Source organism: Pseudoalteromonas sp. DL2-H2.2 (assembly GCF_021532535.1).
GTDB classification, from domain to species: domain Bacteria; phylum Pseudomonadota; class Gammaproteobacteria; order Enterobacterales; family Alteromonadaceae; genus Pseudoalteromonas; species Pseudoalteromonas rubra_A.
In genome coordinates this window covers 1-88,548 of the sequence record NZ_JAKGBD010000017.1, presented here as the reverse complement: position 1 = coordinate 88,548, position 88,548 = coordinate 1, and the positions used below count along the sequence as shown (strand labels likewise).

89 protein-coding genes, 1 rRNA gene and 2 pseudogenes are annotated in these 88,548 nt (G+C 48.4%); 52 read left to right on the top strand and 40 right to left on the bottom strand.

Features of this window, described 5'->3' with window-relative positions:
• The first annotated feature begins 139 nt into the window (after positions 1-139).
• Positions 140-254, top strand: a 5S ribosomal RNA gene (gene rrf / locus L1285_RS21085).
• An 879-nt stretch (positions 255-1,133) separates the two neighbouring features.
• On the top strand, positions 1,134-1,391 hold the full coding sequence (locus tag L1285_RS21080; RefSeq protein ID WP_442960529.1) for a helix-turn-helix domain-containing protein: 258 nt from the start codon (positions 1,134-1,136) through the stop codon (positions 1,389-1,391).
• Positions 1,392-1,874: 483 nt separating this feature from the next.
• Here L1285_RS21080 and L1285_RS21070 read toward each other — a convergent pair whose 3' ends face one another.
• The 24 genes from L1285_RS21070 to L1285_RS20955 all read right to left on the bottom strand — a co-directional run bounded on the left by L1285_RS21070 (position 1,875) and on the right by L1285_RS20955 (position 25,164).
• Entirely contained in the window at positions 1,875-3,581 is a 1,707-nt protein-coding gene (locus L1285_RS21070) for a hypothetical protein (RefSeq protein WP_235414207.1), read from the bottom strand.
• Positions 3,578-3,883: a hypothetical protein gene (locus tag L1285_RS21065; protein ID WP_235414206.1), complete on the bottom strand. Its 306-nt coding sequence runs from the start codon at positions 3,881-3,883 to the stop codon at positions 3,578-3,580. Before L1285_RS21065 ends, L1285_RS21070 begins: the two co-directional genes overlap by 4 nt.
• The gene (locus tag L1285_RS21060; RefSeq protein WP_235414205.1) at positions 3,883-4,866 is read right to left on the bottom strand and encodes a hypothetical protein; all 984 of its coding nucleotides are present in this window, start codon (positions 4,864-4,866) and stop codon (positions 3,883-3,885) included. The genes L1285_RS21065 and L1285_RS21060 overlap by 1 nt, the downstream gene beginning before the upstream one ends.
• 1 nt (position 4,867) lies before the next feature.
• Positions 4,868-6,937 (bottom strand): hypothetical protein, encoded by a 2,070-nt coding sequence (locus tag L1285_RS21055; protein ID WP_235414204.1) that lies wholly within the window; start codon positions 6,935-6,937, stop codon positions 4,868-4,870.
• A 2-nt stretch (positions 6,938-6,939) separates the two neighbouring features.
• The gene (locus tag L1285_RS21050) at positions 6,940-7,302 is read right to left on the bottom strand and encodes a hypothetical protein (RefSeq protein WP_235414203.1); all 363 of its coding nucleotides are present in this window, start codon (positions 7,300-7,302) and stop codon (positions 6,940-6,942) included.
• A complete protein-coding gene (locus L1285_RS21045; RefSeq protein ID WP_235414202.1) occupies positions 7,299-10,940 on the bottom strand; it encodes a tape measure protein in 3,642 nt (1,213 codons plus the stop codon). The genes L1285_RS21050 and L1285_RS21045 overlap by 4 nt, the downstream gene beginning before the upstream one ends.
• 72 nt (positions 10,941-11,012) lie before the next feature.
• Entirely contained in the window at positions 11,013-11,765 is a 753-nt protein-coding gene (locus tag L1285_RS21040; RefSeq protein WP_235414201.1) for a hypothetical protein, read from the bottom strand.
• Positions 11,765-12,181 (bottom strand): phage tail terminator protein, encoded by a 417-nt coding sequence (locus tag L1285_RS21035; protein WP_235414200.1) that lies wholly within the window; start codon positions 12,179-12,181, stop codon positions 11,765-11,767. Before L1285_RS21035 ends, L1285_RS21040 begins: the two co-directional genes overlap by 1 nt.
• Positions 12,181-12,606, bottom strand: coding sequence for a gp436 family protein (locus L1285_RS21030; protein WP_235414199.1), 426 nt, complete (start codon positions 12,604-12,606; stop codon positions 12,181-12,183). The genes L1285_RS21035 and L1285_RS21030 overlap by 1 nt, the downstream gene beginning before the upstream one ends.
• Positions 12,607-12,611: 5 nt before the next feature.
• The gene (locus L1285_RS21025) at positions 12,612-13,034 is read right to left on the bottom strand and encodes an HI1506-related protein (RefSeq protein ID WP_235414198.1); all 423 of its coding nucleotides are present in this window, start codon (positions 13,032-13,034) and stop codon (positions 12,612-12,614) included.
• 47 nt (positions 13,035-13,081) lie between these two features.
• The gene (locus L1285_RS21020) at positions 13,082-13,990 is read right to left on the bottom strand and encodes a Mu-like prophage major head subunit gpT family protein (RefSeq protein ID WP_235414197.1); all 909 of its coding nucleotides are present in this window, start codon (positions 13,988-13,990) and stop codon (positions 13,082-13,084) included.
• 2 nt (positions 13,991-13,992) lie between these two features.
• Positions 13,993-15,171: a phage protease gene (locus tag L1285_RS21015; RefSeq protein ID WP_235414196.1), complete on the bottom strand. Its 1,179-nt coding sequence runs from the start codon at positions 15,169-15,171 to the stop codon at positions 13,993-13,995.
• Positions 15,172-15,248: 77 nt separating this feature from the next.
• Positions 15,249-16,181 (bottom strand): hypothetical protein, encoded by a 933-nt coding sequence (locus L1285_RS21010; RefSeq protein ID WP_235414195.1) that lies wholly within the window; start codon positions 16,179-16,181, stop codon positions 15,249-15,251.
• Complete coding sequence (locus L1285_RS21005; RefSeq protein ID WP_235414194.1) at positions 16,178-17,608, bottom strand: AAA family ATPase; 1,431 nt, start codon at positions 17,606-17,608, stop codon at positions 16,178-16,180. The genes L1285_RS21010 and L1285_RS21005 overlap by 4 nt, the downstream gene beginning before the upstream one ends.
• Before the next feature lie 211 nt (positions 17,609-17,819).
• Positions 17,820-18,275: a phage virion morphogenesis protein gene (locus L1285_RS21000; RefSeq protein ID WP_235414193.1), complete on the bottom strand. Its 456-nt coding sequence runs from the start codon at positions 18,273-18,275 to the stop codon at positions 17,820-17,822.
• 165 nt (positions 18,276-18,440) lie between these two features.
• The gene (locus L1285_RS20995; protein ID WP_235414192.1) at positions 18,441-19,790 is read right to left on the bottom strand and encodes a phage head morphogenesis protein; all 1,350 of its coding nucleotides are present in this window, start codon (positions 19,788-19,790) and stop codon (positions 18,441-18,443) included.
• Entirely contained in the window at positions 19,783-21,345 is a 1,563-nt protein-coding gene (locus tag L1285_RS20990) for a DUF935 domain-containing protein (protein ID WP_235414191.1), read from the bottom strand. Before L1285_RS20990 ends, L1285_RS20995 begins: the two co-directional genes overlap by 8 nt.
• 8 nt (positions 21,346-21,353) lie before the next feature.
• On the bottom strand, positions 21,354-22,913 hold the full coding sequence (locus L1285_RS20985) for a terminase large subunit domain-containing protein (RefSeq protein WP_442960528.1): 1,560 nt from the start codon (positions 22,911-22,913) through the stop codon (positions 21,354-21,356).
• Positions 22,913-23,494 carry a DUF3486 family protein gene (locus L1285_RS20980; RefSeq protein WP_235414190.1) on the bottom strand — a complete coding sequence of 194 codons (582 nt, stop codon included), beginning with the start codon at positions 23,492-23,494 and terminating at the stop codon, positions 22,913-22,915. Before L1285_RS20980 ends, L1285_RS20985 begins: the two co-directional genes overlap by 1 nt.
• Entirely contained in the window at positions 23,491-23,796 is a 306-nt protein-coding gene (locus tag L1285_RS20975; RefSeq protein ID WP_235414189.1) for a VpaChn25_0724 family phage protein, read from the bottom strand. The genes L1285_RS20980 and L1285_RS20975 overlap by 4 nt, the downstream gene beginning before the upstream one ends.
• A 2-nt stretch (positions 23,797-23,798) precedes the next feature.
• Positions 23,799-24,008, bottom strand: coding sequence for a hypothetical protein (locus L1285_RS20970; RefSeq protein WP_235414188.1), 210 nt, complete (start codon positions 24,006-24,008; stop codon positions 23,799-23,801).
• Positions 23,992-24,312: a DUF2730 family protein gene (locus tag L1285_RS20965; protein ID WP_235414187.1), complete on the bottom strand. Its 321-nt coding sequence runs from the start codon at positions 24,310-24,312 to the stop codon at positions 23,992-23,994. The genes L1285_RS20970 and L1285_RS20965 overlap by 17 nt, the downstream gene beginning before the upstream one ends.
• Positions 24,312-24,536 (bottom strand): TraR/DksA C4-type zinc finger protein, encoded by a 225-nt coding sequence (locus tag L1285_RS20960; RefSeq protein WP_235414186.1) that lies wholly within the window; start codon positions 24,534-24,536, stop codon positions 24,312-24,314. The genes L1285_RS20965 and L1285_RS20960 overlap by 1 nt, the downstream gene beginning before the upstream one ends.
• Positions 24,523-25,164: a glycoside hydrolase family 108 protein gene (locus tag L1285_RS20955; protein ID WP_235414185.1), complete on the bottom strand. Its 642-nt coding sequence runs from the start codon at positions 25,162-25,164 to the stop codon at positions 24,523-24,525. Before L1285_RS20955 ends, L1285_RS20960 begins: the two co-directional genes overlap by 14 nt.
• Positions 25,165-25,557: 393 nt before the next feature.
• Here L1285_RS20955 and L1285_RS20950 point away from each other — a divergent pair, with 393 nt between their 5' ends.
• Genes L1285_RS20950 through L1285_RS20940 form a run of 3 tightly spaced genes read left to right on the top strand, consistent with a single transcriptional unit; the run spans position 25,558 to position 26,657 of the window.
• Entirely contained in the window at positions 25,558-25,725 is a 168-nt protein-coding gene (locus L1285_RS20950) for a hypothetical protein (RefSeq protein WP_235414184.1), read from the top strand.
• A gap of 49 nt (positions 25,726-25,774) precedes the next feature.
• Entirely contained in the window at positions 25,775-26,287 is a 513-nt protein-coding gene (locus L1285_RS20945; RefSeq protein WP_235414183.1) for a hypothetical protein, read from the top strand.
• Between the two features lies 1 nt (position 26,288).
• A complete protein-coding gene (locus L1285_RS20940; protein WP_235414182.1) occupies positions 26,289-26,657 on the top strand; it encodes a hypothetical protein in 369 nt (122 codons plus the stop codon).
• A 6-nt stretch (positions 26,658-26,663) separates the two neighbouring features.
• On the opposite strand, the gene L1285_RS20935 is transcribed toward L1285_RS20940, so the two are convergent.
• Positions 26,664-27,137 (bottom strand): helix-turn-helix transcriptional regulator, encoded by a 474-nt coding sequence (locus L1285_RS20935; protein ID WP_235414181.1) that lies wholly within the window; start codon positions 27,135-27,137, stop codon positions 26,664-26,666.
• A gap of 93 nt (positions 27,138-27,230) precedes the next feature.
• Between L1285_RS20935 and L1285_RS20930 the strand changes: the two genes are divergently transcribed.
• From L1285_RS20930 to L1285_RS20845, 18 genes are all read left to right on the top strand, one after another.
• Entirely contained in the window at positions 27,231-27,518 is a 288-nt protein-coding gene (locus L1285_RS20930) for a helix-turn-helix domain-containing protein (RefSeq protein ID WP_235414180.1), read from the top strand.
• 10 nt (positions 27,519-27,528) lie between these two features.
• On the top strand, positions 27,529-27,741 hold the full coding sequence (locus L1285_RS20925) for a hypothetical protein (RefSeq protein ID WP_235414179.1): 213 nt from the start codon (positions 27,529-27,531) through the stop codon (positions 27,739-27,741).
• Between the two features lie 5 nt (positions 27,742-27,746).
• Positions 27,747-28,040, top strand: coding sequence for a hypothetical protein (locus L1285_RS20920; protein ID WP_235414178.1), 294 nt, complete (start codon positions 27,747-27,749; stop codon positions 28,038-28,040).
• 18 nt (positions 28,041-28,058) lie between these two features.
• On the top strand, positions 28,059-28,529 hold the full coding sequence (locus L1285_RS20915; RefSeq protein WP_235414177.1) for a hypothetical protein: 471 nt from the start codon (positions 28,059-28,061) through the stop codon (positions 28,527-28,529).
• A gap of 11 nt (positions 28,530-28,540) precedes the next feature.
• Complete coding sequence (locus tag L1285_RS20910) at positions 28,541-28,699, top strand: hypothetical protein (RefSeq protein WP_235414176.1); 159 nt, start codon at positions 28,541-28,543, stop codon at positions 28,697-28,699.
• Complete coding sequence (locus L1285_RS20905) at positions 28,696-28,944, top strand: hypothetical protein (RefSeq protein WP_235414175.1); 249 nt, start codon at positions 28,696-28,698, stop codon at positions 28,942-28,944. Before L1285_RS20910 ends, L1285_RS20905 begins: the two co-directional genes overlap by 4 nt.
• A complete protein-coding gene (locus L1285_RS20900) occupies positions 28,941-29,150 on the top strand; it encodes a hypothetical protein (RefSeq protein ID WP_235414174.1) in 210 nt (69 codons plus the stop codon). The genes L1285_RS20905 and L1285_RS20900 overlap by 4 nt, the downstream gene beginning before the upstream one ends.
• Positions 29,147-29,458 carry a MarR family transcriptional regulator gene (locus L1285_RS20895; RefSeq protein ID WP_235414173.1) on the top strand — a complete coding sequence of 104 codons (312 nt, stop codon included), beginning with the start codon at positions 29,147-29,149 and terminating at the stop codon, positions 29,456-29,458. Before L1285_RS20900 ends, L1285_RS20895 begins: the two co-directional genes overlap by 4 nt.
• Before the next feature lie 8 nt (positions 29,459-29,466).
• Positions 29,467-30,384, top strand: a complete 918-nt coding sequence (locus tag L1285_RS20890; RefSeq protein WP_235414172.1) for a hypothetical protein — start codon at positions 29,467-29,469, stop codon at positions 30,382-30,384.
• The gene (locus tag L1285_RS20885) at positions 30,381-32,159 is read left to right on the top strand and encodes a hypothetical protein (RefSeq protein WP_235414171.1); all 1,779 of its coding nucleotides are present in this window, start codon (positions 30,381-30,383) and stop codon (positions 32,157-32,159) included. Before L1285_RS20890 ends, L1285_RS20885 begins: the two co-directional genes overlap by 4 nt.
• A 4-nt stretch (positions 32,160-32,163) precedes the next feature.
• Positions 32,164-33,309 (top strand): ExeA family protein, encoded by a 1,146-nt coding sequence (locus tag L1285_RS20880; RefSeq protein WP_235414170.1) that lies wholly within the window; start codon positions 32,164-32,166, stop codon positions 33,307-33,309.
• A 2-nt stretch (positions 33,310-33,311) separates the two neighbouring features.
• Complete coding sequence (locus L1285_RS20875) at positions 33,312-33,674, top strand: hypothetical protein (protein ID WP_235414169.1); 363 nt, start codon at positions 33,312-33,314, stop codon at positions 33,672-33,674.
• Positions 33,667-34,353 (top strand): DUF2786 domain-containing protein, encoded by a 687-nt coding sequence (locus L1285_RS20870; RefSeq protein WP_235414168.1) that lies wholly within the window; start codon positions 33,667-33,669, stop codon positions 34,351-34,353. Before L1285_RS20875 ends, L1285_RS20870 begins: the two co-directional genes overlap by 8 nt.
• On the top strand, positions 34,353-34,970 hold the full coding sequence (locus L1285_RS20865; protein ID WP_235414167.1) for a DUF3164 family protein: 618 nt from the start codon (positions 34,353-34,355) through the stop codon (positions 34,968-34,970). Before L1285_RS20870 ends, L1285_RS20865 begins: the two co-directional genes overlap by 1 nt.
• Before the next feature lie 14 nt (positions 34,971-34,984).
• Positions 34,985-35,620: a gp16 family protein gene (locus L1285_RS20860; protein WP_235414166.1), complete on the top strand. Its 636-nt coding sequence runs from the start codon at positions 34,985-34,987 to the stop codon at positions 35,618-35,620.
• Positions 35,613-36,011 (top strand): Mor transcription activator family protein, encoded by a 399-nt coding sequence (locus tag L1285_RS20855; RefSeq protein WP_235414165.1) that lies wholly within the window; start codon positions 35,613-35,615, stop codon positions 36,009-36,011. The genes L1285_RS20860 and L1285_RS20855 overlap by 8 nt, the downstream gene beginning before the upstream one ends.
• On the top strand, positions 36,004-36,270 hold the full coding sequence (locus L1285_RS20850; RefSeq protein ID WP_235414164.1) for a hypothetical protein: 267 nt from the start codon (positions 36,004-36,006) through the stop codon (positions 36,268-36,270). The genes L1285_RS20855 and L1285_RS20850 overlap by 8 nt, the downstream gene beginning before the upstream one ends.
• 425 nt (positions 36,271-36,695) lie before the next feature.
• Positions 36,696-39,200, top strand: a complete 2,505-nt coding sequence (locus L1285_RS20845; protein WP_235414163.1) for a GH92 family glycosyl hydrolase — start codon at positions 36,696-36,698, stop codon at positions 39,198-39,200.
• A gap of 89 nt (positions 39,201-39,289) precedes the next feature.
• Here the strand turns inward: L1285_RS20845 and L1285_RS20840 are convergent, their stop codons facing one another.
• Both L1285_RS20840 and L1285_RS20835 read right to left on the bottom strand, forming a co-directional pair.
• Positions 39,290-40,369, bottom strand: a complete 1,080-nt coding sequence (locus L1285_RS20840) for an esterase-like activity of phytase family protein (RefSeq protein WP_235414162.1) — start codon at positions 40,367-40,369, stop codon at positions 39,290-39,292.
• 164 nt (positions 40,370-40,533) lie between these two features.
• Positions 40,534-41,346, bottom strand: a complete 813-nt coding sequence (locus L1285_RS20835; RefSeq protein ID WP_235414161.1) for an alpha/beta hydrolase — start codon at positions 41,344-41,346, stop codon at positions 40,534-40,536.
• A 189-nt stretch (positions 41,347-41,535) separates the two neighbouring features.
• Between L1285_RS20835 and L1285_RS20830 the strand changes: the two genes are divergently transcribed.
• The 3 genes from L1285_RS20830 to L1285_RS20820 all read left to right on the top strand — a co-directional run bounded on the left by L1285_RS20830 (position 41,536) and on the right by L1285_RS20820 (position 44,630).
• Entirely contained in the window at positions 41,536-42,324 is a 789-nt protein-coding gene (locus tag L1285_RS20830; protein WP_235414160.1) for an MBL fold metallo-hydrolase, read from the top strand.
• Positions 42,325-42,412: 88 nt separating this feature from the next.
• Positions 42,413-43,441 carry a helix-turn-helix domain-containing protein gene (locus L1285_RS20825; RefSeq protein ID WP_235414159.1) on the top strand — a complete coding sequence of 343 codons (1,029 nt, stop codon included), beginning with the start codon at positions 42,413-42,415 and terminating at the stop codon, positions 43,439-43,441.
• Between the two features lie 82 nt (positions 43,442-43,523).
• Complete coding sequence (locus L1285_RS20820) at positions 43,524-44,630, top strand: nuclear transport factor 2 family protein (RefSeq protein WP_268836239.1); 1,107 nt, start codon at positions 43,524-43,526, stop codon at positions 44,628-44,630.
• A 108-nt stretch (positions 44,631-44,738) separates the two neighbouring features.
• Here the strand turns inward: L1285_RS20820 and L1285_RS20815 are convergent, their stop codons facing one another.
• The 3 genes from L1285_RS20815 to L1285_RS20805 form a co-directional block, all read right to left on the bottom strand.
• Complete coding sequence (locus L1285_RS20815) at positions 44,739-45,482, bottom strand: hypothetical protein (RefSeq protein ID WP_235414156.1); 744 nt, start codon at positions 45,480-45,482, stop codon at positions 44,739-44,741.
• 360 nt (positions 45,483-45,842) lie between these two features.
• The gene (locus L1285_RS20810) at positions 45,843-47,132 is read right to left on the bottom strand and encodes a peroxidase, FMP-type (RefSeq protein WP_235414154.1); all 1,290 of its coding nucleotides are present in this window, start codon (positions 47,130-47,132) and stop codon (positions 45,843-45,845) included.
• A 346-nt stretch (positions 47,133-47,478) separates the two neighbouring features.
• Entirely contained in the window at positions 47,479-48,738 is a 1,260-nt protein-coding gene (locus L1285_RS20805; RefSeq protein WP_235414152.1) for a phosphatidylserine decarboxylase, read from the bottom strand.
• 242 nt (positions 48,739-48,980) lie between these two features.
• Between L1285_RS20805 and L1285_RS20800 the strand changes: the two genes are divergently transcribed.
• On the top strand, positions 48,981-49,151 hold the full coding sequence (locus L1285_RS20800; protein WP_235414151.1) for a DUF6435 family protein: 171 nt from the start codon (positions 48,981-48,983) through the stop codon (positions 49,149-49,151).
• A gap of 77 nt (positions 49,152-49,228) precedes the next feature.
• Here L1285_RS20800 and L1285_RS20795 read toward each other — a convergent pair whose 3' ends face one another.
• The gene (locus L1285_RS20795; protein ID WP_235414150.1) at positions 49,229-50,572 is read right to left on the bottom strand and encodes a dicarboxylate/amino acid:cation symporter; all 1,344 of its coding nucleotides are present in this window, start codon (positions 50,570-50,572) and stop codon (positions 49,229-49,231) included.
• Positions 50,573-50,748: 176 nt separating this feature from the next.
• On the opposite strand from L1285_RS20795, the gene L1285_RS20790 reads away from it, so the two are divergent.
• The 10 genes from L1285_RS20790 to L1285_RS20745 all read left to right on the top strand — a co-directional run bounded on the left by L1285_RS20790 (position 50,749) and on the right by L1285_RS20745 (position 59,308).
• Positions 50,749-51,210, top strand: a complete 462-nt coding sequence (locus L1285_RS20790; RefSeq protein ID WP_235414149.1) for a GNAT family N-acetyltransferase — start codon at positions 50,749-50,751, stop codon at positions 51,208-51,210.
• Positions 51,211-51,360: 150 nt separating this feature from the next.
• Positions 51,361-52,113 carry an ABC transporter permease gene (locus tag L1285_RS20785; protein WP_125717663.1) on the top strand — a complete coding sequence of 251 codons (753 nt, stop codon included), beginning with the start codon at positions 51,361-51,363 and terminating at the stop codon, positions 52,111-52,113.
• Positions 52,113-52,811 carry an ATP-binding cassette domain-containing protein gene (locus tag L1285_RS20780; RefSeq protein ID WP_235414148.1) on the top strand — a complete coding sequence of 233 codons (699 nt, stop codon included), beginning with the start codon at positions 52,113-52,115 and terminating at the stop codon, positions 52,809-52,811. Before L1285_RS20785 ends, L1285_RS20780 begins: the two co-directional genes overlap by 1 nt.
• Positions 52,783-53,820 carry an MlaD family protein gene (locus L1285_RS20775; protein ID WP_235414147.1) on the top strand — a complete coding sequence of 346 codons (1,038 nt, stop codon included), beginning with the start codon at positions 52,783-52,785 and terminating at the stop codon, positions 53,818-53,820. The genes L1285_RS20780 and L1285_RS20775 overlap by 29 nt, the downstream gene beginning before the upstream one ends.
• A complete protein-coding gene (locus L1285_RS20770) occupies positions 53,813-54,613 on the top strand; it encodes a hypothetical protein (RefSeq protein ID WP_235414146.1) in 801 nt (266 codons plus the stop codon). The genes L1285_RS20775 and L1285_RS20770 overlap by 8 nt, the downstream gene beginning before the upstream one ends.
• Positions 54,614-54,788: 175 nt before the next feature.
• On the top strand, positions 54,789-55,424 hold the full coding sequence (locus tag L1285_RS20765) for a glycoside hydrolase family 19 protein (RefSeq protein ID WP_235414145.1): 636 nt from the start codon (positions 54,789-54,791) through the stop codon (positions 55,422-55,424).
• Between the two features lie 2 nt (positions 55,425-55,426).
• Positions 55,427-56,257 carry a lamin tail domain-containing protein gene (locus tag L1285_RS20760; protein WP_235414144.1) on the top strand — a complete coding sequence of 277 codons (831 nt, stop codon included), beginning with the start codon at positions 55,427-55,429 and terminating at the stop codon, positions 56,255-56,257.
• 18 nt (positions 56,258-56,275) lie between these two features.
• Positions 56,276-57,274 (top strand): hypothetical protein, encoded by a 999-nt coding sequence (locus tag L1285_RS20755; protein WP_235414143.1) that lies wholly within the window; start codon positions 56,276-56,278, stop codon positions 57,272-57,274.
• A 290-nt stretch (positions 57,275-57,564) separates the two neighbouring features.
• Positions 57,565-58,221, top strand: coding sequence for a hypothetical protein (locus L1285_RS20750; protein WP_235414142.1), 657 nt, complete (start codon positions 57,565-57,567; stop codon positions 58,219-58,221).
• 106 nt (positions 58,222-58,327) lie between these two features.
• The gene (locus L1285_RS20745; RefSeq protein ID WP_235414141.1) at positions 58,328-59,308 is read left to right on the top strand and encodes a hypothetical protein; all 981 of its coding nucleotides are present in this window, start codon (positions 58,328-58,330) and stop codon (positions 59,306-59,308) included.
• Between the two features lie 37 nt (positions 59,309-59,345).
• On the opposite strand, the gene L1285_RS20740 is transcribed toward L1285_RS20745, so the two are convergent.
• The 4 genes from L1285_RS20740 to L1285_RS20725 all read right to left on the bottom strand — a co-directional run bounded on the left by L1285_RS20740 (position 59,346) and on the right by L1285_RS20725 (position 64,409).
• Positions 59,346-60,650, bottom strand: a complete 1,305-nt coding sequence (locus tag L1285_RS20740; protein ID WP_235414140.1) for a dicarboxylate/amino acid:cation symporter — start codon at positions 60,648-60,650, stop codon at positions 59,346-59,348.
• A 10-nt stretch (positions 60,651-60,660) separates the two neighbouring features.
• Positions 60,661-61,518 (bottom strand): substrate-binding periplasmic protein, encoded by an 858-nt coding sequence (locus L1285_RS20735; RefSeq protein WP_235414139.1) that lies wholly within the window; start codon positions 61,516-61,518, stop codon positions 60,661-60,663.
• A 10-nt stretch (positions 61,519-61,528) separates the two neighbouring features.
• Complete coding sequence (locus L1285_RS20730) at positions 61,529-62,662, bottom strand: DcaP family trimeric outer membrane transporter (protein ID WP_235414138.1); 1,134 nt, start codon at positions 62,660-62,662, stop codon at positions 61,529-61,531.
• Positions 62,663-62,900: 238 nt separating this feature from the next.
• The gene (locus L1285_RS20725) at positions 62,901-64,409 is read right to left on the bottom strand and encodes a helix-turn-helix domain-containing protein (protein ID WP_235414137.1); all 1,509 of its coding nucleotides are present in this window, start codon (positions 64,407-64,409) and stop codon (positions 62,901-62,903) included.
• 340 nt (positions 64,410-64,749) lie between these two features.
• Here L1285_RS20725 and L1285_RS20720 point away from each other — a divergent pair, with 340 nt between their 5' ends.
• Positions 64,750-65,151, top strand: a complete 402-nt coding sequence (locus tag L1285_RS20720; protein WP_235414136.1) for an ACT domain-containing protein — start codon at positions 64,750-64,752, stop codon at positions 65,149-65,151.
• A gap of 36 nt (positions 65,152-65,187) precedes the next feature.
• Here L1285_RS20720 and L1285_RS20715 read toward each other — a convergent pair whose 3' ends face one another.
• On the bottom strand, positions 65,188-65,916 hold the full coding sequence (locus tag L1285_RS20715) for a glycosyl hydrolase family 18 protein (protein ID WP_235414135.1): 729 nt from the start codon (positions 65,914-65,916) through the stop codon (positions 65,188-65,190).
• 211 nt (positions 65,917-66,127) lie between these two features.
• On the opposite strand from L1285_RS20715, the gene L1285_RS20710 reads away from it, so the two are divergent.
• Positions 66,128-66,658 (top strand): hypothetical protein, encoded by a 531-nt coding sequence (locus tag L1285_RS20710; protein ID WP_235414134.1) that lies wholly within the window; start codon positions 66,128-66,130, stop codon positions 66,656-66,658.
• A gap of 16 nt (positions 66,659-66,674) precedes the next feature.
• Here L1285_RS20710 and L1285_RS20705 read toward each other — a convergent pair whose 3' ends face one another.
• Entirely contained in the window at positions 66,675-69,311 is a 2,637-nt protein-coding gene (locus L1285_RS20705) for a serine/threonine-protein kinase (RefSeq protein WP_235414133.1), read from the bottom strand.
• Positions 69,312-69,611: 300 nt separating this feature from the next.
• Here L1285_RS20705 and L1285_RS20700 point away from each other — a divergent pair, with 300 nt between their 5' ends.
• From L1285_RS20700 to L1285_RS20690, 3 genes are all read left to right on the top strand, one after another.
• Complete coding sequence (locus tag L1285_RS20700) at positions 69,612-70,613, top strand: FHA domain-containing protein (RefSeq protein WP_235414131.1); 1,002 nt, start codon at positions 69,612-69,614, stop codon at positions 70,611-70,613.
• A 408-nt stretch (positions 70,614-71,021) separates the two neighbouring features.
• On the top strand, positions 71,022-72,374 hold the full coding sequence (locus tag L1285_RS20695) for a M24 family metallopeptidase (RefSeq protein ID WP_235414129.1): 1,353 nt from the start codon (positions 71,022-71,024) through the stop codon (positions 72,372-72,374).
• A 236-nt stretch (positions 72,375-72,610) separates the two neighbouring features.
• A complete protein-coding gene (locus L1285_RS20690; protein WP_235414127.1) occupies positions 72,611-73,060 on the top strand; it encodes a hypothetical protein in 450 nt (149 codons plus the stop codon).
• Positions 73,061-73,136: 76 nt separating this feature from the next.
• Here L1285_RS20690 and L1285_RS20685 read toward each other — a convergent pair whose 3' ends face one another.
• Positions 73,137-75,656, bottom strand: a complete 2,520-nt coding sequence (locus L1285_RS20685) for a TonB-dependent receptor plug domain-containing protein (RefSeq protein ID WP_442960527.1) — start codon at positions 75,654-75,656, stop codon at positions 73,137-73,139.
• Positions 75,657-76,000: 344 nt separating this feature from the next.
• Between L1285_RS20685 and L1285_RS20680 the strand changes: the two genes are divergently transcribed.
• The 9 genes and pseudogenes from L1285_RS20680 to L1285_RS20640 all read left to right on the top strand — a co-directional run.
• A complete protein-coding gene (locus L1285_RS20680; protein WP_125780073.1) occupies positions 76,001-76,447 on the top strand; it encodes an ATP-dependent zinc protease family protein in 447 nt (148 codons plus the stop codon).
• A 1-nt stretch (position 76,448) separates the two neighbouring features.
• Positions 76,449-77,354, top strand: coding sequence for a 30S ribosomal protein S6--L-glutamate ligase (gene rimK, locus L1285_RS20675; RefSeq protein ID WP_235414124.1), 906 nt, complete (start codon positions 76,449-76,451; stop codon positions 77,352-77,354).
• Positions 77,341-78,396 carry a succinylglutamate desuccinylase/aspartoacylase family protein gene (locus L1285_RS20670; RefSeq protein ID WP_235414122.1) on the top strand — a complete coding sequence of 352 codons (1,056 nt, stop codon included), beginning with the start codon at positions 77,341-77,343 and terminating at the stop codon, positions 78,394-78,396. The genes rimK and L1285_RS20670 overlap by 14 nt, the downstream gene beginning before the upstream one ends.
• Before the next feature lie 322 nt (positions 78,397-78,718).
• Positions 78,719-81,529 carry a bifunctional aconitate hydratase 2/2-methylisocitrate dehydratase gene (locus L1285_RS20665; protein WP_235414120.1) on the top strand — a complete coding sequence of 937 codons (2,811 nt, stop codon included), beginning with the start codon at positions 78,719-78,721 and terminating at the stop codon, positions 81,527-81,529.
• A gap of 483 nt (positions 81,530-82,012) precedes the next feature.
• Positions 82,013-82,345: a hypothetical protein gene (locus L1285_RS20660; protein WP_235414119.1), complete on the top strand. Its 333-nt coding sequence runs from the start codon at positions 82,013-82,015 to the stop codon at positions 82,343-82,345.
• 138 nt (positions 82,346-82,483) lie between these two features.
• Positions 82,484-82,816, top strand: a complete 333-nt coding sequence (locus L1285_RS20655; RefSeq protein WP_235414118.1) for a hypothetical protein — start codon at positions 82,484-82,486, stop codon at positions 82,814-82,816.
• Positions 82,817-82,933: 117 nt separating this feature from the next.
• Positions 82,934-83,218, top strand: a complete 285-nt coding sequence (locus tag L1285_RS20650) for a DUF4917 family protein (RefSeq protein ID WP_235414117.1) — start codon at positions 82,934-82,936, stop codon at positions 83,216-83,218.
• A gap of 217 nt (positions 83,219-83,435) precedes the next feature.
• Complete coding sequence (locus L1285_RS20645) at positions 83,436-84,407, top strand: transposase (protein ID WP_235414116.1); 972 nt, start codon at positions 83,436-83,438, stop codon at positions 84,405-84,407.
• Between the two features lie 240 nt (positions 84,408-84,647).
• Positions 84,648-84,830 (top strand): annotated as a pseudogene (locus L1285_RS20640) (transposase); the annotation flags it as partial.
• A 450-nt stretch (positions 84,831-85,280) separates the two neighbouring features.
• On the opposite strand, the pseudogene L1285_RS20635 reads toward L1285_RS20640, so the two are convergent.
• Positions 85,281-85,918 (bottom strand): annotated as a pseudogene (locus L1285_RS20635) (hypothetical protein).
• Positions 85,919-86,047: 129 nt separating this feature from the next.
• On the opposite strand from L1285_RS20635, the gene L1285_RS20630 reads away from it, so the two are divergent.
• The gene (locus L1285_RS20630; RefSeq protein ID WP_235414115.1) at positions 86,048-86,605 is read left to right on the top strand and encodes a VOC family protein; all 558 of its coding nucleotides are present in this window, start codon (positions 86,048-86,050) and stop codon (positions 86,603-86,605) included.
• 415 nt (positions 86,606-87,020) lie between these two features.
• Here L1285_RS20630 and L1285_RS20625 read toward each other — a convergent pair whose 3' ends face one another.
• A complete protein-coding gene (locus L1285_RS20625; protein WP_235414114.1) occupies positions 87,021-88,064 on the bottom strand; it encodes an IS110 family transposase in 1,044 nt (347 codons plus the stop codon).
• Positions 88,065-88,548 lie beyond the last annotated feature (484 nt).

Sequence of the window (88,548 nt, the reverse complement as noted above, 5' to 3'; positions counted from 1 at the left end):
ATTACCCGTGAGGCTTAACCATACAACGCCAAAGTGGTTTTGTTTGTTAGAAGTTAAGAAATAAAGTAGACGAAAGAATTTAATACGCTTTTCCAGATTTTAGTGAGATGTTGATAAACGTCTTGCACAACAGTTTATGCTTGGTAACCATAGCGTTTTGGAACCACCTGACTCCATGCCGAACTCAGTAGTGAAACGAAATAGCGCCGATGATAGTGTGGGGTTTCCCATGTGAAAGTAGGACATTGCCAAGCTCCTAATAAAAGAAACCCGTTGCAGCAATGCAGCGGGTTTTTTGCTATTCGCGATTTAAAACTGTGCCGATGATGCTGGAGATAGAAGAGCATCGCCTATTCATCCATGAAGCTGGTATCTAGCAGTCTTTGGACACACTCCCTGTGGAGGGCTCCCGGCTCGGCGTCCATGCCTCGCGTTCATTGCGCTGCGAAGCGGTGCTTCGGTCGCAATTCACCCATGTGAAAGTAGGACATTGCCAAGCTCCTAATTAAAGGTCGACGAAAGACATTCATCCATGAATATCATCGACATTCGTACCTCCTTGTACATCAAAGCCCGATTCGAAAGAGTCGGGCTTTTTTGCGTTTGGATGAATCACAGTTTTTTAGTTGACGACGATGATATTTCTCCAGGATAGCCAGCTTAACCGTTTGGACAAGTCGCTTATATTTCGACTCTTACAGCCCACACTTCCGTCATCCCGCACTTGATGCGGGATCTTCTAACAGGCCACACCGTTAGTATGAGTTGCACTGAAATCCGACAATCAATACTAGGATCCAAACAATAAAAGCTCGAATCAAACGAGTTAGGCTTTTTGCGTTTAAGTCCCTCAGCAACAGCTAAACCAGCTCATTTCACCTTGCGCAAAGTAAATGTACTCGCGTTGCTCGCTGCCATTGTACTTTGCACTTCATTCATCCATGAAGCTTGGTCCCATCGCGCATCCTTGCGCTCACCTCTTCGAACTGCGAAGCGTTGCTTCGGTTTCTCATCGCCCTTGCGGAAAGTAAATGTACTCGCGTCGCTCACTGTCATTGTACTTTGCACATGTGATCTAATGTCAAAATTAAATATCCATCGATACGATATTGATTTTGCAGTCCTCTGATTAAATTAAGCTCTCCAAACAGACTAAGGATCCCAGAAAGAAAGTGCGCATGCTCGCGCTGGCTCATTTCTTTGAAGGTAAATCTCGCTATCAGATTGCTGAATACTTGAAGGTCAGTCGTACAAGCGTGAACAAATGGGTGAAAGACTATCTCGACTATGGATTAGAAGGCCTGGAAGAACTGCCTCGCTCGGGCCGCCCTTGCAAACTGGATGATGCACAGCTGAAGCCATCATCCCTGTGGGGTGCTCCCGGCGCGTAACGCGTGTTATCGGCGTCCATGCCTCGCGTTCATCGCGCTGCGAAGCGGTGCTTCGGTCGCAATTCACCCTTGCGCAAAGTAAATGTACTCGCGTTGCTCGCTGTCATTGTACTTTGCACTTATTAATGCAGGTTATCGCTTACAACCTTTAAACCGGCGCATTAAAATTGTACAAGTACCTGATGCCGCGCGCGAAAACTTAGCGCCAATTGCGCGAAAACTGCGAAAAATCCATTTTTAAAATAATTAAACAGCTTTTCAAATTATCACACCTCAATCTCGCTATAAGGCAGGTCCGGCGCTGGGCCTGTGATGCGATTATTCTCGATGTACACACTTCCACTCACGACGCTATCGCCTAGGACTGTGCTTTGTGAACCATCACTGTGCTGTACCAACGTCGTGCCATCTGTGTTTACCAAGACAACCTTTACAATACTGCGGCGTGTTCCGCCTAGGACTGCGCCTAGGCGGTTTAAGAGATTAGACATTTGCTACTACCCTGATGCTTTGGTTTACGGTAATCGCACCTTGTGCATTGATTGAGGCGCTTATGCTGGCACTGTCACAGGTCGCTTTATATAGAGAGTCGGAATATCGAATACCGATCAACATACCCGGCCTGATGGGTGGTAATGCTGCTGTCAGTTTGGTGCGTATCTCTGATACTTTTTTGCTGCCGCTTCTGGCCAATTCGCAAGTCCCGCGCTGGCGCGCCGCCTGGTTGTCAGTTATCAGAGAGTCAACCACATCATACGCATATTGATCGCCCAATGTTCCCGCGCGCTTAATCTTACAGGCCACCCCTTGTTGCTCACCCCTAACAAATACAGCTGTATGCTCAGGGCTCACTGTTTGCCGAGTGTTGTGCTCTAATATTAGGGAATCATTTAGGATCACATCACACACAGCGTTGTGTGTGTCCCAAGGCGCTACTGGCCACTCCGGTATGACAGATACCGTTTTGCTTACATCATCAAAATCCAAAATACCACCGACACTTTGCGCTATGCGCAGCAGCGCACTGGCTGGCGTTAACCCTCTGTAGCTATATGCGCCTTTTGGTATGGGGTAATCAATCATCTGATTATCTAGTGTCCAGCCAGTGTTTGTCAGAGCATCAGACATGATCCCCGCTAACGTCCGAGGTGTTGGATTGGTGTAATTCGTTTCTCGTGCGTATGGTGCTGATAACTGAGCGAATCGCCCGCGAATAGAGGCGCTGTAGCTGGCCGAGTTGAACTTGTTGCTGGTGCTTGGCTGCTCACATATCACCACGTATTCATAGCCGTTTACGTTAACCAATAGTTCCTGACCCATGGCTCGTTCCATATCAATGCGGCTACAGAAACGGATTGAGCCCGTTGCAGCAAATTGGCCTCTTTCAAAAGCATGGCTAAATGAGGTTATTAAAATATCGGTATTGTCGGATAGACGTTTACAGGTGATTGTGGGTTGCATGATATAGGCTCGTCTTATCTGGGGTTCAATGGGGAGTTTTCGGTCCAGTGTCGGTAGATCGTCATCAGAACGCACCAGGCCGCCGGGCAATCCCCAGTAACATACTTTCTCAGGTTCGCTAAAGGACAAAGCTATTGCTGGACTAAAACCAGATTCAAAATTCAGGAAAGTTAAGCCTGGTTTAGGATGGTTTTTCCATACGCAAACATACTCAGGCTTTCGAGGCGCATAGGCGATAAAAATGCGTGTTGACGTCGTTTTAGCAGACGATACCCAGCCGACGCTCGTATGGCTGCGAATACTTTGAGCAAACCATGGCATAGGATAGTGCTCTGTCACGCGCTTACTTGTGGACCAGATTAGTCCGGCTCGATTTACAAGAGACTGCTTTTGTGTGTTGGTGATGGCTTTGTATACAGCAACAGGCTGCATTTTGCTTGTGGTCAGGCTCACAGATATGCGGACTTGGTTGCGGCGGCTCCAGTTAAATGACTCTCGGAGCGATACCGATTTAAACCCCGCCCATGATGACGCCACATAAATACCAATCAGCTTGCGGGTATCAGGCGGCTCAGTGCCACCATCAAATGTAACTGTGACAGGTGCACGATTGATCTCGTAGGGCTGAGTAAAGCGCAGCATACCGCCCAGATTACTGGGCGTATTGAACGAAGCGTTTACAGGAGAGTTTAGTATCTCATAACGCGCTGAGAACGATATTGTGATCATGTATTTGATTGAGCACTCAATGTGTACAGGTCAACTATTTCGGCCTGAACATGGTCTAATGCGGCCGCATTGTACACCTGAGTATTGTCCAGCATCAGCACTAGCAGTTGAGCGCTGGTCGTGTATGTGAGCGGCAGCAAGTGCGTTGTATTCGCACCAGATGGTTTGGTCGCAAAAACCAGCTCCCCTGATTTTCGATTTAAAACCATAATTTTTGATGCGTATGGGTCGTGGTTGATTTCAAGCCTGCCAATTGGAACAGGTGCCACAGGAACCAAGTGCGAAGCCTTTACAATATGCATCACCATTCCTCCAAGTTTAACCAGGCCACGATGCCCGCCGTGTTTTCCGTACACGGTATTGAGAGATAATTTATCCCTGACAATGATTTAATAAAAGGCATCGACTTATTGCCGAACCCGGTTTGGGGTGATACCCACAAACCTGGAACCTGACCTCGAACATGCGGAGATAGAGTGGCGTTATTGTCTGCGTCGCTTTTCTCCCAACCGCCAGCGAATAGGTAAAAAGGGCTGAGTAATGTGATATCTGGCTCGGTATCGAATAGGTTACTTGAACCCCGCGTGTTCTTGCCAAACATCGACATCATATAGAGTGGTTGCCCTGCGCTACTTGCGGTTGAATCGAACGCATAAATATTTTCAACGGCATAGCTTGCATAGTCAGGGTCTGAGTATTGTATTGTTCTGATCAGAGTTTCATTGTAACTTCTGGAGCCAGTAGGGCTGCCCTGGCTACCCGTTAATGCAACAAACCGGCATGGGTCATTTTGTATTACTGGGATGTAATCACCACAGTAAAAAAATACAATGTATTTTCTGTTGAGGTAATTGCTGGCTGCGAGGTGGTCGGTGCTTGCAAAAAGGTAAAATCCGTAATGTGTGGCAATCACGAGCCAGTTTTTACATTGATAAGTGCCTGAACTTCTAAATGCGCTGAATACGTTGGCGCGGCCTAGCCTTGAGTGTGTAGACTCATCACTGTAATCCAGAGCAGAAACTATGATTACATTACCACTACCGTTGTTGTTTGCAGCATCGAGCATTACATAGCCACCGCTGGCTCCCTGATCTGTGTTATTTTGCAGGCATAAATGGGGCGGGTCATTAACCTCATTTACCACCGTCCAACCCAGGGGTTGTTTGTCGCCATACCCCTCAACAAGGCATTGCTTGAGAATAGCAAACCATTCCTTTGCTGCACCTGTGGTAATTTGCGGTGCGCCGGGGTCATCCCATCTATATACGGTTACGGGTGTTGGCATATTAATACACTCCTCTGAATGCAATAGTCGAGCTGTCTTGTTGAATTTGTGAGTGGCCAGGCGAGACTGAACGTGTGGCCATAATCGGGCGAGCTGCTGACCATGTGCTAAATAAAAACGCCTCGCCAGGGTTTAGCCCGCTGCCCAGTGCTGCGCTCGTAATAATGAAGTAAGGTTCATTTGCAAATGGGTTGATTGGTGCGCAATCCTCACTGATGGTGCCGCTAAAAATAGCGCCTACAAACTCCCCGAGCACGTTATATTCGGTGGTGCTGGTAAACACCACTGCCCACCGCTGAGTAATGCAGCCGATGTTTGACAACTGGATCGGGTACTGAGTTGTGTTGATCACATTGGTTGCAGGCGCGCCAATGTCGGCAAAATTATTTTGCCAGGCCGACAACGTGCGTTCGTTGGTGCTTCTAGCCTGCAAATCTTCCAGCATGTACACGCTTGAAACCGTCGAGCCTGCCGGAAATGTGCGCTTCAGCGGAGTCGAGATACGCAGCAACTTTGGCTCAATAGCCGTAACCTGCACCAGGTCACTCTGAATTACGGTAAGAATAAAGGGGGCAGTAAATTGGCTGACCCCACTTTTGACTGTCACCTGGCCAGTAGCATCATCATAAACATAGTTATTGTCTGTTGGTGAATACAAGCTTGCGCCCTGGCCATCGACAATATCGACCCAATCAGCATCAGGTGTAACAGTAATGGTATCACCTGCAGACAGTGCCTGGTGTATTGTGCGCTCTCGATGCTGGACGCAGACCAGTCCGTCTTTATGGAAAATGGGCACAATGCCATTGCCAGGCAACGCTACACGATTAATCTCGCCAGGCGGAGTCGGTACGGGTTCCTGTATCAATAACTCGTAGTCACAACTGATAGACTCTGGCAATACATCCACGTCAAAAGTCAGTTCAACAGCACCTTCTGTCAATGTGCCCGAAATGTTGGTGCCGGTAATTACGCCCTGGGCATCAGATGAGCCACTTAGCTGTATCCCCCCGGCTGTCTCGCAGCGTACGTAAAAGGTTTCCGGAATTATGTTTTGCTCCAGCGAAAACGCTTTATGCCTAATCGTAAATGGACGGGTCTGGATAACTGCGCCGATGTGCTGACTAACGAAGCCTGTATAGCGCACGGGCTGAAACTCGGTGATTTCACCGGTCAAGTAGTCAATTTTGGCCATCAGGTACCCGGAGTAAATAAACTGTCCGTTACCATCATCAGTGAGCACCTTGTCTAGTTCGGGGTGTTTAATGTTCACTGTACCCGGCAGTACAGATTCACCATTGGCCAACGCGATGGCGCCAGATATGGCAAAATCGTGATATCGAAAGTCGTTTTTTGACAGATAGTGCAGATTGAATTTCTCACCTTCGTAGACAGGCGTTGTTAATCTCGTTGTAATGTTTGTGCCGTTCAACTCCATTGCGTTCTGAAATATAGTGATCGTTTCATACACTTTCGCCTGGTAGTTGTACTTACGATAGTTGCCGTAAAATATCGGCCTGTCTGTCAGAAGGTCAGGAATATTTATGTCTATGTGATATAACCTCCCAAAGCTCTCAAGCTGTTGAGTTCTGTATGCGGTTGATTCATGAGGAGGTGACACATTCTGACGGGGGACCCTGCTGTTGATTGTCGGGGCCAAATTTGCGCTGACCCTATCAACTAGCAATACCAGGCCGTCAGAAGCTGTGTTAGCCGTCAAAACAGTCATGCCGTGAAACTTTGCACTGGGTAACAAATTTTCCATATCGCCTAACACACTGGTGTCTATCAGTGACCCTGACTGCACCAGTAGTGTTGTCACATTTGGATCGTCGGGCTGGTCACTAATAAAAACGTGCGAATCTTGTAACCTGCTGGCATCACTGGTTGCAACCGCGGGGTAGAGTTTGACCAATTCAAACGCGCTGCGGGCTCTGTCAACATTGCTGATGGCACTAAACACCTGATTTAGTTTACCGGATTCAAGAGCGATATTAGTCCTGTGTCCACCGGCGTCAGGGCTGTTACCCAAACGCTGTGGCAGGAAGATTTTTAAGTCACTTCTTAGCATCTTTACACCGTTTTAAGTTTAAGGGTTACATCTTGAAAATGCTCTGGCTCGGCATCGGAGTACATGGCAACTGGGGTGCCGGTGACTGGTTGCTGGCTGTGGTCCCACATTACCTGGTAAACCGTGCCGCGTATGGTGATGGTAAAATCACTGAGTGTGCTCGTGGCATGCGCAAATAACGCCTTATATATAGTGGCGCTTTCCAGTTGGCTTTGGAGCGTAATGGGGCGGCCAACGGGGATGGCTGTTTTTTCAACATGGGGAGCGCCATTTAGCGCGCGTTCCGACTGCTCAGCAACAGCCTGATAGTTATATTCGTCTGTCCAGACGAACTGGTCTAATTGTGTTCCGTTAATTTCAATCATTGTACTAGGCTCAATGTCTCTAATTCATTCAGGACTTGTTCGGTGACATTGGCACTGATTTCTGCCTGGTTGCCACCTGGTAGAGACAGGTCGAGTTTGATGGTTTTGCCGCTGTGCTGGTTGGTTAGCAGCTGCACCAGGTTTTTAACGGCCGCAGCTAAATCGCCACTGCCAGATGATTGGGGTTGGTTAGTCTGGCGGAAGCTCTCTGGAGATTGGTAAATCCGGCTGTAGCGTATTGATGGTGGGGTCGTAACTGATGCTGGCGCAGCATCTTGCTGGGGCGCTTGCGGCGTTGCCGAGCTTTGGGCCGGAGCTTTCTTTAATGCGGCTTTTTGCTGCTTAATCAATTCGCCCAGGGCTATTCGCTGTTCTTGTTCCAGGTGATTTAGCTGGTTAAATATTTTGTTATAAATTGCATTGAGCTGATTGCGTGATTTAGCTCTTTTAATGTCGCGCTCAAATCGGGCATATTGTTGGTCCCTGAGCTGTGCGCTGTCCCGGCGGGCTTTCTCAGCCTGAACTTCTAGGCTCGTAAAATTGTACGCGCCTGGATTTTTTTCGTTGTAGTCAACAATGGTGTCAACGGTGGGCCGGTCGTCTCGATAGCTGCCTGAGTTGGATGACCCAGCGGACGACCTGGCGCTGACTTTCCAGTAGCTCTCCAGCTCGCCAGAGGCCATGCTGGCACTTTTGCCGACGTCTGTTAGCGCGCTTTGTTGGGCGCGCAGGCTATCAACGTGCTGCTGATTTGCCTGGGTTGCGGCTACGGTTGATTGCGTTCCTTTTTCAGTTGCGGCGGTGGCTGAATCTTGTGCCCCTTTGAAGTCGCCCAGCAATTCATTGACAACCCTAAGCAAGGCTTCAAGGCGCTCTTTTTGTTGATTGTATTCACTACCTGCAATCGCACTGCTTTGGTAACGGTTGTTCAGGGCCGTCAGTTGGTCAGTTAGCTTCGCATGCTCTTGTTGCAGCTGGCCTAATGTTGCTTGCTCATACTGTTGCACCTGGTTGAGGTCACGCGTTTGCTCAGTCAATCGCTGCTGTTGTGCAACCAGTGCGGTTTGCGCCTCAGCTTTTTGTTTTGCGGTTGCAGTGCTGCTGGCTAATACCCGCTGATTTGCAGTGATTGCCGCTTCCGTTTTCTTCAGTTCTCGCTGATAACGGTCAACGGCTTCACTGTTGGTATCAACAACCGGCTTTAACTCGTTAGCCTTTGCAATGAGTTTGTCTAGTTCTGTGGTTAAACCCAGTGCAGCAGCTGCAGCGTCTACAATGGCTGGCACTGTCTGGTCAGTGGCAGATGCCGCCTTCAGGGCTGCATCTGCCCATTTTAAAAAAGCAGCCTGCTGCATTGCAATCGGCTCATTGTTTTGCTGAAGGAGTTCGAATGCGCCTTGCAGCTCTGTGGCCGCTTTCTTCAGGGCGGTACTGCTTTCAAGACCAAGCTTTTTATATGCTTGTTCTACATCCCCGGCTAGGTAGGCTTGACGCTCCAGGCTCTCATTATGCGCTTCAAATCTGCCCTTTAGTTCGTCGATGAGTAAAATTTGTTGTGAGTATTCGTCTCCCGCGCCCTGTAGTGCAGTACGGGCAGATTCGAGTGACTGGATAAACCCATCCACACCATCACGCACGCCGTTGAGGCTTTGACTCTGAGACTCCAGCGTCTCAATCACCTTGAGTGCTTCAGGCACGGTTAGCTGTAAAAACTCAGCGCGCTGGCGTTCTGCTTCTGCTGCCTGTTTTGCTGCTTCGGCCAGTTCTTGTTGTTTTTTGGCCACACCTTCATAAATACCCAGCTGCTCATTCCAGGCAATGGTTCCGTTATCCAGGGCCGCTTCAAGCTCTTCCATATTCGTAACCAGTACACCCGTTTTCTCACTGATGGACTGGAACTCGGCAGCCAGCTCTGCGGCTGTCAGCTGAGCGGCCCGGCGGCTTTTTTCTACCTGGGTCTCAATGGTCAGGAGGTTGTTGTACTCAACACCCACATTAACCAGCTCATTTATGAGTGCTGTATAAAGACCGCCACGAACAATAAAGCCGAGTGCATTTCTCCATTTAGTGGTTGCCACCGTCGCGGCCTGGGTGGCAACGGTCGCAGATGTAATGGCTGTTTTATATGTGAAAAATGCGCGGGTGGCGGCAACAGCGCCCGACACTACGTTGCTGAAATATGAGCCTATCTTTAATGCCAGCCAGGCTTTGGCCACAAAGCCTATCTCTTCGCGGAATTCATACAGTGTTGTGATGGTGTTTTTGATGACCGTGCCTGCGTTGACGATGGCGTCACTGGCTGACTGCGCCCATTCCTGCAACCGGCCATCAGCGGCCATCTCGGCAAACTGGGTGTTCAGTTCGCTAATTTGCGTCTTGAGCCAGTCCATAGCGCCTGATTGGGCAACCAGATTATAGAATTGCTCAAGGTTGTCTTTGGCGTTGGACACCTGGCCACTGAACAGGGCCATTTGTGCGGCGGCACTTCCGGCGCTGGTACGGCCCATTTCATCGATGAGCTGTTTAATAACGTCACGGCCCAGCTTTCCTGCGCTGGCCAGCTTCTGGAGTTCTTCCACATTTTTGCCGGTGACGTTTTGCAGCATATCCCAGACCGGCACACCGCGTTCGACCAGCTGAAGGATCTCTTCACCTTGTAGCTTTTGTTTGGCCCAGGCTTGGCCCAGGGCAAGACTAATGCCTTCGACTTCCTGATAGCCGCCACCCAGTTTTAATGCACTGTCGGTGATGGCCTGAAGCGTGCCATCCATTGGGTCGAGGCCAAACGCTTTTAGTTTCACAAACGCCTGGCTAACTTCACCCAGTTGCAATGGGGTGTTTTTAGTAAACTGCGCAATCCACTGAGTGGCTTTTTCACCACCGGCAATGCTGCCCATGAGCCCGTTCATCTGAACGCCGAGCTTTTCGAATTTGTCGCCAGTTTCGAAGACTGAACGAACGGCCTGGCCAACCTGGTCTAGGCCGAAATATGCGGTAGCCAGTGCTGCCACTTTGCCAGCTATATTACTCAGGCTTGCGGCGTGTGCCTGTTGGGCTGCATTGCCCTGGCGTAAGTCCTGAGTGAATTGGTCTACCGACTTACCGGCTTTATTAAACTGGGCACCCAGCTCGCGCTTGGACACCTTGAGGTTATTAACATCTATGCCAGAGCGTCGCAGTTCCTGCTGTAGCGCCGCATGTTTTGTTGTTTGCCTGGTCAGCTCGTCACGCATCTCAGCCAGCGATTTTTCTGCCTGCTCAACCTTACGGCTTAGCTCGTCGGTTGGTTGGTTGGCACTTTTAGTTTCACGCCGAAACTCTTCCAGTGCTTGGGTGGCCGCTGCGGTTGCAATGGCCTGTTGGTCCAGTTCGGTTCTGGAGCGCTCAAAACTGCGGATCGCGTCTTGTTGGTCACCGAGTTTATCCAACTCGTTGGCCAAATCACCGGCTGTAGCACTGGTCTTTGTGGCTGAGGTGGTGGCGTTATCAAACTGGCTGGCTAACTGTTCAGTGGCCGGGGCAGCACTTTCAGCCGTTTGCTCAATATGTCGCAACTCAGTTACGAGCTGCTCAATATTCTGCTTGCCGGTTGCTTCAGCAACAACTCTGAGCGCTAACTGTAGTGTTTTATTTGCCATGCCATTTACTCAGTCTTAAAAGGTTTTTTAAATAGTGAAAAGGGGCCGAAGCCCCGGTCAGGAAACTCAGTTCTAAGCGCTGATCTCGTCTACCACAAACGGCGCATCTTTTCCGGCCTTAACCTTGGCGGTGCCTTCCAGTTCAGCGCCGATAAATTCGGTGCTGGCCAGGTCTAGTTCTGAGGTGGGTGACATTGAAACGTCGTGGATTTCAAACTCCACTTGTTTACCGTTGGCCAGGTTGGTGCCTTCACCAAATAGGCGTAATCGAGACTGGGATTTCAGTCCGCCTTTGATGCGTTTACCACTGCGTGCATTGTATTGGCCGGTAAAAGTGATTGCGCCACCGGAATCAACAGCGCCACCTGGTATTGCTCTGATAAGCCCAAGTGCAAAGTTGAGTTCATAATCCGTGCCCAGAGTCAGGGACGTTGCGCCTTGCTTCACATCCAGTCCGGCATCTGCAAAGTTCTTTTGCCCAATCTCCACCCATTTATGATCAGCGGGCAATGTGACTGGTTCATCAGTCAATTGACCACTGGCATCATTGATAGTCGCAACTTCCCCCATCAGGGCCAGTGCAACCAGTTCCGCCGGTTGGTCGTCAAATGCCCAGCTGATACTTGTGGGCTTAGCAATCCGAACGTCATCCAGAGCCTGACCATAGTCGGCCTTTTTGTTAGATGTACGCACCTTTGATTCTGCTTCGGCTTTAATGGCCAGTTTGGTGGTGTTGATTGGGCCAATGACGTCGCCGTCAGGCTGGCCATTGGCACTTAAACGCTGAACAAATACATTGCCAGCAATTAGATAACCGTCACTCATTATCGGTTTCCTCTCATTCTCATTTGACAGGTAAAAGCTAAGGGATAGAACCCAAAGCCACTTGTGTATCTCGGTTTGATTGGGGTGTTTACGCGTTGCCAGGGACCCGCCGGGCCGGTCATTTTGCCTGCCACCGCGCGAATGGTTGCCGCCAGGTTCTGGCCAGCAGATTTACTGCCTTTGCGTTCGGCCAGGATGACTAACCAGGTTTGCTTTAGCTGAACATTCGCACCAGCATGGGCCGTTTCCGCCAGCTGGTCGCCGAAGTAGAGGTAGAACAGACACGGTGTGTGTGCGGGTTTGTCTATCTCTGCCAGGTCATTCACATGCTGCACATGCCTAATACCCGTTACAGCGCTCAGGGCTTTGTCCAGCAATGGGCCCGCAGCCAGGTAGTCATCACTGATCTCAAACATCAGATGAACCCCGTTGACTTGTTGCGCGCGAATACGCTACCCGCCGACTCAATATGTGCGGTGTCGTTGGTTTCGGCTTTGTTGCCAGTCTGGTCGATACCCAAAGACACCTTGCCCTGGTTAACGGACTGCAAGAACTTGATGGCATCCTGGTAACGCTGCTGAATGTGCTCCGGTGCGCCATCACCACTTAAAAAGTACCGTGCAATGTCACAGCAAATGCGTGTGAGCGCTTGCGGTACAGTGCTCAGCGGCAACTGATATCGGCCAGCAAGATAGGCGTTCATTTCGGCGCTGGCGTCAGCAAGTGATTGCATTAGGACTGTGAGATCAACTTCACCTGGTGCGCTGTTCTCGCGCTCCGTGAGCAAAATCAAATCCTGGTCGTTAAACCGGGTTTTCATATCGTCGGTGGTTGCGTACATGCGTATTACTCCGCGTCTACAACATGTTTTTGATACCAGGACCAGGCATCATCACGTTGCTGAGCAGTCGGCTTTTGCTCACCGTCAACGCCATCCACCTCAAACGCCAAATCATCCACAGTAGGCTTTTTGGACGGCTTCAGTTCGTGAATAGCTGCGATGATGTGCGCCAGTTCGTCTGGGGCGTTGCTCAGGTCCAGTTTTATAGTGCTGCCCACACCTCCTGGCTCCAGGTGTGGTGTCGCATTTGCACCTTCATCCGGCGGCATAATTTGCACTGAGAGGCGTGAGTCTGCTTTAAGAGCTTCAAGCTGTGACTCAGTGACCTGGTGTTTGTTCTCTCCACGCGTGAGGGTAATGCCAGCGCGGCGATAGCCGTCCGGTTGCTGAGAGACGATACACACAAGCTGAATAGGTTGATTAGCCATTTCATTTTCCATCCTGTTGAGTAATGGCCCGTGCCGGGCCATGGGGTTTATAGGTAGTCAGCCACAAGCAGAGTCAGGCGGCCTTTGAGTTCGTTGGAGCTGTTGGAGTCCAGCTCTCGTTCGAGCAGTTTGGTGGCTACATCTTCCAGTTCGGGCGGCACCACAAGTGTGGTGGGTCGAATGCCTAGCTTGCGGCCACCATCGGCTTTGAACGTGCGCATTTTCTTGATGGCATCCCACAGGTTGTCTGCGGTCAATGCACGCTTGTTACCAAATGCCAGCTGCCAGAAGCTAAACCCAGCGGCATCCCGGCAGTCCACGCCATAGCGGAACTCCTTGCTGGTAAATACCGCTTCATCATCCGATTTGGTCATGCTGACAAATTGCGGTTTTTTACGTTCCTGGAAAATGATGGGCTTGAGCACTTTAGATGTGTCCAGGACATACCAGGCAGGCCCGGAATACGCGCCATCGGTGGCCATGTTGGCCACACTTTCAGCTGTGCCTGTTCCGTCTGCATTTGGGTAAACAGGGTGGTCGGTATCAAAGTAATTTTGCCCGTCATAGCAGAGAGTACTGAAGCCAGCTTCCAATAGCGGAAAGCACATCTCGTCAGGGTGAATAGCCGCAGAGCGACCCATTTCTTGCATCAGTGGTGCATAAACGCCCAGTTCGTCATCTTCGATGTCATTGCGATCAACGCTGACTGTGGCTTCAAAGTCATCATTTACAATGCTGTAGCCATGAGCTTTCATAGACTGAACATCGCGAGAGCCAACCCACTGTTTAAGTCTGGGGAACTTGCCAAGCCAGCCGTATGTATTGCTCTTAGTGGTTGACTTAATCACAGTGGCAATTGCTGAAAATTGTGGCTTGGCTTCGCTCAGGCCATCCTGGAAGTTCTTTTTAAAGCCGGTTTGCAGGCTAGTGAGTATTGCAGGGGTAACAATGGCCATGGTTATTCATCCTTCAGTTTTGCGTAATCGACATAGCTGATCCCTAACTGGTCAGCCGCGTATTTGTCTTCAGTCGTCAGCGCTGCGACGCCTGTTTGCTTACCATCCGACAGTTTGGTTTGGGTGGTTTGCTGGGCAGTCAGAGCGGCAATGGGTGATCGCGCGTCCAGGTTTGCCTTTAGGGCGGCAAAGCCTTTTTGATTAGCGAGCGCTTTTAAATGGTCTTCTTCAGCAGCGATGATGCGGCCGTCTTTGCGTGCTTCTTCTATGGCCTGGTCTACACTCAGGCCATCATTTTGGCTTCTCAGGGCCGCCAGTTCCTGTTGATAGCCTTGTGCGACTTCAATAGGCACATACTTTTCAAGGTCAACTTCGCCACCAGGCTTTGCTTTCAGAGCGGCAACTTGCTCATTGGCCTTTGTCAGCTGAGTGTTGACTGCATCAACTTGCTCAGCTTTGGTCTTAAGGGCTGCGACGCCTGTCGTCGCCTGGGTGTAGTGTGCATCGGTGATGGTGTCGCCATCAGCAACGGTGATACCCAGCGCGGTAAGCAACTTTTGTGCTTCGTTCATGGGGGTTACTCCTGTGTCGGATTGAGCTTTAAGGGCGATCACTTTGTCCATGCCATCGACAGCGGGTTCGTTGGTTAAGGCAAAGTGACGTAATTTAACGGGGCGGCCGGTTTGTTTGTTGTAATGGAAAACAGGACTGACATAGCGATACTCATCACCTTTGAGCATGTCGGCGGCTCTCTTTGTCCATTGCACATCGAGGGCATAAAGTCCCTCACCTGGCACATATTCAAGGGCCGTAGCTGTAAACCAGCCACTGGCAGGGGCTGGTTGGCCGTTATCTTCTGTCTTTAAGGTTTGATGTTCGTAGTCGAAGTGAAAGTCATTTTTACGTTGTCTGGCAAAAGCCATTAACGTTTGAAACGCTATGTCATCTAGTAGCCAGTAGCCTGTCGGTACGTCTTCAGGTCGGCCATCGTGTGCTTTAAACTGTCCGTCTGGCATGAGCTGAACACGCGGGCTTCTGCCTTGGTCATCAATAGTGATGTTTTCCAGACTGCAAACTGCGATGCCCAGGTTGCCTTCAGTACTTGCCGAAAGCACAGCTAGTGAGTTCACATCTGTGTGCAACAGTCCTGGGTTATGTGCGTGTGTTTTTTTGGGGTGCATATTCTGGCATCAGTGACAAATCTTGATGCCAGTATGTAGGTTAGGTCTGAGGGAGTATTTTAAACTGGTTTATAACTCTAGGCGACAGAATCAATTAGCGGTTTAGGGTAATTGTTAGTCTCATTTGAGATATTACTTATCCATGCTTGGCTTAAAGCTGTAGAGATATGCTTTTCATTCAAGCTCGAAAAATTATCAGCATCACTTTTAGCAGTATCTTTGTCGTTATCTTGTCCGACATTATAGATACAAGCTGAGAAAACTCTCTGTAGTAGGACAATAGCAGTGTGCCCCCGGCATATCCTAGCAATCGCTTTTTTGTCTGATGCATCTACAGCTGGTTTTATTTGATCATACTTAGAGAATAATTTAGCTGCTAGAGGTTCAGTGTTTGTTACGCATAGCTGAAGGGTATCGCCTTGGAATTTGAAATTTTGCCACTTAATTATTGAACATGGATATGTGAACTTGATTCCAGCATCCTTGGCTGCAAGAGTTATTGCCGCAACTATATTCAAAGCTTGTGATAGAACTACCGATAGTTTGGTGAGAGCTTCTTTTTTGTGTTGCGTATGCGCTAGGAAGCTAAAACCGACGTTAATGATTTCAGGGTTTAGAAAGTAGTTTTCCAGTGAATGTCCAATTGTCCAGTTTAAGTTGTAATCACTCTCGTGCTCATCCATTAAGTCTTCGATTTTGTCTCCAATCTCAAATTTATAAAACTCTCTATCACATAAGTAATACAAGTTGCTATATGCACTCTGGTTTTTGCATTTTTCATGAATCTTCATGATCTTCGCTTTGTTATTTTTTCTTGTAACCGGACAGTCACCAATTAGGTTTGTAGCAGTTTCGACCTTAATACGAGCATTGACTTTCAAAGTGTCTAGAAGGTTGGACAAGTACACCTTATCATGAGGGCCTTCAACGAGTATGCGCACTTTTCTACTCATCTTTACTTTGGTTATATAGGTGCCTACATCTACTTTGTTCCCTTGCACGCTCATCACACGTTTTCCTCATCATCAGAATTGAAGTTATCACCTTCAAATTCAATGAAATCAGGTGCAATTTCTTTCATATATTCATCAAAGTCAGCAGCGATTGATGGAGAGTGAGTGCATACAATTATCTGTCTGTTGCCTAATTGTTCCATCATCTTTTCAAGTAAATCTTCTTGCCAGTCGATATGTAGTGATATTTCTGGTTCGTCAATTAATACCGTAGAGAAACCACTCATTCTATTTACAGCGTACAGCATGGTAAGGAGCTGCCTTTCTCCTGACGACATAACCTTAATATTGCTCCAGCTACCATCTGGGAACTTTAATCCAACTGTTGGCCTGCGTCGTTCCTTTGATAGTTCATATGACAGCTCTTTATTTTCTAAGAAGAAATTAACAACCTCAAGGTATGAATTTACAGCCAGAAAAGCTTCTTCTTGATACATTACTTTTTCTTTTAAGGCATCTCTATATACCTCAAGTGCACCTGAAACAGAAGTTTCTGACAGTGTAGGAATTGTCTGAATTAGCTCCCTGAGGCGTTCATAAACATCACCGTACTCCTGATAGTCACCGAACTTGTTGTTCGTGGATTCTTTTGTCAATGTAGAAATTTCTTTCAACAGCTCTGTTGGGTTTGAATCATTGTCTTTTCCAGTTAACAAAGCAGAAAAAACACCAATAAACGAACTTGAGAAAATAGAGTTTTCATAACGGCCTATGCTCACCTGGCAGCTAATAATTTCATCTACAAGCTTTTTCTCTATTTCTAATGGTGATGGGTAGTTAATTCTGGGAAGGAATTGTCCAAATAGCTCTCTAGCAAATGTTGTAGCATCTTCTACCGCGTATTTACCCATCGAACGATTTTCGCGCTTTCTCGAACTCCATGCTTCCAGCAATGTTCTAAAAGCAGGGAAGTATGATGCTGATATCTGGTTTAGATTATTTTTAGTGACAAACTTTTTAACTTTGTCACTAAGTCTAGAGGCGGGCTCATCAGAAAAAAGCTCTAATTGCTGATCCTTTGCTGACTCCATGGCGTCGCGCATAGAAAACTTCAAAGTTGAATCATTTTCAGGTACGTGAACTTGTATTACTCCACCGCGATAACCTGATTCGCTTGATGTAACATTGCGAGAAATCAAGATAGTAGGGCTATTCGAGTAGACTATTTTTATATTCGCGAATTCGATAAAGGCAAATCTAATGAAGTCGCAATTTGCGAGGTTAGAAATGATGTGTATGAGAGTGGTTTTGCCTGTACCGTTTTGACCATAGAGAATGTTAAGAGTTTGATTGAACTCAACAGTTAAGTCATATCGTTTATGAATACCTTTAAGTTCGATCATTTTTATATAGTTTTTGTTTGGTTCTTCTTTGACGTGAGGTAAATCCGAAAGAGCACCTGCAAGATCTATAATTTTATCCATATCGCACCTTATGTGATTGGCAGAGGGCCATCTAAATTTCAATCCGTAATTCTGTAAGAATATTACATTTATATACTTAAACTGGGAAGAGGTAGAAAATTGGTCATTTAGAAACGTTTCGAAACGGGTTTAAAGAGCGTATCTACCATCACAACACCCAACGGTAGCCACTGAGCTGGTCAAAGCGCGTCACAGGGCGCTGACGGCGTTTTTAGTTTTCGAGCAAAAACGACTCCAGTACGGCCAATATGTCGCTTTCATCTTCCTGGCTTACGCCCAGGTATTCACGTTGGGGAATGGCTGCTGGTCCTGGTGCCATATCTGGCAGGCCACCGAAGTTGTGGATAGCGGCATAGGGTTTGTTGCTGCCAATCTCTGCCCAGAGTTTGCCGCTGTCTGCGGCAATGCTGGCAGCCAGGCCGCCCGCGCTGACCTGGAGCATTTGACCGCCAACGCGCTTGGGGTTGTTCTTCAGGTAGTTTTCGCTCAGTGCTGGCCAGGCTTCGCCCGTCACAGGGCTGCGTTCTTCAGCAAACGCGTCTTCTGTTGCACCTTCCATGATTGCGGCTATCTCATTCATGGGGTCGCTCAGGTCGTTAAATTTGTCGGCTATTTCGGCCAGCACCTGGGCGGCGTCGCCCTGGGTTAATACGGATATTGTTGACACGCTCACCTCATGGACTAATTTTAAATGGATGTCTTGGCATCATCCCTTGATATGGCCAGCGTTATGCTGGCTTTTTTGTTCCGCTTGTTTAATAATCAGTATTGGCGGTAGTGTACCCCGATAGGTAAGGGGCTGTGTTGCAGTGATGTGAGTTCGATTCTCACCCTACCGCCACACTTCATACAACCCACCGGCAACACTTTGATTAATAGCTGCACTGTCTACCTTCAGCGCATTAATGACTGTATCCAGGTCAATCCCTTTACCCTTATAGCGCACAACCACCTTGATGGACTGTTCCCCCTGAGCAACGACAAATAGCACCTCATTGCGGGCTGGCTCCCAGTAAACACGCGTGTCGGGGTTGTTTATCCAGGCGCTCAGCTGGGTGTACTCACTTAAACTTAAAACACTGTTATTGTCCTGATGTTTTTCACTATGCGCATGCGCCAGGGCTTTTTCGGACAGTACCAGGGTTCGCGCAGGGTCAATGCCTTTATCCAGTAGTCGCTGGTTTATGTCATCACTTAAAAAGGTCACAACGGTTTTATGGTCTGCTCGTGGGCCGTTTGCCTTCAGGCCCGCTTTGTCCTGGGCCCGCCTTGCAGCCTGAAAGCGCTCGATGCGCTCAATACTTTTGCGAGTCCAGCCTTCAAACGCCTTGTGCCTGGCCTCACTATTATTCAATGCCTGGATGGTTTCAGCGCGTAACTGGGCATCCTCCACCTTACCCAGCTTTTGAGCAACAGCCATATCTGTACCAAACGCTGATTGTCCTGGTGAATAGGCCCAGCCTATGTCTGGTGTCATTACGTCACCACCGGGCAGATTTACGCGAGCATGCGGTACAGTTTTAACCTCGCCAGACTCGCGGCTGGTAATCTCCGCATCAAATGGTTGCACGTAGTTGCTGCCATCCTCAACGGTCAGGCCACGTGCCTTAACTTGTGCCTCTGTCAGTGCCCGGACGCGGCAACGACAGCCCCAGCCATTGGGTGGATATATGGTTTGCCAGATAGGATCGTCGAACCTAAATACCCGGCCATTGAGGCGTTTATGCTCTGGTCGTGTTTGCCCGTCATCAATGGCCACATACTGCCAGTATGGGTGGGTTTTGGCGCGGGCCAGCAGGCGACGATAGCGCCCGGCCATGTAGGCGGTTTGTACATTGGTGCGGTAAATGGTGTTCAGCCTGTAAGGGCTGCCGAGCTGTATTTCATCGCCTTGCTCGTTCTTGGTTTTGCCCCACCAACCTAGTTTTTGCAGCTCAGGGGTGAGTTGGTCGCGGAATTGTTTAGGCGTCAGGCCATCGGCTATGGCGGCATCCACCTTTTTACGAATGGCGCTAAGCACATCCATAGAGCTGGCACGGGCTACGGTAAAAGCTCGTGCGTGTGCATCCAGCAGCATATCGTGCCATTCGTCCGAAATTTGATAGCCTTTAGAGCGAAAATAGGCCACCGCATCCGTCGGTGATTTGTCGAATGCGATAGATAACGACGCGCCTTTACTCATTGATCATGCCCCACAGTTCACTCACGAATATCAACCTGGTTAGTAGCTCGGTCAGGCTGTCCTGGTCCAGTGCGGGGTATAACTCAGCCAGCTCTATGGCGGCCAGTTCCTCGCTCTGGTTGAGTTTGTCCAGGAGCGGCTGAAGCGTAGCCTTGTATTCCTCCCGCATATTGCCACTGGTAATGGCATCCAGTGCCGTGTCCAGTTCCTGCTGCGCGGTGCGATCTTTAAATTCAGTGGTAAGTGCTGCGACTGAGGTAGTTAGTGCAGCCTGACTGGCTCCGGGGATCTCTTCTTTTGGCAATTCCAGTACATCTTCACCATCTTTTGGTACAGGGATATTCAGGCGCTCATGCACCCACGATTTCGGCACTTGCACACCCAGACTGACTAGGCTGCGCAGAGGATACGCCAGATCGCGCATAGCATCTGTTGTTGAGGTATCAAACTCAAACCGGGGCAAACGCCGGTTGCCGCTGTAGCTTTTACCGTTTAGTGCGTACATGGGGTAGAGAATATCCCGGTTAACGGTTTGCTCTATCTGGTGCAAATCGCTGGCGGTAATGTCCTGCTTAACCTCATTGTGTACATTACCCAATGCGTTCGTGCTGCTCTTGCCATCGGCCTGAGTGGTTAATGTACCGCCCAGGATAGTTTTGGACTGGGTTAGCTCACACCATCGGATCATGGCCTCAAACGGATCTGATTGACCCTGCGCAGCATTTTGAAAATCTATGTCCATCCCTCTGGGTATGATCCCGCCAGCGTTGTGGCCAATTGCCATAACTGCACGCAGCAACGTCGCCTTTTCATCGTCGCTGGCACCACTGGGGTATTTGCCTAACCTGAGTGGTAGCCCGTAAATCTCCAGGAACTCCGCCAGGTCTCGTACAGAGTAGTTCTTAAACACGAATGGCCAGGCTAATACGGATAACAACCCGATACGATGTACATAGCCGGATTTACTTTTATGAATGTGCATGGCCCAGCCGAAAGGATTCAGCGATACGCCATCGTTTGAGTTGTCATTCAGTACCAAGTGATTGTGATTGTCCGGGTGTGTTTTAAACAAATTCTGATCGCGGAACTCATAGCCGGTAATAATTTGCTGCTTTTCTACGTAATCCCATTGCAGTTCATTGGGACTAAAGCCCTTTAAAATCGCATCACTGAAGTCAAAAAGCAGATCATAAAACCAGGTTGCATCATCAATGATCTCTGCCAGCATATCAGCATCGCGCTTTTCAGCTGCACTCGCGTTCCTGGGCGGCTTAACAGTAAAGTCCAGACCAATGATAGCGCGTCGTCGCTTGCCCAGTTCACACGTAATGTGGCCGTCTTTGTCTTCCATGTCTTTGGCCAGGTCGGCCATTGCGGCCAGGTTCCCTTCTTGTGCTTCTTTTAGCAGAGATGCCAGTTTGGCTGGCGTTAGCCCCTGAGTGGGGTGCTCTGCAAATTCTTTGAGCTTTGCAGCAACCTGGCTATTTTGTTCGGTCTGAAACTCTCCGCTGTTCTTAAAGGTCAACGGATCGCCGTTAATATCAACTATGGCCATACATACTCCTACCAGCAGCCAGCGCCCTGATAAGCGCCTAAATCTTCATAAATTGCATCACTGCCAGAACTGTTTTTATCTGGCAAAGGGGTAAACTCAATTGCGCTGCCTTCCATCCAGGCGGCGCGAATAGCCATCGCCAGGCCCACCGCAAAGTCACCGTGTCTTTGTCTTCCATCGCTGCCCTTATCGCTGCCTTTATCAATTTTCGGGGTGCCGTTGCGAACAGAGATCTTTTGCAGGTCGTCCAGTACGTCCTGGTGTTTAGGGATGGTGATATTACGGTCTTCAAACTCTGCTTTAAGTTTTGGCATCCACTCGCGATACCAGGGATCATTCAGCATCACCTGGTCTACCATTTCGGTGCCAAAGTGCAATGCTGCCGCTTCCGCGAGATACCCGCCATTACCGGTGGCATCAAATGCCAGTCCCTGAAGGCGCGGCAATCTGGTGGCCAGGTGCAGCATCACAGCCCGCTGCATGTCGTAAGTCAGGTTGGTCAGTTCAACTAAAAATGGCACGCGCTTCGACAGGTCGCGGGATATTTCAAGCGGTACGAATACGGTTAAGTCTCCCCGGCGGGCAAAGTCTTCACCAAAGCTATGGTTCAGGCTGGTATCCAGCTGCGTTAGCAAGGGGTCTAACTGTTCCTGGCAAAACGCATCTATCTCTGCGCGTTGCGCCAGTTCGCTCCAGGACATAAAGTCGTCTGCGGCAATGTAGCGCACAATGGGTATGTCTTTGCTCATGGCCATTTCAATCAGTGCGCGGGGTACGTAATTACCGCCACCTTGTTTGGGCTCGCAAAAATACTCTTCTCGTGCATCCGCTTCGCTGGCCGTGTCTTTCAGTAAGTCTTCAATCCACTGGTCTTCCTGTTCCTGGCTCCAGGGCTTTTTCTTAATCTGACAAATACGCTGGTAAAGACCTTCGCGGCAGGCATCCAAAATAGTGATGGTGTGCACGGAATAGCGCTTTTTGCCAGCGCGGCTGTCTTTAATGAGTTCATTGAATAAATTGTCTACGCCATTATGCGTTGAGATCAGCCGTACTTTTGACCCCCACATAGTCAGTGCCAGGGCGGCTTTTAGCACCTCAGCTAAGCGCTCGTGAAACGCCGCCTCGTCAATGGTCACATTGCCTTGCATACCCCGTAAGTTCGAAGGGTTTGAACTTAGCGCCTGGATCTTAAACCCCGAGCTGAAGTAAATAACGAACGTTAAGATCTCCTTGTCTTCATCTCTCAGCACTTCTTCACTGACCTGAGATGCGGCCTTGTTAAATGACTTGGCCCACATGGCTGCTGCGTCAATAAACTCTCTTGCCATCTCTTTGTTAGAACCCACATAAAAGTGGTTACAGCCGTTGTCACTGCGGGCCGTAGCTGCGCATAAAACCGCATCGGCAGCCTCTGCCCAGGTCAAACCGGTCCGCCTGCTTTTTTCTGCGATTTTGAGCACCGATTCATCGGCAATCCAGCGCTTCTGGTATCCCAGTAAAACTTCATCTGGATTGAATAAAGACAGCTCAGCGGATACCTGTTCAACCATGCTATTAGTTTGAATCACTAGACAATCCCCAAAATTGATTTCTTGATTTCAGATACTGATTCCGCCGTCATACCGGCCTTAACCGCCGATTCTTCAGCTTTGGCCGCAGCCTCTTCAGCAAATGCTTTGCGGATCTCCTGTTCACGCTTGTGATTGCGAGACGCGGCAGATTCAAGCCTTTGAACAGCCAGCATGGCTTCTTTGATGGTGTCCAGGTCAACCGCAGCATCAGATTCAGGGTTCAACATTTGCTGCTGCATCGCTTTGAAAAGCTGAGTCCGGGCCATTTCAAGTATTAGCTTGGTTACTTCGCCGGTTGGCTTGTCTCCCAGCTCTGCGGTTAGTGCAACCGTTGCTGCGCGTGTTTCACGCAGGTGCTTAGCAATGGCCTCATGTTTTTGTGCATGTCTGCTCAGGCCCGAGCGGCTGATTGTCGCTTCTTCATCTAATCCGGCTTCCAGAATAAGGCCGTTAATAGCAATCAAAATGTCCGCCTGACTATTGCCGCTGTCGCGTAGCATTTCATCCAGCTTCTTTTTGATTTCGTCCGGCAACTCATCAATTTTGCTGGGCTTACCCCGGCGCACTGAATCGCTCATAGTGCGCTCCGGGGGCCGGGGCGTTTGATGCCTGGCACTACGCTCACACCTTCGGCTACATCAATGCCTGAACGTGTGATTTTGGCAATCCAGGTGTTTTCAGTGAGTCTTTCTAAAGAGACATAGCCATTTTGCTCAAGCCAGTTAAGCAACGTCTTCAACTGGTCCTGGCTACAGCCCAAAGCAAACTGAGCTAATATGTCAGATAACATGCTGGTATTGGCTCCGTAGTCCGGGGACTCATTCAGAGCAATGAGAATGGTTAGCCGCTGGTGTTCGGCTTGTACTTGTGTAATAGGCATTTTTATTTACTCCGGGTTAGTGTTAGATTCAATGCTTCTTCAATTGGCAGGCTGCACTGTTCGCAACGTAATAGGGCATAGTTAGTTATGCCGCTCTTGAAGTCTGTGGTTGTTACTGCCTGAATTTCAGCCATAGACTCTATTGTTTGGTCCTGCTCTGTAAGTACCGTGATGTTTGAACCACATGAACAAGCGCTATGAATCACTGCCATTTCTGGTTCCCCTTAGTTCGTTTTCCATTAATAAATCGGTAATGCGCTTCAGGTCTCCCAGTTGAGGCGACAGCACATCTATTTTTCCGCCAACTTCAATCAGACGTTTATCCAGTTCGTGCAGATCATCAGAACTGGGTAGTTCCTTAACGGTTTGCTCAATGGTGTTTACACGCTTGACCAGATCGTCATGTGCTTTTTTGCGGACAAAGGTAGAAGCGAACCAAGCTAAGGCAGCTGCACCAATTACGGAGCCCCCAAGTGCCAATGCCCATTTCCACCATTCGGTAATGAATAGATCCATCAGGATTTCCTGTAGTGTTTGGCCATGCCTTCTTGCCTGGTCTGGCAGTCAACGCACAATTTGCAGCGGTGGATAGCGGCGCGGCGCTCGGGTGGAATTTCAACACCGCATTCCAGGCAGTGCCGAAAGTCCACGTCCTCGCCCACAAAATGGGCGCGGTTTTCATTGAGGGCGCGTTCTAATTCCTGATCACGGATCACTTGTGCCTTATCAGCTATGTCCATGCTCTGGGCCTCCATACGCGCGGCCTGTTAGTGAGCTAAGGTAATCACTGGCCAGTGTGGTAAAGCAGCGTTCAGTCACTTGGGCCAGGCGATTGAACCAGCCGTTTAGATTGATCCGTTGCGTCGGGTCATCCAGGCAAATGCCGGAGTACAACCGGCTGCGTTCTGCCAGTAGTTCAGTGATAAGTTGGCTGGGCATTTTTCCCAGCACCGCTTTTAAGGTCAGTGAGCCAAACAGGCCATCAATAGCTGCGTTTACGGTGCTTTGTACCATGCGGGTCATACCATCAACGCCATGCTGAACAGCGCCGTCGAGCAGCATTAATGCCAGTCCCGAGGGTACATGGTCGCATTGCATCGGCTCCCAGTAATCACGGTAGTAAAGGCGCACCGCTTTGGTTAGATCCAGGTTTCGTATGTCCAGGCGAGGATAGGCTTTTTGGCTAATTCCATATTTAGTAAGGCCACCACGATCACTGGCATGGTTGTTCAGACCACCGTCACGACGAAAAGCCCCTTCATGGTGCAAAATAGTCAGTATGCAGTCGGCGAACTTAGGTGAGTAGTTTGATAAAGCGGCGGCTACGTCTGGCTGCTGCTTTATTCTTTCAAGGTTAGGAAATTGCATTGGGCACTCCGGAAAACAAGGTGTTTGTGACAGAGTGCCGGGGTCGTGGCTGAGTGTATTTTAAACTAGATTAAGAAAGCAGCGGGTTGCTAATGGGGTGTTATACCCAATTGGGGCGGTAGTCCTGTCTGAGTGTAACCGGATTGGGCCAGAAAATTCTATTTGTCTAAAAATAAAGCTGAAAAAGTCAAAATATTTTGCAAAACCCTTTGGCAAAGGCTATACAACGGATTAACCAAGGTGTTATATTTTGGTTAATGGATTTTGGTAGTGTAATGAGAAGTATCAAGGAACGGCTGCTAGCCTTCCTGTTATGAATTTTTTAATCAGCTTTAAAAAATTCTATCCACAAAAGTGGTATTCTTAAAGCTCCACATCCAAAGGAGTATACCCATGAAAAAGTTTAAGCATAAAAACGATGGTTCTCGAGTTTTAAGCCAAGGTATCGCGAAGGTAGTAGCAGCTGGCAATGGTAGTGGTAATGACCCAATTACCCAGGCAAGAGCTGCGTATATAGATGACTACCTCAATGCCCCAAAAGTAAAAATCTCGAATCCATAGCTTGTTCGGGGAGCGTTGGAACGCCCCCGATTTGGAAAAGGGATCACTGATGTTTTCAAACTATTCTGAACTGCTAAATGAATTGAACACCTACCTATGGGTAGCGACTGTGTGTTTTCCAATTTTAGTTTTTTTAATTGGCGCAGGTAGCCGCTCATATTTTATTGGTGCTGTCGTGTGGTGCGTTTCTCAATTCATCAGCCTCAAGATTGAAGGTCCGCTTTGGGAAATTGCTAAGAAGCACGATATAGTCCTTTGGTTTGGCACCTATGCCACTATCGATGCGTTATGTGTAACTTTGATCTTTTTATTGCATAACAAGTTAAAGCTAAAAGTTGGTTACGAAGCTTTTAGTATTGCTTTGTGCCTGGCATTCGTTTGCTTTAGTCAAATCGCACGTTATACAGATGGTGTCATATTGCAGACTAAGGTGTTGGGAACGTTTTATAAAGTAGCCATAAACACAGGGAATTTAGCGAGTGCGGTTGTGTTGTCACTACCACTCATTATGGCTCTATTGAAAAAGGTGAAAGGTCACCTTGAGCGTGTGAAGGTGAACTAGGATGCTTACTGTAATTTACTTTATCTACTTTGCTGTTTTAATCATGTGGGTTTTCTTTATGTTGTTCCGCATATGCACAATCAAAGAAGAACCCGCCTTTGATCATACTTCAATGAGCCAAGAAGAATGTCCTAATAATGTTGTGAAGCTCAATACACTGAGTGAAAGGAAAGAACTCATTGAGAGTGGAGAGTTGCTTTTGCAAAGTGAGCTAATGACGGATTTGGCATTTGAAGGGTTAAGTGAAGATGCGATTCTCAAGATAAACATTCGGTTCAGAAAAGCAAGAGCGAAGAACTTAGCAAATCTGATAAAGCTCGGTATTCTTGATCCTCAAACAGAAAAGTCAAAATTGAAAAAATCCAAGTAGTAGTAACTACTTGGCCTTAATTAATTCTGCGATCTCCGTCACCGTACTTGACGTAATTTCGCCAGTCAATTCTGCCCGCATGATGATTTCTGCTGCTCTAACGATAGTTCCATAATGTTTGACTGCATCTAGACCATTTACAACGCTTTCATTACCCCGAAGCTCATAAACTGTTTTAATGGCTTCCCCCGTCGCTTTTGCTGCTGCTTCAACGGCATAGTCAATATCCACATTTGAAACCGAGACACTAGACAAAGTAGCTCTCTGGCCTGTCAACACGAACATGCAGTCGAAGCCTAGTTCACTTAGGGAGGCCAATTTATCTGAAGGGATTGGCGTAGAAGACTCCCATCGGCCAATCTGCTTAGATGACATTTCCAAAAAATTAGCCACATCACTCTGTTTTAAATTCAAACGCTTACGCTCTGCCTTTAAATTAAAACAGACTTTTATGTCTGTTCCTGTTGATTCATCGGACATATATGTCTACTATTTACCTGTCTATAACAAAACCCTTTTACACATGGCCCGCCAAAGCTTTGAAAAAGGGTTAAAACTTAAAGGTAATTTACTATGAATGCTGATCAAAGAAAACAGGCCATTCAAAAGAAAGGCTATACACTTAAGCAGGTTGCCGATGCTTTGGGTAAGTCTCTTTCAACTGTTTCCAATGTAATACATGGACGACATGTATCTTCTCCTATAGCTAAGTCACTGGCAGCGATAGTTGATCAACCCGTTGAAGTGTTCTTCTCGGACTGTGAGTCCTATTTAAACCCAACAAGTCCCTCTGTTGTTCGTGGCTCAGCTCGAGAAGCAAAAGTGGCGGAGCTACGTCAACTCATTGCAGCAGCTTCATAAGGAACCCACCATGTCTAATTCAATCTCACCACAAGCTGCCGTTACCGCTATTCTGGAATCGGGTCGCAATGCAAATGGTAAAGCGATTTTATGTCCAGTTGTCGCACCTGTAATTGCCCGTGCTGCGCTAGGGCATTTCGCCAGCCAGTCAGAAGTAGCTGAACCGTCGGATCAGTCTGCCCAGGAGACTGCACGTACTCATCAATCGACTCATCGAGGATAGGCACCATGTGTGTAGCAATGCCTGGAGGCAGTGAACGGGACAGTGCTGTAATAAAGGAGTTTATAGCCACTAAAGAATCAAAGACGACGCTATTGTCTGCATTGTTGTTGTCTTGGTTGTTGTTCATACGTTTCGCTCTGGGTTGTCTTGGTTTATGTATCAGCACAGTTAAGGGACTGCGTTATGTGCCGCCTCAGTTTGTTAACAGCATAAGCCCGAGCATTGCATACGTCATGGCAAATTTACTGGCAATTTTTGCCAGCAGTTTTGCCAGCACAATCAAACCAGGAAAGAAATAACAACAGGTGGCAGTAAAGATGTATAACCGCAGTAACGTGGAGTCTTCCAGTATGTTGAAAAGTGACGAATCACCCAGATGTGATCTCACGTTTGCCCTTTTGGCTGCGATGAAAAGCGCGGTAGACAATGGGGCGTTCAGTCGTCCAATGGTCATCGACAGAATGAACGAATGCCTGGGCGGCGAGAAAGTGATCACACGCGATATGTTTAACAAATGGTTTAGCGTATCCGCACCAACCAAATTTCCTGCTGAGTACCTGCCTGCATTTTGCTGGGCAACTCAGTCTATTGAACCCTTTGTGGCACTCCTGTTGCCGCTGGATTACAGCCCGGTGGATGGCCGTGCATTGACTATGGTCAACGCCACTGAACTGGCGTTCCAGGCGCAAGCGCTGCTTCAGCAGTCGGAAACGATGTTTGCCAACATTATGAAGCAGGCAGCACAGGCCACCCCTCAGCAATCCGCTGACATTACCAGAATCAAATAGCGAGCACTGATATGAAGAACATCAAAGACAGAGTTGCGCCCAAAATTCAGCGCAACGTGCAAAATACGGCCGATTTACCGGCGGTTCGTTTGGCTAATTCAGCCACTGTTTTACTCAGTGCCGCTGAGTTGGCAAAGCTGGCTGCACGTGCTTGTGGAGGTAGCGTATGAGCGTAATTACAACACCGGTAAAAGCCGAACACCTGCGCATAGTAGGAGAGCAACCCGAGATTGCCTGTGACTGCTGCAAACGTGTTGAGCGCGCATCGCGTCCTGGCGCTTCTGTTACTGAATGGCAACTGGCTGCCAACCTGGTTGGCTGGCGTGCTATCCAGACCGAGCACTTTACCTTTGACAGTGTATGCCCCAAGTGCATAGCAGATCTGACCGCTCCTGCGGCACGGGAGGCAGTATGAGCTGCCAAACAACACGCAACGCATTTATAACCCGCGACGGGGATGCGCTCAGTGCTTGGGTGATCATTACCTGGACTGGACCAGACCAACAGCCATTAACGAGTTCGGCGATTATCAGTGCTGATGCCACTCGACCAGGCTGGGATGCACTGCGCACCGAACTACGCGAATGGTATAGCCCTATCACACTGGAGTGTGGCCAATGAGTAACAGTCAATACATATCACCCCAGGTGCAACGCGTACTGGCCACCATAGAGCTGATGGCCGGGAAAGAGATAGACGGTGTAGAGCCTGGCAAGCTTGTTGCTGAACTAGGTTGCTCCCCTGCGGATATGACCCGAGTGTTAGCTAACCTGGAACAGGCTGGCTGGGCTGAGCGCCTGAAAAATAACGCGCAACGCTGGCGGTTGCACGCAAAGCCTGTGCAAATCAGCAATACCGTTGCGCATACCTATAGAACTGCTCTGAATGATCTACAAATTGAGAGCAATAAATATCAATTGTTAGGTTGAGGTGATGTATGAGTGATTTAAGCGTCACAGACTTAATTGATCTTAAAGTACAGCAGCAAACAGACATGGCAGATATGCAAGCTGTGCTAATGAAACTTGGGCGTGCTCAGGCATTTAACTTTGCTGCAAAACTGCTGACGGTCAGCGAATTAAAGATTCTTGACGAAGTTAAGAAATCTAAAAAATACAAGGGGATAACGTTATATAGCCCAGACGGAAAACTGCTGACCATCAGCACTTGGGAAGATGTTTGCAAGCTGATCATTGGGGAAAGTAGGCAGCACGTTGATGAACGCATATTGAATTTACGCCATTTTGGTGAACAGTTCTTTGAAACAGCACAGAAAATTGGATTAGCGTACAAAGATCTAAGGGCTGTCCGTCAGATGTCGGAAGAAGATCAAACGCGCATCATCGAAAGTGAGGCAGCAGAGAGTGGTGATATTGACGCACTCAAAGAAATGATTGACGAGTTGAAGGCCAAGCACGCCAAAGAGGAAGATAAACTCAGTCAGGAGCTGCTGGCGACAGAGGCGCAGCTGAGAGTATCCCGCAACGCGACCACCGAAAAGCAAAATGAAATCATTGAGCTGAAAGGCAAGCTGGAGCAGCAAAAATTTGACCCGCAGCGCTGGAAAGGTGAAGCCCGGCAGTTTTTTGAGCAACTGGCCAAAACGCAGAATGAGCTGCGTGAAGGGTTTGGCAAGCTCATATCTCTGAGTGAACAACTCGATACGGTGAATATGGATGACAAGACCCATGAAGCCGCGCAATCAGCCCTGTATGCCGACAGCAAGATTTTACTAACTCAACTGGCCCATGTGTGGAATGAACTATATCGCAGCTATGGCCACCTGGATGATGCTAAGCCGTCGGGCGAGTGGCTGGCGAAACTCGGCTTTGAAGGTACGGAGGTGCTGGAATGAGCGCACTGACGTTGGAATACTGGGGAGAGCAGCTAAATAACGCCAAGCACGGCACCAAAGGACAAATTCTTGAACAGGCTTGCCAGACGCTCAGCCTGAGTAAAGACGGGTTTTATCGGAAACTGAGAGAGCAAGGCTGGACCAGCGGCAAATCGAAGCGTGCTGATGCAGGCACCACCAGTATGGATGATGCCACGATAGATATGCTGATCGCGATTCTGAACCAGGGCTTGCGGGAGAATGGCAAGCGTATTGTGGATATTACCGTTGCTAAATCCATTCTGGTTGCCAATGGCCATGCCTGCCTGAGTGACAGCCAGATCAGCCGTATACTAGCCCGGCGCAATGCGTCGATAGCCGCGCTGGACCGGCCGACCCCGCATGTGCAGCTAAGAAGCCTGGCCCCTAACCATGTACACCAGGTAGACCCGAGCTATTGCCTGCTTTATTACCCGCCAGGGAAAAAAGGCAAGATACAGCGCTATGCGAACGATGCGGAATTTTATGCAAACAAGCCCGATAACTTGGAACGCATAAAGAATTTGCGCGTGTGGCGCTATGTGCTGGTAGACCATAACAGCGGCATGATCCGGGTGCGTTATTACGAATCGGCCGGTGAAACCCAGGCCAACATGTTCGACTTTTTAATGTGGTGCTGGAAACAGCATGATGGCTCGGCGTTTATGGGCGTACCGCAAATATTATTGTGGGACAAAGGCAGTGCCAACACGGGTAAAGCCATTACCAATGTCCTGGAAGCGTTGCAGGTTAAAAACATTCCCCATGAAGCTGGCAACCCCCGTGCTAAAGGTTCGGTTGAGGTAGCAAACAATATTGTCGAAAAACAATTTGAAAGCAGGCTGTTATTTGAACCTGTAAGTAGTGTGGAAGAACTGAATGCGGTTGCCTGGGCCTGGCAAGAGGCGTTTAACGCCGACAAAGTGCCCGGCATGAATTGCAAACACCGCCGCCATAAACGCTCTCGCCTGGATATGTGGATGACCATATACCAGCCACAGAACCGCAGCTATTTGCGCATGTTGCCAGATGAACAGGTTTGCCGGTTGTTGCTGACTAAGAAAGGCGAAACCAGAACCGTGAATGGCGATTTAGAGATCACCTATGTGCACCCGCGCACAAAAACACAACACCGTTACGACGTTGGCGAGCTGGAGCATATAAGCAACGGTATTAAGGTTGCTGTGAGCCCGATCATTGTGGGTGATACGCCGGATCTGCTGGTTGGGGTTACTACGCCCCTGGACGAGGTGGTGTATCACCAGGTGAAACCGGTGGGTGTATCGGAAGATGGTTTTCGCCTGGACGCCCCGGTTATTGGTGAAGCGCACATCCGCAATGCGGACACCGCCACACAAACAGCCGCTAAAGAGGCAGACCGCCTTGCGTTCCCTGACAAGTCTGATGCCGAAATTAAGCAGGCTAAAAAAGCCAAAGCAGCCCCGTTTGGTGGCCTGGTTGCGCATTCGCACCTGCAAGCGGTTGAGCATGAGCCGCGCATAGCACCAAAAGGTGACGTTATTCAGCCACAGAGCCCAATTGCCAAGCAAATGGCTGACGCGCCCGAGCGTAAGGGCAAGGTGCTGGATTCGATTGAATTGCGTATGGCCATTGCTGAGCGCCTGGGCAGGCCGCTGAGGCCAAACGAAATTGAATGGCTTGGTGGCCAGGACGTTGCTGAATCGGAAGTATCAGCAGTAGTAGAACAGTTGCACTTAGGAATAGCGGAGACTCCGGTGCTGAAGTTAGCGAGATAAAAGCTTGAAAATAACAAAGCTTAGCCACGTGTTTGCAGTACTGGGAGTTAAGCAAGCCCATGTTGTACGCGCATTAGCCACTAAGGGGCTGACCTTTAGCAAAGCCAGTTTGAGCCGCCTGGTGACACAGGCGGACTGGCCCAAAACGTGTGACCAGGAGGCGGTGAAAGCCGCGATTACAGAATACCTGGCAAACCTTGGCGCAACCAAAGAGCAGTTAACTGAGCTGTTCAACTGGTATGAGCCAAGTTCGAAAACACAACCTGAAATTGAATATGAAGATCCGGAGCCTGAAATGCTGACCGCAAACGCTAAACAGTTTTTTAAATTAAGAAGAGATCCTTTCGAGAATGAGATTGCAACACCTGAAGATGTTTTTTGGATAGACCCCTATCGGGTGATTCTTGAGGACATGCTACTTGCAGCAACGGCTGGCAGTATGGTTGCGCTACATGGTGAATGCGGCAGCGGCAAGACGATCATTCGACGTGCCTTTATTCACAATATTCAACGGGACCACCCGGAGGTGATTTTAATACAGCCTGCCAGGCTGGACCGACGCCGAGTGACTGCGGAGTCTATTTCGACTGCGATTTGCCGGGCGCTACAAATAAAACATAAACCGTCGGCTGAAGAACGTGATGCAGCGATTGAGGAAGGCTTGATTGAAAGCGCCAACAACGGACACCTTCACTTGATGATTATTGACGAGGCACATGATCTGACGCCGGATGTGATCAAATTACTGAAGCGTATTTGGGAGTTAACCCATGGGTTTCGCCGGGTTATGGGGATCGTGTTGATTGGCCAGACTGAGTTAAAGAAAAAGCTGGATGGCCAGCATGTGCGCGAATTTACCTGGCGCTGTAACCAAATTGCGATGCAGCCACTGGGTATGTTTGTACCACAGTACATTAAGCATAAGTTTGAGCGTGCCGGATTGGATGCGAGCAAGATTTTTACTGATGACGCCATGAGTGCAATTAAAGGCAAGTGCTACGGGATGATCCGGCACGGTATCGCCCTGGATAGCAGTCAGTTAGACCGCTCATATCCGCTGAGTGTAAATACCTGGACCGCAAAAGCCATGAACTTGGCGGCTGCAATTGGTGAGAAAAAAATAACCGAACAATTGGTATTAAAGGTGTAGTTATGAGCGATCACGTAGAAGTTAAGTTAACTGGCTTAGCCATGGTTGAAATTACAAAAACGATTACGCTTCCGCGCGCTGAGGCGGATGCTCTGCGCTTTGATGATGCGGGTATGCAAGATCACTTGATACGGCATGAGAATTTAGCGGTGCAGTCCTGGATGCATGTTTTTGCTAAGCGAGTCCGAGAATTTTCTATCCGGCCAGCAGAGCCAGGCTATACCTGCGCAAATCATTACTGTGGCTGGGTAGGTAATGAGTCGGACAAAGGCACAGCCTATGTTGGCGAGCAGCTGACCACTGTTTGCCCTCTGTGTAACGGCACTCGGTTTAATAAAGTGCAACAGGTGGTGCCCCGTGGATAAACGCATACTGAAAAAAATAAAGCAGTGCCTGGCACTGGCCAAGTCGGCTACCAATGAGCACGAGGTCGCAGCTGCCATGCGCTCGGCTCAGGCATTGATGCTGAAGCATCGCGTTAGTGCTGAGGGTGTGAAGTTTGCTGACATCGACGAGCAGCGCACAGCATGCGGTATAAGCCGGGCTGTGAAGTACCAGGCGATGTTTATCAACCTGATTGAGCAGTCATTTGGCGTGGACGCATTCATAAACCAAAACCTATGTGCAGAAAGTGATATTCGCTTTATTGGTATTGCCCCTCAACCAGAGTTGGCGCGTTATTGCTGGGATGTAATGTGGGCCAAGCTCAAGGCAGATCGGGCTGCCTATGTTAAGCAGCAGTCTAACCGCTGTAAGCGCAGCACGAAGATTGCCAGAGGTGACGGGTTTGCTGAAGGCTGGGTGATTGCGGTCCATAAGCAGGTGACTGAGTTTGCACGTACCGATACTGAAAATCAGGTAATTGAAGCGTACAAAGCGCACCACTATCCGGACCTGACAAGGAGCAGCGGAACCAATCGCGGTAAAAAAGCAAACGTTGGTAACGCCGTTATTGATGGGTTTAAAGCCGGTAAACAACACAATATCAATCGCCCAATTGACGGCGAATCTCAACGTAAATTAGCAGTAGGTGAGGTGAAGTAATGGAACAGGAATTTTTGATTAATCGCAGTGGTTATAAAGTGCCGTTGGATAAGGTTAGCGATAACGACAAAGCGCAAAACTCGTTAGTGCTGGAGCTAGTTAAAACCGCAAAGCAGCTCAGCGCAGAGCATGACAGCTTTAAGCGCGATGTATTCACCCGCGTGAACGACTTTATAGCCGAAATGGCACATTCATATAACGTTGAGATTGGAGGCAAAAAAGGGAACATTACTCTGACGTCGTTTGATGGCAAAAGCCGGGTAAAGGTTGGTGTTGCTGATGACATCAGCTTTGGGCCGGAAATCCTGGTTGCAAAAGAGCTGCTTAACGGCGTGGTCAATAGCTTACTGGACCAGCTGGACGATGAAGCTCAGCTGATTAAAGACATTGTTGGAAACGCGTTCGAGACCAATAAAGAAGGCCAGTACAGCAAGTCTAAAATTATGGAGCTGCGTAGCAAGTATAGGTATAGCCATAAGTCTGACGACTGGGCTGCGGGTATGCGGGCCATTGATGATGCCTTTATTTTTGGCTCAACAAAGACCTATGTACGGTTCCATGAGCGCAACGAGCTTGGTGCCTGGATTCAGATCCCGCTGGTAAGCAAGTCGTTATAGGAGGCGTTATGAAAATGAGTAAATCAAGACTGATCCAGTTGATTCATGTGGGTAAAGGCAAGCTGCAATGGGATGAAGATCTTTATCGCAAAGTCTTAACTGACCTGACTAAAAAGGACAGCTGCTCAAAAATGGACGTCATCCAGCTTACTCAAGTCTTGAATCATATGAAAAGCAAAGGCTTTGAGGTGATCACTAAAAAACGAGGTAAAGGCCGTAACTCACCAATCACCCGCGATAAGGATCAAAAAACGCCACTCGACAAGTTGCGCCAAACCTGGATTGCCATGAAAAGCCGTGGCTATCTGAGAGACGGATCAGAACAGGCACTGTTGAACTGGAGTAAATCGCAAGCAAAGCGGCTGAATAAGGGCGTAGCGGTTGAGCGCCTGGAGTGGCTGAAGCCGACCATGCTGCATGCACTCATTGAGCAGCTAAAAAGTTGGTATCAGCGGGAAATGGTCACAGAGCTGAAAGACCTGGTGCCAGATCTACGAGCGTTGCCACTGGTCGATGAGGAACAACATGAGGCCAAAAGCACCGTTTATGATCACGGCAATTTTAGCAAGTGCAATGTTGAGCAGCTCGAAGCCGCGCTTGCCTTTATTGGCGTGATGCTGGGCCGCTATGAGGAGGCAACCAATGGCTGAACAGTTCGGCAAAGGCAGTGAGCGCGGTATAGGTATGCTACTGGCTATTTTTGAAGTCGTTACTCGTGGTGTTGCCGATGTTGTTGGCACGGAGAAGGCTGGAGAGATAGGCCGCCAAGCAGTAGACCGAGTGCGCCACACATTTGGTGGCGAGAACGTTTATGTGTGCAAGGGCATATCTCTGGACACGATTTTAAAGCACAACAAAATCTGGAGCGAGTTTACTGGAGACAACCACGTAGAACTGGCAAAGAAATATGGCTATTCGGTCCAGTGGGTATACGAGGTTGTACGTACCATGGATAAGCTGAAGAAAGACGAAGTTCAGGGCGACCTGTTCGACAGCAGCAAAGGCCAAGGCCCAAACGATCAATGGGGGATACATGAGTAAACAAAACTTTGTAGGTGTTATGGCCCTGGTGTTTAGTGCAGGTGCCATCAGCGGTGTGGTTGCACATTCAGTTATAACCGATAACACGCCAGGACAGAGCAGAGGTAATGGCCCAGCAGCATATCCGCCAATTGAGAGCTGGGTGCCTCATGGCAATGGCGGGCCATCGTTGCGACCTATACCACCTAAAGTTGAGCCACTTCATAAAGTGGTCCTGGATAAGCTGTTTAGCAAAGAGGTTACAGACTGTGAAAAGTGATGACGTAATGAAGAACAAAGCCATGCAATCAATCGCCAGTTATCTCGCGCAGTGTGGCTGCCAAACATTTAGCGAGGTTGTTCAAGCGACTCAGGTTCTAATAGATGCAGCAGAAGAAACTAAGTTAAGCTACCAAAACCATCCAGAGGCTCTGAGAGCCCAAACAGCACCAACTATTAACTAACCTCATTTAGGCAAAAGCGGCGCGAAATTATGACCGCCGCTGATTTTCAAATAATGAAAACGTTTTTAATATATTGTCCCACTCAGTCCCGCACTCTCCCGGATATTCCCGGAGTTTTCGCACAATACCTTAGTGAGTTTTCGTACATTGGATCAAGTACCGAAAAGGGTGGCATTGTATCCGGTGATCCAAATCACTTATACAATAAAATTGGAACGATCCATTCTGGTGGGAATCAATAATGAATCAAAACAAAGTCGCCAGGCATCTGGCTTTAGTTTCTCTGTCATCAGCAATTTTAACTGCCTGTGGACAGGCGCCTAGCGCGCAAAATCAACATGCTGATGTGCCAGTTTCTGCATCATCAAACTATGTTACTGATGTTGTGTCTTATGTCGATCCCTTGATCGGTACTCAGGGGCCGTTTAATCACAGGCAAGCTGGTAATGTGACGCCGGGAGCGTTGGTGCCATTTGGTATGTTTAATTTTGGTCCCGAGCATGCTTATACAGAAGAGCTTCTTGCGGAGTCAGAGGGGATCTCGAAAAAAATTCTGCAAGAGAAAAAGCGGGTACCTGTCTCTCCGGGTGGTTATAATTATCAGGCCAGCCGCGTAAAGGGCTTTTCCTTTACGCGTTTATCTGGGACCGGTTGCCTGGGGGCATCCGGCGATATTCCTGTGATGCCATTTACCAAAGATGTAACCTTTTCTCCCGCAACCGATCCCATTAATGCCTATTTCAGTGCCGGGTTTAGTCATGACAATGAAACCGCTATACCGGGCTACTATCAGGTTGGATTAGACAATGGTGTAAACGTTGAGCTTGCGGCAACCACCCGCACGGGGATCGCCAACTTTACTTATGAACAGGCAGACAACGCTAAGTTGCTATTCAGGACGTCCTACTCTCAATTAGGCAGTGGCGACGCTTATGTTAAGGTCGATGCGAAAAAGGGTGAGGTAACCGGTTATGTGACCTCTGGCAACTTTTGCGGTTACCTGGGCGAGCACAACCAAAGGGACTACTACACGCTGCATTTTGTTGCCAAGCTCGATAAACCCATTTCAGGCTCAGGCGCCTGGAAAGACGGTGAAGTATTCAAAGGGCAAGATTCGGCAAAAGGTGGAATGGGGTACGGTGATAACGGTTGGCCGGATATCGGTAAAGGCTCAGGTGTTTGGGTAGATCTGGATTTGGATGCAGGTGAAAGCGTACAAATGCGCGTTGGTATCTCTTATGTAAGTCTGGATAATGCCAGGGAGAACCTTAAAAAAGAACAGGTTGGGCAAAACTTTGCAGAAGTGCGCAAGGGCGCGCAGGCGGCCTGGGAGCAGGAGTTGTCTAAGGTGAAAGTGGAATCAGACGACACCAGCAAACTCAGAGTATTTTACACCGCCCTATATCATAGTCTTTATCATCCCAATATTTTTTCAGATGTGAATGGTCAGTATATTGGCTTTGATCAGCAAGTTCATACTGTAAAAAGCACTCAAACACACCAGTATGCTAACTTTTCTGGCTGGGACGTTTACCGCTCACAGCTGCAACTGGTTGCTCTGTTGGATAAAAAACGCGGCAGCGATATTGCCCAGTCCTTATTTAATCAGGCGAGCCAGTATAATGGGGTCTGGGATCGCTGGACGCATAATGCTGGGGCAACTGGCGTGATGAGTGGCGACCCTGCAACGATAGCGATAGCGAATTTTGTGGCATTTGGTGCTGATGACTTCGATGTGAGCGGGGCGTATCAGTCTTTGCGTAATGCCGCGACTGAGCCTACCGAGTTTGATTTATCTGAGACTGGCTGTCCGGTGTTTTGTCGCGGGCAAAAGCCGTCGTTAGATCAATGGCAGACGCTTGGATATATCTCAGATCAGTCGAACAGCTGGGAAGGCGCATCAGAAACCCTTGAGCAGGCATCCAGCTACTTTTCATTGTCTCAGCTGGCTGCGCGCCTGGGCAAGCAGGACGATGTTTCTCGATTTGTGAACGAAGCCGGGTTCTGGCGCAATATCTATAATCCGTCTGCGACTGAGTCGTTGGGTTATATTCAGGGGCGCAACAAAGATGGAACCTGGAAAGACGAATTTGATCCGTTTTCTGGTCACCTGTTTGTTGAGGGCAGTCCGGCGCAGTATTTATGGATGATCCCCCATGATGGCGCGGGGCTGGCAAAAGTCCTGGGAGGTGAAAAGGCAATGAGTCAGAGACTGGATAGCCATTTCCGCAAAGCGGATGGCAGCTGGGTGTTGTATCGCGATTCGGCTGAATTTGCCGATGTATCTAACCAGCCGTCTATTCTGTCTCCGTGGATGTATCTGCACACCGGTGAAGCGTACAAAACACAGCAAACAGTGCGCGAAACTATGAAGCAGCTTTGGTTGGATGCGCCGGATGGGATCCCGGGTCAGGATGATTTGGGTCAGATGTCTTCCTGGTATGTATTCAGTAGTCTGGGGCTTTATCCCAAATATCCGGGCCGTGCAGATCTGGTGCTGTCCAGCCCTCAGTTTAAACGCGCGAGCATAGGTCATTTAACCTTGAATGCACCGAAGGCTTCTGCCGAGCACATTTATATCAATACGCTGAAGGTAAACGGTAAAGCCACCTTGAATAGCTGGATTGATGAGACCTACATCAATGAACCGGTTACGCTGGACTTTACCTTAAGTAAAACACCAAACAAAGCATTTGGCAGCGCTGTGGAAAATCGACCGCCCAGTTATGGGCCCGCAACGCAGTAATGGCATAGATTGTAAGGGTTTCAAACCCTGAGCTGTTTGTAAAGCCCCGACTGACAGTCGGGGTTTTTGTGTCAAACCTTGCTCAGAGATTAGTGGGCAGGCGTGGGTGTTTTCACCTCGAACAGCAGGACCTGACTCAGCTGTTTGCCGTGCACGTTAAAATTATTATCCGACACCATGAGCAAGCTCGGATTGCCATTGGCAAGCTTAGGGCCAAAGGTCATACCCTCCAGATTATCAATGTGTTTGGAGCCCAGTTTTTCCTTAACGGTGGCCAGGTCTAACAGCAGAGTTTTACTGGCAGGGCGAAAAGGCTGCTGTTTTAGTGAAGCCGTTTTGCTGGTGTCGGTTGCCTCTTTCATATCAACAAGATAAATGCTGACATCATTGCCCCCGTCAGCAATCCCAGAGGTGTATGAACGCTCCATGGTAAGAAACTGGTGTTCATTTAGCTGTAATATCTCAACCAGGCCGGTGGTGCGAAACGCATCAGGCTTTGCTTGTGGGCGATTGACCATAGGTTCGAGATAATAGGCAAACTGCTTTTGCATGCGTTTCGAGGCAAAATCAAAATATGAGATACGCACCATGCTGCCGTGTTTAATGTTGGACTCTTCACCATCTTGTTTAAGTGCGCCTTCGGCAGACACCCAAATGCCTTGCCCGGAATGGGCTATGGTGAGCCCTTCGAAGACAGCATTGTGTCTTGGTCCGGACGCTTTGCTGATGTTGAACATCTCAGGCAGTGTAAAGTTAACCAGGCCTTGTCCGGTTTGCATGAAAATGGCTGGCGCTTGGTGATATTTAATACTGCCTTCGCTGGTCCAGATGATGTCTTTCCCGTTGGGCGCTACTCTTAGGCTCTCCGGGTCAACCACACTTGAGTCGGTTTTTGGGTTTATCAGCGGCAGCGATTTTGTGAATTCAACCTGTTCAATTTTCTGATTTTTAATTGCAATATTGGCTTCAAAGTAGCGGGGTTTTTTAGAGTCATCGGCGATGAGTAAATAGCGGCCATCGGTGTATTCAATGCTGGACAAACCGCCGACCTTGTCGCCATCGACGCGTAAGTCTGCAGGAACAATAAACTCATCTAAAAACTCGAGCTGCATAGAAGCTGAGTTGGCGAAAAAAGGGGCCAGTAAGGTTAAAAATAGACAACTGCGCATAAAGATCTTTACTTCAAAAATTCAGGACAGACCAATATACGCAGGTAATATGAAGTTTGCATCACAAAGTCGATAAAAACACATGACTGTGAAAAAAGTAAACTCAGACAGAATGCATGACGCAACTTTGGTACCTGTCACTTGGCGTGCGCAACGGCAGTGCTTTATTGGTACTGGATCTGTTTAAACGCATCATACACAGCCAGGTGCAAAGTATCTCCGTGATCGAGTTCTTCGAAATAGCGAAAATGTAACTGAGCTTTATCTTTAAGTTGTGGGGCAATTTTATCATGAAGTTGCTTTGCAACGCGCTCCATAACTTTACCTTCCTTGCCGACTGCAATGTAGACTGATTTAGGCAAGCCTGCGGGACTGAATGGTTTGGCGAGCAGTGACTCGTCGTCCCACCATAAACTTGGGCTGATAATCATATAGTGGTCAAACAAAGTTGTGTGATGAAACAGAATTTCGCTGGCTAGTAGCCCTCCCAGAGACTGGCCTATCAGCGTATTTGACTGTCTGGTACGGTAACGTTGCTCGACTAGCGGTCGCAATTCATTTTCGATAAACGCGATAAATGATTTAGCGCCGCCCTGTGTAGGCAGATCGCGTTTATCGAGCGCGTTGTTACTCAAAGTTGTAAAGTCGTGTTTTCTGTCCTGATTACTGATGCCGACAACTATGCTGGGAGGCAGAATATTCAGCCAAGGAAAATTAGCAAACTGAACCAGACCGGCAATGTGAATAAAGTCTTCGTCTTTTGAGCCGTCCAGCAGGTATATAACCGGGTACTTTTGCTGTTTGTTCTCGTGATACCCTGCTGGTAAGTACACGTTTATCGAGCGGTTTTGTTGCAGTATTTGAGATTTAAACGTCAGGGTGCTGGCAAACTGCATCGGCTCTGTATGTACCTCACTTTTTGCAAACGCTACAGAGCAGAGCATAAAACCAATTAATATTACGAGTGCTCGAGTCATCAGGGAACCTTCCTTTGTCTGAATAAAAAGCAAATGTTAACCTCGTTTTAAGTTAGCGCAAAGGGAAGTGCGGTACAAGTTTGTTAATCGCGTGACGTACAGTCCAAGTTTCACCCAGGCGAGAGAGCCATTGATTTATTTTCAGTACAACGTATTGTGTTTATCAAAATATAATAACAAGGATTGCTTATGAAATTGCTCAAAATGCTATTTGCTACAGCGCTAATTTTACTGAACGGTGTTGCGTTCAGTGCCAATATTCAGGTTCAGGCGGTGTCGCAGCATGTGCATATTCTCTCAGGGAAAGACTACGGTACTAATATTGGACTGTTCGATACCCCCGATGGCTTGGTGTTAATCGACCCTATGCCAGGTGAGCCATATCTGGCTGAATTGGAAAAAACCATTCAGACAATTTACCGCAAACCCGTCACGTATATTATTAATACGCACGCTCATGCAGATCATACTGGTGGCAATGCCTTTTTTGCCAGTCGGGGTGCGCAACTTGTGACGGGCACAATCAACCGGTTTGATATGACTCACCGGGTGGTGAAGTCTCATACCGGCACCGATAACATTTACTATTATAAGCCGGGTAATGTCATTTTTGTTGGGGATGTGTTTGATACCAGCTGGCATCCTACTTTTTATGCCGGCGGAGTGACTGGGTTTAACCAGGCGATAGAGACGATTTTAAGCTTGGGGGATGAACAGAGCCTGGTGGTGCCGGGTCATGGTGAAGCCGCCAATAAAGCCTCACTGCGCGCGTTCAGACAAAACACCCTCGACTGGGTGAGTGCTGTGAGGGCGCTCAAAAAACAAGGGTTAAGTGTAGAACAAATCATGGCAGATAAAAGGGCCGTTGAGTTGGTCGCGCGTTTTAACCTGCAAGGTAAGTCGCCATTTTTGCCAAGTAAAGCCTATAAACGCTTTGTACAGAGGACGCTCCAGGTTATTGAGCATGAGTCGCTGTAGTAGAAATGTGTGACCGCTAAACGCCGAGCCTTGGCGTTATCGGGTTGATGTGCGATAGTGACAGCGTCTGTGACCAATCAATAAAACCATGGAATTTTCACGCTACTTTTTGTTCTTTTTTGCCTCCCTTGGCGCGTTTAACGGGGTTTTGCTTGCCGTCTGGATCTATCATAAACGACAAGCGATAACCGGGGCGCCCTGGCTGTCTTTATTGTTACTTATGCTGAGTGTTCGGATTGGCAAATCGGTCGCGTTTTATTTCAGTCCGGGACTCAGCAAAGACATTTTACAGCTCGGGTTAAGCGCCTGCTGTTTGATTGGACCAAGTCTTTTTTCCTTTTGTTTTCGGGCCCAAAGCCCGGATAAATACCGTGTGATGCTACGCTGGCACTTTGCTGTCTGGGTATTTGTGGTTGCACTGATAGGTTACTTTTACCCCTATCACAGCCATCTGGAACTTTGGCAAAGCTGGATATATCGGGGATCAAGTTATGTCTGGCTCGGATATTTGTTAGCGGCAAGCTGGGTTTGCAGGGATAAACTTGTTGCGCTTTGGTCCACACCAAGTCGTCTGGCCTGGCGTGATATGCCACTGGTGGTGCTGGGTGGCGGTTGGTTGATCTGGCTTGCCTATTATACCGCGGCCTACACCTCCTATATTATGGGGGCTTTGTCATTTTCTATGGTGCTCTATCTGAGCGTGGTGGTTTACTCCGGTGCAGGCAAAGCAAAAGTAAAATATGCAGCGCAGCGTATTTCAGATCAGCAAAGCCATGAGTTGTCGGCAAAATTAACGCACTTGCTGGATGAAGAGCGCCTGTTTACCGACCCCGACATGTCTTTACCCAGGCTGGCTCGACGCTTAGGGGTAAGTCATACCAAACTATCTCAATTTTTAAATCAGCATTATGGCTGTAACTTTAATCAATACCTGAACCGCTACCGAGTCGAGTACGCTCAGGGATTGTTATGCCAGCAGCAGAACCTGACAATGGACCACGTGGCTGAGTTGTGTGGTTTTAATGCCAGCTCAACATTTTACACGGCGTTTAAGAAATACAGCGGCCAGACCCCCAGTCAGTTCAGGGCAAGCAACACTGCTAAATTATCATCCTGAACACCCAAATTATAATCCAGGAGCTTGTTTTTTAAGGTTATGTTTTATGGTGAGGTGACTTTAAGTTAACCGGAGACACACCATGAGAATTTGTCTTAAGACGATCTTGATTTTATTTTGTTTGATGCACTGGGGGCACGCCCATGCCGACGAGAGCGGGGTGATACGTGCCCTAAATGACTATCTTCAGGGGACACAAATGGGTGAGTCCGCGCGCATTAAAAATGCATTTCACCCGCAAGCTCAGTTGCTACTTTCTCATAGTACCAAGCCATTTTGGACAGTCACGGCCAGTCAATACAGTAGCTGGTTTGCCGCTAAGCAATCAAAGCAGCGGCGGGGGAAAATTCTTTCCCTAAAAATCGATGGCGATATTGCCACAGCGCGGTTAAAAATTGCCGTCTCACCGCCTTATCAGGCTTTTATCGATCACGTTTTGCTTAAACGCATTGCCGGAAAATGGCAAATCGTCAGCAAAACGGCGACACAGCAGAGCCCCCAGTATAAAGATAAGAAAATCTTGTTTATTGCCTCCAGTGCCAGCTTTCATGGTGAGAGCGACTTGCCAGCAGGCACCAGCTTTTCTGAACTAGTCTATGCCTATGATACTTTTATCAAAGCTGGCTATGAGGTCGACTTTATGAGTACCCGAGGTGGTGCGCTGAGCCTGTCTTATATCAATACCTCTATGCCTATTCATAAACACTATCTGTACGATCCTGAGTTTATGTATGCTATTGGCCATAGTCTGACGCCCGAGCAGGTAGACGCCTCACAGTATCATGCTGTGCATTATGTTGGGGGAAGCAATGCCATGTACGAAGTGGCAGAGCATCCGCAGATCCAGGCGATTGCTATGCAGGTTTATGAGCAGAATAACGGAATTATTTCTGCGGTGTGTCATGGCACTGCTGGTATTGTTAATTTGAAGCTTAAATCTGGAGAGTATCTGCTGGCCAATAAGCGTGTGAGCGGTTATCCCGAATCATTTGAGCGCCAGGATGCCGCTTATTTTAAAGAGTTTCCGTTTTTAATTGGTGAGCAAGTTAAAGCGCGGGGCGGGGTGTTTTTGTATGGTGAGCGCAATGCCGCTTTTGTCGAAGTAGATGGGAGATTGATCACCGGACAAAACTATTTATCTTCCGTGGCGGTTGCCCAAGCTATGATAGCTGTATTAGAGAAACTCTGAGGCATTTGGGTGGCGAGGGGGTGAACTAGCACTGTCTGGAAGGCAAACTGGTTTATGATTACCGTGCTAATGTAGAGGCAAAAAACCTGCCTCTACCTAAATGTCTGGTTATTGATCTTGCGCCTGCCATTTTAATCGCAGTTGTACAGTTAAAACGCCAATTTGGCCGGCTTCGTTTAAGCTATAATGCGTCGTGGCTGCATGTCTGAAAGAGGTTGATACATCAGTCAGATAGTCAATTACACTGTCCTGACAGGCTTCTCTATAGTCAACATCATCGTCGCACTGCGTGTACAAGCCATCAATAACAGGAATAAACTCAGCTTTGAAATGATCAGACAGGTCGACCAGGTAGGCATCTATAAGTGGCTTAGATGTTTGCTCAACCGCGATTAAAGAGATACTGTAATCCCAGCAGCGCTGCCAGATCTGCGGATGTTCTGCCGTTTCGTTTTCTAATACTGTCACTAAGTCTTCCAGTGCATTTTTGTTCTCCATCATCACTTCTGCATCATCAAATGCGGCGCAGTTATGAGGCGCACGTTTGAGCTGCGTGATGGTGTCCTTCAAAGCGCGATCATAGCTCATTCTGGCAGGTTCATGGTGGTCTCGCATTGCGGCCCACAAAGTAATGATACTCACCTGGTGTGGCGTGAAGTCATAATCTGTCGCAATACCATTGTTAAACAGCCACTGAATATGCTTTAGTGATTCCTGATAGTATCCGTGGTCGTATAGAAACTGTGCCTGGTCAAGTTTGGCTTGTAGTGTTGGGTCTAATTCGCCAGCCTGTGCAGAAAAGCCAAAAGCGCCAGAGGCCACAAGGGCGGTGGAGAGTAAAAGTTGTTTCATTTTGCGCTACTCCTTAGTAAAAAATGAATATGCCGAGATGCATTCGTTAGAACATCCCGAACCGTCGCTGCCTGACTTGGCAGTCGTCGTTCATAAGCAGCATGCGTGCCAGAGTGATTCTTTATTATTTTATTTCTATACTTTTCTCATTATATGTTCTTACTTGGGGGGCTTGGTCGTGTGTTCCCGCTCTTTGCTGGTTTGACAGTTCTGATAAAACATCGCTGTTGAAACCTTTCAGCTTTGGAGTGGTTGAGAGTTTTGCTTGTATAAGACTCAGAAGTGTTACACGAGCGAGCGTATGGCAAACGATGACTGCAAGCCTTTGCTCTGCCAGTCATCGCATCAAGCCAGGTGGCCTTATTTTACTTTATGGTTCATGTGATGAACCTTAGCTTTAGGTGTTTTGACAGGTTTGTCGGCTTCTTCAGGCAATTCAATAGGGGTGTATCGGTCTTCTTCTGCAATGTCCTCAATACGGCGCAAAGTATTGACCTGAATATGAGGCCATTGGGTGGTTTCGCCACTGGCACCGAACATAAATTCAAAATCTACGATTTGCTCATATTGCAACTGATCTATCTCCTTGCCATTTTCGAGTTCAATTCGCTCCAGCCACATGCGATGACGCATGCGAACCACACGGCAGTAGCGCTCAATCATAACATTATTAACGGTGGCACCCTGCACCCCGGTATCGTGCTGGCTGTCTAATTCGATCAGATCATAGCTTTTGAAATTCAACCCCTCATTGAACTGTGACAGTAGTAGATTTGGCTGAACAGTGTAGGGGAACTTGGCACCATCCTTATCATAATTAAAGATATTCAGAAAATAGGCTCGGGCACTGTTTACCCCACGGTGCGCCTCGGGCTGGCCAGGGTAATCTCTTTGTTCCTCCCGTGGCAGATTTGTCCAGAATGGCTTTTTCAGGCTACCCGGGATCAGGTCGCGCTCTGGATCTATACCCATGGTCGGAGAGATAGACAGGTAGGGTTGCTCCCAAAGTTTTGCAATCTCAGGTTTTTCAGGGGCATCCGGTGTCTCTTTTTTGTCAAAATGCGTCACGTTGCCTGTCAGGTGAATAGTGGTGCCATGGGGGATCACGCCGGAGCGTGAGATAGAGTGTGGCGGGACAAACTGTGGGCCAAGTTCGTCAGGGCCAATAACCGGCACACCGCCATCTTCATCAACGGTTTCCTGGGTTGAAGGGCGGGAGAACATGGTACGTGGGTTTTGGTATTTGCCGTCCTCTTGCCACGGCATCGTGTTGTCGCCCAGCCACAAGTACATGCCGTTCTCAAAGTGTTGAAGATCGTCATTGTTATCTATGATGGCTGTTTCGTACTTAACCGGGCCATTAAACTGCTCGTTTGAGCCCGCGCGGTTGCGAACTGGCGCGTTCACTTTACTAAAGGTCAACTGCTCGCGGTATTGCTGCGACTTAAAATGGAAAACCCCAAATACGGTTTCTGAAGAAGTGCCGGGAGAGGGCATGGGCGTAGTATGCAAGCCTTTCGGCCCGCCTTTCCAGTTTACCCAGGTACCGTGAAGTTTATCGAGTATGCCAAATTGCGGCACTGTGGGTTCGTTATCCTTGACTAATTCGGGGTAAGGGCGAATGGAAGAGGGCTGTGATTTGCTTGTCATTGCATGGTCCTTATCGTGTAACGGTTGCTCACAGCGTTTTTCGTCCAAAGTGGCGCGCTGTTGGCATACCTGTTTGTAAACAAAGCGCACACGACCTCTGCAGAAAAACTGCCAGATGCCTGTGTGACAACGGTATCAATAAAGAGTGGACCAAACCGGTGGATTAAACCATTACGGGCTATTACAGGGAGTAAGCGACAAAGTTGTTTGAAATACCCAAAACCTTGCTTCCCGTACGATATAAGGGTGCACGACTTATCTAACATATATGATTGCACAGCAAGCCACTTTGCTGCACGTACGATCAAAAAGCGGCATTATCACGGACATTTTGACTGCCCGTTTGTTACCACTTTAATGGTGGTAAGGCTTTACCCAGACAACCTCGAACCTTCATTTGCGTGGGATTATTTGGCCCGCTAACAGGCTGCCCATCCACTTGAAACTGATACTCTCTGCCTGGTTCAAACGCCAGTACGATAGACGAGCCGCCGTAGCCAAAGTGGCCCATATATTCACCTCGCTCAATTTGAGCGCCCGTTTCAATGGCATTCACTATGCTGCCGACTCCCCAAAAGCCGATAGCAACCATGGCCACCAGCCCCAGATCGGGCGTTTTAATTACCCAGACATACCGCTGATGCTTTCCGAGCTTTTGATACCAGCCAACCTGGTCACTGCTTTTTGGCGGTAACGGGTCGTATGGGTGTCTTGGATTAAAATTATCAAAATCGTAATTGTATGAGCCTTCATAAAGGCCCTGATCTATCACTGTGCCAGATACGGGGGCATGAAAATGATGGTAGTCGGTAAACCAGAGTAAAATATCAAGTAAAGGCCCACCGACAAAGCACCGGCCATAGCCAGGAATGGCTTCTGTCAGGTTAAAGTGGTCGCCGGATTTGCCGGGCAGCAGATAGCGGTTACTGGCGTGACTTTCGTTTACCTCATAACCCCCTTTGTCCAGAAAAAACACCCCGCCATCACAAGGAGACACAATCACCCCTTCATCATTGGCACAATGACATAAAGGGCGCTCGCCGGGTTTCAGGTTACGCAGAAAAAACTGGTTAAATGACTGAAATCCGCCTTCCGGGCTGTGTGGATCCGGGCGTTGGTAATCTTCAATACTGAACGGGTGAGCATCCGTGCCTTTGTATTGCATCCAGGCGCTCAGGGTGTTTGTGGATGACGTGCTGTTGATCCAGTCACCGTGAAAGTTTAAAAACTGTCTGAACCAGCCTCTGAAATAGCCATCGTTGGCCAGCTTTAAACCGGCTTCGGTATTAACTAGGTAATCCCAATACTCTATGTACAACCCCGGCTTTTCTGGGGTTGGTGTGTAAGTTAACCATTCAGAAAAGAAATTTTGTAAAGTATAGCCCGGCTCGCGGTACAAGTAGGGCTGCCAGAAGGTGGCTAACTCTTCGCGTCTTGCAATATGGGTCTCTGAACATACTTCGGCGAGTGCTTCAAGGTACCACAACAGGTTGAGCTGATTTTCCAGAAAAACGCCATCCAGCCCCAAAATGTGCAGCTCTGCCATCGCTCTTTTTTCATCCCAGCTAATGGGATCAGGTAATGGAATGGTTGAAATATCAGTCATGTTGTTGGTCCTTTAGACTCAAAGCTGGTGAACAGGGCTAGCCAGTTTAAACTGGCGATCGAGGTTGCAATGAAGAGGGTATAGGCAAAGACTCAACTTTCGGCAATTACAGCGGATTACACCTAACTATCCGGTTAGGGACAGGGCAGGCATTCGTAACGCTGATTGCCTTTGGGCGAGTTGATCCCAAGAGGCTTGCATTACGTTTAACCCAGCACATTTGTATTTTGGAATTTCTGTCTATGTTTCAGATTTTAAAACGTGATCCGGTCAAAAAGTTGCGCAAAGCCTATGATGCCAAGCTCGAAGAGGCGATGCATGCACAGCGAAACGGTGATATTCGGGGCTACGCAATGCTCACATCAGAGGCTGAAGCACTCTGGCAACAAATTGAACAGTTAGAGCGTAAGTAGTATTTGGCATTGTATGAACGGAGGGCCGCGCTTAAACCTGAGCGTGGCCTTTGCAGTTTGAAGGAATCAAACTGCACCTAACTTGTTGCCACTTCATGCTCGTTTATCTGAGTGTGCTCAGTCAGCGCCAGTTCGTCTTTTAACCAGTGGTTCATCACCACACAGGCTGTCAGATCGCCACTGACGTTAATGACGGTACGGCACATATCCAGGATCCGGTCGACTCCGAGGATCAGGGCGATGCCAGTTGCTGGAATGCCAAAGCTGGCCAACACCGATGCCAGGATCACTATCCCCACGCCGGGTGTACTGGGTGAACCGATTGATGCACCAACTGTGGTGAGGATCAGCAGTACAACCTGATTCATCGACAAGTCAACGCCAAACACCTGAGTAAGAAAAATAGCAGCCACAACCTGGTAAAGTGCGGTGCCATCCATGTTGATGGTTGCGCCCAGGGGAATGATGAACTGTACAATGGGTTTTTTCACTCCAAGTTGTTCCTGCGCTGTGCGCATAGACAGCGGCATCACAGCCGCTGAGCTGGAGGTAGAAAAGGCCAACAGCTGAGCACTGCGGATCGCTCGTAAAAAGTTCAGTGGATGCAATTTACCAACCATGGAGGCCACCAGAGTATAGATAAGTAATAAACCGGCCAGACCCATTAGCACAGTTGCAACGTACGCCGAGACACCGATCAGGGCATCCACGCCAATGCGAATGGTGATGTCACATAGCAGACCAAACACGGCGAGGGGAGCCAGCAACATGGCCCAGTTGACAATCTGCAAAGAAACAGACTGGATCCCATCCATAAAATCGACCAGCAATGCTTTGCGGCGCTCGGCTAATGTTGTCAGTGCCATACCAATAAAGCTGGCGTAAATAACGATGGCAAACATGTCTTTATCAAGCGTGGATTGCGTGGGGTTGGCAGGAATGATGGCTGCAACTTTATCGGGGATGGAGGTTTGGACTGCCTGCGTTGCTACAACCTGAACGGGTTGATCCGCAATGGCATTGAACAAATCACTGTCCACATAGTTACCTGGCTCTATCAGGTAGACCACAGCCAGGCCAAGAATAACCGCGACAAACGTGGTGGTGACAAAATAAGGCAAGATACGGACCCCGACTTTTTTCAGAAACCCGGTGTCTTTGTTACCGGCAATCCCCAAAATAATGGAGGAAAGCACCAAAGGGATCACCACCATCTGGATCAGCGCGAGAAAAACCTGCCCGGGCAGGGCAACCCATTGGGCAATGTCCATGGCAGCTTGCTTGCTGACCAAAGCCGCCCCCTGAGGTGAGAGCAGTAAGCCTACGGTGATGCCTAATATCAGGGCAATTACAATTTGTAGCCAAAGGCGCTTTTTTTGCAGTAAACTGGCGGGTTCTTGGGTCGATTGGGTGTCTGTCATAAATGGTCCCTGACTAAGTAGCACGATTAGAGTTAATATCCTAGCAGAATAAAACCAGTTAACATTGACTGGCATCAAAACATCCACCCACAATGATTCGTTGCTGTTACACTGCAAATAGAGGGTGTGTCAGTCAGCGATAGATTATCACCCGAACCGGTAAAAAAAGGATTAAGATGAATATTCAACCCTATCAGGAAAAGTGGGCCTCAGACATTGCCGACTTGTTTCATGCCGCAGTGCATGCCATTGACGATGAGGTATATGGAAGCGCGCAAAAAGCCGTTTGGGCGCCCAGCCCACCGGACTATGCGTTTTGGTCGCAGCGGTTAGCTAAAAAACAGCCCTGGGTGGCACTGAGTAACGACCAGGTAGTCGGCTTTATTGAACTGGACCCTGATGGGCATATCGATTGTACCTATGTACACCCTGATTTTCAGGGCATTGGCGTGGCTGGTGCGCTGTACGACAAGGTTGAAAAGCAAGCAATCAAGCAAGGGTTGTCGCGTCTGTATGTCGAAGCATCAATACCCGCCCGACACTTTTTTGCAGCGCGCGGATTCAGCCTGGTAAAACGCAACCAAATTGAGCGACAAGGCGTGACACTGGTGAACTTTTCTATGGAAAAACACTTGTAGCTCACCTGGCTAAAACCGAACCGCTTGGTTCACCAAGTAATCACGATTTGTTCACTGTATTAAAGCAAATTACTGCTACGCTTAAAGTTAACTGAATCAATAAGGGCCTCGCAATGCTGTGTCTGTTGTATCAAGCAATAGGGAGCAGTCATGATTAATTACGGATTTTTACCTTTTTCAGCGTACGTGGTTTCAGACTTTTTGGTGTTCCATCGTAACCGCTCTATCAGTCTGGAGATCTTACTTCGCCAGATCCGCTTCACCGGTGTGGAAGCTTTGGGTTTGGTTATGTTAATTGCCCTGTTGATCGGGGCGCTGATCATAGTGCAGGGCTACCCGCTGTTATCCTCCATTGGCCAGGTTAAGTGGACTTACGCGATTTTAATTTCCACCATTGTCCGAGACCTCGGCCCGTTTATTGTTTGTTTTGTGGTGCTCGCCCGTTCAGGCACCGCGATTACCACTGAGCTTGGCAACATGGTGGTGCGGAAGGAAATAGACGCATTAATCGCCATGGGCGTGTCACCCATCTCCTACCTGGTTGCACCGCGGGTGCTGGGCATGGTGGCCTCACTGATCCTGTTAATGAGCTACTTTGTGGCTTGCGGTATTTTTGGTGGTTATCTGGTAAGCAACGCCTTTGCCTCCATTCCTGTTAGCACCTTTTTTGCTAAGCTGATGGCGCAATTACACTGGCTTGATATGGTGATTATGCTGGCCAAAGTCGCGTTTTCTGGTCTGATGATCAGCCTGATAGCCAGCTATCATGGGTTGACCGTAAAAAGTGCAATCACTGAAGTGCCACAACGTAACATCAAGGCGGTGGGTCGGGGGCTGATAGCCTTGTGTGTGATCCATGTGCTGTTTACCCTGCTGTACTTTGCACTGATGGGTGACTGGTAATGAAGATCACGCTCAAAGACATCAGCCACAGTGTGGCGGAGCAACCCATTCTCGCCAATATCAATGTGACCCTTGAATCCGGTCAGTGTTTGCTGATCACCGGGCGCTCGGGCAGCGGCAAATCTGTGTTATTCAGTATTATTTGTGACATTACCAGGCCACAGCAGGGCAGTGTGCTGATCGACGACGTTGATATTGCGGCAATGACGGCGTTGCAATATGCTCGTTTTCGCCGCGATCTCGGCGTGATTTTCCAGGTTTCTGCCTTAATCTCTAACCTGACGCTCGAAGAAAACCTGCTGTTGCCGTTAAACCGCCATCATAGCCGCCTGAGTCAGGAGGAAAAGCAGCAAAAGGTGCGGGAAATTTGCCAGCAGTTTGGCCTGACTCAATACCTGGATCAGCGTACCGACCGTTTGTCATCGGGGCTGGCGTCACTGGCCGGGCTTGCCCGAGCCTTACTCATGGAGCCAAAAGCCCTGATCTGGGACGCACCCATGGCCCAGGTTGACCGCGCCTGGTGTCGACATGAGCTGGAGTTACTTAAGCAACTCAAAGAAAAAGGCACCACCTTAGTGTTGTGCTCAAATCGTCAGGAGCTCATCACCAGCCTTGCGGATCAGCAATTACATTTGGGCTTACCGGATGAACTAACGTTGGGGAGTGAGCATGCAGCACAAGCCCAAAAATGCCAATAGAATTGTGATTGCGTTTAGCCTCACCGGCATGTTCCTGCTGGCCGCGTTTTGTATCATGATCCTGGTGAACAACCACACTTTTGCCGACAAGGTGTACTACAAAACGGTGCTTGATAATGCTCGTGGGTTAAGTGCTTTGCCCGCCGTGTATTTTAAAGGCATGGAGATAGGCCGGATTGATAGCTACCAGCTTAATTTACAGAGTAACGAAATCGACGTTGAGTTTTGGGTGTTTCATGAATACAGTGAAAAAGTGGTCAAATATGCACTGTTAACCGGTGAGCAGCACCCCATATTTGATGAGGTAACAACCTTAGATTTGATTTTGCCAGAGGCGGACAAAGTCGGCCCGTTTGTGGCCCTACCCGCCGGGGCGCTGGTGCCACACATTAACAGCGCGCTTGGCCAGCAGTATCTGGCAGCAGGTTATGTTTCTCGCGCAAAAGACGATGTAGAGTCTATTCTGACCAGCATTCAGGATTTACTCCAGAACCTGCAAAAAGAGAATAACCCAGAAGCCGGATCGCTGTTCAGGGCGCTCGACAGAGTGGCTAAGATCAGTGACCACATCATGATTGTCAGCGAAGAGTTGCGTGAAAGCGAACTACTCCCACAGGCCGAAAAAACCCTCAAGCAAAGTCAGGTGTGGCTTGCCCAGATGCCGCAGTTGCTGAACCAGCTTAACCAGACTTTGCTTAAAACCGACAGTATGCTCACCCAGGCTCAAACCACTTTGACGACCTATGGTCAGCCCACTGAGCTGGTGAAAGAGATCACCGACAGCCAGCTTCCTCTGGTGCTGCACAACCTCAATGCCAACCTGACGGTGATGCAGCAAATGCTCAAAGATGTGCACGGCGAGCGGGAGCAGTTTGTCCTTACGGTGCACAGTGTGCAGCAAGTATTGCAGCAGATGGAAAAAACCCTGGAGGCGCTTAACAATCATCCAGTATTCAGAGATGGGATCAGCGCCCCTATCGAGAACGAAGGGATAGAAATGCATGATTAGGACAAGTGCGCTGGCAGTGTTGTGGGCGCTGTGGCTATCAGGCTGCTCGTCTGCCCCGGAGCGAGACTATCAGGTCACGACCTATCAGAGTCAGGCTGCGGCCTGGCTTGCTCAGGGCGATCGCAAACGCCAGCAAGGTGCTTACCAGCAGGCACTGGCGTACTACGGTAATGCTTATCGTTATGCCAGCAAAAGACACGACGCCGAACAAATGGGCCTGGCACGGCTCAAGCAGGCGGCGGTGCATATCAGGCAAGGGCAGCTTGAACGCGCCGAACAGCGCATTGTGCAGGCTGAGGTATTCGCGCGATTCGAGCAGACTGAGCTTGCGCCCGCTATCGACTTTGTACGCAGTAAGCTGGCCTTTGCACGTGGTGAGCAGGGGCAGGCGTTAGCGCTGGTGGCCACACTACAAACCCAGTTTAGCGGACAGGCAGAAAAACACATTTATTATCGCTGGGTCGGGTGGCAGTACGCACCGGCAACGCTCGATTGGGCTCAGGCGGAGCTGGATATTGCACAGCTGGCCAAGCTTAAAGCAGACAAATCGCTGAACAACATAGAAATTCAGTCTTTTGTGCTCTACCACAATGTATTGTGGCGTACAGCAAGCGGGCAAAGCGGTGTGGAGCAGGCACTGGATACCGCTATCAGGCACTTTGCGTCTCTGGAGCTGAGCAACTGGCTGGTCGCGTGCTTTAAGCTGGCCGCACAATATTACGATGCAGCAGGGGAGGCGGAGCGGGCGCAATATTATCAGGCACGCCTGACTGAGCTAAGCGCTAACGATTAAATCTGGCGACTGCGCTGTGCTTGCCGGTTTTATCCTTTATACACAGCATTATTTTTAAAGCCTGCGGCTTTGGCACATCATAGATCCCCCGCCAATCTGCATTTGATTGTCCGAGTATCTGCATTAAGGGTTGGGCAGACTGATGGTCATTAAAACAGACCACAGGACGACCAATATGCAACTTGAACAACGCCTTATCCAGGAAATCATGCCCCATGCCCGTATCGATAACATCCGTTATTACCTGAGTGCACTCAATTCGGTGTTGAGCGAGTACGAAATAACAACACCGCTGCGGGTAGCACATTTTCTGGCGCAAATCGGCCATGAAAGCGGCAGTCTCAGATATACGCAGGAAAACCTCAATTATTCAGCCGTGGCGTTAAGCTCGGTGTTTGGTAAGTACTTTCCCACTTCGGCAATGGCGTCGGACTATGCACGCAAGCCAGAGAAAATTGCCAACCGGGTATATGCCGACCGCATGGGCAATGGCGATGAGGCGTCTGGTGATGGCTGGCGTTATCGCGGCCGAGGGTTGATACAGTTGACGGGAAAACACAATTACCAGCAGTGTGGGGAAGCCATAGGACAGGATCTGCTGAGTCAGCCCGAGCTGGTGTGCAGCGACCCGGACGTAGCGGTCAGATCGGCCTGCTTTTACTGGCAGAGTCGTAAGCTGAATGCGCTGGCCGATCAGGACGAGCTGGTCACCATTACCCGTAAAATTAATGGCGGGCTCCATGGCCTGGAAGATAGAGCGGCGTTTTTGAATCGTGCCAAACAGTTTATGTCCATAGACAGGGGAGTATAAGTATGGATGCGATCAGCAAAATGTCATTGATAGAACTGAGTCGTCACTTTGCCTATTTGCAAAATAGTGAGCTTTGCTGGCAAAGGCTGGAACATCTTATCTTGCAGCAATGCAAAGACAATTTTGTGCAGGCAGCACAAAGTGGCCAGGAAGTTGATGCCATGTCGGTGTGGTGGCAAACGTGCTTCGAGCTGTTGTCGCCACATCAAATTCAGATCTGTCATGTGAACTATCGGGACGAATACCTTGAATTACTCAATCGGGGGCCTGCCATCATTGACTTACATGGCTGGAAATTATGCGCAGGTGATCAGGGGCAGTCGCTGGTTTTTCCTCGCTGCACTTTGATATACCCCAAAGAGAAACTGACCATTGCGACCAGCGTGCGCAGTCCAGCGCCCAACTTTGCCAGCGGCCAGCCTATCTGGAACAACCAGGGAGACTGCGCAACCCTGCTCGACCCCAGTTGGGCAGAGATCTCCTGCTGGAAATACGGCACAGCGGCGCACTCTGAAGTGGCGATCAGCCAGGTTCATTACATCAGAGCACAGCAAAAAGATCACTGCGATGAATATGTTGAAATTGCCAACCTGGGCTCCGCGTGGGTTGATCTGAGTGGCTGGTGTATCCAGGGCGATAAGTCTCAGCATTTTGAATTTCACTCTGGTGCTGTGTTACGCCCTCAGGGCATGGTTCGTGTCTATACGAACTTGCATAGTCCGCAAACTGGTGGCTTCAGCTTTAACAGTAACCAGGCATTGTGGCCACACAAGGGCGGTCAAGCCCGTTTGCTTGATTACCGCAACCGGCAGGTCAGCGAGTTTAACTGGTAAATCAAGGAGGGCGTAGCAATGACAAAACAAGCCACCGAAAGTGCAAGCGATTGTGAACAGCAGACTATGCGGCTAAGCGCTTGGACGCAACTAATCGAAGAGTGTCACGCCATGATGGCCTTTGCGTTTCGTAAAGGATTGCAGGTGCCCGAAGGTACGGTGGTGATGTTGCACCAGCTTGAATGGACAGATAAAAATGCCGCTGGCGCCCGGGATCTTGCCCGGGTCCACAATCGCCTGGCTGAACTGGTGTCGCCTGCCAAGCCCGAGACCATCTGGCTGATGGCAGAAGAAAGCCATAAGGGATCCTGGTTGTTGTTTCTGGGGCGGGTAAAGCTTATCCGCAAAATGATGCTGGTGGCGATTACCTCGTTAATTGCGTTGATTGCGCTAAGCCTGTCGAGCTATATCAATAACGAAAACATGGTTGCCAGCATGTTTGATATGGAAGGGACCAGGCTGCTATACGTACAGGCAATTTTGCTGGCCGCAGCGGCTATCGGTGCCTCTTTCTCGGCGTTATTTAAAGCCAATACCTATGTGACCGCCGGCTGCTACGACCCTAAGTATGAAAGCTCTTACTGGGTGCGTTTTGTGGTTGGCCTGATAGCGGGGATCATACTTACTCAGCTTATTCCCATCGACTTGCAGGCGGTGGCCGATGCCACTGCGGCACAAAATCGCAGTAGCGAAGTCAGTCAGGCTGCGCTGAGGATCACCATGGCACTGGTTGGCGGGTTTTCGGCAAACCTGGTGTATAAAATCCTCGACAGAGTAGTGGAAACCGTACAGTCCTTTATTGCTCCGCCCACAAGCCCGGCCCCTGATAATAATCTGCAAGCGCAGGCTATGCACACACGTATGCAGTCACTTGAGCAGCTTAACTCTGTCAGCCTGGCGGTGATGGCTATCCAGCAAAAGCTGGTAAGCAACCCGAGCATTACAGCCGAGCAAATGCAGTTGATGCTCAGTGAGCTGATCCGTGCTTTGAACGCACATCAGCACACAGATCAGTAAATTCAACGGCATAAGTATATTAATACCAATTTCACTTAATACTTGTTCAATTTGACGGAGCAAATATGACACTAACTGCGTTAAAAATTTCTCATTTAGAACAACTAAATAGCAAAATTTTTGCCTGGTTATCGGCCCTATTTTCTCGCCTCAAAATAGAACACTTAATTAAGCAAATTGGTATAAGTGCATAGATTTGCGGCAAAAAACCGCGCAAATCACCCGATAAACCTGCGATGTAAACACCTATTCTGATCGTAATTAAGTGTACAAACTACGGAGCAGATATCATGAGTACATTGATTTTTCGTTTATGTGAAGCCGCCGATGGTAGCCGGTTTGGGTGTTTGTCAGACAAACCTGAGGTGTCCGAGTTATTTGATTTGGGCTATGCACTGGCCAGTCCAAATCGCTATTGCACCATACCCACACAGCCGCAGCACAGCTGGATGGAGGAGTACAGTGTAGAAGGCGAGGATTTTGCGCCGCTGACGGAGTTGGAGGAAATCCCCCGGGAGGTCAAAAACGCGTTTAATGCTCTCATGTCTGAGCTTATCAGCGGGGTAGACGTGATGTTTTGCAGCTATGCGCTGGGTAATGCGCTGGGGTTACCTGTATGTGACGAGGTGATGGACAGCCATCGCACAACCGACTTTGTGCTTTTCCCTCAATCTATTTGTCAGGCCCACACGCCTGATATACCGGCCTATCTGGTTTGTTACAGTGTGCCAAGAGAGAAGCCGGCTGATCCGGCCCTGCAACAGCATCGCATCTACTGTCAGCCTGGCAGCTTTGCTTTTGCCCAGGCCTTTTGCGCCATTATTGAGCAGCGTGGCAAGGCTGGGCTGAAGCCTCAAGGCGCCTCCCCAACAGATAAACGCACAGCACAACAGGCCCTAAATCGCTTCACGGACTGTTTACGCGCTTATCATCCCGCACATCAGTAAATAACCTGCTTATTCACCGGCCCACCAGCGCCGCCCAATGCCTAATCGGGTACACACAGCCCGCACCCGGTTCGGCGTCTCCCTTATTGATTTCTCCGGAGCATTTATGACTTCATTATTCCATTTCTATGGTACCTATCTGGCCGGACTGGCATTAAATATTGAGCCCAGAACGGCACGTCTGTTAGCAAAGTATGTTGGCCAGGGCGTCTTGCAGCAAGCGCCGCAGACGAGATTAAACTGGCACAGCGACGGTACACCTGTTTACCCCATTCATACCGGGTGTTCTGACAGTGATATCAATAACCCGGGCCCATTTCATTGTAAGTTGGCTTTTACCCATTTTCCGGCTTTTGATGAGCATAAAGAGACCGCTACGTGGTCAGCTAAGTGCTTTGACGGCCTTGCGTTAATCAACCAGCCAGCTACGCAGCTGAACAAGTCCCAGTTAACTGAGGTGCCCGAGTTATTAACCTGTCAGCCAGACAGCCGGTTTGCTCGCACTATGCTCAATGAGGTGATTTTTAAAGTGCGTTATCATCACAAGGTGCAGTTGATGTCCGAAGCTTTATTCGGCTGTCGGCTCTATGTGTACCAAAATACCTGGCCGTTAGAGCACTGGCAGGCATTATGCCAGTGCTGGCTGGCGACTTGCTATGCGCTGCATTGCTGGCAACATGGTCAACCGCTCAAGCTCAGTGGCAGCGACTGGCAAATGCAGAAATATGCGCGTGTACAATACATTTATCGCAGGCTATGCGCGCTATACCCAAAGATGCTAAAGACGCCAAACAGCGTGAGTCGAGAGCGTTTATGGGTGTCACTAATTGGTGATTACACGCATCCAGAGTCGCTCGAAAGTGACAGCAAATCACCACGCGATATGGCCTTTTTAGAGCAGGCGCGACTGCTTGGCCGGATCACCAAAGCAGGCCGCATTCAGGCTATCAATGAGTTTAAACAATCTCACTGGTATAAGTTCAATCTGGCTGCCAGTTACCATTGCAACTGGTTTGCGCAGCAGCTATCCGAACGTGGTTTCAAGCAGTTCGATACGCGCCAATGCCTGGGCTTTGATGTAGTCTGAAAATAGCCCAGGTCGACCTGTATCGACCTGGGCATTATCATGGCTGTGGGTGTTCTGACAGGGCGTTTTGTTGCACATCGGGTTTAGGCAGTACCACTGAGATAATGGCACAGGAGCTGTGTACTATAGCAAGCACCCTAAATGGTGCCACTATGGGGTCTATGACAACAAATAGTACCAGTACGGCATCGAGGGGCAGTCCAAGCGGCCCGGAAACCAGAGTCAGCATAGTGAGCATAGAAACCCCCGAAGAGCCTGCCGTAGCCGTGCCCGCCAGCACGGAGCCTATGATGATCACGGCCACCGTCAGCAATCCGATATCCAGATTATATATTTGCACCACAAACACCGTTGCCAGCGCAAAGTAGAGTGTTGGGCCTATTCGGCAGAGGTTAAACGTCAGGGGCACCAGTAAATCGACCTTTTGTTTTTGATAACCAAACTTGTCGGTCAGTGCATTCAGGGCTGACGGCAGGCTGGCCATTGAATTGGCCGTACCCAGCGAGACCGTTATGGGCTCTTTGAGTGCGGATAAGGAGTACCAGAAAGTGCCGGTACGATGCCACAGTACCAGACACATCAGCACAAACCAGCCAATGAAAGTCAGGATCACGACGGGAATAAACTTGATCATCGCTAAGATGGCATCAGAGCCAATTTGCGACAAGGTGGCCGCAAGCAAACCACATAACCCAAACGGAAACACGTACATCAGCCACTGAACCAGTTTACTGAAGGCGGAATAAATCGCCTCAAACGAGGTACAAATATGCTCTGCTACCGAGTGTTTGATAGTGCCGATGGCAAACCCAAATAAAATGGCGAAAAACAAAACTTTAATGGTATAGCCATTGGCCAGTGCAGAAAAAATATTGGACGGCACCAGGGTGAAAAAGAACGCCTGTAGGAGCGAACTGTCTTTAGGGGGCTGATAAGGGGTATTGAGGTCGACCGCCAAATCCACGGCGGATAAATCCTGGATCACGTTGCCTATGGCATCCAGTGAGGCCGTATCCAGGTGACTGCCTGGGTTAAACATCAGGCCAAAGAAAGTCCCCGTGGCACTGGCGGCAAAAATTCCCCCCAGAAAGACCCAGCTCAGGCGGCTGACAAAGCGCTGGCTGTCTGGCTGATTGAGCAAACGGCCAATGCTCAGGGCAATGGCCGTAAGCAAAATCGGCAGCACACACATAGTCAGCATATCAAGGTAAAACTGGCCGAGCGGCGATACGACATTGATCAACTGTGGCTCGTTCAGGCCAATATGAATACCTGCCGCGGCGCCGATGAAAATCGCCCAGTTACTTTTCAGGTGATACAGATAAGAGATAAACTTATTCATGATAGCTCCGTTAATAGCGGTGGATCTGATTGATGACGTCGTCATAGTTGAACAACACCTTGTCGGCATTCAGCTCCAGAGACAGGTTATCGAGATAGGACTCAAGCAGCGCGCGTAAAAAATGGCCATTGGGGGGCAGTGCAATGCCTTTTGGGTCATAGTCTTTTTCCAGCACCACAGTCAGCAAAGACATGGCATTGTTTTTATTGTCGACTATCACTTTTTTAATCTCGGCCTCGTCGCGAAAAGCGGCGATCACCTCTTGTGCTTTCAGGGCCTCGATTGCTTCTTGCCAGTTAGGGTAAGGAACCAGGGTCATCTGGCTAAAACGCTGTTTGGCATAACCCACGTAGGAAGAATTACCAATCACCGCCAACTTGCCTTGCAGCGTCTGGATGGTTTCTATTTTACTGCGATTATTGAGTTGCTGTTGCAGCAGGATCCGATTGACCAGCAGTCCTTTTCGCAGCCGAATATAAGGGCGGGTAAACAGCACCCGGCTGGCTCTGCCGAATGTAATGCTGAGCTTACAGATAGCCAAGTCGGCCTTGTCCTCTGCGACCATGTCGATGGCCTGATTCAGGGTTTTGGCACTGCGGTCAAAAATGAGATTAACCCCCAGTTTGTCGGCAAACCCACGGATCAGCTCCACATCCACGCCTGTCAGGGTGCCTTGTGCATCACGGTAGTAAAACGGCGGCGTATCTTTGTGATACATAGCGACGCGCAAAGTACCGCGATTTAAAATTTTCGCAAGCGCCGGGGCTTGTGTCACACTGGGAATTTCCGCTGGTGGCTGCGCTGCGAAGGTACTTAATGTGAATACACAGCAAAGCAGACAAATTAAAGAAAAAGGCAGAGTGTTCATAATCGCATCCTTAAAAACGATATTTGGTAGAAAGCTGTAACCGGCGCAGCCAGTGGCTTTGCTCATTGGTCATTTCGCGACGGACAACGGCGTACTCAAACCCGATGTACATGGCGGGTGTCAGCTGGTGAATGGCATTAACGTGTAGCGACGTAAATCGGTAAGACAAAGGGCTGCCTGGGGAGAGCGGCTGGGGTTGCTCAATACGCACTGCACCCAGACTTAGATTACTGCGCCACTGCGAGTCAAAGCGATACTGATAGGCCAGATAGCCACCCGCACTTTTGAGTAACTGTAGTCCGTCACCTGTCAGGTAGGCAGCATAGTTATTGGCCTCCTGGGTGTAGCGCCCTAACCCCCGACCGTACCCCAGATAGCCTTTCAACGTGGCGCTTGCCCCAACTGCAAGCTTGCCTGAAAGCCCCAGACCAAACGCATTCTGGCTATCTGGCTGGGGTGACGAGGCAGAGTGCTCCAGTTTGAGCTGGCGATACACAGATTGCACAGAGACATGGCCCGAGCTTAATGTCAGGCGAGCCCGTGCGCTCATATCAAACACCGGATCTATGCTGTAGTAGCTGGACTGTGGCGTCAGTTTGGATTGCTGATAATCCGTTTGTGGATTTTCTGCAGCCACACTAAATTGCCAGCCAGCATAGCGACGGGTATAGCGGATCTGGCCTTGCCGGAGCATGGCCTGGCCACTCTCATTGGCAAAATCCAGTGTCTCGGGGAAGCTCTGGACATCCACAAAATTCGACCAGTTCTGACCAAACTGCCAGTTGTTAAAGCTGATGTAGGCAAGCCTGAGGCGTGGTTTTGCACTATTGGCAATTTTCTCGCTGCCAGCGCTGGAATAGGACCCTTCGGCAAAAAAGTCTAGCTCCACCACGCCGCTCAGTTTGGGGTGTTGGGTGCTTTGCCAGCTGGCCCTGAGTCTGGATTCTCTTGCATGGACCCTAACTGTGTTGCCGGGGGCGTTTTGTCCTAGTGTGGCATAATCGATCCTATCGCCACTGTGCCCGGACAGGTCATACAGGGTATCAACCTTAATATAACCGGACAGTGTAAGCTCAGGTGGGGAGGCGCTTGCGGTGGTACTGAGCAGCACTGAGCTCAGTGCAAACAGAGATGGCTTTTTCACGGCTTTTTCCTTCTTTTATATAATTAACAGGAGCTTAGCCTTGGGCCTGATAAAGCGCTGAGGGAAAGAGCTGAAATAGTCGGGCAAACTTGGGGAGTGTATTAACCCGGTATTTTTTACACAGTTTGAATAGTGCAGAGGGGAAGTGCGTGGCCCGGGCAAGTCATTGGTATGCATAAACAGTCCCAGTGACAGCCCAGGAGAGGCGAGTGTTTGTCTTGGCTAAAGCATGTTGCCATCAAACTTGGTTGTAGAGCGCCTTTAAAAGACGCTTTTTATATTCGCGAGGCGAGACCTGGGTATAGCGACGGAAAATTTTTTCAAAGTGACTGAGATCGCCAAATCCCACATCCATACATAAGTCAGTGATCCTCAGGTTAGGGTTTTCCTCTAGCATACGGCAGGCATATCGTATTCTCAGCTCAGCGAGAATTTGTTTAAAACTTCTGTTGAGCGTGCGTTTAAACAGGTAGGACAAATGAGAAGCGCTGACATAGGCGTTGGCGGCTAGTGTACTTAGTGAAAGGTCTTGCTGCCAGTGGAGACTAATGTACTCAAGGGCTTTTTGTAAGCTGGGATGAAACTTAGAAAATATACCTAGCTCCTGGTCCATTAAGGCCTGAATGTAGTTTGTTGTTATCTGTTCAGCGCGAAGGGGATTTTCGGTCACTATATTTGGACACAATGCCTGGATATGGCAGGTGTCAATTTCGGGCTTCGGGGCGCAAGTAAGCAGCCTGAGTACGACTTTTTCTAGCTCCTGCGTGTTGTCTGGCCAATCGTAATTGTGCAGCATAGCGCGAGCGGCTTCACTGAAACGTTGTTCCCGATACAATCGGTGACGCTTGGTAAATAAGTCCACCAGCGGCAATATATCATCGCGACGTTCGCGCAGTGGTGGCAGCGCCATTGAAAAGAAGTTGAGCTTTTGCCACAGGGAGGCGATAAACTGGCCCTGCGTCACACGTTGCTTGATATCCTCAGTGCTGGCAGTGATCAGTCGCACCTGGCTTAAGTTAATTGTCGAGCGAATCGTGTTGTGATGACTGCGCGTGGTCAGCATGTCACATAACTGGCCCTGCTGAACCTGGCTCAGGCTTTCCAGGTTATTAAGAAAGACACAGCCATGCGTCAGCTGGCCAGCAATATAATGAAGTTTTTCAGAGAATTGTTGATCATCCAGTCCGGCACAATCGACCTCATAGAAAGGATAGGGGCTCGATGGACCACTAAAGTGTAACTTACAGGCCACATCCAGTACTTCGCAGCCTGGCTCTGCACGAATAAACACCGGGCAATGGCTTTCGGCAATGCGCTCAATGGTTTTTTCCAATGCCATAATGGACTCACTATACCCCATCAAGGTAATTGCATGGCCAAGATGGTGATGTGACAGGGACTGGACAGAGTTGCGTCTGACCAAAACGGCAAGCTGGCTGGTGATTTGTGACAGCTGGGTTTGGTTGGGCGGTGTATCCTGGCTTTTAAGTAGGTTCAGAGCGCCAATTTTTTTCCTTTGATAGACAATAGGAAAGCTGTGCTCAACCGTTTTAGCGAAGCGATTATCCTGATTAAAATAAATATGCGTCCTGGCCGGATTATTGAAGTCGCTGACTTCCAGTTGAACCTGTTTCAGTAATTGTGGTGACAGGCGGCTGTTCAGATAGCGGGTAAGTGATCTGGTAAGTGGTGCATGTTGTTCGAATGGCGATACATGGCGTGTAACAGGGTGGTTTAACTCGTTCATCGTTGACTCCAAAGCAATAGCAACTTTGTCTGTCCAAACTCCTTTTTAAGCAATAAGTCTGCCTATTCAGTGACTTATTACCCGGCTGTATGGCAGCAAACAAGGTTTGTTAGTGGGTTGATGACTACAAGTTAAGGAATTTAACGGGGATTCAATCGGGGTAAACTACGAAGTATTAGTTACGGATTATTACATTGGGGTTAATTATTATTAAATTTGGTGGTGTTTATGTGTTGAATTTAATATTTTTACACTTATGTATTTACCTTGATAGCTTGGCATGTCACGGTGGGTTTGTTAGGGTATAGCGAAAATAAAACCTAAAAAAGGAACAATTAGAATGGCTGGCATTATTGACCTGGCAGCGTTGCTAAAAACCATGGAACCTGTACTACATGAGACCGAGTATGTTTTTTGTTCTGTATCGGGGGCACTGGAAGAGTACATACCACTTAACCCCATCGCCACATTTCAGGAGCACGAAGGCCTGACACTGATAGTCACTAAAGCAGCTGCACAGCAGTATGGCCTCGAGTATGAAGGACCGTTTAAGCAGATAACCCTCAGTGTGCATTCCAGCCTGGATGCCGTCGGTCTGACCGCTGCCGTAGCGCAGTGCCTGACAGAGCAAGGGATCAGCGCCAATGTGGTGGCCGCTTTTTATCATGATCATATTTTTGTTCAGACCAGCGATGCACAGGCGGCCCACAGCGCGCTGACTCAACTGGCTGAATCCAGTTAATTTGCTGCAACGCGATTAATTTAAGCTCGTTTGGCCCTAAAAGCGGCTATATCTATAGTAATCCCGCTCTTGTGCGCCGTTAAGCGGCCTTTCATCGTATTTTACGACGCCGCTTATATTTCCCCCTCTCAGGCTCGCCGCTTCTTTTTCACTCAGACTTACTGTGCGCTCAGCACATCGCGCCTGAGTATGCATTTTTCCGGTGCTATGACTATTTGGTGCCAAGTCAGCAGGGTAGCTGTGGTTGAGCAAGGGTCCGGTGCTGTTGGCAATTTGCGTCAGCAAGTAAGTGCGTCCGGTTTGTTGTGCAGCCTGACCAAACTGATATTTTAACCCCAGCAGTAGCGCGTCAAAATCATGGGGTGAAATGGTTGTCAGACTCTGAAACTGCGCGCTGCCACTGACGGCTTGCGTATCTAGTTGCGCATAGTAAGAGGCGGCATCTAAATTCAGCCCATCCAGCTTATAGTGTTGCAAAAAATCGACCACGCTCTGACAGAATAGCTGACAGCCATTGATGTCCTGGCTGAGGTAGCGCCAGCCGTTATCATCAGGTGACAGACTGAGCAATAACCGGGTGTCGGGGTAGTTAGCGCGAGTTGCATCCAGATGCGCCGCAAACGCAGCGGCCCCGCCAGCTGCGACAAGTCGGGCGCCATCCAGACCCGCCGGTCTGACTTGTGCGCCACTGATGTAGATCGCTTGCGCGCAACTTTTACGTTGTGCTTCGGTCTCTGTCGGACATGTCTTATGTTTAAAAGTCATAGTAATAACTTAATCATTCACCTATCTGGGACAATACTATGGCGAATCGTGCTCTGCGGGACCATTACACCAGTATTACACTCTATTACACGCGCTGGTGATGTGCTTTGCGTTGTGGTAAAAGTAATAATAATTCGCGGATTTTATTGGTGTTTTTTAAAAACACCGGGTAAGCTCGTGGTGCGCAACGACCTTTAAGGAATGACTTAAGATGAAAAACAAAGACATGAGTGTTGAACTAAACACTAAGAACTTTTTATTTGAACTTAACCCCAAAAGTAATGAAGAAGAATGGGAGCTGAAGTACTTCGATGCCGACTGTGGAAAGTACAAAAAAGTGGCGAGCAATGAGCCGCTTGACATTCCGTTTGTGCTGGACAAACTTGAAGGGATCTCTGACAAAGCGTATCGAGCGCTGATCTCCAGACAACAGGCTGTTATTATCGTTGAGATGAAAGATAAGAAACATGCGGACTGGCGCTTTTGGCAAAATGGTATTTCGCTGACCAGTGAGCAGGATGCACAAGATTACACGCTTGATGCACAAGTTCAAAACCAGGGTAAAACACTGGTGCTGACTATCAATAATGTCCTGAGCAATGCGGCCTTGTGTGACGGAGAGTTTGACAGGATAGATTTTAGGTTCGTCGCTGTGAAATTGAACGAATCAGCAGGCCAGCTAAACGAGATATTCTACTCTCAGGATCCGCGCGTCGGCGTGCGAAGAAACAAACCCGCATAAAAAATGAATGAGTGACCTATGTATTAGGGCGCGTTTTGCAAACCCGGCTTTCTTGTGCCAGTAGTGCCAGAAAGCCTGGGTTGTTACATAACGTTTTAAACCAGGGCAGATCGAACCAAATTGTGCCATACCCCACCGCCAGTGCTGCCTTGGCATGAACGATTGCAGATGTTTGTTCATTGGCCAGCGCATATACCAAAGCGGCTGTGAAAGCGTATTCACTGTTATCTGGCGAGCGCTTGATAGCTTGGTTTAATGTGGCAATGGCTTGCTCAAACTGGCCTAGCTGGGCATAGGCTTGTGCTTTGTCGAGTAACTCGTATATCGAGCTATCTGTACTCAACTGGATAACGCGTTGGTAATGTCTGGTCGCTTTGACCGTATTGCCATTGAGCTTCTCTATGTCTGCAAGGTTGAGTAAAAAGAGCGTGTTATTCTCGGCATCAGGCAGGGATCTGGCGACTTCTAAAGCCGCACCATACTGTTGATCAAGCATCAGAGTCAACGCCAGCATATTCAAGTCCATGGGTTGGGGATTGCTCTGGACAACAACTCGGTATCGCGCTATCGCTTTATCCAATTGCCCCTGAACCATAAAAATGTCCGCAAGCAGCTGATTGGCAAGATAGTCATTGGGTGTGAGCTGTATAATGCTATTCAATAATGAGGTGGCACGCTCAAGCTGACTGTTTAGGTACAGATCATTGGCAAGGTTAAACATTACGTCTGTGTTGTTGCGCAGGGAGAGCGCTTTTTCAAGGTGTGCAATGGACTGATCGAGTGCGCCAAGCTTTTTCGATTTTCGGGCTAAAATGATTTGTGCATCATATTCACTCAAAGACCTGGTGATGGCCTGCTCGTAGTGTACATCAAACGCCTGCATGTTATTTTTTTCGAGTGACAAGAGCATCATTTCTCTGTGAAAGAGCACACTTTGTTTAAAGCTCATTGGCGCGCCATCGAGCTTTGTGCTTAACTGAGCCAAAATTGCATCGTCTTTATTTTGATGATAAATGTTCAGCCCCACATCAACCAATAGCCCGTAGGCGGCAGAGAGTGACGGGGCTTTGTTAAGGAGGTCTTCTAGCTTATTGAGATTGTCTCTGGTGTAAGCGCCATTGGTATTGACGTCTTCATAAATAGCGAGATAATCCAGATATTCCTTTTGATTTATCTCCCATCGTTGCACTTTTTTCGGTGTGACTTCCCCAAACAGTTTGGCGGTATGTTGTTGTGCAGTATAAAAGTTATTCAGGTGGGTGCTGGCGGGCATAGGCCAGGAAATTTGCTGCTGAACTGTCCATTTATCGCCAGAAAGCCGGCTAAAAGTGACTTCACAACTGAGCGCACTGCAATCCAGTTCACTGGCTATGATATCGGTAGCGCCTGTGATGGCCGCCACATCTTTGGGCGCTGTAAAACTCTGATGGTTATATATTACGAGCTCGAGTCCTTCATTTTGCAGGATATATTGTCTGATGGCCTGATTGATTGTTGCGCTCACAACGCCTGATGTTTTGTGTATCGCCAGACTGCTATTTTGTGGTTTTAGCACGGCCACATAACGCGTTTGTTCGGCAGGTTGCGAGGTGGTAAGTACCAGTAAAAAAGCGACAAAAGTAAAGCAGATAACACCAAATAAAACCAACCGAGTGAGGTTAAGTCTTTTGTACCAAGCCGAGTTTGTGGTGTTTTCTTCTTGCTCTTGCTCTTGCTCTTGCTCCTGCTCCTGCTCTTGAGCAGCGGGCAGTGGCATGGTCTCCTGTTCCATAATCGCATTTTGTGTCAAGGCAATCAGGATTTGTTCCAGGCGTCTGGCAACTTGTCTTGCATCTGCCGGGCGGCCTTGTGCCTGCGCTGATAATAATTGATTCAGTAATACACAAAGTGGCTCAGGCAGGGCAGGTAGTATTGCTTTGGCATCGTCATACTCACCATTTAATATACGCTCACGCAATTGAACCTTGCCAAAAGGATGACGCCCGCTTATCAGTTCATAGGCCAGAATACCGAACGCAAACAAGTCTGATTGCGGGGTGAGCGTTTCACCACGCAATTGTTCGGGCGAGGTGGCCCTTATGCTACCGCGACTCTGATGCAGCGTCTGGGTGTGCGCCTCATCTTTCGTCTGGTTAATTCGCGCAATGCCAAAGTCAGTGATTTTTACCTGAAGATTGGCATCAAGCAGGATATTGGCAGGTTTGAGATCGCAGTGAATAACGCCACACTGGTGAGCAGCTGCCACCCCATTGGCCACCTGGATCAGCAGTGTGAGCTTTTGCTCGAGGCTGAGTAGTTGAGTTTTCTGGTGATAAAACAGCGTACTGCCATCAACGTACTCCATGATCAGGTAGACCTGTGAGGGTGTCGTGATTATATCGTAAAGCTGCACGATATGCGTGTGGTTTAACCTAGCCAGGATCTGAGCTTCGCCAAGGGCGACAGAGATATTGTCCTTTGCGTTTTGCACCTTTAAGCGTTTAATTGCGACCAGACGATTCAGCCGGGTGTCTTGTGCCAGTAGCACTTCGCCCATGCCTCCTTCTCCTAACACTTTCTTAACATTGTAGTGTGCTGGTAAGTCTGCCTGCTGAGTGATGGAAGTGCAATTCACAGGCTGTGTTGAGGGTGAAGGTTGATGCGATTTATCCATGTTACTTTTTGTCTATTACCTTACGGGTGCTATCGCCTTAAGCGCGTTTGCAGAGACGGATAAATGGCCTTAAAAAAGAACCACATGTACCGAATTGTCATAGTAACGTTTAAGTAAATTAAATACCAGCTTATCAGATTAACAGGTCCATCTGATTGTTTTGAATATGACAATATTGTGGTGTAATGTGGTGAAATCGGTGTTTTTCAAAAACGGTGTTACGATTAATGAGGAACAGATCTCAAGGCCGGCCCAGTGGTGATACTGGCAGCCTGCCAGAGCCGTTATCGAGGAGCGACTATGGCCACGCTAAAACATAAACAGCAATCTAAGTATTTATATTTAAAGTCTTTTCATCGTTTTGGGCGACTTAAGCACTCTGTGGACAGCTGCTTTGATGAGTTGGCTATTTCCCGGATCCATGCCGTGATTGAGTGGCAGCAAGGTTACTGGTACTTACGCGATCTGAGCCGTAATGGGACCTGGCTAAACGATGCAAGAGTGCCCTACAATCAGGACGTTGCTTTAAACATAAATGATGAAATTCGCTTTTCTGAGTCAAGTTGTCATAGCTTCAGTGTCACTGACCTCGCACCACCCGAGGATTTATTGGTGCCTTACAGTCATGATGAACTCGTTGATGGTAAAACACCGGTGATCCAGCTTGAAAACTATCATTTATTACCCAGCGAGTCAGATCCTGAGCTAATCGTCTACTTCAATAATGCAGAGCAAACCTGGTGCTATGAAGAAGTTGGCTCGGAGCATCCGGTGAGTATTACCGATGGCGAACAACTGCGCTTTGCTCAGCAGGTATGGAGTTTGATCCAAACTCGTGCCAGCCAGCAAGAGTGCACCGCAGAAGTGACCGAAACCGATCCGTGCGATCTTGAGTATGTATTTACGCTGAGTCAGGATGAGGAATATGCTGAATTACAGGTAACACAGGCGCAGGAAAAAGTGGATTTTGAAACCCGGACACACCATTATCTGACTGCCTTACTGGCCAGATATAAAGTGAAAGACATGCAACATCAGGTAGATGATGCCTCACAAGGTTGGGTGTCGGTCAAGCAGTTATCACGTGACCTGGGGCTGACAGAAAGCCACATTAATATCCAGATCCACCGCGCGCGCAAACAGTTTGTTGATCGGATGAAAGACAAGTCAATGGCTGAATCTCTTATTGAACGTAAACGCGGCAGGGTGCGCTTTGGTGGCAGGCATTTTAGTATTGTTAAAGGCCAACAGCTTGAAGCGTCTACTTTGTACCAACAAAGTGATGAACTGCTGGTGAGTTAATGGCAGCAAGCTGGAACACATAGTTACACGATATTTGGAAGCCCGATAAACGCTCGGGCTTACGTTTAGGTAATGCCTGAAAGGGACAGGTCTAATGTCCCAGATCCCACCCGAAGTGCGCTTTTAGGTTTTGGCCTTTTATTACCTTTCCTTGCTCATCTAGTCAGACATGGTAACGCCATTGCTGCAGCGCATCTATGCCTGCCTGATTTAACATGCCCTTGGGCGCCGAGTCTAAGACAACAATGTTGAGCAGTTAATAGCGCTTCTTTTTGCATTCACCCTGAATGGTTTGCTGGCCCCCAAACTCTGCAATAAGATTGAAAACCGCTTACTTAAAAAGTTTTGCCTGTTGCCGGGTTGAACCGGTCGCAGCTTACAACAACATAAATAACGAGCAGGACGATTATGCAGAGAATTTTTGGATTATTTTTAAGCTTGTGCACGATAAGCACGCCCGCTATGGCCGAGGAATATACGCAGGGCCGTCAAATATCGGCATTGCCGGATGTGTTGTCATTCAGGGAGCGCGTGCAGCCCATCAATGACATGGTGACAGACCGCTTGGATAACTTACTTCCCGAGCTGATGCGTGAGGCGGACCTGGATATGTGGCTGGTCATCAACCGTGAATATGGCGAAGACAAGCTGTTTTATACCCTGGTGCCGCAGCCCACGTTTGCAGCGCGCCGTACCACTTTACTGGTGTTTTCAAAACAAGCGGATGGCAGCATCGAGCGCTTTAGCGTGAGCCGTTATCCCATTGGCGAGTTGTATCCGACAGTATGGAAAGGGGGCACGAAAGCACAACAGTGGCAGCGTCTGGCTGAGGTGATTGCTGAGCGTGACCCTAAGCGTATTGGGATTAATGTGAGTGAAGACTGGGCACTGGCCGATGGCCTCAGTGTCGGATTACATAAGCAGCTGTTGAATGTATTGCCGGGCAAATATCAGGAGCGCCTGGTGAGCGCCGAAAAACTAGTGATCCGTTGGCTGGAAACGCGCAGCCAAAAAGAGCTTAATGTTTACCCGCAGGCGGTGACACTGGCGCGCCGGGTAATTGCAGAAGCATTCTCCAATAAGGTGATCACACCCGGCGTGACTACCACCAAAGACGTTGAATGGTATTTACGCGAACGCTTTGAAGAATTACAGCTCAGACCCTGGTTCCAGCCGTACGTAAATATTCAACGTCAGGGCGACAAAACCAGTAAAGACGATGTGTTTATTGGTGAATACAACCGGACTATTTTACCCGGAGACATTATTCACACCGATGTGGGTATTTGTTATCTGAATCAGTGTACGGATACACAGGAAATGGGCTATGTGCTTAAGCTACATGAAACCGATGTACCAGCGGGCCTGAAACAGGCTATGGCCATCGGTAATCGCTGGCAGGATATCTTAACCAGCAACTTCAAATCAGGGTTAACGGGCAATGAGATCCTGGCCAATACCATTAAACAAAGTAAAGCAGCAGGGATTGTCAGCAGTACTTATACCCATCCGCTCGGTTTTGTCGGTCACGCACCTGGGCCAACCATTGGCATGTGGGACAATCAGGGGCCGACACCGGTACAGGGAGACTGGAAACTGCATCCAAACACGGTTTATGCCATTGAAGGAAACATTAAAACGCAGCTACCGGAGTGGGACAATCAGTGGATCCAAATTAAGCTGGAACAAGATGCGGTATTCGATGGTAAGCAGGTCTGGTATCTGGCAGGGCGTCAGACACAATGGCATGTGATCCGATAGAACGTGAGGTAGAAAACAAAGCCCGCATTCGCGGGTTTTGTTTTATCTGAGTGAATATGAGTATATACACATTCTAAAAAGGCAATCAGTGGTTTGTCTGGTGCGGCAATTTAACGCCAGAGTGCGGGAGCTCGTTGTGCCTATGGACAGGGGGTATTTGTAATCGACTCAATTTAAAGGGGATTTATAAGTGGCCTGGGTTTTGCTTTGGTTGCAAAACGTTCACAAGGAGACGAATGATGATTTTAAATACCTCTATCCAAAGCACAGCCTCGAAGTTTGCCTCGGTAAAAACGACTGATTTAAGCAACCAAGCCACACACGCCAGTTCCACAGCTGTTAAGCATACATGGGATTCTTTTCGGGATGATGTCGGATCCGACCCGGTATTTGCAAGAGAAATGGCAGAAGCAATCACCTTCATCCCTAACAAAATGACCGTTAACCTCAACGAGGCACCACCATTGACCGACCCCGTTGCACACAAAAAGTGGGCCGATCAGTCCGTCGAGTTTGACCGAATTGCTGAGCAAGTCACTGAGCAGCGTATTGCACTGTTCAATCGGATGAAAGGTGAGGGCGCCTCTGATGCTGATATTTATAACGAAATGATTGCGTTTAATAAAACGCTGCCAATGGACTATCAGGCAAAAGCGGGGATGTTAAGTGTAAATCGCTCGGCATAAGCGAGGTTGGCTGTGCTTTCAAAAAATGAAAACAACCCCAGCAGCAAAGCTCGCTGCTGGGGCATTCGGTACAAAATTAGAAGTTAAACGACACTTTACCGTATACAAAGCGGCCGTCTGTGCTGTATGCAGAGAACGCTGAGTAAGGGAAGATCTGGTTAAAGTTGCTGAAACCAATGTTGCTGACGGTATCCTGAGGATACTGATCAAACAGGTTATTCGCGCCAAGGGCAACACGCCATTGCGCGTTCACCTTGTAAGCCACTTCCAGATCTGCGATCCATTTGGCTGCCAGTACTTCATCCTTTTCTACTGTGCTGGAAGGATCGGTTACTTCACCGTAACGAGTAGCTTTGACCATAACCTGCCACTGCTCACGTTGCCAGTTTGCCACCAGGTTCCATTTGTTATCCGGTGTACCCGACTCAAAGCGTTCAATTTCACGACGAGCAAAGTACTGGTAGCTTTCGCCAAGCGCAGCCAGCTCGGCCGGATTAGCTTTGACATTTGTCACCTCGGTATCGTTGAGGTTCAGGGCAGCACTGAGGTTAAGGTCGCCATAGTCGGCCAAATCAAAGCGGTAGGTTGCAACAATGTCTACACCCTGAGTGCGCGAGTCAATCGCATTGGTAAAGTAACGTACACGCTGTACATTAAATTCGCCCGCCTGTTGCAGGATCTGCTCAACTGCGTCGCCGCTGAGGTTTTCAGACATCACAATGCGGTCGTCAATATCAATGCGATACGCATCCAGTGTCAGGCTGAAAGCGTCTTGAGTATAAATGAAGCCAGCTGTCAGGTTAACAGACTCTTCGGCTTCCAGTGGCTTAGCACCCAGTGCCGCAGCCGCAGGGGTATCGACCGGATACAGGCCAACTTCATTTGGTACGCCGTCTTCAAATACGGTGGCAATGGACTTATATGAAGTCTGAGCCAGCGAAGGCGCGCGGAAGCCTGTGCTTAGTGCACCACGCAGCGATAGCTGGTCGTTCACTACATAACGGGTTGCAAGCTTACCGGTCAGGGTTGAACCAAAATCGCTGTAATCTTCATAGCGGGCCGCCAATACCAGGTTCCAGTCGGTGGTCAGGTAAGTATCAAACTCAGCAAACAACGCGACATTATGGCGTGACTCATCCACCGCACTTTCTGGGGAGAATCCAGCCAGAACCTGTGCGCCACCTGCGGCAACCGGCTGGCCGTTTGCATCCAATACCGTCTGATAAGACGCCAGTTCGCCCGCCTGAATCTCATAAGTTTCGCGGCGGTATTCACTGCCCAGCGTAACAAACACGCTGTCGTACAAGCCTAAGTCCAGCTCTGTTTTGGCTTCTGCATTGACCAGCAACTGACTGTACACCAGTGCGCCGTTGTCGAATTCGGTTGGGCTGCTTGCGCCCATAGAAGTATTCAGGCTGTTCGATACGCCAAAGCCAAAGTCGTTCAGGCCATAATTAGTGCTGACATCGTACTGCCAGTCACCGGCATCCCCTTTGGCACCCACAGCAAAGCTGTAGTCGCGCACTTCGGTGTCTATTTGCGGTAAAAAGCCATCCGGGTAAACGTCAAGGATATTACGGCCATCCTGAGGACGACGGAAGAAACCGCCCGAGTTGCCGTCGCGGCTTGAGAAGCTGCCGAATGAATACAAGTCTAGGTCTGACGCCAGTGCGTAGCCTGCGTTGTAAAACAGCGCAAAGTCTTCGATGTCGGCTTTACCAAATCTGTGATTATAACGCTCTGCGGTAAACTCGCGAGGATCCAGTTTGCCGTTTTCATCACGGGCATATTGCTCTCGCTCATCGATGCCTGAGCGGTTGGTCGGTTGCTTGTTACGCAGCTCAGCAGCCACGTTGATAAAGCCCTTGTCGCCAAGCTCAAAGCCGATATTGCCGCTAACAGTCGTGGTGCCGCCATCATTGAGTTCGCGATCTGCGCCTTTGTCAAACGCCAGGTTGCCCTCAGCATCTTCATAGGTGCGCAGCAGTTGTGCAGAACCCGCCATCTGCGTGTCGTACTCGCCATAAGTGACCGACAGGTTGCCGCCTTCATCGGCATCGTTCAGCACAATGTTGATCACACCGGCAATGGCGTCTGAGCCGTATTGTGCCGCAGCGCCGTCACGCAATACTTCGATGCGTTTGATAGCAGCCGTCGGTATGGTATTCAAGTCAACCGCTGTCGAGCCACGACCAACCGTGCCATTCAGGTTCAGCAGGGCACTGGCATGGCGGCGCTTACCATTGATAAGCACTAAAGTATGATCGGGCGCCAGTCCGCGCAATACTGCCGGGCGTGCGTGATCGGTGCCGTCGGCCAGCTGCGAGTTCGGGAAATTGAAGCTTGGTACCAGCGTTGTCAAAACCTGGCTGAGTTCAAGCTGGCCTGAGCTGGTGATTTCATCCAGGCTGATAACATCGACCGGTACCGTGCTTTCAGCAACGCTGCGCAGGCTGCGTCGGGTACCTGTGATTTCAATCACTTCTGTGGTGTTACTGGCCTTAGGTGCCTGGCTTTGTTCTGCGCTAGTGTGAAACGAAGCGGCGGCGCCCAGCACCAAGCTGATGCTGGCTGCCAGAGTACTCGGTCTTAACATGGTCATTCCTGATTATATGTTGATTTCTGTACGGGCTTTTTTTGTCTGGCCCACGAAAAGGATGGCAATACTAAAGGTGGATAATTCTATCCGAAATTCGAATTCGTTATAAATTATAACAGCTCAAGTTTTTATGTTTATTTAGTAACATTGTATTAAATGCCAGTCAAAAAATTACAAAGTATCAATCAGAGTTAGTCTTACTGGCTTAGTCACCACGCCTTTGTTACTGTGGATCGAAATTTTATTGTTCAATCAATAGCTTTGCTGCTTTGGATAAATAAATTTTGTTAGTCTATTGTTTAAGAGCAAGGTATAAAGCGCTTTTTTAAGGAGCACAAAAAATGTCGACTTTAATACAGGTTGGATGGCGCGAATGGCTGTCTTTGCCTGAGCTGGGTATAGACAGGATCAAAGCTAAGGTGGATACCGGCGCCCGAACCTCTTGTTTGCATGCCTTCAAAGTAGAAGAGTTTGAAAAAGAAGGCGCATCCTGGGTGCGTTTTTGGATGCATCCGAAACAAAAAGACACCGACTATGAAGTGGTCTGTGAAGCGCCGGTGCTGGACGTGCGCACGGTAACAGACTCGGGCGGCCATCAGGAATCTCGCTATGTGATCCAATCGACATTGCACATTGGCACTGAGCGCTGGCCCATTGAGATCACGCTGACCAACCGGGATAACATGAAATTTAGAATGTTACTGGGGCGTACAGCAATGGAGGGGCGGATCTGTGTAGACCCCGCAGCCTCGTATTTGACTAAAAAAAGAATTGAAGCAAGAAATTAAAATGAAAATCGCCATTCTATCCCGGAATAAAAACCTTTACTCGACCCGTCGTTTGATAGAAGCTGCAAAGGAGCGCGGCCATGAGCCTGTGGTGCTGGATGTGCTGCGCTGCTATATGAACATCAACTCTAATGAGCCAGAAATTCACTTTAAAGGCGATAAAATAGTGGATGTTGATGCCGTGGTGCCAAGAATTGGTGCCTCGGTCACGTTTTATGGTTGTGCCGTGTTACGCCAGTTCGAAATGATGGGCATTTATCCGTTAAACGAGTCGGTGGCCATTACCCGCTCGCGTGACAAGCTGCGCTCATTGCAGCTGTTATCCCGCAAAGGGGTTGGCATGCCAATCACTGGCTTTGCTAACAAACCTGATGATGTGAAAGACTTACTGGAAATGGTTGGCGGAGCACCTGTGGTGATCAAACTGCTCGAAGGCACCCAGGGCATTGGTGTAGTCCTTGCGGAAACACGTAAAGCGGCAGAAAGTGTGATTGAGGCCTTTATGGGCCTGAAAGCCAACATCATGGTGCAGGAATACATTAAAGAAGCCGGCGGCGCGGACATTCGCTGCTTTGTGATTGGGGACAAGGTGATAGCCGCCATGAAACGCCAGGCGCAGGAAGGTGAGTTTCGCTCTAACCTACATCGCGGCGGCAGTGCCAGCCTGATCCGCATTACCCCGGAAGAGCGCAAAACCGCTGTTGCTGCGGCTAAAGCAATGGGCCTGAATGTTGCCGGGGTTGACCTGCTGCGCTCAGAGCGTGGGCCACTGGTGATGGAAGTAAACTCGTCGCCGGGCCTTGAAGGCATAGAAAAAGCAACCGGAAAGGACATTGCCGGTATGATCATTGAGTTTATGGAAAAGAATGCAGCCAGTAAGAGGACCGCAACGCGTGGCAAAGGCTAAAAAAAACCAGGTATTTACACTACTCAATACACCCATTGAGGTGGCTGAGCGCAAAACCTTGTCGCTGGAGGTGGCTAAACTCTATACCCATTCTCCGTTAACCATTCCCATTGAAGTGGTCAATGGTGCAGAGGCGGGCCCAGTGGTGATGGTTTGTGCCGCCATTCATGGTGATGAGCTTAACGGCGTAGAGATAGTGCGCCAGCTTTTAGCGAAAGTTGACCCGAAGGCGCTTCGGGGAACCCTGATTGCTGTACCGGTAGTGAATGTATTTGGTTTTATTCATAAGTCACGCTATTTGCCCGACAGACGAGATCTGAACCGCTGTTTTCCGGGTTCAGAGCGGGGCTCATTGGCAGCGCGTGTTGCCAATGTGTTCTTTAAACGGGTTGCCAGCAAATGTACTCATATCATTGATTTACACACGGGTGCTATCCATCGCTCAAATTTGCCTCAGATCCGGGCAAATCTGAAGTGCGAAGCAACCGCAGACATTGCCAAAGCCTTTGGTACACCTGTGGTGATTGACGCAACGCTGCGCAACGGCTCGTTACGCAGCGAGGCCAGCAACCTGGGGATCCCGGTGATCACCTACGAAGCGGGTGAGGCGCTGCGCTTTGACCCATTGGGTATTGCCGCCGGATTAAAGGGCGTTGAAAACGTACTCAGACGCCTGAAGGTACTCAAAGGCCGGCGTAGCAAAAAGGTGCCAGAGCCAGTGATTGCCGATTCCACCAGCTGGGTGCGTGCCCATACAGACGGTATTGTCCGCGCTATGGTGGGCCTGGGAGAGCGGGTTAATAAAGAGCAGGTGCTGGGCTATATCAGTAACCCGCTGGGTGGCAATGAAGTGGCTATCCAGGCACCACGCAGTGGCATTATTATCGGTCAGCAGTCTTTACCTTTGGTCAATGAAGGCGACGCAGTGTTTCATATTGCCTACTTTGCCCATGCCAATACCATAGTTGAGCAACAACTGGGTGAGTTCATCGACGAGCTGGATTTAGACGAGCAGCCGGTCGACACTGAGCTCAACAACTGAACCATCGCAGCTGGTCTCGGGCGCTTTCATTGCGCCCGGCCAGCTGTTTGTACTTCCTGGAGCAAGCAGGCTGTCTAGCTGGCTGTATTTTGTTCATCTTTTTTATCTCAAAAGTTAACACTTTCAACTTGAGTTTAAAGCCTTTCCCCTGAGGCTAAGTTACACCGGAATTTTCATCCTTACTGACGCTACCCTATGTGGTTAAATTGGCGTAAAAATTGAGCGAAAACAGGCTTTTTTCGTTAAAAGATTACGTGCAAGGGCAAAGTAGGGTAGAATGGGTCGGTTCTATCTACACGTATTACTGCCTGACGAGGTTTATATGAGTTTGTATAATGAGTACATGGAAGAAATCCAAACCCGTAAAACGGAACTTGGATTGAGTCCAAAACCAATCGATAGCGCTGACTTGCTATCTGAAATTATTGCCCAAATCAAAGACACAGGGCATGAGCACCGTGAAGATTCACTGAACTTCTTCATCTACAACACGCTTCCGGGCACAACCAGCGCTGCTGGTGTGAAAGCACAATTCCTAAAAGAAATTATCCTGGGCGAAGAGACTGTAGCTGAAATCACGGCTGACTTTGCATTCGAACTGCTTTCGCACATGAAAGGCGGTCCTTCTATCGCGGTACTACTTGACCTTGCACTGGGCAACGACGAAGCCATTGCTAAGCAAGCGGCCGACGTATTGAAAACCCAGGTTTTCCTGTACGATGAAGACACGTCACGTCTGGAAGACGCATTCAAAGCGGGCAATGCCGTTGCAAAAGACATCTTAGAAAGCTACGCGAACGCGGAATTCTTTACTAAGCTGCCTGATATTGACGAAAAAATTGAAGTAGTGACTTATATTGCTGGTGAAGGTGATATTTCAACTGACCTGCTTTCTCCGGGTAACCAGGCACACTCACGTGCCGACCGTGAACTACACGGTAAATGCATGATCACGCCAGAAGCACAGCAAGAGATTGTTGAGCTACAGAAAAAGCACCCAAATGCAAAAGTGATGCTGATTGCTGAAAAAGGCACTATGGGTGTAGGTTCATCTCGTATGTCTGGTGTGAACAACGTGGCACTTTGGGCTGGTACCCAGGCAAGCCCTTATGTTCCATTCATCAACATTGCACCGGTTGTAGCGGGTACTAATGGTATCGCGCCTATCTTCCTGACGACTGTTGATGTAACCGGTGGTATTGGTCTTGACCTGAAAAACTGGGTGAAGAAAACCGACGAAAACGGCAAAGTGGTTACCGATGCAAATGGCGACCCGGTACTGGAAGAAGCATACTCTGTTGCGACTGGCACACTGCTGACTATCGACACCAAAGCGAAGAAACTATACAACGGCGACAAAGAGCTGGTTGACGTATCATCTTCATTCACACCACAAAAAGTGGAGTTCATGAAGGCGGGTGGTTCTTACGCGGTAGTATTCGGTAAGAAACTACAGACGTTTGCGGCACAAACGCTGGGTGTTGAAGCACCAGAAGTATATGCACCTTCTAAAGAAGTATCGCATGAAGGCCAGGGCCTGACTGCGGTTGAGAAAATCTTTAACCGTAACGCAATCGGTGTTGCGTCTGAGACCCCGCTGCACGCAGGTTCAAACGTTCGTGTTAAAGTAAACATTGTTGGTTCTCAGGACACCACAGGTCCAATGACGTCTCAGGAGCTGGAAGCTATGGCTGCTTCTACGATTTCTCCTTTGGTAGACGGCGCATATCAGTCAGGCTGTCACACCGCGTCTGTTTGGGATGCAAAAGCACAGGCAAACATTCCTAAGCTAATGGCGTTCATGAACAAGTTCGGTCTGATCACAGCACGTGATCCGAAAGGCATTTACCACTCAATGACCGACGTAATCCACAAAGTACTGAACGACATTACTGTGGACGACCGCGCAATCATCATCGGTGGTGACTCGCACACGCGTATGTCTAAAGGTGTCGCATTCGGTGCCGACTCAGGTACTGTGGCGCTGGCACTGGCGACCGGTGAATCTGCGATGCCAATTCCAGAGTCTGTGAAGGTAACCTTCAAAGGCGCAATGGCGAAGCACATGGACTTCCGTGATGTGGTACACGCTACTCAGGCACAAATGCTGAAGCAATTCGGCGGTGAAAACGTATTCCAGGGCCGTATCATCGAAGTACACATTGGTACTCTGATGGCTGACCAGGCGTTCACTTTCACTGACTGGACTGCAGAGATGAAAGCGAAAGCGTCAATCTGTATTTCTAACGACGAAACGCTGATCAAGTCAATCGAGCTGGCGAAGAGCCGCATCCAGATCATGATCAACAAGGGCATGGAAAACGAAGCGAAAACGCTTCAGGGTCTGATTGATCTGGCGGACGAGCGTATCGCGGGTATCAAGTCTGGTGAGCAACCAGCACTGGCACCAGATGACAACGCTGAGTACTACGCAGAAGTTGTGGTTAACCTGGACGAAATCGTTGAACCAATGATTGCCGACCCGGATGTAAACAACGAAGACGTATCAAGACGTTACACGCACGACGTGATCCGTCCTGTGTCTTTCTACGACGGTAAGCCAGTTGACCTGGGCTTTGTTGGTTCTTGTATGGTTCACAAAGGCGACATGCAGATCATCGCGCAGATGCTACGTAACCTTGAGAAGCAAAACGGTTCAATCGAGTTCAAAGCACCACTGGTTGTTGCGCCACCAACATACAACATTGTTGATGAGCTAAAAGCAGAAGGCGACTGGGAAGTACTGGCTAAGTACGCAGGCTTTGAGTTTGACGATGAAAATCCGAAGACAGCGGCACGTACCAAGTACGAAAACATCCTGTACTTAGAGCGCCCTGGATGTAACCTGTGTATGGGTAACCAGGAAAAAGCAGAACCAGGTGACACTGTAATCGCAACTTCTACACGCCTGTTCCAGGGCCGTGTTGTAGCGGATTCTAACGAGAAGAAAGGTGAATCACTACTTGGCTCTACGCCACTGGTAGTACTTTCAACGATTCTGGGTCGTTTCCCGACTATGGACGAGTACCAGGGTGCTGTTGAAGGCATCGACCTGACAGCGTTCACCCCACTTGAAGAAGAACTGACAACTAAGTTCGGTTCAGAGCAAGCGGTACCTGTTAAAGTACTTTAATCTTCAAAGATTAAAAGACTGAAAAAAGCGCGTTTTTACGCGCTTTTTTGTTGGGTGGAGATTGGGTGGGTTGGTGTGTACAGACTCACAAAACGGCGAAAAAGACACTGCAATCCAATTGCTGTTTATACATACAGGTGTAAGTCTAAATAGCCATTTTACCTGTCAAATTTCTCGTTTTCTCCACGCATTTTGGTCTCGTTTAAGCCAGCTATCATTTTTAGTTTATTAGATTCAAAAGGTTAGTAGCTTTACATAACGAGACCCCCAAGTCTCGCTATGATCACGGCTCGGTTTTAACCGCGCTATTTTGGCTTGAGTAACTAGTACAATAGTGGTAGGTTATTGTTCTTGTTATGAATAAAATAATATAGCTGTGGATCTGTAAGGTTTTAGGAACTGGATCTAACCGGTATTCACGCTAATAAGCTGTTAATTGCCACGGTAACATGCGCGAAAACTTCAGCTAAGGGAGAGCAAATTATGCTTCTGAAAGCTTTACGAAATTGGAAGTTAAAAAGGATTGCGAATAAGCTAACTCCTTGGTTGAGTACTTATGGTGATAAAGAGTCGTATTCGGATGAAGAGATATTGTACGCTCTGTCCCGAGCAAAAATATCTGATAAAAATTTAGATTTGGCGAAACAAATTTTCAATGGAACCCTGTCTCAATACAGAGACTATGGCAAAACAGAATATTTAAACAGAAAAAATAGACCTCCTCGTCGAGTATCTTCAGGAACGTTTAATCACTCGTCAGCGTTTGGTGAATTAAGTGATTACAGTAACGACGATTCATCGGATAGTGGCAATTAACAAGGTCGTCAACGCGGACGAATAACAGTTGGCTTTGTTCGTGCCTCACAAATTATAGCCAACTATTATTAGCCGGTTACAACGGCGTTAATTGCCACGGTAACATGCGGGAAAGCTTCAGCTAAGGGAGAGCAGATTATGCTTCTGAAAGCTTTACGAAATTGGAAGTTAAAAAGGGTTGCGAATAAGCTAACTCCTTGGTTGAGTACTTATGGTGATAAAGAGTCGTATTCGGATGAAGAAATATTGTACGCTTTGTCCCGAGCAAAAATATCTGATAAAAATTTAGATTTGGCGAAACAAATTTTCAATGGAACTCTGTCTCAATACAGAGACTATGGAAAAACAGAATATTTAAACAGAAAAAATAGACCTCCTCGTCGAGTATCTTCAGGAACGTTTAATCACTCTTCAGCATTTGGTGAATTAAGTGATTACAGTAACGACGATTCATCGGATAGTGGCAATTAACAAGGTCGTCAACGCGGACAAATAACAGTTGGCTTTGTTCGTGCCTCACAAATTATAGCCAACTATTATTAGCCGGTTACAACGGCGTTATGCTACATATCAAATTAGGAAGCAGAATTGCCTGAATTAAAGATTGATGAAAATTTAGTACAGTGGGACGAACTTTCCGAACACGGCTGGAAAAATTTACTTTTGGGAAACGGCTTTAGTATCAATATTTGGGAAAAGTTTGGTTATGGGACACTCTTTGACCTTGCTAAAAGTGATCGTGTTGATGTTCAGCTTGAAGCTGAGGGCTTAGCACTATTTGATCACTTAAATAGTTCAAACTTTGAAGATGTATTGAGGATTTTGTATCACGCTAAGTTAGTCGATGAGCAGCTTGGTGAGCCACAGAAATAGTGATCAGAGACACCCACCCCAAACTGGCGTGCGGAGGATATCTCGTCTACCTTTGGGTAGTACTCAATGGATTGAGGCTAATGGACAATGCCAACAGCAAGGAAGAAGCAAATCAGCTTAACCTGCTTAGTGATCAGAGACACCCACCCCAAACTGGCGTGCGGAGGATATCTCGTCTACCTTTGGGTAGTACTCAATGGATTGAGGCTAATGGACAATGCCAACAGCAAGGAAGAAGCAAATCAGCTTAACCGACACCAAATATTATCACTGTATATCTCGATGCGTTCGTCGGGCGTTTTTGTGCGGTGAAGACCGCTTTACGGGCAAGTCTTATGAACATCGCCGGGACTGGGTTGAAGAAAAGCTGCTGACGCTGGCAAAGGTATTTTGCATTGAAGTGTGTGGCTATGCGGTGATGAGCAATCATACACATATTGTGCTGTATGTAGATGATAAAAAAGCACAAAGGTTATCAGATAAAGCGATAGTCATTCGCTGGCACAAGCAGTTTAAAGGCAACTGGCTGACGCACAAGTTCATCAATGGTGATGAGCTGAGCGAGTCTGAACGCAGTATGCTTGATGCAGACATCAGTGAATTCAGAATACGCCTTGCGAGTATCAGTTGGTTTATGCGGGTATTGAACGAAGACATTGCCCGCAGAGCCAATAAAGAAGATGGTTGCACCGGCCGTTTCTGGGAAGGACGGTTTAAATCTCAGGCCTTGTTAGACGAAGCGGCAGTGGTTGCGTGCATGGTGTATGTAGACCTGAACCCAATCAGAGCCAAACTGGCAGAGAGACCAGAAACGTCGGACTATACCAGCATCAAAAAGCGCATTGAGCATGCAAAACAGGGGATACAACCTTCAAGCTTAAGACGGTTTGCTGGCAACCCACGTGAGCGCATGCCAAGTGGCCTGCCGTTTGAGCTAACCGATTACATTCAACTGGTTGAATTAACGGGCAGATGTATGCGTGCAGATAAGCGGGGTTGCATTACAGACAGCCAGGGGTTGTTGACCCGATTACAAATAGACCCGGACAACTGGCTTAAGCTCACAACCCAATTTACTCGGGTATTTCATGGTGCGGTAGGGCGAGAGGAAGCGTTGACAGAATACTGTGAGCATCTGCATAAACGGCGTCGAGCAAACCTGACTCAGTGCGAGCAATTATTGAGTTAATCACGCTCATTGTTGTCAATTTACCGTAGCTAGTCAACCCACCTCAGGCAAGCTGACGGCATCGTTTTGCCTAAACTCTCCCAAATCATAGCTAACAATCGTTCAAATTGACAGCTTTCCCCAGAACAGGAATGCAGTTCCTAAGATATTTGTGTATCAAGCATACGATTCACGACGAATTCCACCCCGTCGTTTCTGATAAAGGTAATTTAGTGGTGGGTGTCGCCTTTGTTCGCCCCAGACAGCCAGGGCTTGTTGACCCGATTACAAATAGACCCGGACAACTGGCTTAAGCTCACAACCCAATTTACTCAGGTGTTTCATGGTGCAGTAGGGCGAGAGGAGGCGTTGACAGAATACTGTGAGCATCTGCATAAAAGGCGTCGAGCAAACCTGACTCAGTGCGAACGATTATTGCGTTAACCACGCCCATTGTTGTCAATTTACCGTAGCTATTCAACTAATCTCAGCTAAGGTGACGGCATCGTTTTGCCTGAACTCTCCCAAATCACGGTTAACCACAGTCCAAATTGACAGTTTTCCCAAGAACAGGAATGTAGTTCCCAAGATATTTGTGTATCAAGCGTACGATTCACGACGAATTCCAACCTGCCGTTTCTGATAAAGGTAATTTAGTGGTGGGTGTCGCCTTTGTTTTCCGCCTGTCCTGAAGAGCTCATTTCAGCATATAAATGAATTTGCTAAAGCAAGCGGTGAAAGCCAAATAAATACCATAAAATCAATATCTGAATATTATCGAAATGGCTTATAACAAAGCCATCAAAAGCGGACACAAAACAGCTGGCTTGGTTCGCTTCGCTCCGAGTATAGCCAGCTATTTTGTACCGTTTATGGCGGCGCTGGGGGATCCCCTCATAATTGAGGCCTTCCGAGCAGATGTATCAAGCGCACGTATTCACGTATAGCCCAGCGCAGTTGCTTTCCTGTCATAACATAATCGCTTCGTCGCCTAACCTCTTTGCCAAGCCTAACAGTCGACGGCACAGCACGATCTCTGATTGTATTTGTCTGGAACTTTCGTTGCCAATTTGAGTGTTGGGCATACAGACCTATCCACCAGAGAATAATCGTCGCCAGCAAAGAGAGTAGTAACAATATATCGAGCCGGTTGGGGCATCGACTTTTACTATGCCGCAGACCCATCCCGTATTGGGGGCTTTTCAGGTCTCAAATAAAAAACAAAGACACCTAGTCTTAATACACTATCATTGAACGTCCCTGAATTCTGACGAAAGCACGCAGAGTCATCAACAGCGGTAAATAGCAAGTCGATCGTTATGCATTGCGGTGTTGCCAAGCAGTCGGTCAATACGTTTAATGTTGTGCTTAGCAGAGACAGGACCCTTCATATTTCGACCCAGCTCAGTAAGAGAAAGTTGATTGCTATCGAGCAAAGTCTCAGTTGCAAGCATTCATGAATCAAGGCGCCGGGCAGGAATTTGGGGGCAGTTTTTTCGGAGCATATCGTGTAGGATGATGGTATCACGCAAGGTGTTGTTATCTGATTAGTTTTTGGCGAAATAAATTAGATCAAACAATGCCGTGCGTGTCTATCACATTGATTTAAAATATAATCATCTGGGGATTCCTCAGAGCAAGGCGTTAGCACAAGGGTGAAAATGGAAACGAAGGATAAAATTGTTTTTCCAGACACGCAGTTGAGCCATATTGAATTATACGTTCAAGACTTAACAAAGATGGAAGATTTTTATACGAGTAAATTGGGCTTTGTTGTCACTGATAGGGGGGAGGGTCAAAATGGTATGGTTTTTCTAAGCCGTAGCTTGGAAGAGCACCATCAAATTGTTTTAAGTCCAGTGGAATCGCGAAGAAATGTTGAAAGTCCAGTAGATCATATTTCTTTTAGAGTGAAAGGTATTAATGAGTTGAAGCGTTTCAATTCATCATTAAAGTCAATATCAGGAATCAGTGTACAAACCGTATCTCACGGCACTACCTGGTCCATATATTTTCGTGATCCTGAAAACAATAGATTTGAAATTTTCACAGATACACCATGGCATGTTAATCAACCTTGTAAGTTTGCTGTAAATTTAGAGTTATCTGAGGAAAAGCTGATTAAGTTCACGGAGAATGAGATCAGAAATATGCAAGGTTTTTCCCAAAAAAGTGAATGGAAAATAGTGCATAAAAATAATTTAGGTACGTTTGGTTAGTTATATTCTAACAAACGCTTTAACCAAGAAGTCCACCAGGGATCAAAGACATATATGGACGCTCCAGCAATGTCAAGCCGAGTGGGCCTGCGGGATAGCGAGTTTTCGTTATCTCGTTCGTTATTTTATCCGCTTTGCCATGCCTGATGTTTGGTCCAGTCCGCTATAAATGTGTTGCTCTGACATATATCCGGGCTTAACTGATTGTTCAGCGCCCCAAATGAGTTCCGAGCCTGCACACCCTAAAATTAATACACCCACTCGGTCTGTAACGACCGTGCCTTCGTCGGGTTTTGCGCAGGCAGGGTTGGACCTTTTTTCATCGTACTTTGGCAAACAGATAAGCGGTTGTCAGTGGTTCACTACACCCACACGGGTTCAGTGACCCTTGTCCATGCCGAGCTCACCTGACAACCTAACCCTTGATGCATTGTGCCGCCCCCGATTGTGTATATTGAGGCTGATACGGTTCATTCTTCTGTAGTAATATCCACATCAACCTGGCCAGCCGGTGGGCAGTGGCCACAATGGTTTTATTTATACCAATTCGCTCTTTCAAGGTGCTGATCCAGCGATTTAAATCGTCGTCTTTTTTATGTGCATGCGTGACCACAGTACGCGCACCGTGGATTAATTGCTTACGCAGGTATCTGTCCCCTCGCTTGGTGATGTGGCTCAGAACACTTTTATCGGCGGAAGCATATTGTTTGGGCGTGAATCCTAACCAGACATCAAATTCTTTGGCACTGTTAAATGCCTGACCTTTATCTATGCTGGCGCTAAAAGCAGAGGCGATGATAGGGCCTACACCCGGCAGAGATTGCATGATTTCAGCAGCCTGACTACGTTGGTTTGTATCTCGAAACAGAGAATCGAGTTGTCTTAGCTGGCGTTCAAAGGCTCTCAGCTCGGCGCAAGTTTCGTGTATAAGCAACAGAATAACCGGTTGCAGTTGTTGGTCGAGCAAAGTCTGAATGTGGCTGTAAAAAGCGCGATAACTTTTAGGTGTTTCAATGCCAAATTCAAGCAAAAAGCTCCGGGTCTGATTCAGGCATGCGGTACGTGCCTTAATCAACCTTTCTCTCATCCGGTGCAGTAATAAGACGGCTTGCTGTGATTCTGATTTCACAGGCACAAAGCGAATGTAAGGCCGCTGACTGGCTTCATAAATGGCCAGGCAATCATTTTTATCGTTTTTATTCCCTCTGACAAAAGGGGTGACATGTTGCGCAGGCACTAGATGTGCTTTATGACCTGCTTTAATACACATTCTTCCCCAGTAGTGGGCGCAGCCACAGGCCTCCATAACGACTTTACAAGGCGGCATATTCTGAATGGTTTCTTTCAGCTTCTGACGATTAATCCGGCGTGAAAAACAGGGCTTGCCGTGCTTATCCACAGCAAGTAACTGAAAAACGTTTTTAGCCAAGTCAATGGATAATGTGCTAACTTGATTCATGATGGATGCTCCTGTTAACCGTAAATATCACTCTCAGTTTGGCGCATTGACGCCGATTTAGGATCGTCCATCTCAATCACCCAATCAAAAACTGTTCTACATCTGAGAAAATACGCAGACACCCAGTGGCAGATTAGTTTTGGAGTGGGTGTCTGTCAATTCGTTGGCGACACAAATTTTATGTCTTGTTAGATCGGCAAGAGTTGGAGGAAGCATGTGGAGGAAGCATGGACACCCAACCTAACCCAGAAATAAGCAGACACTCAGCATTATCTGTATCTGATTTAGGTTCCATATTGGTGAGTGTGGGAGCTATGTGAAATAAAGATGCGAAAATCCAATGACATCAGGCTTAATGGATGAGCATTTTCAGTCGAAGCAGTAGTTATTTGATATTTTTGGCACGGTTAAGTGCTGCCAGAGATAGACAGTCATCACTGACCCCAGGGAAAATGCAATACTAACCTAATAAGCGCTCACAATT

Coding starts and splice junctions, on each gene's coding strand:
- L1285_RS20890 (WP_235414172.1), top strand. CDS start 29,467: ATGAGTGATTTAAGCGTCACAGACTTAATTGATCTTAAAGTACAGCAG.
- L1285_RS20905 (WP_235414175.1), top strand. CDS start 28,696: ATGAGCGTAATTACAACACCGGTAAAAGCCGAACACCTGCGCATAGTA.
- L1285_RS20990 (WP_235414191.1), bottom strand. CDS start 21,345: ATGGCCATAGTTGATATTAACGGCGATCCGTTGACCTTTAAGAACAGC.
- L1285_RS20695 (WP_235414129.1), top strand. CDS start 71,022: ATGCAGAGAATTTTTGGATTATTTTTAAGCTTGTGCACGATAAGCACG.
- L1285_RS20685 (WP_442960527.1), bottom strand. CDS start 75,656: ATGTTAAGACCGAGTACTCTGGCAGCCAGCATCAGCTTGGTGCTGGGC.
- L1285_RS20815 (WP_235414156.1), bottom strand. CDS start 45,482: ATGAAACAACTTTTACTCTCCACCGCCCTTGTGGCCTCTGGCGCTTTT.
- L1285_RS20680 (WP_125780073.1), top strand. CDS start 76,001: ATGTCGACTTTAATACAGGTTGGATGGCGCGAATGGCTGTCTTTGCCT.
- L1285_RS20735 (WP_235414139.1), bottom strand. CDS start 61,518: ATGAACACTCTGCCTTTTTCTTTAATTTGTCTGCTTTGCTGTGTATTC.
- L1285_RS21040 (WP_235414201.1), bottom strand. CDS start 11,765: ATGAGTGACGGTTATCTAATTGCTGGCAATGTATTTGTTCAGCGTTTA.
- L1285_RS20665 (WP_235414120.1), top strand. CDS start 78,719: ATGAGTTTGTATAATGAGTACATGGAAGAAATCCAAACCCGTAAAACG.
- L1285_RS20950 (WP_235414184.1), top strand. CDS start 25,558: ATGAAAAAGTTTAAGCATAAAAACGATGGTTCTCGAGTTTTAAGCCAA.
- L1285_RS21035 (WP_235414200.1), bottom strand. CDS start 12,181: ATGTTTGAGATCAGTGATGACTACCTGGCTGCGGGCCCATTGCTGGAC.
- L1285_RS20755 (WP_235414143.1), top strand. CDS start 56,276: ATGACAAAACAAGCCACCGAAAGTGCAAGCGATTGTGAACAGCAGACT.
- L1285_RS20955 (WP_235414185.1), bottom strand. CDS start 25,164: ATGCAATTTCCTAACCTTGAAAGAATAAAGCAGCAGCCAGACGTAGCC.
- L1285_RS20970 (WP_235414188.1), bottom strand. CDS start 24,008: ATGGCAGTGATTCATAGCGCTTGTTCATGTGGTTCAAACATCACGGTA.
- L1285_RS20780 (WP_235414148.1), top strand. CDS start 52,113: ATGAAGATCACGCTCAAAGACATCAGCCACAGTGTGGCGGAGCAACCC.
- L1285_RS21020 (WP_235414197.1), bottom strand. CDS start 13,990: ATGGCCATTGTTACCCCTGCAATACTCACTAGCCTGCAAACCGGCTTT.
- L1285_RS20830 (WP_235414160.1), top strand. CDS start 41,536: ATGAAATTGCTCAAAATGCTATTTGCTACAGCGCTAATTTTACTGAAC.
- L1285_RS20965 (WP_235414187.1), bottom strand. CDS start 24,312: ATGGATCTATTCATTACCGAATGGTGGAAATGGGCATTGGCACTTGGG.
- L1285_RS20960 (WP_235414186.1), bottom strand. CDS start 24,536: ATGGACATAGCTGATAAGGCACAAGTGATCCGTGATCAGGAATTAGAA.
- L1285_RS20760 (WP_235414144.1), top strand. CDS start 55,427: ATGGATGCGATCAGCAAAATGTCATTGATAGAACTGAGTCGTCACTTT.
- L1285_RS20745 (WP_235414141.1), top strand. CDS start 58,328: ATGACTTCATTATTCCATTTCTATGGTACCTATCTGGCCGGACTGGCA.
- L1285_RS21065 (WP_235414206.1), bottom strand. CDS start 3,883: ATGCATATTGTAAAGGCTTCGCACTTGGTTCCTGTGGCACCTGTTCCA.
- L1285_RS21060 (WP_235414205.1), bottom strand. CDS start 4,866: ATGCCAACACCCGTAACCGTATATAGATGGGATGACCCCGGCGCACCG.
- L1285_RS20800 (WP_235414151.1), top strand. CDS start 48,981: ATGTTTCAGATTTTAAAACGTGATCCGGTCAAAAAGTTGCGCAAAGCC.
- L1285_RS20925 (WP_235414179.1), top strand. CDS start 27,529: ATGTCTAATTCAATCTCACCACAAGCTGCCGTTACCGCTATTCTGGAA.
- L1285_RS20945 (WP_235414183.1), top strand. CDS start 25,775: ATGTTTTCAAACTATTCTGAACTGCTAAATGAATTGAACACCTACCTA.
- L1285_RS20710 (WP_235414134.1), top strand. CDS start 66,128: ATGAAAAACAAAGACATGAGTGTTGAACTAAACACTAAGAACTTTTTA.
- L1285_RS20630 (WP_235414115.1), top strand. CDS start 86,048: ATGGAAACGAAGGATAAAATTGTTTTTCCAGACACGCAGTTGAGCCAT.
- L1285_RS20740 (WP_235414140.1), bottom strand. CDS start 60,650: ATGAATAAGTTTATCTCTTATCTGTATCACCTGAAAAGTAACTGGGCG.
- L1285_RS20690 (WP_235414127.1), top strand. CDS start 72,611: ATGATGATTTTAAATACCTCTATCCAAAGCACAGCCTCGAAGTTTGCC.
- L1285_RS20770 (WP_235414146.1), top strand. CDS start 53,813: ATGATTAGGACAAGTGCGCTGGCAGTGTTGTGGGCGCTGTGGCTATCA.
- L1285_RS20660 (WP_235414119.1), top strand. CDS start 82,013: ATGCTTCTGAAAGCTTTACGAAATTGGAAGTTAAAAAGGATTGCGAAT.
- L1285_RS20980 (WP_235414190.1), bottom strand. CDS start 23,494: ATGAGCGATTCAGTGCGCCGGGGTAAGCCCAGCAAAATTGATGAGTTG.
- rimK (WP_235414124.1), top strand. CDS start 76,449: ATGAAAATCGCCATTCTATCCCGGAATAAAAACCTTTACTCGACCCGT.
- L1285_RS20750 (WP_235414142.1), top strand. CDS start 57,565: ATGAGTACATTGATTTTTCGTTTATGTGAAGCCGCCGATGGTAGCCGG.
- L1285_RS20810 (WP_235414154.1), bottom strand. CDS start 47,132: ATGACAAGCAAATCACAGCCCTCTTCCATTCGCCCTTACCCCGAATTA.
- L1285_RS20700 (WP_235414131.1), top strand. CDS start 69,612: ATGGCCACGCTAAAACATAAACAGCAATCTAAGTATTTATATTTAAAG.
- L1285_RS20920 (WP_235414178.1), top strand. CDS start 27,747: ATGTGTGTAGCAATGCCTGGAGGCAGTGAACGGGACAGTGCTGTAATA.
- L1285_RS20995 (WP_235414192.1), bottom strand. CDS start 19,790: ATGAGTAAAGGCGCGTCGTTATCTATCGCATTCGACAAATCACCGACG.
- L1285_RS21030 (WP_235414199.1), bottom strand. CDS start 12,606: ATGTACGCAACCACCGACGATATGAAAACCCGGTTTAACGACCAGGAT.
- L1285_RS21045 (WP_235414202.1), bottom strand. CDS start 10,940: ATGGCAAATAAAACACTACAGTTAGCGCTCAGAGTTGTTGCTGAAGCA.
- L1285_RS20930 (WP_235414180.1), top strand. CDS start 27,231: ATGAATGCTGATCAAAGAAAACAGGCCATTCAAAAGAAAGGCTATACA.
- L1285_RS20790 (WP_235414149.1), top strand. CDS start 50,749: ATGAATATTCAACCCTATCAGGAAAAGTGGGCCTCAGACATTGCCGAC.
- L1285_RS20845 (WP_235414163.1), top strand. CDS start 36,696: ATGAATCAAAACAAAGTCGCCAGGCATCTGGCTTTAGTTTCTCTGTCA.
- L1285_RS21055 (WP_235414204.1), bottom strand. CDS start 6,937: ATGCTAAGAAGTGACTTAAAAATCTTCCTGCCACAGCGTTTGGGTAAC.
- L1285_RS20875 (WP_235414169.1), top strand. CDS start 33,312: ATGAGCGATCACGTAGAAGTTAAGTTAACTGGCTTAGCCATGGTTGAA.
- L1285_RS20835 (WP_235414161.1), bottom strand. CDS start 41,346: ATGACTCGAGCACTCGTAATATTAATTGGTTTTATGCTCTGCTCTGTA.
- L1285_RS21050 (WP_235414203.1), bottom strand. CDS start 7,302: ATGATTGAAATTAACGGAACACAATTAGACCAGTTCGTCTGGACAGAC.
- L1285_RS20720 (WP_235414136.1), top strand. CDS start 64,750: ATGGCTGGCATTATTGACCTGGCAGCGTTGCTAAAAACCATGGAACCT.
- L1285_RS20705 (WP_235414133.1), bottom strand. CDS start 69,311: ATGGATAAATCGCATCAACCTTCACCCTCAACACAGCCTGTGAATTGC.
- L1285_RS20805 (WP_235414152.1), bottom strand. CDS start 48,738: ATGACTGATATTTCAACCATTCCATTACCTGATCCCATTAGCTGGGAT.
- L1285_RS20715 (WP_235414135.1), bottom strand. CDS start 65,916: ATGACTTTTAAACATAAGACATGTCCGACAGAGACCGAAGCACAACGT.
- L1285_RS20910 (WP_235414176.1), top strand. CDS start 28,541: ATGAAGAACATCAAAGACAGAGTTGCGCCCAAAATTCAGCGCAACGTG.
- L1285_RS20935 (WP_235414181.1), bottom strand. CDS start 27,137: ATGTCCGATGAATCAACAGGAACAGACATAAAAGTCTGTTTTAATTTA.
- L1285_RS20975 (WP_235414189.1), bottom strand. CDS start 23,796: ATGCCTATTACACAAGTACAAGCCGAACACCAGCGGCTAACCATTCTC.
- L1285_RS20940 (WP_235414182.1), top strand. CDS start 26,289: ATGCTTACTGTAATTTACTTTATCTACTTTGCTGTTTTAATCATGTGG.
- L1285_RS20885 (WP_235414171.1), top strand. CDS start 30,381: ATGAGCGCACTGACGTTGGAATACTGGGGAGAGCAGCTAAATAACGCC.
- L1285_RS20655 (WP_235414118.1), top strand. CDS start 82,484: ATGCTTCTGAAAGCTTTACGAAATTGGAAGTTAAAAAGGGTTGCGAAT.
- L1285_RS20765 (WP_235414145.1), top strand. CDS start 54,789: ATGCAACTTGAACAACGCCTTATCCAGGAAATCATGCCCCATGCCCGT.
- L1285_RS20825 (WP_235414159.1), top strand. CDS start 42,413: ATGGAATTTTCACGCTACTTTTTGTTCTTTTTTGCCTCCCTTGGCGCG.
- L1285_RS20725 (WP_235414137.1), bottom strand. CDS start 64,409: ATGAACGAGTTAAACCACCCTGTTACACGCCATGTATCGCCATTCGAA.
- L1285_RS20915 (WP_235414177.1), top strand. CDS start 28,059: ATGTATAACCGCAGTAACGTGGAGTCTTCCAGTATGTTGAAAAGTGAC.
- L1285_RS20850 (WP_235414164.1), top strand. CDS start 36,004: ATGAGTAAACAAAACTTTGTAGGTGTTATGGCCCTGGTGTTTAGTGCA.
- L1285_RS20855 (WP_235414165.1), top strand. CDS start 35,613: ATGGCTGAACAGTTCGGCAAAGGCAGTGAGCGCGGTATAGGTATGCTA.
- L1285_RS20785 (WP_125717663.1), top strand. CDS start 51,361: ATGATTAATTACGGATTTTTACCTTTTTCAGCGTACGTGGTTTCAGAC.
- L1285_RS20625 (WP_235414114.1), bottom strand. CDS start 88,064: ATGAATCAAGTTAGCACATTATCCATTGACTTGGCTAAAAACGTTTTT.
- L1285_RS21070 (WP_235414207.1), bottom strand. CDS start 3,581: ATGATCACAATATCGTTCTCAGCGCGTTATGAGATACTAAACTCTCCT.
- L1285_RS20795 (WP_235414150.1), bottom strand. CDS start 50,572: ATGACAGACACCCAATCGACCCAAGAACCCGCCAGTTTACTGCAAAAA.
- L1285_RS20860 (WP_235414166.1), top strand. CDS start 34,985: ATGAGTAAATCAAGACTGATCCAGTTGATTCATGTGGGTAAAGGCAAG.
- L1285_RS20865 (WP_235414167.1), top strand. CDS start 34,353: ATGGAACAGGAATTTTTGATTAATCGCAGTGGTTATAAAGTGCCGTTG.
- L1285_RS20840 (WP_235414162.1), bottom strand. CDS start 40,369: ATGCGCAGTTGTCTATTTTTAACCTTACTGGCCCCTTTTTTCGCCAAC.
- L1285_RS20645 (WP_235414116.1), top strand. CDS start 83,436: ATGCCAACAGCAAGGAAGAAGCAAATCAGCTTAACCGACACCAAATAT.
- L1285_RS20895 (WP_235414173.1), top strand. CDS start 29,147: ATGAGTAACAGTCAATACATATCACCCCAGGTGCAACGCGTACTGGCC.
- L1285_RS21015 (WP_235414196.1), bottom strand. CDS start 15,171: ATGCACCCCAAAAAAACACACGCACATAACCCAGGACTGTTGCACACA.
- L1285_RS20775 (WP_235414147.1), top strand. CDS start 52,783: ATGCAGCACAAGCCCAAAAATGCCAATAGAATTGTGATTGCGTTTAGC.
- L1285_RS20820 (WP_268836239.1), top strand. CDS start 43,524: ATGAGAATTTGTCTTAAGACGATCTTGATTTTATTTTGTTTGATGCAC.
- L1285_RS21025 (WP_235414198.1), bottom strand. CDS start 13,034: ATGGCTAATCAACCTATTCAGCTTGTGTGTATCGTCTCTCAGCAACCG.
- L1285_RS20900 (WP_235414174.1), top strand. CDS start 28,941: ATGAGCTGCCAAACAACACGCAACGCATTTATAACCCGCGACGGGGAT.
- L1285_RS21005 (WP_235414194.1), bottom strand. CDS start 17,608: ATGGATAAAATTATAGATCTTGCAGGTGCTCTTTCGGATTTACCTCAC.